The organism is Staphylococcus sp. ACRSN (genome assembly GCF_022346615.1).
GTDB lineage: Bacteria > Bacillota > Bacilli > Staphylococcales > Staphylococcaceae > Staphylococcus.
The window spans coordinates 1-115,343 of the sequence record NZ_JAKRNS010000001.1 but is presented as its reverse complement, the minus strand read 5'-3'; the positions used below and the strand labels follow the sequence as shown (position 1 = coordinate 115,343).

The 115,343-nt window shown below is 31.7% G+C and carries 107 protein-coding genes, 2 tRNA genes, 4 pseudogenes, 1 riboswitch and 1 other annotated feature; of the genes and pseudogenes, 83 read left to right on the top strand and 30 right to left on the bottom strand.

Features of this window, described 5'->3' with window-relative positions:
- Positions 1-401: 401 nt before the first annotated feature.
- Both MHZ36_RS00570 and MHZ36_RS00565 read right to left on the bottom strand, forming a co-directional pair.
- The gene (locus MHZ36_RS00570; RefSeq protein ID WP_239228933.1) at positions 402-1,307 is read right to left on the bottom strand and encodes an ABC transporter substrate-binding protein; all 906 of its coding nucleotides are present in this window, start codon (positions 1,305-1,307) and stop codon (positions 402-404) included.
- Positions 1,307-2,212: a helix-turn-helix domain-containing protein gene (locus tag MHZ36_RS00565; protein ID WP_239228932.1), complete on the bottom strand. Its 906-nt coding sequence runs from the start codon at positions 2,210-2,212 to the stop codon at positions 1,307-1,309. The genes MHZ36_RS00570 and MHZ36_RS00565 overlap by 1 nt, the downstream gene beginning before the upstream one ends.
- Positions 2,213-2,580: 368 nt before the next feature.
- On the opposite strand from MHZ36_RS00565, the gene MHZ36_RS00560 reads away from it, so the two are divergent.
- Together MHZ36_RS00560 and MHZ36_RS00555 are read left to right on the top strand one after the other, a co-directional pair.
- Entirely contained in the window at positions 2,581-3,009 is a 429-nt protein-coding gene (locus MHZ36_RS00560; protein ID WP_239228931.1) for a DMT family transporter, read from the top strand.
- 12 nt (positions 3,010-3,021) lie between these two features.
- The gene (locus MHZ36_RS00555; protein WP_239228930.1) at positions 3,022-3,480 is read left to right on the top strand and encodes a DMT family transporter; all 459 of its coding nucleotides are present in this window, start codon (positions 3,022-3,024) and stop codon (positions 3,478-3,480) included.
- A gap of 100 nt (positions 3,481-3,580) precedes the next feature.
- On the opposite strand, the gene MHZ36_RS00550 is transcribed toward MHZ36_RS00555, so the two are convergent.
- Complete coding sequence (locus MHZ36_RS00550) at positions 3,581-4,828, bottom strand: dicarboxylate/amino acid:cation symporter (protein WP_239229212.1); 1,248 nt, start codon at positions 4,826-4,828, stop codon at positions 3,581-3,583.
- Positions 4,829-5,338: 510 nt separating this feature from the next.
- Positions 5,339-6,151, bottom strand: coding sequence for an oxidoreductase (locus tag MHZ36_RS00545; protein WP_239228929.1), 813 nt, complete (start codon positions 6,149-6,151; stop codon positions 5,339-5,341).
- Between the two features lie 206 nt (positions 6,152-6,357).
- Here MHZ36_RS00545 and MHZ36_RS00540 point away from each other — a divergent pair, with 206 nt between their 5' ends.
- The 6 genes from MHZ36_RS00540 to MHZ36_RS00515 all read left to right on the top strand — a co-directional run bounded on the left by MHZ36_RS00540 (position 6,358) and on the right by MHZ36_RS00515 (position 10,761).
- Positions 6,358-7,119 carry an SDR family oxidoreductase gene (locus MHZ36_RS00540; protein ID WP_239228928.1) on the top strand — a complete coding sequence of 254 codons (762 nt, stop codon included), beginning with the start codon at positions 6,358-6,360 and terminating at the stop codon, positions 7,117-7,119.
- 77 nt (positions 7,120-7,196) lie between these two features.
- Complete coding sequence (locus MHZ36_RS00535; protein WP_239228927.1) at positions 7,197-7,514, top strand: ArsR/SmtB family transcription factor; 318 nt, start codon at positions 7,197-7,199, stop codon at positions 7,512-7,514.
- 63 nt (positions 7,515-7,577) lie between these two features.
- Entirely contained in the window at positions 7,578-8,009 is a 432-nt protein-coding gene (locus tag MHZ36_RS00530) for a DMT family transporter (protein WP_239228926.1), read from the top strand.
- 10 nt (positions 8,010-8,019) lie between these two features.
- The gene (locus MHZ36_RS00525) at positions 8,020-8,481 is read left to right on the top strand and encodes a DMT family transporter (RefSeq protein WP_239228925.1); all 462 of its coding nucleotides are present in this window, start codon (positions 8,020-8,022) and stop codon (positions 8,479-8,481) included.
- Positions 8,482-8,654: 173 nt separating this feature from the next.
- Positions 8,655-9,290: an esterase/lipase family protein gene (locus MHZ36_RS00520; protein ID WP_239228924.1), complete on the top strand. Its 636-nt coding sequence runs from the start codon at positions 8,655-8,657 to the stop codon at positions 9,288-9,290.
- 163 nt (positions 9,291-9,453) lie between these two features.
- The gene (locus MHZ36_RS00515) at positions 9,454-10,761 is read left to right on the top strand and encodes a TrkH family potassium uptake protein (protein ID WP_239228923.1); all 1,308 of its coding nucleotides are present in this window, start codon (positions 9,454-9,456) and stop codon (positions 10,759-10,761) included.
- Positions 10,762-11,130: 369 nt separating this feature from the next.
- Here MHZ36_RS00515 and MHZ36_RS00510 read toward each other — a convergent pair whose 3' ends face one another.
- The 5 genes from MHZ36_RS00510 to MHZ36_RS00490 form a co-directional block, all read right to left on the bottom strand.
- Positions 11,131-11,331 carry a hypothetical protein gene (locus MHZ36_RS00510; protein ID WP_239228921.1) on the bottom strand — a complete coding sequence of 67 codons (201 nt, stop codon included), beginning with the start codon at positions 11,329-11,331 and terminating at the stop codon, positions 11,131-11,133.
- Between the two features lie 150 nt (positions 11,332-11,481).
- A complete protein-coding gene (locus MHZ36_RS00505; protein WP_239228919.1) occupies positions 11,482-13,311 on the bottom strand; it encodes a subtype A tannase in 1,830 nt (609 codons plus the stop codon).
- A 134-nt stretch (positions 13,312-13,445) separates the two neighbouring features.
- Entirely contained in the window at positions 13,446-14,330 is an 885-nt protein-coding gene (locus MHZ36_RS00500; RefSeq protein WP_239228917.1) for a LysR family transcriptional regulator, read from the bottom strand.
- A 291-nt stretch (positions 14,331-14,621) separates the two neighbouring features.
- Positions 14,622-14,978 carry a hypothetical protein gene (locus MHZ36_RS00495; RefSeq protein ID WP_239228916.1) on the bottom strand — a complete coding sequence of 119 codons (357 nt, stop codon included), beginning with the start codon at positions 14,976-14,978 and terminating at the stop codon, positions 14,622-14,624.
- A 622-nt stretch (positions 14,979-15,600) separates the two neighbouring features.
- Complete coding sequence (locus tag MHZ36_RS00490) at positions 15,601-17,058, bottom strand: carbon starvation CstA family protein (protein WP_239228914.1); 1,458 nt, start codon at positions 17,056-17,058, stop codon at positions 15,601-15,603.
- A gap of 491 nt (positions 17,059-17,549) precedes the next feature.
- On the opposite strand from MHZ36_RS00490, the pseudogene MHZ36_RS00485 reads away from it, so the two are divergent.
- A pseudogene (locus MHZ36_RS00485) lies at positions 17,550-17,756 on the top strand (transposase); the annotation flags it as partial.
- A 104-nt stretch (positions 17,757-17,860) separates the two neighbouring features.
- Here the strand turns inward: MHZ36_RS00485 and noc are convergent.
- The 6 genes from noc to rpmH all read right to left on the bottom strand — a co-directional run bounded on the left by noc (position 17,861) and on the right by rpmH (position 23,574).
- On the bottom strand, positions 17,861-18,700 hold the full coding sequence (gene noc / locus MHZ36_RS00480) for a nucleoid occlusion protein (RefSeq protein ID WP_239228913.1): 840 nt from the start codon (positions 18,698-18,700) through the stop codon (positions 17,861-17,863).
- 41 nt (positions 18,701-18,741) lie between these two features.
- Complete coding sequence (rsmG, locus tag MHZ36_RS00475; RefSeq protein WP_239228912.1) at positions 18,742-19,461, bottom strand: 16S rRNA (guanine(527)-N(7))-methyltransferase RsmG; 720 nt, start codon at positions 19,459-19,461, stop codon at positions 18,742-18,744.
- A 1-nt stretch (position 19,462) separates the two neighbouring features.
- Positions 19,463-21,340 (bottom strand): tRNA uridine-5-carboxymethylaminomethyl(34) synthesis enzyme MnmG, encoded by a 1,878-nt coding sequence (gene mnmG / locus MHZ36_RS00470; RefSeq protein ID WP_239228911.1) that lies wholly within the window; start codon positions 21,338-21,340, stop codon positions 19,463-19,465.
- Between the two features lie 16 nt (positions 21,341-21,356).
- On the bottom strand, positions 21,357-22,736 hold the full coding sequence (gene mnmE, locus MHZ36_RS00465) for a tRNA uridine-5-carboxymethylaminomethyl(34) synthesis GTPase MnmE (RefSeq protein WP_239229210.1): 1,380 nt from the start codon (positions 22,734-22,736) through the stop codon (positions 21,357-21,359).
- Between the two features lie 195 nt (positions 22,737-22,931).
- Positions 22,932-23,279, bottom strand: coding sequence for a ribonuclease P protein component (rnpA, locus tag MHZ36_RS00460; RefSeq protein ID WP_239228910.1), 348 nt, complete (start codon positions 23,277-23,279; stop codon positions 22,932-22,934).
- 157 nt (positions 23,280-23,436) lie between these two features.
- Positions 23,437-23,574: a 50S ribosomal protein L34 gene (rpmH, locus tag MHZ36_RS00455; RefSeq protein WP_000240855.1), complete on the bottom strand. Its 138-nt coding sequence runs from the start codon at positions 23,572-23,574 to the stop codon at positions 23,437-23,439.
- A gap of 732 nt (positions 23,575-24,306) precedes the next feature.
- On the opposite strand from rpmH, the gene dnaA reads away from it, so the two are divergent.
- The 6 genes from dnaA (at position 24,307) to gyrA (ending at position 33,576) form a co-directional block, all read left to right on the top strand.
- Positions 24,307-25,674 (top strand): chromosomal replication initiator protein DnaA, encoded by a 1,368-nt coding sequence (gene dnaA, locus MHZ36_RS00450; protein ID WP_239228909.1) that lies wholly within the window; start codon positions 24,307-24,309, stop codon positions 25,672-25,674.
- Between the two features lie 241 nt (positions 25,675-25,915).
- The gene (gene dnaN / locus MHZ36_RS00445) at positions 25,916-27,049 is read left to right on the top strand and encodes a DNA polymerase III subunit beta (protein ID WP_239228908.1); all 1,134 of its coding nucleotides are present in this window, start codon (positions 25,916-25,918) and stop codon (positions 27,047-27,049) included.
- A gap of 517 nt (positions 27,050-27,566) precedes the next feature.
- Positions 27,567-27,800: a S4 domain-containing protein YaaA gene (yaaA, locus tag MHZ36_RS00440; protein ID WP_239228907.1), complete on the top strand. Its 234-nt coding sequence runs from the start codon at positions 27,567-27,569 to the stop codon at positions 27,798-27,800.
- Positions 27,797-28,912 (top strand): DNA replication/repair protein RecF, encoded by a 1,116-nt coding sequence (recF, locus tag MHZ36_RS00435; RefSeq protein WP_239228905.1) that lies wholly within the window; start codon positions 27,797-27,799, stop codon positions 28,910-28,912. The genes yaaA and recF overlap by 4 nt, the downstream gene beginning before the upstream one ends.
- A gap of 12 nt (positions 28,913-28,924) precedes the next feature.
- Positions 28,925-30,856, top strand: coding sequence for a DNA topoisomerase (ATP-hydrolyzing) subunit B (gene gyrB, locus MHZ36_RS00430; protein ID WP_239228904.1), 1,932 nt, complete (start codon positions 28,925-28,927; stop codon positions 30,854-30,856).
- 35 nt (positions 30,857-30,891) lie between these two features.
- The gene (gene gyrA / locus MHZ36_RS00425) at positions 30,892-33,576 is read left to right on the top strand and encodes a DNA gyrase subunit A (RefSeq protein WP_239228903.1); all 2,685 of its coding nucleotides are present in this window, start codon (positions 30,892-30,894) and stop codon (positions 33,574-33,576) included.
- A gap of 377 nt (positions 33,577-33,953) precedes the next feature.
- On the opposite strand, the gene MHZ36_RS00420 is transcribed toward gyrA, so the two are convergent.
- Complete coding sequence (locus tag MHZ36_RS00420) at positions 33,954-34,766, bottom strand: NAD(P)H-hydrate dehydratase (protein WP_239228902.1); 813 nt, start codon at positions 34,764-34,766, stop codon at positions 33,954-33,956.
- Between the two features lie 392 nt (positions 34,767-35,158).
- On the opposite strand from MHZ36_RS00420, the gene hutH reads away from it, so the two are divergent.
- From hutH to MHZ36_RS00370, 10 genes are all read left to right on the top strand, one after another.
- Positions 35,159-36,661: a histidine ammonia-lyase gene (gene hutH, locus MHZ36_RS00415; RefSeq protein WP_239228901.1), complete on the top strand. Its 1,503-nt coding sequence runs from the start codon at positions 35,159-35,161 to the stop codon at positions 36,659-36,661.
- 71 nt (positions 36,662-36,732) lie between these two features.
- Positions 36,733-36,927 (top strand) — a binding site (T-box leader).
- Between the two features lie 65 nt (positions 36,928-36,992).
- The gene (gene serS / locus MHZ36_RS00410; protein ID WP_239228900.1) at positions 36,993-38,276 is read left to right on the top strand and encodes a serine--tRNA ligase; all 1,284 of its coding nucleotides are present in this window, start codon (positions 36,993-36,995) and stop codon (positions 38,274-38,276) included.
- 319 nt (positions 38,277-38,595) lie between these two features.
- Positions 38,596-39,291 (top strand): AzlC family ABC transporter permease, encoded by a 696-nt coding sequence (locus MHZ36_RS00405; protein ID WP_239228899.1) that lies wholly within the window; start codon positions 38,596-38,598, stop codon positions 39,289-39,291.
- Positions 39,288-39,617 (top strand): AzlD domain-containing protein, encoded by a 330-nt coding sequence (locus MHZ36_RS00400; RefSeq protein ID WP_239228898.1) that lies wholly within the window; start codon positions 39,288-39,290, stop codon positions 39,615-39,617. Before MHZ36_RS00405 ends, MHZ36_RS00400 begins: the two co-directional genes overlap by 4 nt.
- Before the next feature lie 94 nt (positions 39,618-39,711).
- A riboswitch (SAM riboswitch) is annotated at positions 39,712-39,817 on the top strand.
- A 62-nt stretch (positions 39,818-39,879) separates the two neighbouring features.
- Positions 39,880-40,848, top strand: a complete 969-nt coding sequence (metX, locus tag MHZ36_RS00395; protein ID WP_239228897.1) for a homoserine O-acetyltransferase MetX — start codon at positions 39,880-39,882, stop codon at positions 40,846-40,848.
- 255 nt (positions 40,849-41,103) lie between these two features.
- Positions 41,104-42,030, top strand: coding sequence for a DUF2232 domain-containing protein (locus MHZ36_RS00390; RefSeq protein ID WP_239229209.1), 927 nt, complete (start codon positions 41,104-41,106; stop codon positions 42,028-42,030).
- Between the two features lie 14 nt (positions 42,031-42,044).
- Positions 42,045-44,012, top strand: coding sequence for a DHH family phosphoesterase (locus MHZ36_RS00385; RefSeq protein ID WP_239228896.1), 1,968 nt, complete (start codon positions 42,045-42,047; stop codon positions 44,010-44,012).
- Complete coding sequence (rplI, locus tag MHZ36_RS00380; protein ID WP_042737804.1) at positions 44,009-44,455, top strand: 50S ribosomal protein L9; 447 nt, start codon at positions 44,009-44,011, stop codon at positions 44,453-44,455. Before MHZ36_RS00385 ends, rplI begins: the two co-directional genes overlap by 4 nt.
- A 30-nt stretch (positions 44,456-44,485) precedes the next feature.
- Entirely contained in the window at positions 44,486-45,886 is a 1,401-nt protein-coding gene (dnaB, locus tag MHZ36_RS00375; RefSeq protein ID WP_239228895.1) for a replicative DNA helicase, read from the top strand.
- 290 nt (positions 45,887-46,176) lie between these two features.
- A complete protein-coding gene (locus MHZ36_RS00370; RefSeq protein ID WP_239228893.1) occupies positions 46,177-47,466 on the top strand; it encodes an adenylosuccinate synthase in 1,290 nt (429 codons plus the stop codon).
- Between the two features lie 93 nt (positions 47,467-47,559).
- On the opposite strand, the gene MHZ36_RS00365 is transcribed toward MHZ36_RS00370, so the two are convergent.
- Positions 47,560-48,774 carry a macrolide family glycosyltransferase gene (locus MHZ36_RS00365; protein WP_239228892.1) on the bottom strand — a complete coding sequence of 405 codons (1,215 nt, stop codon included), beginning with the start codon at positions 48,772-48,774 and terminating at the stop codon, positions 47,560-47,562.
- Between the two features lie 404 nt (positions 48,775-49,178).
- Between MHZ36_RS00365 and MHZ36_RS00360 the strand changes: the two genes are divergently transcribed.
- From MHZ36_RS00360 to MHZ36_RS00315, 10 genes are all read left to right on the top strand, one after another.
- Positions 49,179-49,253: transfer RNA gene (locus tag MHZ36_RS00360), tRNA-Glu, on the top strand.
- 7 nt (positions 49,254-49,260) lie between these two features.
- A tRNA-Asp gene (locus tag MHZ36_RS00355) sits at positions 49,261-49,333 on the top strand.
- Between the two features lie 500 nt (positions 49,334-49,833).
- Positions 49,834-50,535: a response regulator YycF gene (gene yycF / locus MHZ36_RS00350; protein WP_042737808.1), complete on the top strand. Its 702-nt coding sequence runs from the start codon at positions 49,834-49,836 to the stop codon at positions 50,533-50,535.
- A 12-nt stretch (positions 50,536-50,547) separates the two neighbouring features.
- On the top strand, positions 50,548-52,386 hold the full coding sequence (gene walK / locus MHZ36_RS00345) for a cell wall metabolism sensor histidine kinase WalK (RefSeq protein WP_239228890.1): 1,839 nt from the start codon (positions 50,548-50,550) through the stop codon (positions 52,384-52,386).
- Positions 52,376-53,713 (top strand): YycH family regulatory protein, encoded by a 1,338-nt coding sequence (locus tag MHZ36_RS00340; protein WP_239228888.1) that lies wholly within the window; start codon positions 52,376-52,378, stop codon positions 53,711-53,713. Before walK ends, MHZ36_RS00340 begins: the two co-directional genes overlap by 11 nt.
- On the top strand, positions 53,714-54,496 hold the full coding sequence (locus tag MHZ36_RS00335) for a two-component system regulatory protein YycI (RefSeq protein ID WP_239228886.1): 783 nt from the start codon (positions 53,714-53,716) through the stop codon (positions 54,494-54,496).
- 430 nt (positions 54,497-54,926) lie between these two features.
- Positions 54,927-55,133 carry a hypothetical protein gene (locus tag MHZ36_RS00330; RefSeq protein ID WP_239228885.1) on the top strand — a complete coding sequence of 69 codons (207 nt, stop codon included), beginning with the start codon at positions 54,927-54,929 and terminating at the stop codon, positions 55,131-55,133.
- Between the two features lie 371 nt (positions 55,134-55,504).
- Positions 55,505-56,305, top strand: coding sequence for an MBL fold metallo-hydrolase (locus MHZ36_RS00325; RefSeq protein ID WP_239228884.1), 801 nt, complete (start codon positions 55,505-55,507; stop codon positions 56,303-56,305).
- Positions 56,306-56,979: 674 nt separating this feature from the next.
- Positions 56,980-57,459 carry a 23S rRNA (pseudouridine(1915)-N(3))-methyltransferase RlmH gene (gene rlmH / locus MHZ36_RS00320; protein ID WP_107526800.1) on the top strand — a complete coding sequence of 160 codons (480 nt, stop codon included), beginning with the start codon at positions 56,980-56,982 and terminating at the stop codon, positions 57,457-57,459.
- An 87-nt stretch (positions 57,460-57,546) separates the two neighbouring features.
- A complete protein-coding gene (locus MHZ36_RS00315) occupies positions 57,547-58,962 on the top strand; it encodes a hypothetical protein (protein ID WP_103322421.1) in 1,416 nt (471 codons plus the stop codon).
- Positions 58,963-58,984: 22 nt separating this feature from the next.
- Here MHZ36_RS00315 and MHZ36_RS00310 read toward each other — a convergent pair whose 3' ends face one another.
- The 11 genes from MHZ36_RS00310 to ssb all read right to left on the bottom strand — a co-directional run bounded on the left by MHZ36_RS00310 (position 58,985) and on the right by ssb (position 69,110).
- Positions 58,985-59,707 carry a DNA-methyltransferase gene (locus MHZ36_RS00310; protein WP_103322422.1) on the bottom strand — a complete coding sequence of 241 codons (723 nt, stop codon included), beginning with the start codon at positions 59,705-59,707 and terminating at the stop codon, positions 58,985-58,987.
- 16 nt (positions 59,708-59,723) lie between these two features.
- Positions 59,724-60,599, bottom strand: coding sequence for a Dam family site-specific DNA-(adenine-N6)-methyltransferase (locus tag MHZ36_RS00305; RefSeq protein ID WP_239102456.1), 876 nt, complete (start codon positions 60,597-60,599; stop codon positions 59,724-59,726).
- A gap of 16 nt (positions 60,600-60,615) precedes the next feature.
- The gene (locus tag MHZ36_RS00300) at positions 60,616-61,641 is read right to left on the bottom strand and encodes a DNA adenine methylase (RefSeq protein ID WP_239102458.1); all 1,026 of its coding nucleotides are present in this window, start codon (positions 61,639-61,641) and stop codon (positions 60,616-60,618) included.
- Between the two features lie 102 nt (positions 61,642-61,743).
- Complete coding sequence (locus MHZ36_RS00295) at positions 61,744-62,256, bottom strand: DUF1643 domain-containing protein (protein ID WP_103323364.1); 513 nt, start codon at positions 62,254-62,256, stop codon at positions 61,744-61,746.
- A gap of 15 nt (positions 62,257-62,271) precedes the next feature.
- Positions 62,272-62,583 carry a DUF960 family protein gene (locus tag MHZ36_RS00290; protein WP_103323363.1) on the bottom strand — a complete coding sequence of 104 codons (312 nt, stop codon included), beginning with the start codon at positions 62,581-62,583 and terminating at the stop codon, positions 62,272-62,274.
- 95 nt (positions 62,584-62,678) lie between these two features.
- The gene (locus MHZ36_RS00285) at positions 62,679-63,017 is read right to left on the bottom strand and encodes an SAUGI family uracil-DNA glycosylase inhibitor (protein ID WP_103323362.1); all 339 of its coding nucleotides are present in this window, start codon (positions 63,015-63,017) and stop codon (positions 62,679-62,681) included.
- A gap of 473 nt (positions 63,018-63,490) precedes the next feature.
- Positions 63,491-65,119: a cassette chromosome recombinase CcrB gene (gene ccrB, locus MHZ36_RS00280; protein WP_103323361.1), complete on the bottom strand. Its 1,629-nt coding sequence runs from the start codon at positions 65,117-65,119 to the stop codon at positions 63,491-63,493.
- Between the two features lie 20 nt (positions 65,120-65,139).
- The gene (gene ccrA / locus MHZ36_RS00275) at positions 65,140-66,489 is read right to left on the bottom strand and encodes a cassette chromosome recombinase CcrA (RefSeq protein WP_103323360.1); all 1,350 of its coding nucleotides are present in this window, start codon (positions 66,487-66,489) and stop codon (positions 65,140-65,142) included.
- Positions 66,490-66,680: 191 nt separating this feature from the next.
- Entirely contained in the window at positions 66,681-66,959 is a 279-nt protein-coding gene (locus MHZ36_RS00270; RefSeq protein ID WP_239228883.1) for a recombinase family protein, read from the bottom strand.
- 70 nt (positions 66,960-67,029) lie between these two features.
- Positions 67,030-68,820: a cassette chromosome replicative helicase gene (gene cch1 / locus MHZ36_RS00265; RefSeq protein ID WP_239228882.1), complete on the bottom strand. Its 1,791-nt coding sequence runs from the start codon at positions 68,818-68,820 to the stop codon at positions 67,030-67,032.
- Positions 68,820-69,110, bottom strand: coding sequence for a cassette chromosome ssDNA-binding protein (ssb, locus tag MHZ36_RS00260; protein ID WP_107377044.1), 291 nt, complete (start codon positions 69,108-69,110; stop codon positions 68,820-68,822). The genes cch1 and ssb overlap by 1 nt, the downstream gene beginning before the upstream one ends.
- 141 nt (positions 69,111-69,251) lie before the next feature.
- Between ssb and MHZ36_RS00255 the strand changes: the two genes are divergently transcribed.
- Genes MHZ36_RS00255 through lrgB form a run of 3 tightly spaced genes read left to right on the top strand, consistent with a single transcriptional unit; the run spans position 69,252 to position 71,319 of the window.
- Complete coding sequence (locus MHZ36_RS00255) at positions 69,252-70,322, top strand: hypothetical protein (RefSeq protein ID WP_107377045.1); 1,071 nt, start codon at positions 69,252-69,254, stop codon at positions 70,320-70,322.
- A 17-nt stretch (positions 70,323-70,339) separates the two neighbouring features.
- Complete coding sequence (locus MHZ36_RS00250; protein ID WP_239228881.1) at positions 70,340-70,621, top strand: hypothetical protein; 282 nt, start codon at positions 70,340-70,342, stop codon at positions 70,619-70,621.
- Positions 70,618-71,319: an antiholin-like protein LrgB gene (gene lrgB / locus MHZ36_RS00245; RefSeq protein WP_103388335.1), complete on the top strand. Its 702-nt coding sequence runs from the start codon at positions 70,618-70,620 to the stop codon at positions 71,317-71,319. Before MHZ36_RS00250 ends, lrgB begins: the two co-directional genes overlap by 4 nt.
- A gap of 309 nt (positions 71,320-71,628) precedes the next feature.
- On the opposite strand, the pseudogene MHZ36_RS00240 reads toward lrgB, so the two are convergent.
- Positions 71,629-71,756 (bottom strand): annotated as a pseudogene (locus tag MHZ36_RS00240) (alanine dehydrogenase); the annotation flags it as partial.
- 270 nt (positions 71,757-72,026) lie between these two features.
- Here MHZ36_RS00240 and MHZ36_RS00235 point away from each other — a divergent pair.
- Genes MHZ36_RS00235 through MHZ36_RS00220 form a run of 4 tightly spaced genes read left to right on the top strand, consistent with a single transcriptional unit; the run spans position 72,027 to position 74,780 of the window.
- Complete coding sequence (locus MHZ36_RS00235; RefSeq protein ID WP_107377046.1) at positions 72,027-72,800, top strand: tandem-type lipoprotein; 774 nt, start codon at positions 72,027-72,029, stop codon at positions 72,798-72,800.
- A 2-nt stretch (positions 72,801-72,802) separates the two neighbouring features.
- The gene (locus MHZ36_RS00230) at positions 72,803-74,164 is read left to right on the top strand and encodes a hypothetical protein (RefSeq protein WP_239228880.1); all 1,362 of its coding nucleotides are present in this window, start codon (positions 72,803-72,805) and stop codon (positions 74,162-74,164) included.
- On the top strand, positions 74,164-74,490 hold the full coding sequence (locus MHZ36_RS00225; RefSeq protein WP_239229208.1) for a hypothetical protein: 327 nt from the start codon (positions 74,164-74,166) through the stop codon (positions 74,488-74,490). Before MHZ36_RS00230 ends, MHZ36_RS00225 begins: the two co-directional genes overlap by 1 nt.
- 2 nt (positions 74,491-74,492) lie before the next feature.
- A complete protein-coding gene (locus MHZ36_RS00220) occupies positions 74,493-74,780 on the top strand; it encodes a hypothetical protein (RefSeq protein WP_415837252.1) in 288 nt (95 codons plus the stop codon).
- 325 nt (positions 74,781-75,105) lie between these two features.
- Here the strand turns inward: MHZ36_RS00220 and MHZ36_RS00215 are convergent, their stop codons facing one another.
- Positions 75,106-76,080: a CHAP domain-containing protein gene (locus MHZ36_RS00215; RefSeq protein ID WP_107373631.1), complete on the bottom strand. Its 975-nt coding sequence runs from the start codon at positions 76,078-76,080 to the stop codon at positions 75,106-75,108.
- Positions 76,081-76,327: 247 nt separating this feature from the next.
- On the opposite strand from MHZ36_RS00215, the gene esxA reads away from it, so the two are divergent.
- The 41 genes and pseudogenes from esxA (at position 76,328) to MHZ36_RS00005 (ending at position 115,290) form a co-directional block, all read left to right on the top strand.
- A complete protein-coding gene (gene esxA / locus MHZ36_RS00210) occupies positions 76,328-76,621 on the top strand; it encodes a WXG100 family type VII secretion effector EsxA (RefSeq protein WP_099091422.1) in 294 nt (97 codons plus the stop codon).
- A gap of 77 nt (positions 76,622-76,698) precedes the next feature.
- Positions 76,699-79,770 (top strand): type VII secretion protein EsaA, encoded by a 3,072-nt coding sequence (gene esaA, locus MHZ36_RS00205; protein WP_239228879.1) that lies wholly within the window; start codon positions 76,699-76,701, stop codon positions 79,768-79,770.
- On the top strand, positions 79,770-80,207 hold the full coding sequence (gene essA, locus MHZ36_RS00200) for a type VII secretion protein EssA (RefSeq protein WP_239228878.1): 438 nt from the start codon (positions 79,770-79,772) through the stop codon (positions 80,205-80,207). Before esaA ends, essA begins: the two co-directional genes overlap by 1 nt.
- Entirely contained in the window at positions 80,204-80,446 is a 243-nt protein-coding gene (locus MHZ36_RS00195; RefSeq protein ID WP_239228876.1) for an EsaB/YukD family protein, read from the top strand. Before essA ends, MHZ36_RS00195 begins: the two co-directional genes overlap by 4 nt.
- 12 nt (positions 80,447-80,458) lie before the next feature.
- On the top strand, positions 80,459-81,790 hold the full coding sequence (gene essB / locus MHZ36_RS00190; protein WP_239228875.1) for a type VII secretion protein EssB: 1,332 nt from the start codon (positions 80,459-80,461) through the stop codon (positions 81,788-81,790).
- Between the two features lie 17 nt (positions 81,791-81,807).
- Positions 81,808-86,253 (top strand): type VII secretion protein EssC, encoded by a 4,446-nt coding sequence (gene essC / locus MHZ36_RS00185; RefSeq protein ID WP_239228874.1) that lies wholly within the window; start codon positions 81,808-81,810, stop codon positions 86,251-86,253.
- A gap of 11 nt (positions 86,254-86,264) precedes the next feature.
- Positions 86,265-86,564, top strand: coding sequence for a TIGR04197 family type VII secretion effector (locus tag MHZ36_RS00180; protein WP_239228873.1), 300 nt, complete (start codon positions 86,265-86,267; stop codon positions 86,562-86,564).
- Between the two features lie 18 nt (positions 86,565-86,582).
- Entirely contained in the window at positions 86,583-86,987 is a 405-nt protein-coding gene (locus MHZ36_RS00175; protein WP_239228872.1) for a YwqH-like family protein, read from the top strand.
- A gap of 19 nt (positions 86,988-87,006) precedes the next feature.
- The gene (locus MHZ36_RS00170) at positions 87,007-88,569 is read left to right on the top strand and encodes a T7SS effector LXG polymorphic toxin (protein WP_239228871.1); all 1,563 of its coding nucleotides are present in this window, start codon (positions 87,007-87,009) and stop codon (positions 88,567-88,569) included.
- 13 nt (positions 88,570-88,582) lie between these two features.
- The gene (locus MHZ36_RS00165) at positions 88,583-89,260 is read left to right on the top strand and encodes a DUF5079 family protein (protein ID WP_107377047.1); all 678 of its coding nucleotides are present in this window, start codon (positions 88,583-88,585) and stop codon (positions 89,258-89,260) included.
- Positions 89,261-89,266: 6 nt separating this feature from the next.
- A complete protein-coding gene (locus MHZ36_RS00160) occupies positions 89,267-89,716 on the top strand; it encodes a DUF5085 family protein (RefSeq protein WP_107366014.1) in 450 nt (149 codons plus the stop codon).
- Positions 89,713-90,162 (top strand): DUF5085 family protein, encoded by a 450-nt coding sequence (locus MHZ36_RS00155; RefSeq protein ID WP_107373618.1) that lies wholly within the window; start codon positions 89,713-89,715, stop codon positions 90,160-90,162. Before MHZ36_RS00160 ends, MHZ36_RS00155 begins: the two co-directional genes overlap by 4 nt.
- Before the next feature lie 10 nt (positions 90,163-90,172).
- Positions 90,173-90,784 (top strand): DUF5080 family protein, encoded by a 612-nt coding sequence (locus MHZ36_RS00150; protein WP_107377048.1) that lies wholly within the window; start codon positions 90,173-90,175, stop codon positions 90,782-90,784.
- A 147-nt stretch (positions 90,785-90,931) separates the two neighbouring features.
- Complete coding sequence (locus tag MHZ36_RS00145) at positions 90,932-91,138, top strand: hypothetical protein (RefSeq protein WP_107643790.1); 207 nt, start codon at positions 90,932-90,934, stop codon at positions 91,136-91,138.
- 418 nt (positions 91,139-91,556) lie between these two features.
- Positions 91,557-92,195 (top strand): DUF5079 family protein, encoded by a 639-nt coding sequence (locus MHZ36_RS00140; RefSeq protein WP_343237191.1) that lies wholly within the window; start codon positions 91,557-91,559, stop codon positions 92,193-92,195.
- An 85-nt stretch (positions 92,196-92,280) separates the two neighbouring features.
- A complete protein-coding gene (locus tag MHZ36_RS00135; protein ID WP_107591364.1) occupies positions 92,281-92,922 on the top strand; it encodes a DUF5079 family protein in 642 nt (213 codons plus the stop codon).
- A gap of 11 nt (positions 92,923-92,933) precedes the next feature.
- Positions 92,934-93,376: pseudogene (locus MHZ36_RS00125) on the top strand (DUF5085 family protein).
- Positions 93,369-93,827, top strand: a complete 459-nt coding sequence (locus MHZ36_RS00120; RefSeq protein WP_107377171.1) for a DUF5085 family protein — start codon at positions 93,369-93,371, stop codon at positions 93,825-93,827. Before MHZ36_RS00125 ends, MHZ36_RS00120 begins: the two are co-directional and overlap by 8 nt.
- A gap of 29 nt (positions 93,828-93,856) precedes the next feature.
- Entirely contained in the window at positions 93,857-94,444 is a 588-nt protein-coding gene (locus MHZ36_RS00115) for a DUF5080 family protein (RefSeq protein ID WP_069818563.1), read from the top strand.
- A gap of 37 nt (positions 94,445-94,481) precedes the next feature.
- Positions 94,482-94,687 (top strand): annotated as a pseudogene (locus tag MHZ36_RS00110) (hypothetical protein).
- Positions 94,688-94,823: 136 nt separating this feature from the next.
- Positions 94,824-95,153 carry a DUF5079 family protein gene (locus tag MHZ36_RS14275; RefSeq protein ID WP_069818565.1) on the top strand — a complete coding sequence of 110 codons (330 nt, stop codon included), beginning with the start codon at positions 94,824-94,826 and terminating at the stop codon, positions 95,151-95,153.
- Between the two features lie 215 nt (positions 95,154-95,368).
- Positions 95,369-95,803, top strand: a complete 435-nt coding sequence (locus tag MHZ36_RS00100) for a hypothetical protein (RefSeq protein ID WP_103388680.1) — start codon at positions 95,369-95,371, stop codon at positions 95,801-95,803.
- A 29-nt stretch (positions 95,804-95,832) separates the two neighbouring features.
- On the top strand, positions 95,833-96,570 hold the full coding sequence (locus tag MHZ36_RS00095; protein ID WP_107391432.1) for a Cthe_2314 family HEPN domain-containing protein: 738 nt from the start codon (positions 95,833-95,835) through the stop codon (positions 96,568-96,570).
- A gap of 186 nt (positions 96,571-96,756) precedes the next feature.
- Positions 96,757-98,082: a DUF6038 family protein gene (locus MHZ36_RS00090; protein WP_239228868.1), complete on the top strand. Its 1,326-nt coding sequence runs from the start codon at positions 96,757-96,759 to the stop codon at positions 98,080-98,082.
- Between the two features lie 210 nt (positions 98,083-98,292).
- Positions 98,293-99,393 carry a DNA polymerase gene (locus tag MHZ36_RS00085; protein ID WP_239228867.1) on the top strand — a complete coding sequence of 367 codons (1,101 nt, stop codon included), beginning with the start codon at positions 98,293-98,295 and terminating at the stop codon, positions 99,391-99,393.
- Entirely contained in the window at positions 99,386-99,754 is a 369-nt protein-coding gene (locus MHZ36_RS00080; RefSeq protein WP_239228865.1) for a hypothetical protein, read from the top strand. Before MHZ36_RS00085 ends, MHZ36_RS00080 begins: the two co-directional genes overlap by 8 nt.
- The gene (locus MHZ36_RS00075) at positions 99,754-101,373 is read left to right on the top strand and encodes a DUF5906 domain-containing protein (RefSeq protein WP_239228864.1); all 1,620 of its coding nucleotides are present in this window, start codon (positions 99,754-99,756) and stop codon (positions 101,371-101,373) included. Before MHZ36_RS00080 ends, MHZ36_RS00075 begins: the two co-directional genes overlap by 1 nt.
- A 225-nt stretch (positions 101,374-101,598) precedes the next feature.
- Entirely contained in the window at positions 101,599-103,275 is a 1,677-nt protein-coding gene (gene ccrC / locus MHZ36_RS00070; protein WP_239228863.1) for a cassette chromosome recombinase CcrC, read from the top strand.
- A gap of 105 nt (positions 103,276-103,380) precedes the next feature.
- The gene (locus tag MHZ36_RS00065) at positions 103,381-103,719 is read left to right on the top strand and encodes an SAUGI family uracil-DNA glycosylase inhibitor (protein ID WP_210133416.1); all 339 of its coding nucleotides are present in this window, start codon (positions 103,381-103,383) and stop codon (positions 103,717-103,719) included.
- A gap of 95 nt (positions 103,720-103,814) precedes the next feature.
- A complete protein-coding gene (locus MHZ36_RS00060) occupies positions 103,815-104,126 on the top strand; it encodes a DUF960 family protein (RefSeq protein ID WP_210133418.1) in 312 nt (103 codons plus the stop codon).
- A 15-nt stretch (positions 104,127-104,141) separates the two neighbouring features.
- Positions 104,142-104,648, top strand: coding sequence for a DUF1643 domain-containing protein (locus MHZ36_RS00055; RefSeq protein WP_210133420.1), 507 nt, complete (start codon positions 104,142-104,144; stop codon positions 104,646-104,648).
- Positions 104,649-104,675: 27 nt separating this feature from the next.
- Positions 104,676-105,122 (top strand): JAB domain-containing protein, encoded by a 447-nt coding sequence (locus MHZ36_RS00050; protein WP_239228862.1) that lies wholly within the window; start codon positions 104,676-104,678, stop codon positions 105,120-105,122.
- A gap of 169 nt (positions 105,123-105,291) precedes the next feature.
- A complete protein-coding gene (locus tag MHZ36_RS00045; RefSeq protein WP_210133384.1) occupies positions 105,292-106,164 on the top strand; it encodes a WYL domain-containing transcriptional regulator in 873 nt (290 codons plus the stop codon).
- A gap of 51 nt (positions 106,165-106,215) precedes the next feature.
- Positions 106,216-106,506, top strand: a complete 291-nt coding sequence (locus MHZ36_RS00040; RefSeq protein WP_000065262.1) for a hypothetical protein — start codon at positions 106,216-106,218, stop codon at positions 106,504-106,506.
- 15 nt (positions 106,507-106,521) lie between these two features.
- Positions 106,522-107,010 carry a hypothetical protein gene (locus MHZ36_RS00035; RefSeq protein WP_210133382.1) on the top strand — a complete coding sequence of 163 codons (489 nt, stop codon included), beginning with the start codon at positions 106,522-106,524 and terminating at the stop codon, positions 107,008-107,010.
- 136 nt (positions 107,011-107,146) lie between these two features.
- Complete coding sequence (locus MHZ36_RS00030; RefSeq protein WP_210133380.1) at positions 107,147-107,746, top strand: hypothetical protein; 600 nt, start codon at positions 107,147-107,149, stop codon at positions 107,744-107,746.
- A 19-nt stretch (positions 107,747-107,765) separates the two neighbouring features.
- Complete coding sequence (locus MHZ36_RS00025) at positions 107,766-108,317, top strand: hypothetical protein (protein ID WP_239228861.1); 552 nt, start codon at positions 107,766-107,768, stop codon at positions 108,315-108,317.
- Between the two features lie 294 nt (positions 108,318-108,611).
- The gene (galU, locus tag MHZ36_RS00020) at positions 108,612-109,475 is read left to right on the top strand and encodes a UTP--glucose-1-phosphate uridylyltransferase GalU (RefSeq protein ID WP_239228860.1); all 864 of its coding nucleotides are present in this window, start codon (positions 108,612-108,614) and stop codon (positions 109,473-109,475) included.
- Between the two features lie 30 nt (positions 109,476-109,505).
- Positions 109,506-112,379, top strand: a complete 2,874-nt coding sequence (locus MHZ36_RS00015; RefSeq protein ID WP_239228859.1) for a CDP-glycerol:glycerophosphate glycerophosphotransferase — start codon at positions 109,506-109,508, stop codon at positions 112,377-112,379.
- 260 nt (positions 112,380-112,639) lie between these two features.
- Complete coding sequence (locus tag MHZ36_RS00010) at positions 112,640-113,881, top strand: ApeA N-terminal domain 1-containing protein (protein ID WP_239228858.1); 1,242 nt, start codon at positions 112,640-112,642, stop codon at positions 113,879-113,881.
- Between the two features lie 320 nt (positions 113,882-114,201).
- Entirely contained in the window at positions 114,202-115,290 is a 1,089-nt protein-coding gene (locus MHZ36_RS00005; protein ID WP_239228856.1) for a hypothetical protein, read from the top strand.
- Positions 115,291-115,343: the final 53 nt, after the last annotated feature.

Genomic DNA, 115,343 nt, shown 5'->3' with positions numbered 1-115,343 from the left:
ACCTTTCTACCATTCTTATGACAAATGCTTTTTAACAAATATAATACCCACTCAACAAAATAATATTTTTTGTAATATAAATTTGTTAAAAAATATATTATAGTAGCGAAAAACTATTTACAAATAATAGGTCGTTTTGTAACTATTTAAATTAAAATAAGTAAAATTCGTTTGCTATAATTCTTTTCTCTAATTCATTCTTTCATCATTCTTAAATGTTATGAGAAAAAATCCATAAGTGAACTTTAAAGTTCATTTATGGATTGTTTTTTGATAGCAATATTTCATGTGATGAGCTATCTCTGTTTTGGGGTATTTTCATCTAATATGATCCAATTCGTCTTGAAGTGCCTTATTCTCTAATGACTATAATTTGGAATTATATTTTACATTACATACTACTACTTAGATAATATTTCTTTTTTTAATTTTCCCCTTAAATTTTCTAATGTGATAGGATCAGTAAACCAATAGTCTTCCGCTCTATATTCAAATACCTTATTATTTTTTACTGCGTCAATATTTTTCCAAGCATTTGTATTTTTAAAATCAAAATTTGCTTCCTTCGATTCAGATAAAAATAAATAATCACCTGATAATTTATCTATTTCTTCTTTAGATATCGTGTGGTATCCTTCTTTATTCAATTTTTGTTTATAAGGTTCATTCATCGGCATTCCAAAAGCACCATGTATTATTTCTAAACCTCTACCACCCCAACTTTGTCCGTAAATATATATTTCTTTAGTCTTAGGTTCAAAAATTGAAGCTGTAGCACCATGTGTCTTGGCTTGAATCTCTTCTTTATCTTTCTTAGTTTTCTTCTCCCATTCTGTTACCCAGTCTTGCGCTTGTTTTTTATTATTAGTTATTTTTCCAACTTCGACAATAATTTCTTTATAATTATAATCGGTAGGTCCAAAAGCAATAGTAGGCGCTATTTTATTATATTTTTTAATATTTTTATCTCTTGAATCAGTTATAATTAAGTCAGGCTTTTGCTTTGCCACTTCCTCAACATCATTTTCACCTACAGATGCACTTTTTTTCAAATATGGTTTTAAAATATTAGAGTCTTTTGTCCAATCCAAAACCGCTACCGGCTTGATGCCTAATTTAATAAAATCTCCAACATAAAATGGCGTTAAAACTGCTATACGCTGTGGATTTTTAGGTATATTTACTTTCTTACCATCTGCTTGTTTGTATACTTTCTCTTCCTTATTATTTAAATTGTCTTTCTCATGAGCGCAACCAGTTGTGATAAATAATAAACTGATACACAAAATAGTAACTATTTTTTTCATCATTTATTCTCCATTGATTTATTTTCATAACCCTTTTTCTTAAACACTTTAGGCGACATTCCCGTCTTCTTTTTAAATACTTTATTAAAATTACTAATATCTAAAAATCCTACTTCATTTGAAATATCTATGATTTTCTTATTACTCGTTAATAGCAGATGTTTTGCCTGTTTAATTCTTATATCATTTCTATAATTTAATAGATTGGTACCTGTTTGATTTTTAAATTTATGTGTGAATGCAGATTTACTCATACCGGCCAACCTACAAATAGCATCTAAATTCATGTGCTTATTATAATGATGTTCAATAAATTCAATAATCCAACTTATCATCAAGTCATCTTCTTCATGTTTGTTTATACTATTTTTATGCTTTTCGTACACTCTACTCAAGAAAATAAACATCTCTATTAATCTAGATTTAATAAGCAACTCATATCCTAATTCTTTATTTTCTAATTCTTCCATTATAGTTTTTATTAGTATGTCGATTCTTATTCTTTCTCTAGGGTTCAATGTTAGTTTGTCGGTAAGCTCATAATCTCGTTTTAGAAATATTTGTAAATAGAAGAACTCCATAATCTCTTCTACATTAGAAAGATTAAATAATTCTTCTCGTAATACTTCAGGTTGAAATAAAACTAAGTATGTTTCCATAGTGGAATCATTATCTGTATAATAACCATGATATTCTCCTGGTTTAATCACACAAATATCACCTTCTGACAAATTATGCGTTGCGCCTTTGTATGTGTGGTAGCCTTTTCCAGAGTAAACATAGATTAATTCAATAAATTCATGTGAATGAATTTGATACTCATCTCCCGGTTTATGAAAGTGAGTAATAATATTTATTGGAAACTGCTTTCCTACTGAAAATGCTTTGTTTGTATGTAATTTCAACGGTACATCACCTCCATTTTTAAACTATTACAACTATTTTTATTTCAAATGATTTTAAAATCTAAAATAGCCTCGTTATTTATCTTGTATTATTAATCCACCTTTTAGTAATGATTTAAACATTTAATACTAATATAAGATTTTTACAATCTATTCCCCACCAACTGAAAACTATTATCAATTACTTATGTTATGAAATTTAAACTACTTTTTCTAGGCATTTTTACTTTAATACTTAGTCTATATGCCACAAATGTTAAATCTGATTGACTACAATTTTAGGCTAATATGCCTAGTTTTGTATACTAAATATCAATTAACCTGTTATTTATCAAATATTTTATTAACTTAATTCGGAGGATAAAGTGATGACTATTTTATTTTATATTTTAGCCTTATTTTCAGGCATATGTTTGAGTATTGAAGCCGCCTTAGGAGGGATTTTATCAGATAAAACTGGGGCTATTTTAAGTACTTTTTATATTTTCCTCATGGGCACAGTACTTTTACTTTTAATCGTTTTATTCTTTGGAAAAGGAAACTTTAAACTTTTACCTAGGAATAGCACATGGCAGTTAATGGGAGGGCTATTAGGTGCTTCGGGTGTAATCATGCTTTTTATAAGTGTCGCTTCAAATGGTGTGAGTATCACTTTAACTTGCATCATCATTGGCCAATTAATAACGAGTATGCTAGTTGAACATTGGGGACTATTTAACACAACAAAAACCCGAATTTCGTGGAATAGAATCATTGCAATATTATTACTATTTATCGCACTTTACTTTATTTTATAGGAGGCATCTCACATGGTTTTAATCATTATTTCAATATCATTATTAGCTGGTATTATTATTAGCTTACAGCAAACAATAAATGGGAAATTAGGACAAGTAGTCGGTATACTAGAAAGTGCTTTAATCTCATTTGCAGTAGGTACACTATTTTTATTTATACTTTTTATTTACAGTAATGATAACCCATTATTACTATTAAACATGCCAAAACTATATTTATCTTCTGCTTTTTTTGGTATTGTTTTTCTAACAATTATGCCGCTTGTTATACCTAAAATTGGTGTTACAAATGCATTGGTTATGGTAATTATTGGACAACTATTATGTGGTCTAATCATCGATCACTTTGGTTTATTTGGTTCACAAATAATTCAATTTGATATTAAAAAATTAATTGGTATCATATTTCTTTGTCTTTCCTTAGTCTTTATGTTTATAAATAAAAGTAAACCTTCATTACAACGCCATTAAATGTCATAGTACGCAAAAAAAGGTAGCTCCTAAATAAATAGGAAGCTACCTTTGATTATTAGTAATAGATTTTTTATAGTAGTTACGCTAAATTATCAATCTATACTTGGCTTTTTAAATACTCTTCTCCACGTTGTTTATCGTAGACACCCTCTGATTTTGCAATAACAACACTTGCTACAGAGTTACCTAATACATTTACACATGTTCTAAGCATTTCTAAAATTCTGTCCACACCAATGATTAATGCCAGTCCTTGTGGATTTAATCCAACTGAACCTAATGTCGTTAATAATACAACAATTGATGCACCTGGCACACCAGCCATACCTTTTGAAGTTAACATTAATGTGATCATTAATATGATTTGCTCACCGATACTTAAATGTACACCGTAGAGTTGCGCAACGAACAGAGCCGCAATTGATTGGTACATTGCTGCCCCATCAAGGTTAAATGAATATCCTGTTGGCAACACAAACGATGCAATATCTCTCGGTACACCAAAACGTTCCATTTTTCTCATAACTGTCGGTAATACCGCTTCTGAACTTGCCGTTGAAAATGCAAGCATCAATTCGTTTTTCAATAATTTCATTATACTAATAATCTTAACACCACATAAACGTGATACGATTCCCAATACAATGAAGATAAAGAAGAACATTGCAATAACAACCGTTAAGCATAATTTGAATAATGGAATTAATGCTGAAATACCAAATGTAATAATCGTTGTACTAATAAAAGCAAATACTGCGATTGGCGCTAATAATAACACTTTACCAATCATCCAGAATACCGCTTCAAGCGCGCCTCCTAAGACGTCTTTAACTGGTTTTGCTTTTTCACCAATTGCAGCTAAAGCAAGACCAAAGAACACAGAGAAAAAGATAATAGGCAATAACTCACCTGAAGATAATGCCTCAAATATATTAGTTGGTACAATATTTACAATTGTATCTATTAAGTGGTTCCCGTATGTACTACCTTCTGCACCTTTTGCAGTACTTTCATATTTTGAAATATCACCTTTAGGTAGTAAATCTGCATTTAAACCACTACCCGGTTTAAATAAATTCCCAAATATTAAACCTAAAGCGATTGCAAAAGTTGTCATAAAAATAAAGTACAATAGTGTTTTACCACCATAACGTCCAATCGTTTTTGTGTCACCAACATTTGAAATAGAAATTGCTAATGAACAAAATACAATTGGTACGACAATCATTTTAATCAAATTTAAAAATATATCTCCGAATGGTTGAATATAATTTATAACGTCCTTGTTACCATGTAAAATACTTCCTACAATTACCCCTAAAATTAAAGCGATGACTATTTGCATAGGCAAACTAACTTTTTTAAAAAATTTCACACTCTTCCTCCTCACAAAAATTAAAAAGCCACTCCCTTTTTCAAATACACTTCATTAATCATGTTCTAATTAAACTTGTCCTATAGTTTAATGAACATATACCAACCGTATAAAGATAAAACATAAACATGCGATATGTATTTTTTAAAACTAAAAAAGGCGTAACTTTTTAATAATGAAAACGTTTTTAATAAAAAGGATATACTCCCATCAAAGATTATCCTAAGTTGTTAATCTTTGAAAAAAGTATATCTACAGTTTATAACTATTCAATATATTAAATTTTTCTCTACGCTTTAACTATTATATCTTGAATTATCAATAATTCAAAGTACTTTTATTATTATACATTTAACTAAATTTAAATTTGACTAGTATAACTTATCTCACAATATAATTGAATATCTTCATCATTTATTCATATTTACTGTAAAAAACTGTTATAAAAGCATTTTAAAGCTTCAAAAACCTATATTGGTTTTAAATACCTCTTTGAATAATCCAGTTATATAGTTTTCCTGGCAATATTTTGTTCACAAAAACTAAACATTTTGCAAATTTTCCAACGATAAATCGTTGACGTATGTGATTATGTTCTATCGTCTTTACAATACGCTTTGCTACTACAGATGGTTGTGGTAATTGATTCGATTTGAATTGTGTACGCAACATATCTGATATTAAAGCTGATTTTTCGTGATAAGCACCACCTCGTGATACTTTTGCTAAGTTATCAGCAGCAATCAATCCCCAATTCGTATTAATACTCCCCGGTTGGATCACAACAACTTTTATACCAAAGTCTGATACTTCTAATCGTAAGCTTGAGCTATAACCTTCTAATGCGTGTTTAGACGCGTTATACCAAGCACCAAAATAACTAGGTAAACGACCACTAACCGATGATACATTCACAATCGTTCCATTTTGATTAGCACGCATGGATGGTAATACTGCTTTAATTACTTCTGATAAACCAAATAAATTTACATCAAATTGTTTTTTAGCTTCGCTTAATTTAATATCTTCTACTGCACCTAGCGATCCATAACCTGCACTATTCACTAAAACATCTATTTTTCCTTCTTTATTAATAATTTCATTAATAACTTGTTGTATTTGTTGTTGATTTGTAACATCCAATTGTACAATATTTGCATGATACGCTTTCAATGACTGCATATTTTCTACTGTTCTAGACCCTGCATAAACTATATAGTCTTTTTTAGCTAAATTTTTAGCAGTTTCATAACCGATACCACTACTCGCGCCTGTTACTAAAGCTACTTTCATTTTCCCATTCTCCTGTTCATAATGACTTTATATCGTTGTGTTAACATATCATATATTTATATATTTTAAAAAAATTATATATACACTTTAAGGAATATGTCTACATAAGTGGTTTAGTAAATTTAAAAGGTACTATGATAATTCAATTATTCGTATTCACCTTCTAAACATACTATACTTTTCACACTAAAATAGGAGTGTATATATTGAATATAAAAGGTAATACAATTTTAATTACAGGTGGCGCTTCAGGTATCGGTTATCAATTTTCAAAAGCATTTTACAATAAGGGTAATCAAATTATTGTTTGCGGTCGCAATAATGATAAATTACTAGCACTTAAGGAAAGCTTCCCTGAAATCGTAACGAAACAGTGCGATGTCGCAAATGCTGACGAAAGAGTCGCATTATTTGAATGGGTAACTGCTAACTATCCCAATATTAATGTTATCGTCAATAATGCAGGTATTCAAAATCGTTTCAATGTATTAACCGCAGATGCCAAAAACGATTGGGATACTTTAAATTCAGAAATTAAAATTAATTTAGATGCTACAGTCCAGCTTTCTATTTTATTCGGACAATATTTTGCCAAATCAAATAAAACAGCTAGCATCATTAATGTTTCTTCTGGTTTAGCATTCTCACCTATGGCAATTGCACCTATTTATTCTGCTACTAAGGCAGCAGTTAGTTCATTTTCTACGAGTTTGAGACATCAACTCTCTGAAACAAATACAAATGTTTATGAGGTGATCCCTCCTGCTGTTAATACTGACCTAGGTGGAAAGGGCATCCATACATTCGGTGCCAATCCAATAGATTTTATCAATGAGATTTTCACAGGATTAGAACAAGATAAAGTATACATTGGCTATGGGTCGTCTAAAGACCGTCTAACTATGACCAAGAATGAGTTAGATCAGGTTACTGAAAATATGTATAAAGAATTGAAAGATACTATCTAGCTACTATAGCAGATACAATATTAATTTAGTGATTTTCCTATTTGACATTTCGATAATTATCGAATAATATAGCTCATATGGAAAATATAGTAGATGTTTTTAAAGTATTGAGTAATCGCACACGCGTAGATATTTTAGTTTGGCTAAAGAACCCGCTAGATCATTTTGATAAACCGACTGCTCATCTCAACAAAAATTTGAGCGATAAAGGTGGCGTTTGTGTTGGAGATATTCAAGAAAAAGCTAACATGTCTCCTTCAACAGTTTCACACTATTTAAAAATGATGCAACAAGTAGGATTATTGGAGTCAGAACGTCATGGCCAATGGACATACTATAGAAGAAACGAATCCAATATTAATGAATTAGTCAACATTATGAAAAAAGATCTTTAACCAGAGATCTTTTTTTATAATGCTTAATTCGTTAATTCGCGAAATAAGGAAGAGAGGTAAGTCATGAATAAATTTGTTTTTTACATTATTGCCATTGTGGCAGGTATATTTTTAAGTATTGAAGGTGCGATTTATGCTGTTTTAGGAGACCAAATTGGAAAATTAGAAAGTAGTTTATATAATTTTGCCATTGGCTCCATTATTTTAGCCATCGCTTTATTATTTTTAGGTAAAGGGTCTTTATCTTATGCTATAAAGGCTCCTAAATGGGAACTCACTGGCGGTTTACTTGGAGTTATCTACCTTACTGTCTTGGTTATTACAATCCCAATTATTGGTGTTGGACTAGCAATGGGAAGTGTCGTAGTTGGTCAAATGATTATGAGTGCAGTAATTGAACATTTCGGCCTTTTAGGTAGCGAAAAAAAGCCATTGCGTATCGAAAAAATTATTGCGATTATTTTAATGATTATCGCCTTAACATTAATTTATTAGGAGGTCTATGATGCAAATTTTTATAGTGATTAGCGCACTCATAGCAGGCGTTACCTTAAGTACACAATCAGCAGTTAACGGGGCATTTAGTAAAAAAGCTGGCACATTAGAAAGTGCTTTTTTAACTTTTATAACAGGTGGTTTAATATTATTTATAATTACTTTGTTCTTTGGTCAAGGTAGCTTTTTAGAATTTTTCCACGCACCAAAATGGCAACTTGCTGCAGTTTGGTTTGGTGTTGGTTACTTATTCCTAACTATCGTTGCAATACCAAAAATCGGTGTGATTTCAGCTAATATTTCTGCTGTAATTGGACAATTAACTATGGGAATGATTATTGATCATTTTGGTTGGTTTGAAGGTTTAACAATTCACTTTGATATCAAAAGAATTATCGCACTTATTATAATGATAATTGCTTTAAGATTAATATATAAAGCAGAAATTAAAAATAGCGTATACACATCCTAATATGTTAAATCTATTTAGCTTATTTGAAAGCAACTACTTGAACCACTCGTAGTTGCTTTTTCATTTTTATATTCTAGACAACAACTTTTAAAATAAATAATTAAATTTTACATTGCTATTTATCAAAATTAAAATTATTATTAATTTAAATATAGATATAGGAGATATAGAATATGAAAAAAATAATAGTTTCAATAGTTTTAAGTGTCTTATTAATGGTTACTGGTTTAACTGGATTTTCTTCAAAATCAGAAGCGGCTACACCTACACATAACCCAGTAGTCTTTGTACACGGTATTGGCGGTAGTGCATCAAATTTCTATGGCATTAAAAATTATTTAGCTTCTCAAGGATGGGATCGTAACCAATTTTATTCGGTTGAATTCTACAATAAACAAGGCTCTAATTCTACAAATGGACCACAACTAAAAAGATATATCGATCGTGTGTTACAACAAACTGGTGCTAAAAAAGTGGATATCGTCGCACATAGTATGGGGGGCGCAAATACAATGTATTTCATCAAAAATTTAGGTGGAGAAACTAAAGTATCTAATGTCGTGACTTTAGCAGGTGCAAATGGATTAACAACAAATCAAGCCATTAATGGTCCTGGCGAAGACAATAAAATTAAATACACTTCCATTTATAGCCTTTCAGATGGTGTGGTTGCAACAACGCTTTCATACTTAAATGGTGGGAAAAATATTCGTCTTCCAGGTATTACACACCTTCAATTTTTATACAATAATCAAGTCAATCAATATATTAAAGATGGATTAAACGGTGGCGGCACAAGCTTAAATTAATCTATTTCATTATAAAAACACGATCGTTGAATGGTTACGCTATAGTAACAATATTCGAAAGTGTTTTTTATATACAATCAAATCACCAACTTTAACTAACACTTGCTATAAATAAAATATAGGCGTACTATCCTATATATCTATTAAAACAAGGTGATTAAAGTTGAAAAATATTACTCAATTAACTTATTTATATTTATCACTCTTTTTAACGACTACAGTAATTGGTTCACTACTGTTATATTTACCTGTAACCGGTAAGAAGCCGATATCATTAATCGATGCTTTTTTCGTTGCTAGTAGCGCATTCACTGTAACTGGACTCTCTACTGTAGATGTACCGAAACAATTTAACGCTTTGGGTGAAACAATTATTATGCTCCTCATACAAATCGGTGGAATAGGAATTGTAACGCTATCAATATTTGTACTTATCTTAAGTCGTAAAAAAATCACTTACAATGAACGTAGTTTATTAATGCTTACTTGGAACAGTGATAAAAATTCAAGTCTACTCAAATTAACGATTCAAATGATTGCTTTTGCATTTGGCATAGAGTTTCTAGGTTTCTTATTTCTAAATTTGGTTTTTATACCAGATTATGGATTTGCTAGAGGCAGTTTCATCAGTTTATTCACATCTGTTTCAGCTTTTAATAATGCGGGATTTTCACTTTTTTCAGATAACCTCATGTCATATAATTCTAATCCAATGATAAATATTATTATACCAGCACTAATCATCCTTGGTGGGATAGGCTATATCGTTATATTAGATATTGTAAAAACGCGTAAAATTGCTAATTTAAAATTGCACACAAAAATAGTACTCACCTCTACTTTCATCCTTATCGTAGGGGGAATGATTGCTTTTTGGTTGTTAGAATATCATCATGTATTAAAAGGATCTGATGTGCATACACAATTGTTTAAATCATTTTTCCAATCTGTTTCAACACGAACAGCTGGCTTTAATTCAGTCGATATGAGTAAGATTACGAATCCGACAATTCTAGTGTTTATCGTACTGATGTTTATTGGTGCCGCACCAATGAGTTCAGCTGGTGGAATTAAAGTTACTACATTCACAGTGTTGCTCGTATACATTTACTCAAGAATGATGGGTATTGAACATCCGCAAATCTTTAAACGTTCTTTAGTAAAACAACAAGTAAGCAATGCAATATTAATATTTGTACTTGGTATATTTTCAATTGCTATCGCAACATTCATAATCACTATTGCTGAACCACATATTGAATTTTTAAAATTATTATTTGAAGTCGTTTCCGCATTTGGTACCGTTGGTTTATCAACAGGTATTACTGCTGATTTATCTGTATTATCTAAAATAGTAATTATCTGTGTAATGATTTTAGGAAAAGTAGGTCTTTTTATTTTATTATCTATTTTCCAAGCGCCAAAATCTGAATCCTCATACTACTATGCGAAACAAGAAATACAAATGTAGTAAATCAGTTAAATTAAACATAAAAATATACGAAAAGGGTCTGAGACATTAAGTTCTTGGACAAAGTAAAAAGGCAATTTCTATATTATTTCAATAGAAATTGCCTTTTTCATTATTACTTTGATTTATAAATACCATGTATTTTAGCGAGACTCTTGAGGGAACAGGACAAGCTGAAGACTACAGGCTGAAGCCGTCCCCTAAGAAAGCGAGATAACAATACGAAAGATTGAATAAAAAGAAGCACTCAGATAAATTAATTCAATTCATCTGAGTGCTATTTTTCTGGAATTTATATCCCAGAGTTTTTATTTAATTATTGATGCCACTTTAGGTTTGAAAAATTACACTATACTAAAGTGGTGAATTTTATGATTTATGCTTTAAATAGCTATATACTGCAATAACGATGGCAGCTGTTGATAAAGCGAACAATGGAATAACATAGAAAATCTTGCCTTTCGCCTGATTTTGTTCAAGCTCTTGAATACGTAAAGCATGAATTTCTAACTCTTCTCTAGAGTCCATATAATCCTCTTTAATATTATATTGTTGGTTTTTCTTTTTCATATCTTTCATCCCCTTTAATCCTCGTTCTTAAATTATATAGATTAAATGAAAATTTGCAAGTTTATATTAAATAAGAACTTATTCTGAAAAAAGGTTAAATTCCACCTACCTTTTGGATGGTATTCCAATCGAAATGCTTATATTAGTGTCTTATTTTTTATTCACTTTTTTGACCCAATTAATAAAGTTTGTTTCAGGATCTCCTGATGTTTCAGCCATTGTGTGTTGTTTATCCCACACTGTTTTGAAATCAACATTACCTTTTCCTACAATTTGCTTTAATGCCAATGCTAAATTGGTTTCTACATTTAACGATGTGTCTCCTTGTTGAATACCTGTTCTAATTCTCCAATTATTAGCGACATTTGATTTACCATAGCCACTATATGCATCCGATAAGTAATACATTGGATTATACATATTTTGTCTTATGCTGATAGATGATCCCAATGCATCTTTTTTCGTCAAATCATCTTCATAAGCTTTACCATATTTTGATTTCCAACCACTTAATTTACTATATTCAGACTTTTTATCTTTAAGTAATTGCGTAACTGCTTTATCAAAATGTAATTTACTATTACTTCCAGATGTACCAAACACTTCGTTCTCAGCTTGACTCTTATTTAAATCATCAAATGCTGGTACATCTTTTGTTGGTTTTTTATAATACTTAGCAAAATCTTCTAAACTAGTAATATGTGCTTTCTTCGTTTTCTTGTTATAGGTAATCCACTTACCTTTTGTATTTAATGCTTTCAAGTAATCATTCATAGTTTTATATGTTTTAGTATTGTTATTTTGACCCATCATTTGTGGTGGTTGCTGATTATGATCACTATTACCACTAGGCATTGTCATGCCAGCTTGTTGACTATCTTGTTTTTTATAAGAGAATTTTGTATTATTTAAAAACTCTGTTGCTGATTTTTCAATTTCTTCTTTTAAATATTTAGTATACGATCCACTAGTATATTCGCCATTCTTGGATTGCTTCAATGCTAATTTCTTATTTCCATCTTTTAAATTCAATTTGTTTAGATATTTACCATAACTTGCCGCTAAATCATTGGATAATTGACCAGTAAATGTATTGTTTTTTCTTTTACCCGAGTTTGAAAATTGCCCCATATTCCATTCGTATGCTGCGTCAGATTGGTCTAGACTTGTTATTGGACACCAGGCCATTGCACCATCAATTTTATCACTGATATATTTTCCATCTTTATCTGTCATAGCAGCGCCAATTTTCTTCAGATATTTGTAATACAATTTACTATCACCCGAAGCACCCATAATTGAACTTTGTGCGCCTCCACCACTGTGTCCAAAAGTATAAACTTTTGTACTATTACCAGGTAAATTCCCACTATTAAATCTGTAATAACGTACGGCTGCTTTCAAGTCCGTTACACCCCATGGTGCACCAATTTCATATGAGGATTTTTTCTGCTCTGATTGTTGATTACCCATACTCATACTTCTCCCTCTAAGCCCTGCTTGTACATAAATAAATCCTGATTTCATATATTTTGAAATAGAGCTATAATTATATGATTTAGGTGCACTTTGTGAAGCGTATCCTGGTGTATTTACTGGATAGACTATAGGTGCAGTTTTAGCTGTATAATGCTTATACTTTTTAGTTTTATTAATAGAAACTGTATAATTACCATTGCTATTTTTCTTGCCATTAAAGTAAGCAGCAGGCACGTAAATACCCATTTTTTCTACATTTTTTGCTTGTGGCTTGGATACATAACTTACATTTAATTGATAATAGACTTTATTTTTACTATCATATTTCCATTTTGTATTATCTATTTTTAATTTCGATGAAGCTTGATTGTAATTTTTTATTTTTACTTTTGAAGTATCTACACCCTTGTTGTCCTGCTTTTTAGATGATTCTTCATCGTGAGCACTACAACCAGCTAACAATAGCGTTGTACTTAAAATTGAAATGATTATTTTTTTCAAAAATTTTCCTCCTTAAAATATTTTTAAATTAAAATTAATCTTAAATTAATTCAGGAGGTATTATCAATTCAACTTTGTATCTATCTACATTCTACATTGGAAACGTTGTATTCACTCAAAGTATATGTGATTACTTATTCAATTTTGTCATTTAATTTAATCAAATCAATAAAATGAGCAATCGCATCATTTATCTTCACATGCTCGTGGATAGTCATATTAATATAAGTCGTAATTTGTGGTTCAAAGGGGATAATAGCAATAGCTTCATCTGCAAAATAGCGTGCCTGTTGCTCCATAATTAAAGCTACACCTTCCCCAATATGCACCATTTCTAATAAATTTTCGATACGCGGCGCAGTAAAAGAAATGATTGGAAAAAATTGTTCCTTTTTACATACGGATAGAAACAATTCATGTTCTAATGTGAAATCCGGTGTCATATATAATTCTGTATCTTCTAACATATCTAATGTAATTGTTGATTCATTTGCGTATTGGTGTGATTGATCTACTACTGCACATAACCTTTCACTCATGTACGTATATCTTTCAGATCCTATTGCCGCTTCCTTTTCTCTTAAAAAACTAACATCAATCTTACCTTCGTCTATCATGCGGTGTAAATCTGGTTCAAATCCTTCATGTACTTTAAATCTTAAATTTGGGTGTGTCTTGATACTTTTTGACACTATCTCTGTAATACCATATTCAATCATGACACGTGATGTTCCTAATTGAATTGTCGTTATTTCGGATGCAGTCTGTTTTTGCAATTGTTCCTGCATCTCCTTATGATTTTGCAAAATTAATTCCGCATAATGTAAAAATAATTCACCCGCTTCAGTTAATCTAATTTGTTTATTACTACGATCAATCAACTGGTAACCACATTCATTTTCTAATGCTACTATATGTTTGGATAGCGTAGATTGAGCTATATAAAGCACTTGTGATGCCTTAAAATAATTTTTAAAATGCGCTAATGTTACAAATTCATTTATATGTGAAATTTCCATAAATATCATCACCTATCAATCATTAAATAGTTTCTTACTATCTTATATGTAATTTGGTTAAATTATCAAAGTTAAACACTGACTTTTAAATAAATTCGCATAAACTATATAAAAAAAACAGGCTAGGACATTATTAATGTCTTAACCTGTGTCATAGTTTGGTCAGTTTCTGACTAAGTTTAAATAGCCTATACTATCATGACGTATTAAACCTTAGTTAACTTTACCCGTGTGAGCCGCCACGCAAAATTTTAAATATGATTAGACTGCCGTCTCACTACTATCTATATATTATTCATTTGTTAAAATGTGATTTTTCGCTTCCGTAGACGCTAACAGGTTCAAATTTTCAGTTGCTACTTTTAGTGCATCAAGCGTAGATTCAAAGTAGATAAACGTAGCTTGATACTTACCATTTCCTATATCTGTCAATGTGGCTCTTGCATTTGTTTCACCTAATTGAGCCATAACTTCTTTTGCTGATTTTACGTAAGTTGATAGTGCTTCTAATGATAATTTTTCGCTTTGTGCTATACAAAAATAACGTTCCATTTTATTTTTCTTTTCAATTCGTTTCAGATAATGAGAATCTACTGACTGCACTTCATATTTATCATTTTCTACAATACTTGTTGTTGCTTTTAACATATTTAAACCTCTGCTTTCATAATTAAGGTATTAAGTCTGATATAGTATGAGCAGTACATTGAATGATATATTCATGAATATTAAAGGAATTCCTGATATACTAATGTGAGCATTTTACCTACATTAGATACTATTTGAATAAATTTTCTTACTGATTTTTTATATAAATAACGTTATTTGAATATTTCAGTTTAAGTCATACTTATTTAATTTGTTATCTTCGTTTAATTATTCCTTTAAATATTTACTATTTCTACTTAATCACTTACGATTCAACATCATAACAAGTTTTATAATAAAAATCACGAATTTTCACTCATAAAAATAACATACAATGAAATTGTAATTTTTTAGAAATTCCAACGTAATACATCTGTAAAAAACTTTAATAATATACATTAAATTACGTTTTACACAATTATAATTTTTAAAATTCTGCTCTTCATTTTTATAAAATATTCAATACCGCATTATAAATTCTCATTAATATGCCATTTTTGCTAGGATGATACAATTTGATATTAATGTCGCATGCTTAAAACTATAATTTTTATGTTTTTCGTGAAACATACTACTCACATCGTGATATAAAAAAACTAACATACACAAAGGCATATGTTAGTTAAACTGTTTGTTGTTGATTATGGATAGGATGATCTAATTCAAAATTATCCACTGAAGCTGTCATACTTCTATATTGATAGATGAAATAAACAATCCAAATACCAGTTAATATAAAACCAATACCATAACTCAAATTAAGGTTTAAACCTAATCCTATTTTTTGGCTCAAAATATATACAAAAATATTCCAAGTCATAAACACCGCTGGAATCGCTGCCACCCAAAAATTTTTCTTTGCGATAAGTAAATACATCGCACCAACCCATAATGCAATGACTGCAGTTGTTTGATTTGCCCAAGAAAAATATCTCCATAAAATAGTAAAATCAATTTGGGTCAATGCAAAGCTAATTATAAATAATGGCGCCGATACAATCATACGTTTTAATAAACTACTTTGACTATAATTTAAATAATCTGCTATTATCATACGCGCACTTCTGAATGATGTATCACCACTTGTAATGGGTAAGATGATGACACCTAATACTGCAATCGTTCCTAAGACAGATCCTAATAATAAATGAGAAGCTCTACTCACTACTAAAGCTGCCTCTCCTTTTGCTAGTACTTCATTTAAACCATCATAACCATTAAATAAACTCATACCTGCTGCTGCCCATATCATCGCAATAATACCTTCTGCAATCATCATCCCATAAAAAATGAAACGCGCATTCTTTTCTTTGTTTGTAGTTCTTGAAATAATGGGTGTTTGTGTTGCATGAAATCCCGATAATGCACCACATGTAATCGTAAAGAATAATAACGGAAATATTGGTGCTCCATCAGGATGCATATTCTGTATATTGATTTCAGGTATTGGTGCTCCAGTTTGAATTAAACGAAATCCTACACCAACTGCACTTATTAATAGCAGTGCACCGAATATCGGATAAATACGACCAATAATTTTATCAATCGGCAAGATAGTTGAAAGAATATAATAAAGGAATATAACAAATATAATAATACCTAAAGCAATACGACCATCCATTAAGTTATGTAGCAATAGGGCTGGACTTGTAACAAATACTGTACCCGTAAGTAATAATAATAAAATAGAAAAAACATTTACAAAATGCTTCATAACTTGACCTAAAAATTTACCTGCAAGTTCAGGAAGATGTGCGCCTTTGTTTCTGATTGAAATCATACCTGTTAAGTAATCATGTACTGCCCCTGCAAATATGCATCCAACTACAATCCAAATAAATGCCACTGGTCCATATAATGCCCCCATAATTGGACCAAATATAGGCCCGACACCTGCAATATTTAATAATTGAATAAGTGAATTTGAAGATGTCTTCATCGGTACATAATCTACATCATCTCTTTGATTATAAGCTGGTGTTGGCCTACTTTCTTTAGTTCCAAACATTCTGTCGATATATTTACCATAAGTAAAATAACCTACAACTAGTAAAATAATAGATACGATAAACGTAATCATTTAACTCCCCCTTTAGAATGTAAGCGTTTTATCAATTTAATCATAATTTGTATTATTACACAATACACTTATTTATTTCTCGGGAAATTACTATTCATTTACGAACACAAAGTTATTTAAATAATAACAACAGCTATATGTTTCCAACCTTCTAGTAATATACTTTCACGTATTATTCTGACTGTTAACAAATACTTACTTTATTCAAAATCACATTGCCATTAAACAAAAAATAGAGTCTGGATCATAAATACCAAGCATTAAGCCCATCAAAGATTTTGATCTTTGATGGGCTTGTTATTTATATCAATACTCCATATTGTTATTGCTCACTTACCTAGGGGGATGGGTCGAGCCTTGGTCTCGACACTCACCCTACTCCCTTAGGTGTCTCGCAAACAATACGAAGTTCATATATGTTATTACTACAAAAAATAAGAAACTTTCGTATAATTTAATAAACATTACTAAACTAAATTAACGAGGTGTCTTATGATGAAATAAATGATGAATTTATATTTCTTAATTATAAGAGACTTGGCTTTAAAAAATATGCTTATCGTAATAATAGATATGGTTTTAAAAGAGATTTCAAATTATATAAATGTGATGATTGTTCAGGGTGCTTACTACGTAACCAATGTATGAAACATAATTCGAAAACTAATAAAACAATTTTGAGGAATTATAATATAGAAAAATCGATGATTTTTACATTTTCACAGTAAAAATCATCGATTTTATTTTAGTCTGAAAGACTAATGTCCTAGACCCTTTATATCATAATACTAACCTAATATCTTTAACGTTTATATAATTTTATCTTAATTTCATAATAATCATCGTGATCTTTAGTTTGATGCTCAACCTGAATACCACTTTGCTCTATAGACTCTATACTTTTACCAACTGTTTCTCTCGCATCAGTTAAATCTTTAGCGAACTCAAAGCGTTGCGCCTTCACTTTTTCTGGACCAAGTTTTTGTTTTACACGTGCTTCAGTCTGTTTAACATTTAACTTCTGACTAATAATCGTTTCTACTAAAATTGCTTGTTCTTCTTCTGATAAACTCAATAGTGCACGTGCATGGCGCTCAGTAATTTTGCCTTCTCTTAAACGTTCGATTACCTTTGGTGTTAACTTTAGCAATCGTAATTTGTTAGCGATAAAGCTCTGACTTTTTCCAACACTTTTAGCTAATTCACTTTGTGTTGTATCACCAATCTCTAGCAGCTTTTTATATGCTTCTGCTTCTTCGATGACTGATAAGTTTTCACGTTGAATATTCTCAATCAGTGCAACAACTGCTGTTTCTTCATCATCTAAAAATCTAATGATTACGTCTGCATGCGTTTTGCCAATACTCTGTAATGCTCTAAATCGTCGCTCACCTGCAATAATTTCAAACATTTCTTCTTCAATTGGACGTACGACAATTGGTTGTAACAAACCATGTTCTTCTATAGATTCTGCGAGTTCTTTAATCTTATTTGGCTCAAATACTTGTCTTGGTTGATAACGGTTTGGCACAATGCGCTCAATATGAATAGATTCAACGTTATTATTATAATCTTCTTCAATATAACCAACTATGTCATCTTTATTTTTTAAACCAAATAATTTAGAAAAAGGTTTTTTCATATTTGATGCGCTCCCTCTAAATTAATTGTTATTGAATGATATTACTTTTCTAGTAATGGTGACTTATTTGGCGTTCCAGGTTTTCTTGGATATTTTTTAGGCGTTTGACTTCTTTTTTCAATGATCATCATCTGTCTCTCGCCGGCATCTTCTGGTAGCTCATATGAAATTGTATCAATTACCTTACCACCGAACACGCCGATACCAAAGGCAGCTTCTTCTAATTCTTCGTCACCTTTTGCTGATTTCAAAGCAATAAACTGACCGCCTTTTTTCACTAACGGAATACACAATTCACTTAACACTGAAAGTCTTGCAACCGCTCTTGCTGTAACGATATCATAAGACTCCCTGTATACTCCCTTTCCAAACGTTTCTGCTCTATCATGTACAAAACTAACATCCTGTAACTTTAAAGCATCTGCCAATTGATTGAGGAATTGAATTCGTTTATTTAGTGAGTCCACAATTGTAACTTTTAAATTTGGAAAAATAATTTTCAGCGGAATACTTGGAAAACCAGCTCCAGCTCCTACATCACATAACGTAAACGGTTGTGTAAAATCTGTATAAAGACTCGGTGCGATTGAATCATAGAAGTGTTTTAAATATACTTCATGCTCTTCAGTTATGCTTGTCAAATTCATCTTCTCGTTCCATTCAACAAGTAATTGATAATACGTCTGAAACTGTTGTTGTTGTTCTTCCGAAAGCTCTATTCCATGTGTACTCAATTGTTGAGTTAACCATTCTACGCTCATGTTAGTTATTCACCCTTTGAATTTTACCTTGTTCTAAAAATACGAGTAAAATTGAAATATCAGCTGGATTTACACCAGAGATACGAGATGCTTGCGCTATATTTAATGGTTTAACTTCTGATAATTTTTCTCTTGCTTCAGTAGCTAAACTATCTACTTTACTGTAATCTAAGTCTTCTGGAATTTTCTTTTCTTCCATACGTTTAACTTTTTCAACTTGTTGTAATGACTTATTGATATAGCCCTCGTATTTCGTTTGAATTTCAACTTGTTCTTCTACATCCGCAGGTAATTGATGTGATTCTTCAAGGATATCAAGAATTAAATCATATGTCATTTCTGGACGTCTTAATAGTTCTAACGCTAAAATGCCATCTTTCAAACGTGATCCGCCTTGAGCTTCAATTATAGATTGCACATGCTCATTTGGTTTAACACGAATACCTTGCAGGCGTTCTTGTTCGTCGCGAATCATTGCTCTTTTTTTATTAAAGCGTGCATAGCGTTCCTCTGAAATCATGCCAATTTCATAGCCCAAATCAGTCAATCTTAAGTCTGCATTATCATGTCTTAATAATAAACGGTATTCAGCTCTAGATGTTAATAAACGGTATGGTTCATTTGTTCCTTTTGTTACAAGATCATCGATAAGTACACCGATGTATGCATCTGAACGACTTAGGATAACTTCATCTTTTTGTTGCACACGTGCAGCAGCATTAATACCAGCCATCAAACCTTGACCAGCCGCTTCTTCATAACCTGAAGTACCATTTATTTGCCCTGCTGTGTATAAATTTTTAATCTTTTTAGTTTCTAGTGTTGGCCATAATTGCGTAGGTACGATTGCATCATATTCAATAGCATAACCTGCACGCATCATGTCTGCTTTTTCTAAACCTGGAATTGTTTCTAACATTTGACGTTGAACGTGTTCTGGTAAGCTTGTTGATAAGCCTTGTACATAAACTTCGTTCGTATTACGCCCTTCAGGCTCTAGGAATAATTGATGACGTGGTTTATCATTGAAACGCACAAATTTATCTTCGATTGATGGGCAGTATCTTGGCCCTGTACCTTTAATCATACCTGAATACATAGCTGATAAATGTAAGTTATCATCGATGACTTGGTGTGTGTCACCATTTGTATAAGTTAACCAACAAGGTAATTGATCTAAGATGTACTCAGTAGTTTCAAAGCTAAATGCTCTACCTACGTCATCTCCTGGTTGGATTTCAGTTTTAGAATAATCAATTGTTTTAGCATTTACTCTAGGTGGTGTACCTGTTTTAAAACGAACAACTTCAAACCCTAAACCTCTTAAATTATCTGCAAGTGAAATTGAAGGTAATTGATGGTTTGGACCACTTGAATATTTCATATTTCCTAGAATGATTTCACCACGTAAGAATGTACCAGTAGTAATAATAACTGCTTCTGCCCAATATTCTGTGCCAATGTTCGTGCGCACACCTTTAATTACTTCATCTTCAATAATTAAATCATCGACCATGCCTTGCATAATATCCAAGTTTTCTTCATCTTCAATTACTTTCTTCATTTCTTGTTGATATAGTACTTTATCGGCTTGTGCACGTAATGCTCTTACTGCAGGACCTTTACCTGTATTTAACATACGCATTTGAATGTGTGTTTTATCGATTGTTTTAGCCATTTGACCGCCTAACGCATCTATTTCACGTACGACAATACCTTTTGCCGGTCCACCTACTGACGGATTACATGGCATAAAAGCAATATTATCTAAGTTAATTGTTAACATTAACGTCTTTGCACCGCGACGTGCTGAAGCAAGTCCCGCTTCTATTCCCGCATGACCAGCTCCAATTACTATTACATCATATTTTTGAGCCATAATTTTTCCTCCTTGATTATTTTCCTAAACAGAATTGGCTAAACAGTTGATCGATTAATTCGTCACTCGCTGACTCACCAATAATTTCACCTAATATTTCCCATGTTCTTGTCAAATCGATTTGTACCATATCCATCGGCACACCTGATTCTGCAGCGTCTATAGCATCTTGTATTGAATTTCTAGCTTGTTTTAGTAATGAAATGTGACGTGAGTTTGAAACATATGTCATATCTTGATTTTGTACATCGCCACCAAAGAATAAATCTCTAATTTGTAATTCTAACTGATCAATACCCTCTTGTTTTAGCATTGAGGTTTGAATTAATGGCGTATCACCAATCATTTCCTTAACTTCATTCATATCTAATTGTTGCTCTAAATCCATCTTATTAACAATGACAATTGCATCTTCGTTTTTAATTACTTCAAATAATTGGCGATCTTCAGCCGACAATGTTTCATTGTAGTTTAATACGAACAAGATTAAATCAGCTTCACTCAATGCTTTTCTAGAGCGTTCAACGCCAATACGTTCAACAATATCTTCCGTATCACGGATACCAGCAGTATCGACTAATCTTAAAGGCACCCCTCTAACATTTACATATTCTTCTAATGTATCTCTAGTTGTGCCTGCAACTTCAGTTACAATTGCTTTATTGTCTTGTATTAAATTATTGAGCATTGAAGACTTACCAACGTTTGGTTTTCCGACGATAACGGTAGACAGACCTTCTCTCATAATCTTGCCTTGTGCACCGGTTTCCAACAATTTATTAATTTCTTGTTTAATATTTGTCGATTGCTCTAATAAAAATTCTGTCGTGGCATCTTCTACATCATCATATTCGGGATAATCTATATTCACTTCGACTTGAGCAAGGATTTCGAGAATGGATTGTCGCTGTCGCTTAATCATATCACTTAAACGGCCTTCAATTTGATTCATCGCAACTTTAGATGCTCGATCGGTTTTAGAACGAATAAAGTCCATCACCGCTTCTGCTTGTGATAAATCAATACGTCCATTTAAAAATGCACGTTTCGTATATTCACCAGGTTCTGCAATACGTGCACCATAAGTCATCGTTAATTCTAATACTCTATTAATTGTTAAGATACCACCATGACAATTAATCTCTACGATATCTTCTCGAGTAAAGGTCTTTGGACCTCTTAACACTGATACCATTACTTCCTCTACTACTTCCTTTGATTCTGGATCTACAATGTGACCATAATTAATCGTATGCGTAGTAACATCTTCAAGACGCTTTTGTCCTTTATATAACTTATCTGCAATTGAAATCGCATCGACACCAGACAAACGTACAATACCTATTGCACCTTCACCCATCGGTGTAGAAATACTCGTAATCGTGTCTAAATCCATCATCCATCTCGCCTCCCTTACTAGTCTAGTTAAATAAATTTTTTCATTATAATAGTGTAATGAGTTTTTTGCAAAAATGCGAATATATTGCTTGATATCGCCAAGTAAGTTAGCCTTACGTTTGTGTGAGCGAAGTCTTACTTCCGTCTAATTTTTACACTTACTTTCTTCAAGTTCCCCTACCCTACTAATCATCTATATACGTTTATTAAATACTTTTGCAATCTTCAATACATGTTCTAAACTTGATTGTATTTGCAGTGTGTCCATATCTTTAGCTGGTTGCCTAGCTATCACTATAATATCTATTGGAATAATATCTTCTTTATGAACTTTGAAATTTTCACGAATCGCTCGCTTAATTCTATTTCTCACAACCGCATTACCAATTTTTTTCGAAACACTTATACCTAGTCTGAAATGTGCTAATTCTTTGTTTGTTTTTGTATATACTACAAATTGTCTATTGGCTACTGATTTCCCTTTTTTATAGATGAATTGAAAATCACTATTTTTTTTAATCCTATATGCTTTCTCCACCAATGCATCACTCGCTTATCTTCTTCTGTAACATTTTATTTAACCTATATGTCTGAATCAAACTTCTATATTAATACGTTAACTAGCAACAGTTATTATTACGTAGCGTATTTTAATTTATTTAAAACCTAAAAAAAAGACCACTGATGAGTCAGTGATCTTATGCTGATAAAACTTTACGGCCTTTACGACGACGACGCGCTAAAACTTTACGGCCATTTTTTGTGCTCATGCGCTTTCTGAAACCATGAACTTTACTATGTTTACGTTTATTTGGTTGATAAGTACGTTTTACCATGTAAAAACACCTCCATATTTATTCGGTTATCTAACAGTTATATAGATAAGATTGATATACGCTTCTGCTTTAAGTCTTGATTTAACTTTATAAATTCCTAGTCATAATTCAAGCAACTACTACAATATAACAAAATATATTTTATAAAGCAAGTACGAATTTAATTACTAAAAAAGCGTTAATTGTTCCTTTCCTCCTATTATATAGGTTACTTCTATTACTTATTCTTTATGAAACTTACATCTAAATACCGATATTATAGTATTTTTTAACGTGCTGCTAATGATGATTTTACATCCATTTTAACTTTATACATTTTCCATACATTTTTTATAAATTATTTCCCAAACCCACAAGTGCTACTTTTTCTGATATACTATTCCTTTCGCAAAGTTATCCACTTATTCACAGTATATTTCTAAGTTACTGTGGATAATTTATAGCCCATTCACAAGTTTTTAGATAGTTTAATAACAAATTCACAGCTATTTGACAGAGGTTGATGTTAAAAAGTATAATTGTGTGGATAAGTCATATAGTTATTGATACATCAAGGGTTTGATTTATTAAATTATATACAAAATGCTGTGGATAGTTTCAAAGGTTGGTTGAGTTATCCACTGATTGTTATTAACTTGTGGATAATTATCAACAGCTTGTGATTTAGTTTATCCACTGCACTTGATTTTGTGTATAACTTTTAAAATTTACTATATATGGAGTTTGTTAATTATGTCAGAACATGAAATTTGGGAAAAAGTCCTTACCTTGGCTCAAGAAAAAGTAAGTTATCCTAGCTATCAAACTTTTCTTAAAGATACCAAATTACATTCATTAGAAAATGATGAAGCAGTGATTGTTATCGATGATCCATTTGTGGCCAATTGGTTAAAATCGCACTATGTTGAAATTATTCAAACCGCATTATATGAGGCAATTGGACATGAAATTATGCCTGTGTTCTATTCTGAAGATGAATTAGAGAATATGAAATCTGATGCAGATCAGAATAAGAATCAACCTCAACAACCAAAGGATACATACAACTCTGGTGTTGATGAAGCAAGAATTGGCGACGAACAATTTAATATGCATAATACTTTTGAAACTTTTGTTATCGGTCCCGGCAACAGGTTTCCACATGCAGCAAGTTTAGCTGTTGCAGAAGCACCAGCACAAGCTTATAACCCGCTTTTCATTTATGGTGGTGTTGGATTAGGTAAAACGCATCTAATGCATGCAATTGGACATTATGTATTAGCCAACAACCCTAATGCGAAAGTGATTTATACTTCTAGTGAAAAATTTACGAACGAATTTATTAAATCAATTCGTGATAATAAAACGGAACAATTTAGAGAAAAATATCGTAATATTGATGTCTTGCTAATCGATGATATTCAATTCATTCAAAATAAAGAACAAACACAAGAAGAATTTTTCCATACTTTTAATGAATTGCATCAAGCGAATAAGCAAATAGTAATATCAAGTGATAGACCGCCAAAAGAAATTGCAAAGTTAGAGGATCGTTTGCGTTCACGCTTTGAATGGGGACTAATCGTTGATATTACGCCACCTGATTACGAAACGCGAATGGCGATTTTACACAAAAAAATCGAAGAAGAGAATTTAAATATTCCATCTGAAGCACTTACTTATATAGCGAATCAAATTCAATCGAATATTCGTGAATTGGAAGGTGCATTAACACGCGTTTTAGCCTTTTCTAAATTACAAGGACAACCGATAACAACCGAGTTAACGGCAGCTGCCTTAAAAGATATTATTCAAGCACCTAAATCTAAGAAAATCACCATTCAAGATATTCAGAAAATTGTTGGTCAATATTATAGTGTGAAAATTGAAGATTTTAGTGCAAAAAAACGTACCAAATCTATCGCATATCCACGCCAAATTGCGATGTATCTATCACGCGAGTTAACGGATTTTTCATTGCCAAAAATTGGAGAAGAATTCGGAGGTCGTGATCATACAACAGTGATTCATGCACATGAAAAGATATTAAAGGATATTAAAAATGATCCAACATTTAAGCAAGAAGTAGAGAATCTTGAAAAAGAAATAAGAAACCAATAAAAAAAGCTGTATTATAACAGATTAAACTTTTGAATTTGAGGAATAACGTACTGACATAAATTTTAGTAATTGTGGACAATGTGCAAAAGTAATACACACTACACACAAGTTATCCACAGTCGATAAACGATGTCACCATTGAAAAAATTTCAGTTATCCACTAATTCACAGGCCCTACTACTATTACTACGGTTTTAAAACCTATATAATTTATATATAAACGACTGGAAGGAGTTTAAAAATGATGGAATTCACAATTAGAAGAGATTATTTTATTAATCAATTAAATGACACACTTAAAGCCATCTCACCAAGAACTACATTACCTATCTTAACTGGTATAAAAATTGACGCTAAAGATAACGAAGTAATACTTACTGGATCTGATTCAGAAATTTCAATAGAGATTACAATTCCTAAACAAGTTGATGGGGAAGATATTGTTGAAATTGCAGAAACTGGATCTGTTGTACTTCCAGGTCGTTTCTTTGTAGACATAATTAAAAAATTACCAGGTAAAGAAGTTAAACTTTCTACAAATGAACAATTCCAAACATTAATTACATCTGGTCATTCAGAATTTAACTTAAGTGGATTAGATCCTGATCAATATCCATTATTACCACAAGTTTCTAGAGACGATGCAATTCAATTATCAGTTAAAGTATTAAAAAACGTGATAGCACAAACAAATTTCGCAGTGTCCACGTCAGAAACACGCCCAGTACTTACTGGTGTGAATTGGCTTATACAAGAAAATGAATTAATATGCACAGCTACAGATTCACATCGTTTAGCGGTTAGAAAAGTAGCATTAGAAGATAATTTAGAAAATAAAAATGTCATCATTCCTGGTAAAGCATTATCAGAATTAAATAAAATTATGACTGATAGTGAAGAAGACATTGATATTTTCTTTGCATCAAACCAAGTGCTATTCAAAGTTGGGAATGTAAACTTTATTTCACGTTTATTAGAAGGTCACTATCCAGATACTTCTCGTCTATTCCCAGAGAACTATGAATTTAAATTAGGAATTGATAATGGTGATTTCTATCATGCAATTGATCGTGCATCTTTATTAGCACGTGAAGGTGGAAATAACGTTATTAAACTAAGTACTGGTAATGAATTAGTAGAATTATCTTCAACATCTCCAGAAATTGGTACTGTAAAAGAAGAAGTGAGCGCAAATAATGTTGAAGGTGGCAACCTTAAAATTTCATTCAACTCTAAATATATGATGGATGCATTAAAAGCAATCGATAATGATGAAGTTGAAATTGAATTCTTTGGTACGATGAAACCATTCATTTTGAAACCTAAAGAAGACGATTCTGTTACACAATTAATTTTACCTATCAGAACTTATTAATTTTAATTTTTTTATGACATATGGGTTAAATCAAGATCTAGACATGTGATGTCTAGGTCTTTTTTGTATCTGCATATGATTAAAAGTCATTACAATTAAAATTTTTCTGCAGTTTTTTAGAGAGTATCGTTTTAAAAGCCATATAAGCCATAAATAGCTCATTTATAGATGGAAATGGATAAATCGTCCCTAAATTTTAAAATAAGGCTATAAATAGTCTTAAAATGCCTCTAGTGAAATTTCAAATAAATGAGCTCTAAATTATTTTTGAAAAAATATAAAACAGTGGATTTGAAAATTTAACACGTTGAAGCAAAAACATGCTAAAAGAAATTAATAAGTAAGAGTTAAAATTTGGTATAATAATATAAGTAAAACAATAAAGATAAGCACATTTGGATAACATATTTAGAAATAAGGCAAAATATATTGAAAGAAAGCGATTTCTAACTGTATTTTACATGAAATTTAGCGCTAAAAAATGTATAATATATTAATGAGCTTATAAAGAAATGGAGTGATTGATTTGGTTGAAGAAGTAATTGTAGATGGCGACATCACATTAGGACAATTTCTAAAGACAGAAGGTATTATCGAATCTGGTGGCCAGGCGAAATGGTTCTTACAAGATTTTGAGGTCATGATAAATGGCGAACGTGAAACACGTCGAGGTAAAAAACTAAATCATCAAGATAGTCTGGAAATACCTGAAGTTGGGTCATTTTTAATCATTCAACAAGGTGAAGAATGAAATTAAAAGCGCTTCAGCTAGAGCACTATCGTAACTATGAATCCATTTCTATAGAATGTCATCCTGAAGTCAATATATTAATTGGCGAAAATGCACAAGGAAAGACAAATCTACTGGAATCCATTTATACACTAGCACTAGCAAAAAGTCATCGTACGTCAAATGATAAGGAGCTTATACGTTTTGACAGTGACTATGCTAAAATAGAGGGTGAACTAAGCTATCGATATGGCGAGATGCCACTTACGATGTATATCACCAAAAAAGGTAAGCAAGTAAAAATCAATCACTTAGAGCAAAGTAGACTGACACAGTATATCGGCCATTTGAATGTCGTACTATTTGCGCCGGAAGATTTAAATATCGTTAAAGGTTCGCCACAAGTACGACGAAGATTTATAGATATGGAATTAGGACAAATTTCAGCAGTATATCTCAATGATTTGTCGCAATATCAAAGAATATTAAAGCAAAAGAACAATTATCTAAAGCAATTACAGTACGGTCAAAAGACGGACAGTACAATGCTAGAAGTCTTAAATCAACAATTTGCTGAATACGCGCTTAAAGTGACGGAAAGACGTAAACATTTTATTCAAGAATTAGAATCATTAGCAAAACCGATTCATTCTGGTATTACAGATGAACGAGAAACTTTATCTTTAAAGTATTTGCCAAGTATCAAGCTTGACGAAGAGGATAAAAGTGAAACGGAACGTCTAGAGGAAGTCTTAACATTGCTTAATGACAACATGGAACGTGAGAAAGATCGTGGCGTCTGTTTATACGGCCCACACAGAGATGACTTAGGTTTTAACGTCAACGGGATGGATGCGCAGACATATGGATCCCAAGGACAACAAAGGACGACTGCCTTATCGATTAAATTAGCAGAGATTGAGTTGATGAATATCGAAGTAGGGGAGTATCCAATTCTTTTGTTGGATGATGTCTTAAGTGAATTAGATGATTCTCGTCAAACGCATTTATTAAGCACGATACAACATAAAGTTCAAACTTTTGTAACGACGACATCAGTTGATGGTATAGATCATGAAATTATGAAGAACGCTAAACTTTATCGCATTAATCAAGGCGAAATTATAAAGTAACAGAAAGTGAAGGTGGAAGCATTGTCAGATGTGAATAACACGGAAGATTATGGTGCTGGACAGATTCAAGTATTAGAAGGACTCGAAGCGGTCCGCAAACGACCAGGTATGTATATTGGTTCTACTTCTGAAAAGGGGCTACACCACTTAGTGTGGGAAATTGTTGATAACAGTATCGATGAAGCACTTGCAGGTTATGCAGACAAGATTGAGGTCATCATTGAAAAGGACAATTGGATTAGAGTAACTGATAATGGTCGTGGTATCCCTGTTGGTATGCACGAAAAAATGGGTCGTCCAGCGGTTGAGGTTATCTTAACTGTGCTTCATGCTGGAGGTAAATTTGGCGGCGGCGGTTATAAAGTATCTGGTGGATTACACGGTGTAGGTTCATCTGTAGTAAACGCATTATCTGAAGATCTTGAAGTTTATGTACATAAACATGAAAAGATTTATCACCAAGCTTATAAAAAAGGTGCGCCACAATTTGACTTGAAAGTTATTGGTGAAACTGATGAAAACACAGGAACTGAGATACGTTTTAAAGCAGATTCTGAAATATTCACTGAAACAACGACTTATAATTATGAAACATTACAGCAACGTATTAGAGAACTTGCCTTCTTAAATAAAGGCATCACAATTATTTTAAGAGATGAACGTGATGAAGAAGTAAGAGAAGATAGTTATCACTATGAAGGTGGTATTAAATCATACGTTGAAATGTTAAACGAAAACAAAGAACCACTACACGAAGAGCCTATCTATGTACATCAATCAAAAGATGATGTTGAAGTAGAAATTGCTTTACAATATAACAGTGGATTTGCTACTAACTTATTGACATATGCGAATAATATTCACACATATGAAGGCGGTACACATGAAGAAGGATTTAAACGTGCGCTATCTCGAGTGTTAAATAGTTATGGGTTAAACAGTAAAATTATAAAAGAAGACAAAGAGCGTTTATCAGGTGAAGATACACGTGAAGGTTTGACAGCAATTGTGTCAATCAAACACGGTGACCCACAGTTTGAAGGACAAACTAAGACAAAACTTGGTAACTCTGAAGTACGTCAAATTGTTGATAAATTATTCTCAGAGTTGTTCGAAAGATTCCTTTATGAACACCCACAAATTGGGCGTATTGTTGTTGAAAAAGGAATTATGGCTTCTCGAGCACGCCTAGCTGCAAAAAAAGCGCGTGAAGTAACACGTCGTAAATCAGCATTAGAAATTTCAAGTTTACCTGGTAAACTTGCTGACTGTTCTAGTAAAGATCCTGAGCGTAGTGAAATCTTTATTGTAGAGGGTGACTCTGCCGGGGGGTCTACAAAATCCGGTCGTGACTCAGAAACACAAGCAATTTTACCATTACGAGGTAAGATATTGAATGTTGAGAAAGCACGTTTAGACCGTATTTTAAATAACAATGAAATACGTTCAATGATTACGGCATTCGGTACAGGCATTGGTGGAGAATTTGACTTAAGCAAAGCCCGTTACCATAAGATTATTATTATGACAGATGCAGATGTCGATGGTGCACATATTAGAACGTTATTGTTAACATTCTTCTATCGCTTTATGAGACCGTTATTAGAAGCGGGATATGTTTATATCGCCCAACCACCATTGTTTAAATTAACGCAAGGTAAACAAAAATATTATGTGTTTAATGACCGCGAATTAGACAAACTTAAAGCAGAGTTGGATCCTAGTCCAAAATGGTCTATTGCACGTTATAAAGGTCTTGGTGAAATGAACGCGGATCAATTGTGGGAAACTACGATGAATCCTGAAAACCGAGCAATGTTACAAGTATCATTAGAAGACGCGATTGACGCAGACCAAACATTTGAAATGTTAATGGGAGACGTCGTTGAGAATCGTAGACAGTTTATTGAAGATAACGCAGTTTATGCAAACTTAGATTTCTAAATCGATGAACTGAATTTTTGAAGGAGGATATCTTGATGGCTGAATTACCTGAATCAAGAATTAATGAACGAAATATTACGAATGAGATGCGTGAATCGTTTTTAGATTATGCGATGAGCGTTATCGTTTCACGTGCTTTACCAGATGTTAGAGATGGTTTGAAACCAGTACATCGTCGTATACTATATGGATTGAATGAACAAGGTATGACACCTGATAAATCATATAAAAAATCAGCACGTATTGTCGGGGATGTAATGGGTAAATATCACCCTCACGGTGACTCATCTATTTACGAAGCAATGGTAAGAATGGCACAAGAATTCAGCTATCGATATCCTTTAGTTGATGGACAAGGTAACTTTGGTTCCATGGATGGTGATGGCGCTGCTGCCATGCGTTATACAGAAGCACGTATGACTAAAATCACTTTAGAATTACTGAAAGATTTAAATAAAGATACGATTGATTTCATTGATAACTATGATGGAAATGAAAGAGAGCCGTCAGTCTTACCTGCAAGATTCCCTAACCTATTGGTTAATGGAGCATCAGGTATCGCTGTTGGTATGGCAACAAACATTCCACCACATAACCTTACAGAAGTCATTGATGGGATTTTAAGTTTAAGTTATAACTCAGATATTACGATTGCAGAATTAATGGAAAATATTCAAGGACCAGACTTCCCTACTGCTGGTTTAATTATGGGTAAAAGTGGTATTCGACGCGCTTATGAAACAGGTCGTGGATCAATTCAAATGCGTGCTCGTGCTGAAATTGAAGAACGTGGTGGCGGTCGTCAACGTATCGTTGTTACCGAAATTCCATACCAAGTCAATAAAGCACGTATGATTGAAAAAATCGCAGAATTAGCGCGTGATAAGAAAATTGAAGGTATTACAGATTTACGTGACGAAACAAGTTTACGTACAGGTGTTAGAGTCGTTATTGATATTCGTAAAGATGCCAATGCGAGTGTTATATTGAATAATTTATACAAACAAACACCGCTACAAACATCATTTGGTGTAAACATGATTGCACTTGTTAAAGGTAGACCAAAGCTAATCAATTTGAAAGAAGCTTTAGTAGAATATCTAGAACATCAAAAAATAGTAGTTAGAAGACGTACTGAGTATAACTTGAAGAAAGCACAAGATCGTGCGCATATCCTAGAAGGTTTAAGAATAGCGTTAGATCATATTGATGAAATTATTTCAACAATCCGTGAATCTGATACAGATAAAGTTGCAATGGTGAGCTTACAAGAACGTTTTAAATTATCTGAACGACAAGCACAGGCTATTTTAGATATGCGTTTAAGACGTTTGACTGGATTAGAGAGAGATAAGATTGAGGAAGAATATAACAATTTAATTGCTTATATTAAAGAATTACAAGAAATACTAGCAGACGAAGAGAAATTATTACAAATTGTCCGTGATGAACTTATAGAAGTACGTGAGAGATTTGGTGATGAACGTCTTACAGAAATTCAATTAGGCGGTTTAGACAATATAGAAGATGAAGATTTAATTCCTGAAGAACAAATTGTTATCACATTAAGTCACAACAACTATATTAAACGTTTACCAGTTTCAACTTATAGAGCACAACATCGTGGTGGCCGTGGCGTACAAGGTATGAATACATTAGAAGAAGATTTTGTGAGTCAACTGGTGACATTGAGTACGCATGATAATGTATTGTTCTTTACTAATAAAGGACGTGTATACAAACTTAAAGGTTATGAAGTACCTGAGTTATCACGCCAATCTAAAGGTATTCCTGTCGTCAATGCGATAGAGTTAGATCATGATGAAGTAATCAGTACGATGATTGCCGTTAAAGATTTAGAAAGTGAAGATGATTATTTAGTCTTTGCTACACTCAAAGGTATCGTAAAACGCTCAGCGTTGAGTAACTTCTCACATATCAATAAAAACGGTAAGATTGCGATTGGTTTCAAAGATGATGATGAACTTATTGCAGTGCGTTTAACTGATGGTCAAGATGATATCCTTATCGGAACATCACATGCTTCACTTATTCGTTTTCCAGAAACTGCATTACGCCCATTAGGTCGTACGGCAGCAGGTGTTAAAGGTATAACACTTAGAGAAGGCGATAAAGTAATTGGCTTAGATGTTGCAAAATCAGATAGTGATGATGAAATTTTAGTTGTTACTGAAAATGGTTATGGAAAACGTACACCAGTGAATGATTATCGACTTTCAAACCGTGGCGGTAAAGGTATTAAGACAGCTACAGTTACAGAACGTAATGGTAACATCGTATGTATTACGACTGTAAACGGTGAAGAAGACTTGATGGTTGTAACGAATTCAGGTGTTATTATAAGAATCGATGTACAAGATATATCTCAAAATGGTCGTGCAGCTCAAGGTGTAAGATTGATTAAATTGAGCGATGAACAATATGTTTCTACGGTAGCTAAAGTAAATGAAGATGATGAAGAAATAGCTGATGAAGAAACTACAGCTATAGACGCTGAAACAACAGATGTAGCTAATGAAACAGTTGTTGAAGGTGATGCACCAGGTAATGCCATTCATACAGAGGTAGTTGATGACACTACAAGTGATGCTACAGCACCTACTGAAAATGGAGAGCGTCAAGAATTGAGACAAGACTTTATGGACCGAGTTAATGAAGATATTGAAAATGCAGATAATGAAGACGATACAGAAGAATAAATCTTAAACAAAAAAGCAGCTTCCATGATGGAAGCTGCTTTTTTTGTAATTATAAACGGGTTTAATGAAACGACGTAGTAAATCAAAATAAATAGTTATTGAGTGTGTGTAAGAGAATAAAATTTGGGGATGTTATTATAAATTTGCTGTTATTCGATTTCTCAAAAGTAAAGGTATTAGAATATGGTGTTTACATATGACAACTTAATATAAAGGGGTTTGCCACTATTAGATTGCTTAGTAATCAATGTTTATAGAGGTATATACATTTGTGTTTACACCTGTAAATGTCTAATTATTATATATATAATAAAAACAGGACCTATCATCAATACTTGATGCTAGGTCCTGTTTGGTGATTTCTATTGAGTTATCAATTAGTTTTCTAGTGATTTCATTGCACAAGGTATTTCACTGATTAGTCTTGAAGGAGGTACGACATACATCGTTTCAGATAATTGTTCACCGATTAAACTATGGACATAGGCTGCACTTGTTACCGCTTCTTCAATATCATTGAATTGACCAACGAAACTTGTAATCATACCTGCTAATGTATCGCCCATACCGCCTGTAGCCATAGCTGGTGTACCGATAGGTAATTTATATTCATTGTTTTTAAAATAAACTTCAGTTCCATGCTTTTTCAAGACAATTGTTGCCCCGATGCAATCAACTGCTTCTCTATTACGTTCATTACTTTGTTCTTCAATCGGAATACCGCTTAGACGTTCCCATTCCTTTTGATGTGGTGTGAAAATGACTCTACAAGTTGGAATTTCTGGTTTCAATTTACTGAAGATTGTTATAGCATCTCCATCTACGATAAGCGTTTGATGTGGCTGGATATTTTGTAATAGGAAAGTAATTGCATTGTTTCCTTTGAAATCACATCCTAAACCAGGACCAATTAAGATACAGTCAGTGTTTTCAATCATTTTAGTTAACATCTTGGTATCATTGATATCGATAACCATCGCTTCTGGACAACGAGAATGCAATGCTGCATGGTTTGTTGGATGAGTAGCTACCGTAATTAATCCACTTCCACTATAAACACAAGCACGTGCAGCTAGCATAATTGCACCACCTAAATTCACATTTCCACCTATTAAAAGAATCTTACCATAATCACCTTTATGTGTTTCATCTTTTCTTTTAGGGATGTTGACTGATGATAAAGTTTCCAAATTGAAACCTCCTTTTTCGAGTTATATAGTCATTCAGATTATTTAATATAGCTAACCCAATTAATTCACAAATTGGAAGGTTATCATGTAGTTAATTTTTTATATGTTTGTTACCCCACTTGTTCTTATAAAAAATATCGTCTAAGACCTAATTTTTAGTTCGATTTTATAAATACAATAGAGTATATTAAACCTGGTTTGCACTTTAGTCAATAGTTAAAGTGATAAGAAAATATTTGTTTATAGTCAATTAAACTTAAGTAAAACTTTATCCTGATAAAACAGTAATTTAATACCATGTTACGGATGTTTCAATATCTATTGTTGAAACAATTTTGTAAGCGTATACTCGTGTTAATTGTTATAGCATTAAGGATAAAGGAGATGGGATGATGACGTTACAATTAACAGGATCAACACTTACAATAATAGACATTAAACATTTCTTAAGAGATGAAGGCAAGGTAGAAGTAACACAAGATGCATACGAACGTGTGAATCAAAGTCGTGCAATTGTAGAAAAAATCATCAATAATAAAGAAACTATTTACGGCATTACAACAGGTTTCGGATTATTTAGTGATGTTCGAATTGATGAGGGTGAATACAATCAACTTCAAGTCAATTTAATACGTTCTCATGCTTGTGGTATTGGGAAGCCATTTTCAGAAGAAGTTGCATTAATTATGATGGTCTTGAGACTGAATACGTTATTAAAAGGTCACTCAGGGGCTACTGTAGATTTAGTAGAACAACTTGTGTTCTACATCAATCATCGAATTATACCTGTGATACCACAACAGGGCTCATTAGGTGCCTCAGGAGATCTTGCACCACTTTCACATTTGGCACTAGCACTTATTGGTGAAGGCAGTGTTTACTTTAATGGAGAAGAAGTAGACAGTCGGTATGTCTTAAATAAGTTAAATCGTCAACCATTACAATTACAAGCAAAGGAAGGGTTAGCTTTAATCAATGGAACGCAAGCAATGACAGCTCAAGGTGTAATCAGCTATATTGAAGCGGAGAGTCTAGCTTATCAGTCAGAATGGATTGCTTCCTTTACGCATCAAGCATTAAACGGCATAGTTGATGCTTATAATGAAAATGTACATAAGGCGAGAAACTTTCAAGAACAAATGGACGTAGCTGAACGTATGTTAGATTGGTTAGAAGGTTCTGAATTAACGACACGACAAGGTGAAATTCGTGTACAAGATGCTTATACTTTACGTTGTATTCCTCAGATACATGGTGCGAGTTTCCAAGTGCTTAACTACGTGAAAGAAAAACTAGAATTTGAGATGAATGCAGCCAATGATAATCCACTTATCTTTGATGAAGGTGATGAAACACTTATCATTTCTGGAGGAAATTTCCATGGACAACCGATAGCCTTTGCATTAGATTTTTTAAAAATAGGTGTAAGTGAGTTGGCAAATGTTTCAGAACGTCGACTAGAACGACTTGTTAATCCACAGTTAAATAATGGATTACCAGCTTTCTTGAGTCCTAAACCAGGTTTGCAAAGTGGTGCAATGATTATGCAATATGCGGCAGCAAGTTTAGTATCTGAAAATAAAACACTTGCACACCCTGCTAGTGTCGATTCAATTCCTTCATCTGCCAATCAAGAAGATCATGTTTCTATGGGTACAATTGGTTCACGTCATGGTTATCAAATTATAGAAAATGCAAGACGTGTATTGGCAATCGAAGCAATTATTGGATTACAAGCGGTGGAATACAAAGATATAGATAAATTATCACTTAAAACATATGATAAGTATCAGGAATTGAGACATATTTGCCCTTCAATTACGGAAGATAGACAATTTCATAAAGACATCGAAGCAGTTGCACAATACCTACGAGATAGTGCTTATAATGAATAAATTTAATTGTTATAAATATGCTGTCTCTTGAAAATAATAGTGTTATTTGCTATATTTAAATCAACTTAATAAGATATTGTTCGTGGGATAAGTAATATTGATAATGTGATTTCAGAGAGCTTGTGGTTAGTGAGAACAAGTAATCATGATTGATATGAATCTACCTGCTATATGAGAGCAATCGGTTATATCCGTTATTTTAGTGAGAGCGCAGTCTATAAAGACTGTTAAATAGGGTGGCAACGCGTAAAGACCACGTCCCTTGTAATAAGGGGACGTGGTCTTTTTTTGTTACTATCCAAACATAAATATGAGGAGAGGATGAATTAATATGTTAGATATAAAATTATTCCGTAATGAACCAGAATTCGTTAAAGAAAAAGTTGTTAAACGTGGAATGGAAGAGAGTGTCGTTGATGACGTTTTAAACTTAGACGATAAACGTCGTCAGTTAATTGCTCAAGCAGAAGAAATGAAAGCAGAGCGTAATAAAGTAAGTGGTGAGATTGCTCAGAAGAAACGTAACAAAGAAGATGCGGATGATGCTATTGCTGCAATGCGTAATTTGGGTGATGAAATTAAAGTTTTAGATGATACATTAAATCAAGTCGATCAAGAATTAAATGATAAATTGTCACGTATTCCAAACGTGATTCAAGATGACGTACCAGAAGGTGCTTCTGATGAAGATAATGTTGAATTAAAGCGTTGGGGAACACCACGTGAATTTGAATTTGAAGCTAAAGCACATTGGGACTTAGTTGAAGATTTGAAAATGGTTAACTTTGAACGTGCTGCAAAAGTTTCAGGTGCACGTTTTGTATTCTTAACTGGTGAAGGTGCTCAATTAGAAAGAGCATTAATGAACTATATGGTTACGAAACATACAACGCAACATGGCTATACTGAAATGATGGTACCTCAATTAGTAAATGCAGATTCAATGTATGGTACAGGCCAATTACCGAAATTCGAAGAAGATTTATTTAAAGTTGAAAAAGAAGGACTATATACGATTCCAACTGCGGAAGTTCCATTAACAAACTATTATCGCAATGAAATCATTCAACCAGAAGAATTACCTGCAAAATTCACTGCTCAATCAGCATGTTATCGTAGTGAAGCAGGATCAGCTGGTAGAGATACACGTGGATTAATTCGATTACACCAATTTGATAAAGTAGAAATGGTTCGTTTCGAAAAACCAGAAGATTCATTTGAAGCATTAGAAGAAATGACTACGCATGCAGAAGCAATTCTTGAAGAACTTGGTTTACCATACCGTCGTGTGATTCTTTGTACAGGAGATATTGGCTTTGGTTCAAGTAAAACATTCGATTTAGAAGTTTGGTTACCAAGCTACAACGAATATAAAGAAATTAGCTCTTGTTCAAATATTACAGATTTCCAAGCAAGACGCGCAAATATTAGATTCAAACGAGATAAAAATGCAAAACCAGAATTAGTACACACTTTAAATGGTAGCGGGTTAGCAGTAGGTAGAACATTTGCTGCAATTGTAGAAAACTATCAAAATGAAGATGGTTCAGTTACTGTTCCTGAAGCACTTGTTCCATATATGGGTGGAAAGACAGTTATCACACCTGTTAAATAATTTATAAATATTTAGTATAAGCATAGGCACAATCATTTTGTTGTCTATGCTTTTTTATTATGTGGAAGGCAGGGTAGGGGAGGTGTAATTTGAAATAAAGTGAAATAAAACGGGATAAGATTAAGTGGTTTTAGGTATTTGTAATAGAGGATAGTCTAAATAAAATGGGGTAGAAGTAAAGAATAGAAAAGCTATGTTATCAACATTCCAACACTACCGTTTGTCTTACGTAACACAAACCGAAGTCTAAAAAGTCTGGTTGTTTCAATCAGGTTGTAATAGAATGTGAATATCAAAATATAAAAGAAGGGGTGAAATCGTGAAAACACATGTTACATTTAAACAAGGTGTCAAAGAATGTATTCCAACCTTGTTGGGGTATGCAGGTGTGGGTTTATCATTTGGTATTGTTGCGGTAGCATCTGGTTTTAGCCTACTTGAAATTATATTGCTATGCTTAGTAATTTATGCTGGAGCGGCCCAATTCATTATTTGTACTTTAGTCATCTCAGGTACTCCGATAACAGCTATCGTCTTAACTGCATTTATAGTGAATTCACGCATGTTTTTATTGAGTATGACACTAGCCCCGAATTATAAAAATTATGGTTTGCTTAATCGCTTAGGCATGTCTTCACTCATAACAGATGAAACATTTGGTGTTGCAATTACACCACATTTAAAAGGTGAAAATATAAATGATCGCTGGTTACATGGATTAAACATTACAGCATATTTATTTTGGACAGTCTCAGCAGTAGTTGGTGCCATATTTGGCAAATACATACAACATCCAGACGCATTAGGTTTGGATTTTGCTATCACAGCAATGTTTATCTTTTTAGCAGTTTCTCAATTTGAGTCAATTAAGCGTTCACGTATTAGAATTTACTTTGTATTAATTATCTGTGTGATAGTTATGATGCTATTATTTAGCTTGTTTATGCCATCTTATGTGGCGATTATCTTAGCTTCTGTAGTTGCAGCTATGCTTGGGGTGGTGATGGATAAATGACGATTTCTTTACATATGCTTATCATTATATTGTTATGTGGGTTAGTAACTTGGTTAACACGCGTAATTCCATTTGTATTAATTACTAAAATCCAACTGTCTGAAAAGGTCGTTAAATGGCTTTCATTTATTCCAATTACATTATTTACAGCCTTAATTATTGATGGTGTTATTGAACAACAAGATAGCGGGCTTGGTTACACATTAAATATACCTTTTATCATAACGATGGTTCCGACAATACTCATTGCTATTGTTACACGCAGTTTAACTTTTACTATCGTTGGAGGTATTTTAATTACAGCTATATTAAGGTGGCTATTTTAAATAAGTCATTGATGTAAATCGTAATATCCGTTAGAATGACAATAATTAGAAAATTATGACATCTTTAATATAAGATGCATATAAATAAAATAAAATCTTATTTCGAGAAGCAGAGGGACTTGGCCCGTTGAAGCTTCAGCAACCGGCTATATAAGATGTAGTACGGTGCTAATACCAACGAGATACTCGAATGATAAGTATAGTTAAACTTCTTGCTTATTCTAGAGTGGGGAGTTTTTTTATTTTAAGTAGGAGGTAAAAAATGACAAATTATACGGTTGATACTTTAGAATTAGGACCATTTACAACTGAATTTGGAGAAACGATAGCGAATTTGAAATTACGCTATGAGCATGTTGGTTTGCAAGGACAACCACTTGTAATCGTTTGCCATGCCTTAACAGGCAATCATCTCACATATGGTACGAATGAAAATCCTGGATGGTGGCGTGAAATTATCGATGGTGGTTATATGCCAATTCATGATTATCAGTTCTTAACATTCAATGTTATAGGTAGCCCGTATGGTTCAAGTTCGGCACTTAATGATGTGGATTTTCCGCAACATCTGACACTTAGAGATATAGTCAAAGCCATTGAAATTGGTATTGAGACACTTGGATATCAAAAAATTAATATATTGATTGGTGGCTCTTTAGGTGGTATGCAGGCAATGGAACTTTTGTATAACCGTAAATTTGAAGTAGAAAAAGCAGTAATTTTGGCAGCTACAGATAGAACCTCTTCATATAGTAGAGCATTTAATGAAATCGCAAGACAGGCGATATTACTCGATAATAAAGAAGGATTAAGTATCGCAAGGCAGCTTGGATTTTTAACGTACCGATCGTCTAAAAGTTATGATAAACGTTTTTCACCGGATCAAGTTGTAGCTTATCAGAAACACCAAGGTGATAAGTTTAAACAGCACTTTGCATCTGAGTGTTACCTTACACTGCTAGATGTCTTGGATAGTCATGATTTAGATAGAGGCCGTGATGATGTAGATAGTGTATTAAGCACATTAGATACAAAAGTAATGACAATGGGATTCACTGATGATTTACTATACCCTGATGATTTAGTCAGAGCAGCGGGTGAACGATTTAAATATCATAAACACTTCTTTGTTCCCGATAATGTAGGACATGATGGTTTCTTGCTCAATTTCAATGATTGGGCGCCTAACTTATATCATTTCTTAAAAGTTTCTAAATTTAAACGTAAATAAATTGAACAAAAACTTTCTTTAAATATAAAAGACAATGTAGAAGACAGTGAAACGTCGTTATACATTGTCTTTTATTTGGATAAAATAAGTGAAGTGAAGCGATATTAAAATAAGCTAGATTTATCTATTATTTTTTGCAATGAAATTGCGCGACAGAAAATCTTTAAGTTATTTAATTCTTCTATATAAAATGGGTCGGCAAAATTGTGTAAAAGTTTTAAATTGGTTAAAATGGTAGTTATAGTCAAAAATAGTATAGGAGTGGCGAACTTGTTTTCAAAAATATATCCTAAAGCAACTATACTTAGCATCATTGCTTTCGTAGTAGTGGCTTTAGCTTTACATATATTACCACCGCTAGGACTGGTACTTGCTTTGTTTGCAACAATACCAGGTATCATCTTATGGCACAAATCAAAAGAGTCATTCGGCTTTACTGCGGTCATTTCAGTTGTCTTAACAACTTTATTAGGTAATATATTTGTGCTAAGTATCTTGGTCCTCATACTCTTCTTGAGTTTTGTAGTAGGCCAATTATTAAAAGAACGAACATCAAAAGAACGTATTTTATATGTTACAACAACATTTATGAGCATCATTTCACTGATTGCGATTATGTTATTACAAACTTTTGATAAAATACCAAAAGCAACAGCAATTATTAATCCAGTGAAACAACAAATGCATCAACTTATAACAGAAGCGGCAGTTTCCGGAGATTCTAAACTCATTCTTGAAGAAGGTTTCCGCCAGTTTGCAATACAACTACCGAGTTATATCATTATTACAGTATTTCTACTTATATTGATAAATCTTATAATCACATTTCCAATCTTACGTAAATTCAAAATTGCTACACCAATATTCAAACCATTATATGCATGGCAGATGAAACGCTCGATATTAGTCATCTATATTATTGTGTTGTTTTGTGTTATGTTTGCTACCCAATCGGGTACTTTTCAAAGTGTCGTATTAAACTTTGAAATTGTGTTATCATTATGTATGTATATTCAAGGGTTGAGTGTTATTCACTTTTTTGGAAAAGCAAAATCTATGCCAACTGCACTTACGATTATATTAATGGTGATAGGGACAATATTAACACCGTTTACACATATCGTCGGGCTTATCGGATTGGTTGATTTATGCTTTAACCTGAAAAGCATCATTAAAAAATGATTTGGGGTGGAAAAATGAACCGTCAATCCACTAAGAAAGCATTGATTTTACCATTTATTATTTTGGCACTAACCGCTATTGCGCTCGTTGTTGTATGGTTTATATTCAACCAATTAGTTGCAGGTATCGCGACAGTTGTTTTAGTGTTTGTAATTATAGGGACAGCATGGATGGTAAGGCAAGCTTTCCGGAAATTAGACTATTACGTCAATAATCTCAGTGGGCATATTTCTGAGGGTAACAATATTGCGATAAAGACGTTACCTATCGGAATGATTATCTTAGATGAGAACGAAAACATAGAGTGGATGAACCAATTTATGTCAGAACGTTTGAGTCGTAATGTAATTTCGGATCCAGTTAATGAAGTATATCCAAATATTTTAAAGCAATTAGAAAAAACACAAGAAATAGAAATCGAAGAAAATGAATACCACTATCGTGTGCGTTATTCAGAAAATGAACATGTACTGTATTTCTTCGACATTACTGAAGAAATTCAAACCAATGATTTATATGAAGAATCAAAGCCAATTATTGCGACGTTGTTCTTAGATAACTATGATGAAATCACGCAAAATATGAATGATACACAACGTTCAGAAATCAACTCAATGGTAACGCGTGTGATTAGTAGATGGGCAGAAGAACATGACGTTTACTTTAAACGTTATAGTTCTGACCAATTCGTTGCATACTTAAACCAACGTATTTTAAAAGAAATCGAAGATGCCAACTTTAGTATTTTAGGACAATTACGTGAGAAGAGTGTCGGTTATCGTGCTCAACTTACACTGAGTATTGGTGTCGGCGAAGGTTCTGAGAATTTAATCGACTTAGGTGAATTATCGCAATCAGGATTAGATTTAGCACTCGGTCGTGGTGGAGACCAAGTAGCGATTAAAAACATGAATGGTAATGTACGTTTCTATGGTGGTAAGACTGACCCAATGGAAAAACGTACACGTGTAAGAGCGCGTGTTATTTCCCATGCATTGAAAGATATCCTAATGGAAGGTGACAAAGTTATCATCATGGGTCATACACGACCTGACTTAGATGCAATTGGTGGGGCTATTGGAGTTTCACGCTTTGCAATGATGAATAACTTAGATGCCTACATAGTATTAAATGAGTCAGATATTGATCCAACATTACGACGCGTTATGGAAGCGGTCAATGAAAAACCTGAACTTAAAGAACGGTTTATCACTTCAGATGAAGCATGGGACATAATGACTTCTAAGACGACACTCGTTGTAGTCGATACACATAAACCAGAAATGGTACTGGATGAGAACATTTTAAATAAAGCAAATCGTAAAGTCGTTATCGATCACCATAGACGTGGTGAAAGCTTTATCTCTAGTCCGTTACTTGTCTATATGGAACCATATGCAAGTTCGACGGCAGAATTAGTGACAGAGTTGCTTGAATATCAACCGACTGAACAACGTTTAACACGACTTGAGTCGACGATTATGTTTGCTGGTATTATTGTAGATACACGTAACTTTACGTTGCGTACAGGTTCTAGAACATTTGATGCCGCTAGTTATTTAAGAGCACATGGTGCAGATACTATTCTGACGCAACATTTCTTGAAAGATGATATAGATACTTATATTAATAGAACAGAATTGATTCAAACGGTTAAATTGCAAGATAACGGTGTAGCTATCGCACACGGTTCAGAGGATAAAATTTACCATCCCGTTACGGTTGCACAAGCTGCAGATGAGCTGTTAAGTTTAGATGGCGTTGATGCATCTTATGTTGTAGCCAAACGTGAAGATAATGTTGTAGGTATGTCTGCCCGTTCTCTAGGCGCAGTTAACGTTCAATTGACTATGGAAGCCTTAGGTGGCGGTGGTCACTTAACTAATGCAGCGACACAAATTAAAGGTGTCACTGTAGAACAAGCAATTGAACAACTTCAAGAAGCAATAACAGAACAAATGAGTAGGAGTGAGAATACATGAAAGTAATATTCACACAAGACGTTAAAGGTAAAGGTAAAAAAGGCGAAGTTAAGGAAGTACCAGTAGGTTACGCAAATAACTTCTTATTAAAGAAAAATTATGCAATTGAAGCAACTCCAGGAAACTTAAAACAATTAGAACAAAAAAATAAAGCAGCAGAAGCTGAGCGCCAACAAGAAATTGAAGACGCTAAAAAATTAAAAGAACAATTAACTGAGCTCGAAGTTAAAGTATCAGCTAAAACAGGTGAAGGTGGTAAGTTGTTCGGTTCTGTAAGTACAAAGCAAATTGCTCAAGCTTTACTAGATCAACACAACATCAAGATTGATAAACGTAAGATGGATTTACCAAGTGGTATCCATGCATTAGGTTATACTAACGTACCTGTTAAGCTAGACAAAGAAGTTGAAGGTACAATTCGTGTGCACACAGTTGAACAATAATAACGAATTGAAATATGAGGTGTAATCGTAATGGATGGAATGTATGAACAAAATCAAATGCCGCACAGCAATGAGGCAGAACAGTCTGTTTTAGGTGCCATTATCATAGATCCAGAATTGATTAACACAACTCAGGAAGTTTTACTTCCTGAGTCCTTTTATAGAGGCGCACATCAACACATCTTTAGAGCGATGATGAACCTCAACGAAGATAATAAAGATATAGATGTCGTAACAATCATGGATCAATTGTCACAAGAAGGACGATTGAATGAAGCGGGTGGTCCGCAGTATCTAGCGGAATTGACAAATAATGTACCAACCACACGAAATATACAATACTATACAGAAATTGTGTTTAAGCATGCTACAAAGCGAAAGTTAATACAAACTGCAGATAGTATTGCGAATGATGGTTATAATGACGAACTTGAATTAGACGCCATTTTAAATGATGCAGAACGCAGAATCTTAGAGCTGTCATCATCAAGAGAAAGTGATGGTTTTAAAGACATCCGTGACGTACTTGGTGAAGTATACGAGAACGCAGAGGTATTAGATCAAAACAGTGGTCAAACACCAGGTGTTCCTACAGGATATCGTGACTTAGACCAGATGACTGCAGGATTTAATCGCAGTGATTTGATTATTTTAGCAGCCCGACCTTCTGTAGGTAAGACTGCCTTCGCTCTGAATATTGCACAGAAAGTTGCAACACACGAAGATCATTATTCAGTTGGTATCTTTTCACTTGAGATGGGTGCCGATCAATTGGCAACACGTATGATTTGTAGTTCAGGCAATGTAGACTCTAACCGTTTACGAACAGGTTCAATGACTGAAGAAGACTGGAATCGATTTACAATTGCCGTTGGTAAACTATCACGTACAAAAATATTTATAGATGATACACCAGGGATTCGTATTACAGATATTCGTTCGAAATGTCGTAGACTTAAGCAAGAGCATGGTTTAGATATGATTGTCATCGACTATCTACAATTAATTTCTGGTAGTGGTTCACGCTTTTCAGATAACCGTCAACAAGAAGTATCTGAGATATCGCGTACATTAAAAGCGATTGCCAGAGAACTTGAATGTCCTGTTATTGCACTGAGTCAGTTATCACGTGGTGTAGAACAACGACAAGATAAACGTCCGATGATGAGTGATATTCGTGAATCTGGTTCGATAGAGCAAGATGCTGATATCGTGGCCTTCTTATATCGTGATGATTACTACAACCGTGGTGAGGACGAAGATGACGATGATGATGCCAACTTCGAACCACAGACAAATGATGAAAATGGTGAAATTGAAATTATTATCGCCAAGCAACGTAACGGCCCAACAGGCACTGTGAAATTACATTTTATGAAACAGTATAATAAATTTACCGATATCGATTATGCACATGCAGAGATGGGTTAAGAAAATTTTATAAAAAATATTTTCCGTACGATATACAATAGCGAATGTATATCGTACGGTTTTTGTATGTATTTACTTATGTGGAAGTTATGGAAGTATGTGTCCAAAAATGTGCATAATAGTAGTTGGAAGCTTGGTGTTACTATGATTATAGTCTATATAACTAAAATGACTCACAACGAAAATTTTTGAAAATTACAAAAAATCAATGTTCGATTTTTGTTTGCATTATAACTGTGCTATTGGTAGAATACTTAATGGTTAATTGAGAAAAACTTGGAGGTGCTCATATGTCATCAATCGTAGTCGTTGGGACACAATGGGGAGACGAAGGTAAAGGTAAAATTACAGATTTCTTAGCAGAACAAGCAGATGTTATTGCGCGTTTTTCAGGCGGAAATAACGCTGGCCACACAATTAAATTTGGTGGGGAAACATACAAATTGCACTTAGTACCATCTGGTATTTTCTATAAAGAAAAACTTTCAGTCATCGGTAACGGTGTTGTAGTAGATCCAGTTGCTTTATTGAAAGAGTTAGATGCTTTAAATGAAAGAGGTATTTCTACAGATAATTTACGTATTTCTAATCGTGCTCAAGTTATTTTACCTTATCACTTAAAACAAGATGAATATGAAGAAGAACGCCGCGGAGATAATAAAATCGGCACAACTAAAAAAGGTATCGGTCCTGCTTACGTAGATAAAGCGCAACGTATCGGTATCCGTGTTGCAGATTTATTAGATAAAGAAACATTTGAAAAATTATTAAAAGAAAACATTGAATACAAAGATGCTTATTTCAAAGGTATGTTTGGTAAATCATGTCCTTCATTTGATGAAATTTTCGAAGCATACTATGCTGCGGGTCAACGTTTAGCACCATTTGTAACAGATACAGCAAAAGTATTAGATGATGCTTTTGTTGCAGACGAAAAAGTATTATTTGAAGGCGCACAAGGCGTTATGTTAGATATCGATCACGGTACATATCCATTTGTTACTTCTAGTAACCCAGTTGCTGGTAACGTAACTGTAGGTGGCGGTGTGGGTCCAACATTCGTATCAAAAGTTATCGGTGTATGTAAAGCTTATACATCACGTGTTGGTGACGGTCCATTCCCAACTGAATTGTTTGATGAAGACGGACATCATATCCGTGAAGTTGGTCGCGAATATGGTACAACAACTGGACGTCCACGTCGTGTAGGCTGGTTTGACTCAGTTGTATTACGTCATTCTCGTCGTGCAAGTGGTATCACAGATTTATCTATCAACTCTATCGATGTATTAACAGGTCTTGAAAACGTTAAGATTTGTACTGCATATGAATTAGATGGTAAAGAAATCACTGAATACCCAGCAAACTTAAAAGACTTGCAACGTTGTAAACCAATCTTTGAAACATTACCAGGTTGGACAGAAGATGTGACAAGCTGCCGTTCATTAGATGAATTACCAGACAATGCACGCAGATATTTAGAACGTATCTCTGAACTATGTGATGTGAAGATTTCAATCTTCTCAGTAGGTCCAGACCGTAATCAAACAAACTTATTAGAAGATTTATGGGAAGCGTAAATCTTAGATAAATAAAAAACACCTTGCAGTATCCTCTCACTTTCTTCAGAACAGTGAATTGGGCACTACGAGGTGCTTTTTTATTTTATGAAATTAAATTTGAGGACAGAACTCCTTACGAAATTCAAAAATTCGGTCAGCGGCTAATTCATAACCGGCTTTATCACTATTTTGCTCTGCTTTGATTTTACCGATATTTGATTTGTAGTAATCGAGATTTTCTAACATCTCTACTATAGTTTCCTGTAAATGTTCTGGAGTCATTGTTTCAGCATTTAAACGTTGCCCTAATCCAAGGTCTTCAATTTGTTTTGAAACAACAGGTTGATCAGCACTTTGTGGAAATGCCAACATCGGTACATTCATTTTCATTGATTCATTGGTACTGTTCATACCAGCATGTGTTAAGAACAACGAAGTATGTTGTAACAGTTCAACTTGAGGCACAGTAGCCTTAATCACAAAGTTTGATGGTACATCTTCAAAATCATCTAAACTATTCACATTGCCTATTGAAACGACAACAGTAGCATCGACATCTTTTAAAGCTGTGAAACATTTATTGAAAAATGGAATGTTTTGGTTAAACACTGTACCCAAAGAAATATAAATAATAGGACGTGTACGATCAAGTTCATCCATAAAACCAGAATCTGTTGGTTCTTGTACAGAAGGACCGGCAAAGAAAAACTGAGGATTATCGAAAGACTTATAATCGAGTTGGAATTTTTTCATAATATATGAAATGTGCAAATCACCAGGATTATACATCACTTCAAAACGGTTTGGCACATCTACATTATATTTTGATTGAATTTGCTTTCTTAAATTTTCAAAATGCGCATCTGACTCCGCTTTATCTTCTGGATCTACAGTCGTTGCCATAGCATTTAAAAATTGATCAAATGATGTTTTTGTATGTGCGAAAGAAGTTACAGATGAAACTGTTGGGATATTTAATTTTTGAGCTAACAATTTACCACAGCCAAACATTGAATCATAAATCATATAATCATAATGCTCATCTTTCGTTTCTTCTATAAGACGTGGTAACATCATATCTACAGTATTTAAGAGCCCATTAATGACTTGAAATAGATTATCCTTACCATATTCTCTAAATGCGTCAATCATCTCATCCGTGTTAAATGAACGTATTTCAACGCCAGTGTCTTTCAACTTATCTTGAAATTGATCACTCGCATAATATACGATTTCTTCACCGCGTGCTACTAATTCTTTGCATAACGCAACGGTTGGATTAATGTGGCCTGACGGACCAGGATTGATGAATAATACTCTTGCCATTTAATTTCCTCCTAATAGAACTTTAATTTGCTTACCATAATAATTCTAGATGAAATAAATTTTAATTTCTAATAATTTATATTTTTTTATGTTTTTTGAGCTTTAAAAAATAATTTTTGAATATAGGTGCAAGTGTCTGCAAAATGAGTTGGTAAGTTTGTTAAATTATTTTATCGGTATGAGTATGTTTTAGAATTGAGGGATTTTCATTTGAAATGAAAGTTAATATGGAAAATGAGCTATATGATAGAGAATAAATAGTATGGATGATTAGCTAAATAGCAGTAAAAAATACGTTTTTCACACTTAATACAATTAAGATAGAAAATTTTACTTAAAAAACTTTGAAAAAGAGCTTGTCATTACTGATTAGAGTTGCTATAATTTATTTTGTGCTTAAGACAGGCTCCTTGGTCAAGCGGTTAAGACACCGCCCTTTCACGGCGGTAACACGGGTTCGAGTCCCGTAGGAGTCACCATTTTTTAGGTCTCGTAGTGTAGCGGTTAACACGCCTGCCTGTCACGCAGGAGATCGCGGGTTCGATTCCCGTCGAGACCGTATTGCCCATCCAATAGGATGGGCATTTTTTATATCTAAATTTACGTTGAACAGTTTATGTATCGTGCTATCGGACATTTACTATTCAACGTTTTTTAATGACTTTATAAAAAATTGATAATAAATCATGTATAAAACTGTATATAAAGGATTAGTTTGAATTTACAGAGGTTTTAAATCTCATAAATTTTAAATTAATAAATACAGCTATGATGAATTGTTGTTATAAGGCGAAAAACAGACCATTTTACAAAGAATGTAGTATGCTAGTAATAAGAATTGTAGACAAATTTATCTATAATAGAAAATTGTTTATAAAATGAAAAATAGCACTTTAGTTACTAAGTGAATTCATACATGCTATTATTATACAATCTACAAATATAACTTTTTATTTACAACAATAGAATTAGATCTTTATAAATGGTAAATTATATAATAAGGAACTGTGTAGATTCTGAAATAAAAAGTACTACAATTTAGAAATGAGGTTTATAAATATGGCTAGAAAAGTTGTTGTAGTCGATGATGAAAAACCAATTGCAGATATTCTTGAATTTAATTTAAAAAAAGAAGGCTACGAAGTATTCTGTGCATATGATGGAAATGACGCGGTAGACTTAATATATGATGAAGAACCAGATATCGTATTACTCGATATTATGCTACCAGGTCGTGATGGTATGGAAGTATGTCGTGAAGTACGTAAAAAATACGAAATGCCAATCATTATGTTAACAGCAAAAGATTCTGAAATAGATAAAGTGCTAGGACTAGAACTTGGTGCAGATGATTACGTGACAAAACCATTCAGTACACGTGAATTAATCGCCCGTGTTAAAGCTAACTTACGCAGACACTACTCACAACCAGCACAAGAAGTAAACGATACATCTAACGAAATCGTCATCAAAGATATCGTAATTTATCCAGACGCATATTCTATTAAAAAACGTGGCGATGATATTGAATTAACACATCGTGAATTTGAATTATTCCATTATTTATCTAAACACATGGGACAAGTCATGACACGTGAACACCTTTTACAAACCGTATGGGGCTATGACTATTTTGGTGATGTACGTACAGTGGATGTAACGATCAGACGTTTACGTGAGAAGATTGAAGACGATCCATCTCATCCTGAATATATCGTGACACGTCGTGGTGTCGGATATTTCCTTCAACAACATGATTAGAGGACGTAATCAATGAATTGGCTTAAACATTTTCAATCCTTACACACGAAGCTTGTTATCGTCTATGTATTGCTGATAATTATCGGAATGCAAATTATCGGTCTATACTTTACCAATAGTCTAGAAAAAGAATTAACACAAACATTTAAAAACAATATCTCGCAATATGCGAAACAAATTGAGATTAATATAGAAAAAGTATATGACACAGACAGTGGTAACGGCGTCAACGCGCAAAAAGAAGTTCAAAACTTATTAAACGAGTACGCCAATAGACAAGAAATAGAAGAAATACGCTTTATTGATAAAGATCAAATCATTATGGCTACTTCAAAGCAGTCTACCCACAGTCTAATTAATCAAAAAGCAAATGATAGCTCAATCCAAAAAGCATTATCTTTAGGAGAAATTAATAGCCATCAAGTGTTAAAAGATTACGGCAACGGTAAACAACGTGTTTGGATCTATAACTTACCAGTTAAAACGTCCAATCACGGTACAATAGGCGATGTCTATATTGAAGCCGATATAAATGACGTATTTAATCAATTGAGTAACATTACGCAAATCTTTATCGTCGGCACAGGTATCTCTCTTTTAATCACGGTTATCCTAGGATTCTTTATTGCGAGAACCATCACTAAACCAATTACAGATATGAGAAACCAAACGGTTGAAATGTCTAAAGGGAATTATACACAACGTGTGAAGATTTACGGAAATGACGAAATCGGTGAACTGGCACTCGCATTTAACAACTTATCAAAACGAGTACAAGAAGCTCAAGCAAACACCGAAAGTGAAAAACGACGATTAGATTCCGTGATTACGCACATGAGTGATGGCATTATCGCAACTGACCGTCGTGGCCGGGTACGTATCGTCAACGATATGGCGTTAACGATGATGGGTACAGTTAAAGAAGACATTATCGGACATTATATGCTAAACGTCTTAAAATTAGAAGAAGACTTTTCATTAGATGAAATTCATGAAAATAACGATAGTTTCTTATTAGATATTAATGAATCAGAAGGCATTATCGCCCGTGTTAATTTCAGTACAATCGTACAAGAGACAGGCTTCGTAACTGGTTATATTGCCGTGCTTCACGATGTTACAGAACAACAACAAGTAGAACGTGAACGCCGTGAATTCGTTGCAAACGTATCGCATGAATTACGAACACCACTAACATCTATGAATAGTTACATCGAAGCATTAGAAGAAGGTGCTTGGAAAGATGACAACTTAGCACCACAATTCCTCTCTGTTACTAGAGAAGAAACAGAACGAATGATTCGATTAGTAAATGACTTACTACAATTATCTAAAATGGATAATGAATCAGATCAAATTACCAAAGAAATCGTCGACTTTAATATGTTTATTAATAAGATTATTAACCGACATGAAATGGCAGCAAAAGATACGATATTTATTAGAGAAATTCCAAATCAAACAATCTTCACAGAAATCGATCCAGATAAGATGACCCAAGTGTTCGATAACGTGATCACCAATGCTATGAAATACTCACGTGGCGAGAAACGTGTAGAGTTTCACGTGAAACAGAATGCCTTGTATAACCGCATGACAATTCGTGTTAAAGACAATGGTATCGGTATTCCAATTAATAAAGTAGATAAGATCTTTGATCGCTTCTACCGCGTTGATAAAGCACGTACACGTAAGATGGGTGGTACAGGTTTAGGACTGGCTATTTCCAAGGAAATAGTTGAAGCACATCACGGACGCATTTGGGCAAACAGTGTAGAAGGACAAGGTACATCAATCTTTATTACGCTGCCATGTGAAGTATTAGAAGATGGTGATTGGGATGCGGAGTAAAGAGTTTATTAAATCAATCATACTATGTATCCTCGTCTTGATGAGTGCCGTGCTAACCTATATGACATGGAATTTCTCACCAGACCTGACGAATGTCGATAAGGAAGAAGATAGTAGTGAAGAAAGACCACATACAATTGGAAAGCCAATGAAAGACGGTATGGAACAAGTTGTCACACCTTATCAAGTAATTCATTCACAAGGTGAAAAGACAAAAGGCATGGAAGCAACGAGACAGAATATCAAAGAAATTATCAAACCATTAAAAAATCAACGTGTGACACAATCAGAACAAATGCATAGCAATCATAATCTGATTATTCCAGACTTAAGTGATGACTTCTTAGTACTTGATTTTACTTACGATATGCCATTAGCAACCTATTTAGGTCAAGTACTGAACGTCAATGCGAAAGTGCCGAACAATTTCAAATTCAACCGTTTATTAATCGATAAGCGTATGGATGGCAAAGTGAAGCTTTATGCGATAAGTAAAGATAGACATAACGTTGTTCGTATGGCAACGACTGCCAAACAAAGTAAGTTTAATAAACAACTCAAAGCAATGCAGTCTAATTTACAACCTTATACAGAAATCATTACCAACAAAGATACAATCGATAAAGCGACGCATATCTTTGCACCAAGTTCACCAAAAAAAATGAAATCATATCATACAATCTACAACCGTATAAGTGTAGATACTATGAATTCGATCTTATTTAATGATTCGGTTGTCGTCCGTAGTTCAAAAAGTGGTACTACAACATATAACAACAATACTGGCGTTGCCAATTATAATGATGATAGTGAAAAATATCGCTATACCAACTTGTCAGAAGATGAAAATCGTTCGACAAATATGAAAGACAGCATTCCAAGTACATTCGATTATATCAACAACCATGGCGGTTTCACCGATGACTTTAGATTGTTCAATACAGATAATAAAAAAGGTGATCTAACTTATCAAATGTTCCTCAATGGACGTCCAACATTCAATGATGATGACTTGAACAATATCAAAATTGCTTGGGGAGACAAAGGCGTCTTTAGTTACGCCCGTGCATTGCTTAAGACCAATGTGACCATTGATAGTGGTGAGACTGAGAAGAAGCTACCTGGCGCTGAAACCGTGCGTTCAGAACTTGCAAACAATCCGGATATTGATTTTGAAAAGGTAACCGATATGACGATTGGTTATAAAATGGAAAATCAACCAGATAAAAGCAATATTGAAATTCAACGCAATAGCGAATTCAAACCACAATGGTACATTGAATACGAAGGAAAATGGCGACCATATACAGATGGGAGGCTAGAATAAATGAACTGGAAACGCGCAAAAACACTATTTATTTTCGTCTTTATTCTAGTTAACATTAGCCTCGTGATTATCTATATAGATAAAGTCAACAAGTCACATATTAACGACAGTGACGACGAAAATGCAGTCAACTTCAAACAAGAAGAAATTCAAATTCCAGAACATCTGCCTAGCGTCGATAATTTGAAAATGCAGTTACTCACAGCACGTTCATACGATTTTACATCCTATGTTAAATCACATTCAGATGTTTCTAGTGCTAAATCTGGCGCACTATTAAAAGGCGATATCAGTGATGCAATCGATGTTAGCAATGATCAGTATACTGATTTGAAGACATATGCTAAAGCACATGTCTACAAAGGTGAAGACTACGAGATGAGTAAGATTGATAATGATCATGTGACCTTTGAACAAACCTATGATAACTATCCTATTATGAACAATAATCGAGCACGATTACAGTTTAATGTAAATGATAGTAGCAAAGCTTCTAGTTATACACAAACTGCGATGAAATCGATTGAGCCCTCTAAAGGTGCAAATAATGATAAGAAACAAGTTATCACAGCGAGAAGCGCAATAGAAGCATTATATTATAACCGTTATTTAAAACGTAATGACGAAGTAACAAATGCAAGATTAGGTTATTACACAGTCGTAAAAGAGCCTAATGTACAAGTGCTAGAAGCTAACTGGGAAATCAAAGTGAAACATAAAGACGAGATTAAGACTTACTATGTCGAGGCAGTCTCAGATAGTCCAAAGATTATTGAAGAATAAGCATTATGATATGGTCATGAGAGAGCGATTATAAAGTTTAATATTTTGATAGTAGCCATATAATGAATGAGAGTCTGGGACAAAAATCCTAGTAAAATTACCAGTAAATGAATGTTTATATTCATTTACTGGCTTTTTTTGTATACAATACTTAGTCTTCGTATTGTTGGCTCGCTTTCTCAGTATGCCGTTCTATTTTACTTTTTGTGCCTGGTTGAGACAGGTGGATTTTCTAAAAATAGTTAAAAGCATTCTATGAAATATGATAAAATATTTATATAAAATAGATTGAATGAGCGGTTAAAAATGTAAAAACAGTAGTAGTCAACGCGGATTAAAATAACAGCTTATAAAGTAGCGTTTACTTTGTTATTCCAGAGCAACTGGAAGCGGCAAAATGATATAGATACAGAAAAGGAGTATAAAAACTATGCGCATTAACCAATTCAAACCGAGAACATGGATTATGATCAGTAGATGGGCATTATTTTTAATATTTACGATAATCTTATTTTCCGCAGATTGGTTTAAACCACAATACAGTATTGGATTTTTACTTATTATCTTTGGTTTGGATATGATTATGTGGATATGGTTTCCTAAAACAAAACGCCATAAAGAATCTGAGAATGCGTAACTGTATTTATGTTTAACGTTAGAAATTATGAAAATTGTACAAACGCGCAACTGGTTCTATAAATTTCTAAGTAATATGACCATCTATTACTTAGAAAATATGTTAAAATTATATACTGTTAAACAAAATGATTGAAGCATACAACAAATCTTCGATAACGTATAACTATATATAATCAATGACGGATTTATTATAGTTGGTTTTGATGAATGAGATAAAATAATAATTGTGAAGTCATTTTAAAAGAATGAATTAATGGCAAAATTTATACCACAATAAAGCAAAAATAAGAGGTCAGGCATATTGAGGTCACATAACCCGAAGTCTGTCCCCATAACAGATATTTAAAAAGTGTTTATAGATTAGAAAGGGTGAATCGCTTGATACGAATGAGTGTATTAGCGAGTGGTAGTACGGGAAACGCCACTTATGTAGAAAGTGATAAAGGCAGCATACTTGTCGACGCAGGTCTGACAGGTAAGAAAATGGAAGAACTATTTGGACAAATTGATAAAGAAATAAAAAACGTCAACGGCATCCTAGTGACACACGAACATTCAGATCACATCAAAGGACTAGGCGTACTGGCACGTAAATACAACTTACCAGTTTATGCGAACGAAAAGACTTGGACAGCAATCGAAAAGAAAGATAACAAAATTCCAATGGATCAGAAATTCATTTTTAATCCATACGAAACAAAATCCATCGCAGGATTCGACATCGAATCATTTAACGTGTCACACGATGCGATAGATCCACAGTTCTATATATTTCATAATAACTACAAGAAATTTACGATCATTACAGATACAGGCTACGTTTCAGATCGCATGAAAGGTATGATTCAAGGTAGCGATGCATTTATCTTCGAGAGCAACCACGACGTAGATATGTTACGCATGTGCCGCTATCCTTGGAAGACAAAGCAACGTATCCTTAGCGATGTTGGTCACGTATCCAACGAAGATGCAGGTCACGCTATGACAGATGTTATCACAGGTAACACCAAACGCATTTATCTATCACATCTATCTCAAGATAATAACATGAAAGACCTTGCACGTATGAGTGTAGGACAAGTACTTAACGAACACGATATCGACACACAACGTGATGTCCTACTTTGCGACACAGATAAAGCTCAAGCAACACCAATATATACATTATAAGTTATAGAAAGAGCCCCGATGCATCCATTGATGTTAGGGGCTCTTATTTTTATTTGTAGAAGCTAGTATTAGCATTATTTAGTACGGTTTAGATGTGGAGAAGGTTTGGGAGAAGTATATATTAGTGTGGATAGGAATTTTTGAGAAACCAAGATACTGTATGGTTAGGAATTAAAAGTGTGGTATAGCAGATTTAGTTATTTAAAAAATTTTTGCAATGATATAAAAAAGTGGCGTTTTTTTACTGTGCAGAAAATTAGAAATAGATACTTATACCCATAAGTTATCAACAGAAATTGATAATTGAATATTATAATATTCAGTTAACTAATAAATATAAGTTAGAATGTGCAACAGAAATACTTTTAAATAAGGATTTGTGTAAAGAAATTGTAAATGATGTGAATAACTATGTAAGACAACCACCTACTTATCCACTATTTTATCCAAAGTTATCCATAGCTGTGCACAATTCACATGTGGATACCCACATTATACACAGGGTTATCCACAAATATACAGGTTATCCACCTATTTTATGTGCATAAATTGTAAAATTCATTAATTTTTCATATACATTCTTGTTATAATAAGAGGGAACAGTGTGAATAAGTTAATAACTTGTGGATAACTCTAATAACTTTTAATTCTATACACATATTTGGAGGATAAAAATGAAAATAACAATACTTACAGTAGGTAAATTAAAAGAAAAATACTGGAAACAAGCAATAGCAGAATATGAAAAGAGATTAGGAGCGTACTCCAAAATAGAAATAATTGAAGTTCCAGATGAAAAAGCCCCTGAGAACATGAGCGATAAAGAAGTAGAACAAGTAAAAGAGAAAGAAGGGCAACGCCTTTTAGCTAAAGTAAAACCACAATCCACAGTCATTACATTAGAAATCAAAGGCAACATGCTCACCTCAGAAGGATTAGCCAAAGAACTAGAAGGACGCATGACCCGCGGCCAAAGCGACTTCACATTTATTATAGGCGGATCAAACGGTCTACACCAAGACGTGTTAAACCGCAGCGACTATGCACTATCATTCAGCAAAATGACCTTCCCACACCAAATGATGCGCGTAGTCTTAATAGAACAAATATACCGCGCATTTAAGATTATGCGAGGAGAAGCGTATCATAAGTGATGCGGTTTTTTAATTACTTATACACATTATTTGTTATATTCCAAATTTTAATATATTGAGGTATAATGCAATTATGGAGTTGAGATGATGCAAAATGTATATATTCTTTCAGAAGAACGACCTAAAAAAAGTGTGGTTTATCAGTTGTTATTATTAGTTCAATCACATTTGAATAACAAAAATATTAAAGAGAATGAAATACTTCGCTTAAATGAGGAAAAAACTAATTTTAAAATAATACCTGAAATAATCGACGGTAGATTTACGTTTAATTATTTAGTAAAAGGAATAGAGATTGAAGGTATTAATAGTATAATAATAAAATTGTCAAAAGGATATTCAAGTTTCGTAGATTTTTTAGTTTTTATACAAAATGAAATACCAAATCCGGAAAAAGAAAATAACTTAATATTTGGTGTTGAAGAAACTAAAACTAGAGATAGTGAAAGTAGAAATACAGGTGTTTATCAAAGAGGGTCGAAATTTGTCTTTTTTGAACATTTTTATCCTGATTCAAAGTTATACATGCTATATAATGATAGTAATAAAGATAGTAAAGTGAAACCTTCTGAAACTAGTGTGTTTGGTACTAGTCTTTATAAAAATCTCGATGTATCTTTAATAGGTAAAGATGACAAATGGTTTGAATCTTTTAGAAGCATAGAAGATTTGATTGAATTTAAATCTTCTATGAGAAAACCACCAAAAGGAAATGTACCGGTAGATATAAATCTTGATTTAAATAAAAATCTAATAACTATATCTGGAAGATTAGCAAAGCCAGCGAATGCAGGTAACATTGGTCATGATCCTAATATTGGAGCCTTAACATTAATTAGTTCTGTTTTGAGAAAGTTAGGTTGGAATGGAAAGATAGTCATCACTAGGCATGGAGTGTCACAAACTTACATAAATCGTAATAAAAAAAATAAATTTTTATTACTTTGTTCAATATTAAATATAGAGTTAGAAAATATAGAAATGGATTTAACAGAAATTAAAGCATATATACCTTCTCAATATTGGAAATATGAAAACACTAGTGAAAAAGTTACGGATATTTTCTTACATTTATTATGTGATTATTTTGATATTCCAGCAATTTATGAAAATCATGCAGGAAGTGAGAGAGGATACTTTATAACTGAAAATCAGAACATAGTAATACCTAAAAAAAATAAAATGAATCAATTATATTATATACCTGATGTAGTGATAGCTAATCACAAAGAAAAAGAGCTTTTATTAGTAGAGGGCAAAACATATGAAAATTGGAAAAAAGGTATAGAAGAGTTAGAAAATTATCCAACTTTTGAAGAGGATTTCTTGAAGAAATATTACCCTGATTATCAATTTTCAAAATGGGTTACTTTATATTCATCTAATAACCAGGACGAATTACCTCATAAAGATGTGTTATTAAATGTGAATAATCTCGGTCAAATAAATCTTAGCGATAATAGTCCAAAATGGTTAGAAAAAATAATGAAAAAAATGACTTAGATTTCATTCTAAGTCATTTTTTTTAAAACAATTTTTGTTGCTTAAACTTCGTTCTTTTATTGGCTATAGAAACATACTTCTCATCTATATCAAAACCTATAAAATTACGATCGGTATTCATCGAAGCCACTCCTGTAGTTCCGCTTCCCATAAAAGGATCTAATATAATATCTTCTTTATTGGAGTGTATATTTATTAAGTGTTCAATAAGTTTAACGGGTTTTTGAGTAGGATGGTATCTTTCAAAGCCGCCACCACTTTCGGAAGGAAATTTTAATACTGACCGTTCCATCGCACTATCTTGTCTATTAAAAGTCCAACTCTTACCAGGTTTTACATACCATTGAAGCATTTCTATATCAGGTGCATAACGTCTATCTCTATTACGTGGCATGGGGTTAGTTTTTTGCCATATGATTGTATCTTTATATATAAATCCAAGATTATGACATATTTCAGTTAGAATGCTGGATTTTTTAAAGTCATTAAAAATAATTAGACTGCCCCCAGGTTTGATTACTTCATAAGCAGCTTCTATCCATAACTGATTATCAAAGTTTTTGTCCCAATTGCCAAAATCAGTACCAACGCGACTATTTTTTCGGTCTTTCATTGTTGCAAAATTAGATTTTCTTGAAATCACATATGGTGGGTCTGCAATAACTAAATCGATTAAAGCATTTGAAGCAATTAATTTTTTAATTCCATATACACAATCAAATAAATAAGTACGGTTGAAATCCATATTAATCACCTTAATTTTAGTATTTTAAAATATTGCCATTAGAAACGTCGTAATTTGTAATAAGTACTTCTTTACTGCCGACACCTTTTGAATTGTATGACGAGTTATTATAATTATAATTTAATACATGTACAGCTACACTTTTATTTTTTATGAAATTCTCTAATAAAGTATGCTGCTTTTCTTTATTTTCTAAGACATTAGACATAGCCCATCTAACTTTATTACTAGTAAGTTGATTAAGTAAATTATACATTTTTAATTCTTGATTTTCATTCCAATTTGTAAAACCTCTATTTCCATCATTGTAACTGGCTCTAGTTATAAGATAAGGAGGATCTAAGTATACAAAGTCGTTAGGTTTTAAATCTGACAAATTTAGGTGTTCAAAAAGATAGTCTGTAAATAGAGGCTTTATTTCATTCAATCTCTTGACAAATTTATATAGATTACTTCTCATATTATTTGTGAATTGAGAACGATTTTTACCAAATGGATTATTAAATTTCATAGAATTATTAAATCTTATTTGATAATTATAACTATACGCTACTAATACATATAGATTAATAGGTGAGGGATTAGAGTTATAGTAATTTCTAAATGCGAGAAAGGCTTCTTGATTTGTTTTAGATAGATTCCAATTAGTAATTATTTCATCTATATTATAAATTAATTCATCAGGATCTTGAGTTGAAAAAAATCTGAACATTTCATTAATTTTGTAATTCATATCATTAAACCAATATTTTTTAGCCTCAACATTAATACCTACGTTGGCCCCCCCACTAAATAAATCAACAAAAAGATCTATTTCGTTTGGAAATAATGGTATAATTTGTGGTAGCAATTTATATTTACCACCAACATAATTCAATGGGCTTTTTAACATTATAAACTCCTTTTTATTAAAATTTTCTAATATAAATTAAAATTTCATACAGCCCTTCATTTATTGAAGGAATCTTCGATTTATATTTTCGATAAGGTATTCTTTTTATATCAACTTTTTTATTGAAGGAATGATTTTGCATTATATTTATTAGATCTTCTTCACTAATTATTCCCTCATTATTATAACTCAATATAATATGTTTTGAATTGATATTACTAATCAGCTCTTCAAGAGATTCTTTAGCTTTCTTCTGCATGGAGTATGTACTTTTTAAATTACTGTAATCCATTAATCCTGTTACACCAGATAACTCAGGCTTTTTATTTGAAGCTATATTTTCTAACACATGATAATTTGGGGCATATTGTCTTTTATTATATGGGGGATCCAAATATGCAATGTCTGATTTAATAGTTTTAACCAAATTATTGGCATTCTCATTAAAAGATAAATTAGATTTGTTGTTATTTACTATTTTTACTGCTTTTAAAGTTAGCGGTTTTAAAGCACGTGTATCCCATTTTTTTAAATAGGCTCCGTATGTCCCTGTTATATTACTTATAAATGGAATAGCTTGTATCAATGATGTAAGTAAATAGTAATACTCCAAATTATCAATCAAACTTTCCAACTTCCATTTGTCAATTAAAGTACGGATTCCATCAATCTTTTTAGCATTTTCAACAGTAAAATACATTCTTTTAGATTTCCCACTAGGGCTATAATTCTCCTCGTAGTAGCCAACTTCATTTAAACTAAAATCAATTTGATTTAAAAAATCTATAGGATTTTCAATACCAATATTTTTGAGGTTTTTGAAGGAAGGAGTTTCATTATTTTCAATACTGATTTTAGCCATTATATAACTAAAGTAAAGAATGTCATTACTGAAAATTTGATAATCTTTTTTAAAGTATTCACTTACAACATTACTACCAGCGAACACATCAAAAAAAGTTTTTTCATCACCATCAGAATGTTCATTTAATATCTCTTCGATGTTTGTTAATAAATTTGTTTTTGATCCAATAAATCTCATTTCTACAACTCCTCATAATATACTTTACCATACTATCAGATAATGCCTTAGGCAACAATAAAATTAAGGTCTAGAATGAAGACCGTCACTTTAATGATAAATTTATTCACAAAATCCCAATATCCATTTTTTTCTTGCTTTTGGATTAAGTGGATGCATGATTTCATTTGTTTCTGGATTAATAAGTTGCTTTACTTTCTTCTTATGAGGTTTCAACATTTCTAATACTTCATTGACCCTAGACTCAACAACTGTTTTTTTAGCGTATGCACCCCAAGCTAATATAACTTCATCTGCTTCTTTTACAGCTTTCATGATTTGAATGTCTGTATGTTTATCATGGCTATTTTCTATATGCTTTATATTTGTGGTTGTTATCATGTTTGAATATAGATTCACAAAATCAATTGATCCGAAGTCTTCCATTTCAGATACTTTATTTAGAATTAATTGAGTCGTTAAATCAATATTGAGAATACCATCATAATGCGGATACATTGTGATGATTGTGATCGTTTGTTTTTCACTATCCCATGTTTTCTTAAGTAGATAGCGATGTTGTTGGTCATCACTGAATATGGCTTCAGTTTCTAATGTATTTTTTATTGTTTCCATGTAATATTCACTCCTCTAGTATTCTTCTGGTAGTAACATGACGTAATAGGAAAGGCCTACATCATCTTCTCTGATAATGTAGACTTTATTGATATTGATAGGCTGTTTGACGTTTGCCTTATGAATTTTGATATACTCTGGACGCTCTTGTATATGCTTGATATATAATTGACTATTATGCATATTGAGTTGGAATATATGAAAATAATCCAATGATTCATTTGCCTTGGACTGTTCGTTTTCGCGTTGTGCTACAAGTTGCCATAATTGATGTTGTAAGGTGATAGGTAAGCTATTGGCAATACCACGAGTGATATATCTATTCATAAGTGTTTTCCTTTCGTTCTGATTCTTTCATCCAAATGATAATTTCACTAAGAATTGTAATGACGATTTGTGTAATTTTGATGTATTTATGCATATTATTGTCCTCCTGTTAGTAAGTATCGTTGATCCAAAAGGGGCATGATAGTGTTGTGTAGGTATAAGAAATCCATATCGTGATTTTCATCGATATAACCAATGGCTATGAGTTGTTTCTGATGGTAGAGAATGAAAGGATAGATATTACTTTCGTGAAGTGTGTCAGAGTAGTAGGTATTAGTCTGAAGTATTTTATTACTGAGTGGGCCAAGTCTTACATATTGATTGGGTAAGATATCATCAGCGATTTCCTCGATAGATTCGCAGTGCCACACTTCGTCCTTTGGCAGATTGAATAAGTTGGTTATATAGTGCTTGAGTTGTTGTTCTAGTGTCATTATTATGACCTCCTAATGTATTTGATTGATGTATGTACGTGATACATCATTTTGATAATATAAGTTTGAAATAACGTTTGTTTCGCTTAAAAATCCCACTGAAATACAGAAAAGATCCCAATCGAAAGTCGTCACAATTGTTGGTATGACAAGGAAATCCCGTTATCCCGATCATTTTTTGGGAAATATAGCTATATATTTATATATAGTTTGGATTTGTAGGTGTGGTTATGATTTACTTTTTCTTTTTATATTATTTATTTATAAATAATAATGGGATTTTGGGATTACGCTTGCGTAATCCTTCTCTTACATGAAGTTAGCCAATCCCGTTACTATCCCACTTATATTTTGTTTTGGGATGTTCTTTCGTCATATCAATATAAGCTTCACATTGAGCCATGATTTGTTAGCGTGTTGAATATATTTGTTAGATGAGTGTTATTGAATGACGAAAGGACAGTACATTTGTATTAGATTTGAAGAAAGAGCGTTTGAGGCAAAAATAAAGACGAAGTGCTGAGGAGCACTTCGTCGAGTGGGGTATCATTGAAAAGTTGTTTAATAATTTCATTATTGAGTTTGAGTGTAACGTAGAATTGTTTTTTATGATTACCGTCTTTACGAATATCGATACGATCAATGACCGTAAGGTATAATGCTTTGAGTTGTGCTTTATCCATTGATTCTACGTTTTGAAATATTTGTTGTAATAGGGCAGCGATTTGCTTCGTATCGTAAGATGGTTTTTCTTGGTTTTGTTGCTGCTTGAGTTGATTCATTTGGTTTGTGATATCATTCAGTTGTGTTTCATATTGATGAATGGTTGGTTTGAGCGTAGATGCTAAGTCTGGATTGTCTTCGATGGTTTGAATTAGATTTTTAAGTTTAGTGTTAATTTCATCAAATTGTTGTTGTTTATAAGCAATATCATGGTTAAGTGCAGCTACATCGACTTGATTCTCTTGATTGACACGTTCGACAACTTGTTTGAGAACTTTATCACTTTTGACAATTTCAAGTATTTGGTCCATAACATATTTTTCAATGACATCGGCTCTAACACTATTCGCAGAACATACCTTTGAGCCTTTATTTCGAAAATTACTACACGAATAGTAACGAATACGTTTTTTAGTACCGTCTTTGAGTGTATTGGTTGTATTTGAAGCTGCATATGCTGCACCACATTTTTCGCAGAAAATTATTCCAGTTAACAGATTTGTCCCTTTACCATGTACCTGTGGCTTTTTGCTTACTTGCTTCTTACGTGCTTGGACTTTATCCCATAAATCTTGACTAATAATAGGCGTGTGTTTACCTTCAGCGATTACTGGCTTATCGTTTAATCCTTTACGTCGTTTATCATTCCAATCTTTGTATTTTGCGAATTGAATTTTACCAATATAGAATGGATTTGAGAGAATATAAGTAACAGCTGAAATACTAAATGGATTGCCTTTTTTAGTCACATAGCCTTTGTGATTGAGTGCATTGGCTATTTTACGATAACCATGACCTTTGGCATAAGATTCAAAAATATATTTCACAATATTGGCTTCATGTTGGTTAATCATGAGTTCATGTTTACTGTCAGGTATTTTATCATAAGCTAACGGTAAATTGCCCTGATAATACCCTTCTTGAGACCTTCTCAACTGCCCCATAAATGCTCCCTCGGCGATGTTATTCCTTTCAAATTCAGAGAAGGAAGCTAAAATTTGTAAGAGTAATTTTCCACTATTTGAGTCAAATTTCATGTTTTCGGACAAGCTAAAGAATTCAACATTTTGCTTGTGTAATCCTTCAACAATTGTTAACAGGTCAGATGTGTTACGCGCTAAACGACTTGTTTTATATATCATAACACAATCCAATTTACCTTCTTTAGCATCTTTTAACATGCGTTGTAACTCTGGGCGATTCATTGTTTTTCCTGAAACACCACGGTCAGCGTAAATATCAAAAACTTCATATCCGTGGAATTGGCAATATTCCTTTATTTGTGTAATTTGACCATTAATACTAAATTTATCAATGTCTTGAGAAATTGTTGAAACTCTAACATAACATCCTACAGATTTTCTTTTCATTTCTTTCATATTTTTCATCCTTTCATTAATTAAGCAATCGATGATTGCGTAGCTTGGTTTACAATGTTTAGCGGTTCATTTTTGAAATAGATTCCCACAAGGCTTTTGTTTTTAGAAATATGAATTTCATCAATATATCGGTATAACATGCTTAACGTGAAGTGTTGTTGAATTACATTTTCAAAAGACCTTTGAATTTGTTGCTCATTTATTGATAGTGTTGGTTTTGATTGTTGAAGTAACGATTGAGATTGTTTTCTGAACGTTTCTGCATCGATGGCTCCTTTAGCTAATTTATCTATCAATTGTTCTTGTGTAAGTGTGCTCCTAGTTTCTAGGGCCCTTTGTTTTTTGATCCGTTTTTGAATTACATCGTTGATTTTTAAGTAAAGTTGTTGATTTTGAAAGAAGTCCTGACATGTAGTTAAGACTTGAGTTTCTAGTTTTGGCGCATTAATCCCTTTGAATTCACAGACAAAATGAGATGCATTCATATTTCGAGAACAGACATAGTAACGTAATGCATGGTTCTTTTTTCTAATTGTCATATTGGTAAGGGTTGACCCGCAATAAGGGCATTTGATTTTTTGTTTGAGTTGATTGTCTGAAGGTGTTCGTTTGATTTGTTTTTGCGATCGTAGAGCTTGCGCTTGTTCGTACATATTTGTAGAAACAATAGACGGAAACATGTTGTCATATTGTCCATATTTATTGATAACACGACCACAGTAATTGGGATTCATAATAATATTACGTACTTGATAAGGTTTCCGGTTGAGTAGTTTGTTATCTTCTTCTAAGAACTGTGTAATTTTTTTATAGCCATTACCTTGAAGATAGTAATTGAATACGGCAATTACCGTTGGTGATTCATTCTTATTTATCGTGAATGTACCACGTTTGTAGTGGTAACCAAAGGGGGCGTGTGTAGTTATCAATTTACCCTGACGCGCTTTTTCTTTTATCCCGTTGCTTACTTGTTCGCCAATATTATCAGATTCTAATTCGGCCAAGCTGATGAAAATATTAAGTTTAAGCCGATCGAATGCTTTATCCATATCAAAATAGCCATCATGAACACTTAAGATATGAACATGATATTTTTGGCACAATTTCATGAGTTTTAATGCATTTTTTAGATTACGATGAAGTCGATTCAGACGATAGCAACATAGTACGTCACATCGTCCTTGTTGAATCAGTTCAGTAATTTGCTGGTAACCGTTTCGCTTATCAGTGCGTCCTGATTGCTTATCGCTATAAAATGTGATGTGTTGAATATTGTGTTTTTCAGCTAATGTCTTGATGGCTTGTTTCTGTGCCGGAAGTGATTGTTGTTTTGTTGTACTTTGACGTAAGTAACCCATTGCTTGTTTCATCCTGTTTCCTCCTTCCACAGTGATAATATATATTTATGAATGAATTTACACATAAGCCCAACACCAGTGAGGTGTTGGGCGTTATTATTAGTCATCAGTGTGATTGATTTCTTCAATCACTAAATCAGCAAGTAATGTGATTAATTCGTCCATATTATTCCTCCCAATTGACTTTGATAGTAGTAAAAGTGTTATACCAACATCGGAAATATTGTAATGAATTCGATATTTAGCTTTGAGCAGAGTCTGTCCAATTCAGAGTAATCTTCATAGGTGCCCCAAAAGACAATACATTTAGGTTTGATGTTTTTAAGTTTAATGTCATTTATTAATTGGTTATCGTTGTCATAAGCTTTTGTAATTTTATAACCATTTGACTTACAGAAAGTTTTAATGTCATCAATAGGCGTGTTTTCTAAAAATTCAGATCTTTCATCTGTAATATTATGTGTTAATGCAATTACGTTCATAATTTTTTCCTCCGATTGATTTAATGAGCTACAACGCGTTTATAGCGTTGTAGCGGTATAACATTCAAATTTATAGTTCTAAATCGTCACTTGCTTCTTTTTCTCTGGCTTGATTAACAAAGTCATTAAGCAAATTTTTATTTGTATTATCAACGAATGGTGGTGGTATACTAGGTTCTGTTTTAGAACTCAAACCAAACATTGAAGCATAAGTCATATCTAGCTTAAGATGGTAAAAGACAATAGTCTTCTTTTTACCATTAGAATCTGGAACGCTACGTTTTGTTGTTTTACGGTTCCGATCAGAATGGATATAACCTTTGTCTCGTAAAGCATCAATTACAATATTTACATCTTGGAATTGATTTTCATTCAACATATTTTTAAATACATTTTTCAGGATTTTAACTTGTATGTGGTCTTCTTTGAGTTCAATAAGTCCATAATTCTCAATCATTCTTGATAGCTTGGCATCCTCAGAGAATTTCCCCCGGTTTTGCGCTACAAACTGAACAATGACCTCGATAGATTTCTCTGCTAGTGAGCGTTCTGAAACTGACTCCAAGTGATAACTAACCAAGTATTCTCTTACTGCATCTATATCAATAGGCACTGCAATAACACGTTCGAATATCCGAGCAGATGTCGCAATCACTGCATAGCGTTTGAACATACGAATACCAGTATTACTCGTTTCATTTTTTAGTTGTTTTTTGAACCAATCATGTTCCGTATGAAACCATTTAATTACTTCGTCTTCACGTTTTAAAAGATATTCAGCTACTAATGGCATGATATGGCCATAATTGACCGATGTAGCCCTTTTAATTGCATCTGCATTGTCAGCACTCGTCGTAAAAGCTTCTGATATTTCAATGGTACGAACATTTAATCCATCATTACGTGCACTATTATTTAAAACACTGTGTTCTGCCGTACTTATCACTGAGGTCCCCCAATTTTTGAGTGCTTTGACATTACCATCTATATTAGATCGTTGTCGGCCTTGTCCTTCTGCCAGACTGTACAACAACCCAGTAGTGTCTTTGAAGGTTGCAGCCGATAATTCGTCCAATACGATAGGCAAACCATAATTGCTACTTAAATATCCTTCAAGCGCGTTTCTAGTACCATTCCAAGACCTAAAAAGTGTATTGCTACCTTTAGTAGGATTGCCGGCTATTGAAACAGCTAAAGCGGCTGCAGTCGATTTACCTGTGCTTGAATTTCCCATAAATGAGAAGATGGTTCCCGCAAACTCGACCTCATGTCTTGTTTTTAGGAAAGCTGTAACTAATGAAGAAGCAGCAAATACTACTGCAAGTTCTAGTAGTAAGTTCCCTTTAACTTGTTTTAAGTACATCTCCCACCAGCCTTTGAAAGTACCTTTTGGTTGTAAATCATAGTGTGTTTCACAAATGATTTCATTAGCTTGAGATTGCTCTATTTCTTTTGAAAAGTATGGTTTATCCAATGAAATGACCATACCTTCATCATCAGACTGTAATACACCTACGCCGGTATATAATTTAGATAATGGAAGTGACTGGCGCATCGATTGTAACGCATAGCTTAATGATTTAATGTACCGTTCATTGATGTTGAAGCCGTACTTAATCAATCCAGGTAGCTTGAAAGATGTTAAGATATCTGATGCTTCAATACGTTCAATATTTTTTCCATCTGTAATAATCAACTTCTCAACCCCTGTAGACGGGTCGAGAAATTTATTTTCAATAATGATGGGACTAGACAATTGAATAATTTTTTCTACATCATTGTTACTTTTAGGTGGAATCACTTCATAAAAGCCATTTGAATTTAAAAAATATGGATATTGCTTGAATATGTTGTTAGTCATTAGTTGTTACCACCTTTCCAGTTACTTTTGTGACGCATTGGATTAGGACCAGTTTTTTTATACAACAAACTACCATTCTTTTTACCTACAATCTTAAATGGAAGTCCTGGCGTATGCTTAATCCAGTAAGCAAAACGACGTCCAACTTCACGTTGGTCGTTAGTGCTACAGACCATACCAGATTTCTCTCTTAGCTCACTATAAGTGAACGTACTTCCCACCGATTGCTTGAATGCCATAGCATACATACAATTATTAATTTTATTTTGTTGCTCAGTTTTCTTATTCATCTAAAACTACCTCCAATTTTTATTTGAAAACCAAAGGTGCGCACAATTAATTTTCTAAATATAGTATCGCATGAGTTATAATGATTAAGGATTAGAATAAAAAGGTTACTTTTTATTACTTTAAAGTGTTAGGGTGATTTTATGAAGGAATGGGTGGAGAATTTATTTAATGATTTAAAGGATGTCATTGAACTTGAAGTTGCATTACACCTAATGATTAGGAAGAGAGAAATTGATTCATTAGATATTTATCCAAGTATTACTGAATTTTTTGATTATTTAATATTTGATGCAGAAATAGCAATTCAAGATAAAGAAACGCTACATAGACATTACAAAACAGCGAATATCCATAATATATTACGTGTGAAATTGAAGCCTAAAGATAATTGGGAAGAAGAAAAAATACTAAACCCAAGTGCATTACAAACTATTTTTGCTATAAAATTAAATGATAAAAACTTAACAAATGGATTTTTAATTGAAAAACTAGACATTGAAAAATTGAATACAACTTATAAAAGAATTAATGCCAAAAATGAACAATTAATTGAAAAAATAAATAAAAATTCCAAGCAAATGAAATTAGAGAATAAATTAATTCCTTACAATGATTTATTGGATTTATATAAATATTTTATGGATGAAATAGATTGCTACGATTCTGATTTTGATTGTTTACGTTCGTTACTTTATCTAGAACTTGATTTTTCATTTGTACTTTATAATGAATTATTGCGACTTACTCACGAATTGAAAAAATTAGCGAAAGATATTAGTAATCAGAAGTTGGAAACAATATTAGGAGAAGTAGGTATGGAATTATCGAATGTTGAATTTCCATGGATTAGATTAAAAATATTGAGAGCAAGTATTGATAATATAAGTAAGTATAAAGACATTAAGTTATTTGTATTAGATGTTAATTATGTAATAAATGCGACTATGAATGAAATAGAAAAGTGGGTAAATGAAGCTATTTTAGAAGAAGAGATTTCTCAATGTGTATTAGAGGACGAAAATCGAATACCGTATTTAGACTCTATAAATGAAAATAGATATAGGAAAGACTCGCTTTTTTCATATTATAATTTATTAAGAAGTGAGCTAAGGTTAAGGTGGTTAAAAGGTCGTGACTTTAATGATCAAGATAGAAATAGGTTTAATAGAGCTATCAAATATAAACCTTTGAATATTATAGGATATAATTAATTAGAGGTGATATAACTATGATAACTGAAGAGATGCTTAAAACAATTGCAAATGTATTTAACGGGGACGATGAAAATAGCATTTATGAGTATAAAACAGGTTCAGATTTAGTGCGTTTTTTTAATCAGTACTTTAATAGAAAGGACACATACAAAAACCCTTTTCCATCAAGGTGGAGGTATGTTGTTGATATATTACTCTTGTTGTTATGTACAGGATTTTTATCTCAGATGATTATTACAAAATCCTTTATTCCGAAAAAATCAAAACATAAAAAATTGGTGGAGGATAAATTATGATTGAACATTTAGCGATCAACACACCTTATTTTGGTATGCTTCTATCTCTAATACCATTTATCATTGCAACTTATTTATTTAAAAAAACAAAAGGCTTTTTCTTATTCACACCATTATTTTTCACTATGGTGGTCGGCATCGTATTTTTAAAATTAACAGGTATTGACTATGCAAATTATAAAATTGGTGGAGATATCATCAATTTCTTCTTAGAACCAGCAACAATATGTTTTGCTATACCTTTATATAAACGTCGTGAGGTCTTAAAAAAATATTGGAAACAAATCATAGGTGGTATCACTTTCGGTACAACTGCTGCACTTGTTTGTATTTCTCTTATCGCAGAAGCATTCCAATTTTCTAATGGTGTTGTAGCGTCTATGTTACCTCAAGGTGCAACAACTGCCATTGCATTACCCGTATCAGCAGATATCGGTGGTATCAAAGAATTAACATCACTAGCAGTTATTTTAAATGGTGTTATTATATATGCTTTAGGCTCTAAATTAATTAAACTATTTAATATAACCAACCCGATTGCACGTGGTTTGGCACTTGGCACGAGTGGTCATTCATTAGGTGTTTCATCTGCACAGGAATTTGGTGAAACTGAAGCATCCATGGCATCTATTTCACTAGTCATTGTAGGTGTTATTGTTGTAGTTGTTGCTCCTATATTAGCTAGCATTTTATTATAAAATGATAACAATAAGTTATTTATTTCATAGAACAAACACTGCGTTGAACTCATATAAAATGAATTCAACGCAGTGTTTTTATCTTATTCTCGCAACTTGAGTTCAGTTCAAGCAAAAAGTGTTTTTTTAAATTTCGTCCATTTCGTAACTTCAAGTGTGCTTGCATTTTCGTTCTAATTTTCTAATTCTTCAAATGGTATATGTACTGGCTCTTTGGTAAAACAACGTGTAGTAATTATTAAATATATTATGCCAATACCAAACCAAATGACACCAACGACAATTGCAAATGTGTCTAAATTGAACTAAATATGACCCTGAAAAGATCTCAGTCTCAACAAAGACACTGTGTCCTTGTTTTGCTAATGTACACCACTTGGCGATAAACGCACTCTGTTCTCGTTGTTCTTAATTTCTTTAATGATTCCGATTTTCATAAGTGTACCTCCTAATATTTGCCCATACACTTAGCAACATGCAAGAAGTGTGCCAAATATTATAAAAGATAACCATCATTTAAATTTTCTGCTTATCAGTTAATAATCAGGTTTTTATAATTATAATTCATAAATATTAAAATTATTTAAATTTTAAATAGATTAAATATATTTATTTTGATAGTATGAAAAAGTGATAAGTAAAATGAATCGAAATTTATATATAATAGGCACATATAAAATTTATGATAAGCAGAGAGATGTGAAAATATGAAAAAATCAAAAAAAATAGGATTGTGTGTAAGTTTTATAATTTTAACAATTTTTATAGGGGGTTGTGGCATGATGAATAAAGAAGGTAGCAAAGAAGCCCAAATTAAGAAAAGCTTCGAGAAAACATTAAGTATGTATCCTATCAAAAATCTTGAAGATCTCTATGATAAAGAAGGATATCGAGATGAAGAGTTTGATGAAAATGATAAAGGGACATGGATAGTCAGATCTGAAATGGTTATACAACAAAAAGGAAATAGCTTGAAATCAAGAGGTATGGTTATATATATGGATAGAAACACTAGGACGAGCACTGGTTACTTTGTTATAAGTGAAATAACTAATAAGGGTAGTGCTCATGATACTGAAAAAAAATATCCAATAAAGCTGGAGAATAATAAATTTATACCAACGAAACAAATTAAAAGTGAAAGTTTAAAAAAAGAAATAGAGAATTTTAAATTTTTTGCACAATATGCAAATTTTAAAGACTTAGATAATTATAAAAATGGAGATATATCATATAATCCGAATGTACCAAGCTATTCAGCGGAATATAATTTAAGTAACAGTGATTATAATGTTAAACAGCTACGTGATAGATATGATATTCCAACTAAGAAAGCACCAAAATTACGTTTAAAAGGAACAGGAGATTTAAAAGGATCTTCGATAGGTTATAAAGATCTTGAATTTATATTTGTCGAAAACCAAGATGAAAATGTTTACTTTTCTAATAGTATGAATTTTAAACCTAGTGAGGGTGCTTAAATATGAATCAAAAAGAATACCAAATAAAAGCAGATGATTTATCTAATAGTACTGAAGAAACAAGTGCAGTGTCGTCGATTAGTTATCAAATAGAGAATGCAAATCTTAATTCATTAAATATAAATAGAATAAAAAAACAAGTTAATCAATTAAAGTTTGATAGAAGTTTTCCCAAAAATCTTGAATATGTTGATAGTTATACCGATTCTATTACAGGTACGACATCTACGGCTTTTTTAAATAAAGATACAGGAAAAGTTATAGTTGGTATGACAGGGACCAATGTACATATGGAGCAATTAAAAAGTACGCTTAACCCATTCAATTTTGATATGGATAAACAAGATGCGAGAGATGCACTAGCAACAATACAAGATTTAGGTGCGGATGCAAATATTGGTTTACATACAGTTACGGACAAAGATGCGCATTTTAACAATACACAGCAATTTATAAAAGATATAAAAAAAGACTATGATATTGATACAATTACAGGTCACTCTCTAGGTGGTCGAGATGCGATGATCATAGGTGCTAGTAATGATATCGATAATGTAGTTGTTTATAATCCAGCGCCATTAACAGTAAAGGATTTTCGAGTTATCAAAGGTTTATTATCTATTAGTTATGATGAGAAACAAGATGAGTATATAGAGTTGTTTATAAAAAACTATGATGGCAACATATTAAGAATTGTTTCTGACAAAGATGAATTAAATGGCAACATAAAACATACCCAGTATGTATCGGCAGGAAATGAAATAGTCATCAAAAATGGTAAAGGACATGCGATGCTCGGATTTTTAGGAAAACGTGAGCAAAAAGAAATAAAGGAAGCATTAGAAAAGCTAAAGGGATATCAAGATGCAAACAATAAATCCTTTGCTACTGCGAAAAAGCAAGCGTCAAATAAATTACAACAAATTAATACAGTGAAAGCAAATATGGTACAAGCAAATGGTGGTGCGCTATCGTCTTCGCAACAAAAGTTATTAGAACATTTAACGGCGCTCTCAATAGCGGAAAGTTTAAGTCAAATGGTAGAAGAAGAGACGCAACAATTACGAAAAATGTATGATAATATGGAAAAATTGTTTGAAAAAAATTGGGAAGACGCCCAGGAGTCTGGAAGCGCTATGGGAAAACATCTTTCTAATGGAGAAGTCCTAGACGCCCTGGATGCAGGAAGTGTTAATGAAAATAAATTAGTAACGATGCCACTTAGTAAAATCTCTCATAAGTTAACACAACTCACAAATGTATCATTACAATTTAATACTTATGTTTTGAAAATTAAGACGAGTATCAATGAAATTGTTGCTAAAGATCAATCATTAGCAAGTCAAATAGGTGATTTAGCATGATGTTTGCCAATTATCAAAATCTTAACGAACTTGAAGATATATATATTACTGAAAAAAAGCAAGTAGCTAAAGAATTTCAAAAATTAACTGAATTAAGGCATCAAATACGAAGAGAAAATGAACAGAGTTATGCACTGTTCCTACATTTAAAAGAAAAAATGGGCTACAGTAATGAAGCAAGTGGTAGAATGCTAAGAAATTTAGAAGAATATGAGCATGAAGGAAATCAGCAAATTAGACAAAATGAGCTGAAATTAGAAAATTATAAAGATGAATTAAAAAGAGCATATGTAAAACAAATCGAAAAAATAGGAGATGAAGATTAGGTATGCTAATGACAAACTTAGGTTCACACGATTTATTAGTTACAAGTGGACTGAAAAAAATAACGGAAAAACGAAGAATTACCAATGTTATAGCACCAGAACATAGCAAGAGACATCATGATCATGAAAACAAAATGAAAAACGAAGAAGAAATGCTTATCGAACAAATTATCAGTCACTGTGATGCATTTAGAAGTGGGTTTAAAAAATCAGCAAAAGGTGATTGGGTCGACAGTGCAATATCTGAATTAGAAAAGATAAGCAAAGAGTTGAAAAATATTATAGATTAGAAACGACATATTATAACATTGTGTAGGAACTAGGTGAAATGTTTTCTTGTTCTGTTTTAAGTATGATTTTGTTAACTACTTTATTTGTAGCATTTCTACCCACGATATCATTATTTCGAAAAACTTCTAATGTAACGATTTGTCGAAAATCAATTAATTTGAGGCATATCATTATACTATTTAATGAAACCCTGAAATTGTATTGAGCCTCCTCTTTGAGATTGCTGTACCTACTAATAACAGGGCATAATACACTACTCAATCATCCTAAATGAGAGCATCAGCTATTCTTTTTTATGAAGCTGATTGGCACGTGCTTTTCAATTTAGTGAATAAAATTATATGAACTTACTTCAGAAGATGAGATGGTACGTGTTGATGTGATGTAAGGTGCAATCCAGTTCATTTCAGAGATAAAAATGCTGCCGTCTAAATTAACGCGTTCTACATAAGCTACGTGACCATATGGACCATTAACTGTTTGTAATATTGAACCTACCTCTGGTTTGTGATCAACTTTGAACCCCGAAGCCGAAGCTTGTCCAGCCCAATTTCGTGCATCTCCCCAAAATGTACTAATTGTTTCCCCATCTTTTGCGCGTTTATCAAATACATACCAAGTACATTGTCCAGAAGTATACAAATTATTCTTACTTGTATATGCTGGTTTATCAATAATTTTACCATTTCCCAGTGCAAGAGGCTTACCGTCAACCGTTTGCGCCTTATCATTGAAAGTTTCCAATTGTAATTCATCATATAATGCATCAGTGTCAATATATGTAACCATACCATGTTCGTCTTTCTTATATGCTTTACTTAAGTCTCTTGAATGCTTTTTATTATCTTCAGAAGAAGGTGTATTTAGTGCTGGAGACTCCGGTTGTATACCATTTTCATTAGAAGGACTTTCCTGCGTATTGTGTGAGTTATTTGATTCTTGTGATAAATGGGTGTCATTATTTTCAACACTATTTGGTATTTTTGAGTTGGATGTAGCGTTTTCCTTATATGCACTATTATTACTATTATTTGATTGTTGTCCATTCCTATTTATTGATGAGTTTTGCTCAGCTTGATTAGGTTTTGGGGATGAAGTGTTATTTGAATTATTAGTTTCATCATAAGAATATGTGAACGTTCCATCTGATCGCTTAGTATTAAATTGAGCTTCTGGATGGTCTTTTTTTGCCTCCTCAATTGTCGAATAAGTTTGTGCTTTTATATTAGGAGTAGCTAAGACATTGAGGTTGCCTAAGATAACGAGCAGTGCCAACCCTTTGGTAATTGATTTTCTCATAATGAATCCCGTTAAACCCTTTCTTATTATAATTATGTTTGATTATACACAAAGATATTCAATAAATAAATATGTAATTTAAATTTGTTATATTTAAAATCTTAGTGAATAAATTAAACAACATATATACATATAGTATATATTTAGTTATTATTATGAAGGAAGTACAAATTTTTAAAAAAATTATTTTTTGAAAATATGCACTTTTAAAAGAAGTTTGAGTATTAAATTTCAGGAGGTTTATATTATGGCAATGATTAAAATGAGTCCGGAAGAAATAAGAGCAAAGTCTCAATCATATGGCAATGGTGCAGAACAGATTCACCAAATCCTATCAGATTTAACACGTGCACAAGGTGAAATTGCTGCTAACTGGGAAGGACAAGCGTTCAGCCGTTTTGAGGAGCAGTTCCAACAATTAAGTCCTAAAGTAGATAAATTTGCTCAATTATTAGAAGAAATCAAACAACAGTTAAACAGTACTGCAGATGCCGTACAAGAACAAGACCAACAATTATCAAATAATTTTGGTTTGCAGTAAGCATTGGAATAACTAAGCCACATGTCACAATGTGGCTTTAATTGAATTATTGTAAAAAGATTTGAAAGGGACAACGTATGAAAAAGAAAAACTGGATTTATACATTAACCATAATATTAATTGTCGTAATAACAACTGTTGGAATCCTGATGATTAGCCAACAAAGCAAAAGAGATCAAATTGAAAGTGACGCTAAAAATGAAACTAATACTAATAAAAATATACATATAGCAATTGTGAACGAAGATCAACAAACAACCTATAATGGAAAGAAAATAAATTTAGGTGAGCCCTTTATCGAAAGGTTGTCTAATCAAGATAAATATAAATTTGAAACAGTCTCAAGAAGCATTGCTGAAAATGGATTGAAGCAAGGAACATATCAAGTGATGTTGGTAATACCTAAAGATTTTTCAAAATTAGCTATGCAATTGGATGAAAAAACACCATCTAAAATGTCCATACAATATAAAACAGCAGTAGGTCAAAAAGAAAGTGTCGCAAAAGAAACTGAAGAAGTAGTAGGTAATGTCTTAAATGATTTTAATAAGAACTTAATTCAAATCTATTTAACAAGTATTATTGATAATTTACATAATGCACAAGAAAATGTCGGGGATATTATGAAACGTGAAAAAAATGTAAATAATAGATTTTCCAATTATTTATTAGATCCATTGAATGATTTTCCATCGTTATTTACTGATACCCTTGTTAATTCATTAGGAGCAAATACTGATATTACAAAAATGACTCAGAATTATAATAACTCATTATTGAGCTCGAACTCTGATTTGTTTAGTGTTGACAGTAATAACTCTGCATCTAACATTGTTCAAAACCAAAATACATTTTTCGAACAAAATATGTCTGCTATGGAACAGACATTAGAAGATTATAAAAACCAAAAAGAGAATATAGAAATTAATGACTACATAACTCAATTGAAACAAGTAGATAAGCAATTGAATCAACAGTCGGCAGCTGAAAAGCGTTCTAAAGAAGCATATAAAAAGGCGTTTAATGAAAATATGGATTCTATTAAAGCAAATATAAAAGAGGAAAAGTCGCCATTTACTGATAAGATGGTGAATGATTATAGACAAAAGCTAACAGAATCTATGAAAACACAATTAGACAATAATAAAGAGTTGAAAGAAGCATTAGAAGCATCTAATACTGAAAAGCAAAAAGTAAAAGATACAATGGTCAATAATTTGCGAAATACGATTATAAATGATGGGACAGAAGAAGATGAATTTTATATTTTGAATATGTCTAATCAAGATTTGGCGAACGCGGGTTTACCGTCTGACTCTGTTGAAAAATACCAAAATATATTGAATGACGTACAGACGTTCAGAAATGATTTTAAAAAAGCGCATCCAAATGAGTATATACGCCAAGATAATTATAATGGTGAATTGAAAGCTGATGATACTAGTAAATTGATTAAACAAGGCGTTAACTTTGATCGAAAAGAAACACTTAAAAGTAAAGATATTAATCAATTGACTATTGCGACAGATCCTAACTTTGATTTTGAAGGCACTGTAACGGTTAATGACAAAAAATATGATATAGAAAATAACGATATTGAATTAGATACAACGAACCGTTCGTATAATGTGGAAATCAAGGGTGTAGCTAAATTAAAAGAAAACCCTAAAAAACAAGAGGATTTTCTTTCAGATAAAACAATGAAACTGCAACTATTGTTCGGACAAGCAGATAAAAGAGAGACGGGTTCAAATAATGAACAACCAACAGATCTATCTGATGACCAAAGTGCTAATGTCGTTGATTTATCTATCAATCATAATTTGGAAGGTCAATTAATCAGAGCTGAGATCCAACAACAATTACGGTCTTTAGATAGGTTTAAATCGCAATACAGTATTTATAAAGATATGGACGTAAAAATGGAGAGTCCAAAAATTAATAATGAAGATATTGCAGATATGATGGTAAATCAAGTTGTTAAAGATATGGAAAATTTCAAATCTGATAAATCATCATTGATAAAAGAAATTGATGATTTAAATGATTCATCAGATAAAATGATTGATGATTTGCTCGATAATAAGGATCAAATAAGTAAGAATAAAAAAGATATTAATACGTTAATTGGGCAGTTGAGTCAAACTGAAAAGGCGCTTAATGAAAACCCAGCAGAACCTGAAATCGATAAACATAAGGGTGAAGAATTCACCACATTATCTACGCACTTAGACAGTGACGTGAGTAAACTCTCAGAGAGAAGTACGCAACTATTGTCAGATAGTCAACAATCTAAATCAATAGCGGATTCCATAAGTGGACAATTGAATCAATTAGATGACAATGTAGGTAAGTTACATGCAAGTGGAAGAGCGTTAGGCACAAGAGCTAATGATTTAAATAAAGAAATGGCAAAAAATGAAGAAGATAATCAATTGTTTGCTAAAGATTTTGAAAATGTATTGAAAAACTCTAAAGATGGAGATCGTCAAAATGAGGTATTAAAAGCATTTATGAGTAACCCAATACAGAAAAAGAATTTGGAAAATGTCATGGCGAATAATAGTGAAAAAGATACGATGTCTTCAACAATTCTAGTATTGCTGATGTATTTAATTGCTATGATGACAGGTTATGTATTTTATAGTTATGAACGAGCAAAAGGTTCATTAAACATAGTGAAACAAGAATTCAACAAGTACAATAATTTGTGGAATAACATGATTACTTCAACATTTATCACAACAGTAGGCCTATTAGAAGGTGTAGTTATAGGTATCATTGCAATGAACAGATATGCGATACTGTCAGGTTATAAAATGAGATTTATGTTTATGATTATTATTACTATGATGGTGTTTGTATTGATTAATACTTATTTGTTAAGACAATTAAAATCAATAGGTATGTTTATCATGATTACTGTGTTAGCCATATATTTCGTAGCTATGAACTATTTAAATCCCTCTGGCAATAGTAGTGGTTTGAATAAGTTTTCACCGTTATCTTATATAGATACGATGATATTTAATTATCTAAATGCAGAGCATCCAGTTGGCATTGCCTTAGTCATATTAATACTGTTGACTATCGTTAGTTTTATCATGAACATGTGCATCAAGCACTTTAAAAGAGAGAGGCTAATCTAATGTTAATGGAAGGATTATTAACATTGACATTATTAACTGCGGATAATCAGCAAGGTAGCCTTGATATTGATGTTCAAAAAGAAGAAAAAGAAACTATCAATAAAGATTTGGATCAATATGATACAACTTTATTTGATAATGATAGCAAGGCAGTAAATGACAGCATTAAAGATAAGCAACAAGCAAAAGATAAAAAGATTAAAAAAGAACTGTTTCATGATCAAACGGGTCAATCGACTCGTTTGGATCAAACAAAAAACAGACTTTTTTCATCGACAAAAGAACCTCAAAATGGTTCTGAAAGTGATAAAAGGCCTTATATACAAAATAAGCAGCAACAAAATATCATCCCATATATTTTGTTAGGTATAGGAGCTTTTTTAACCATTGGATTTGTGATTTTTTCAATTAGCAGAGGGAGACGAAGACATAAATGAATCAGCATAAAAAAGTAACGTTTGATTTTTCCAATTACAATTTCGGGACATACGATTTAGCTGTGCCAATATACATGCCTTTGAAGACATTATTACCTTTAGTAATGGATAGCTTAGATATTGATATTTACGATTTGAAAATTCAAATAAAAGTCATAACCAAGCAGCAATTATTAGTAGAAAATGATAGATTAATTGATTTCCAAATTGCTGATGGTGATATTTTGAAATTATTATAAGGAGAAATGAAAATGGCTGATAATAAGTCTAAAGCACAAAATGAACTTGAACCGTTAGAAGAGGTTGTAGATACAGCTAATATACAAAAACAAAGAGTAGATATGAGGGAAATATCTAAAGCATCTATTAAGGCAGAACATCATCACTTAATGTACCTACTGGAACAGAACAGTCAATATTTTATGGATGCTGATGTGACAGAATTAAAGGATAGTTATCAAATTCACTATCAAATTTCGGAACATACAATCCCCTTCGATAACATAAAAAATTTTGCTAAAAATGAAAAATTAAGATATCTCTTAAATATTTCAAAATTACAAGATATTAGTAATACGCGTTATACATTTAATTTAAGTGCTGATGAGCTTTATTTTACAAAAGATGGACTTCCTTTAGTCAAAACACGAGGGCTGAAAAATGTAGTTGCTCCATTAGCTCTATCAGAAGAAGAGTTTTTGACACGGTATAAAGCATTAGTGATTACTGCATTTAATCAAAAAACATCTTTTGAAGCTTTAGTAGAAGGTAATTTAGCGTTACATAAAGGTACGCCATTCGAAAAGAAAATTATAGAAGCAAATACATTACAACAGTTAACGGTATTGTTGAATGAACAATACGATAAACAACAAAAAGATTATACACAAAATTTTGCCTACGTAAGAAAGACTAGATATACCGTTTTTAAATGGATAGCTATCTCCGTGGGAGTGGTAGCTATTGGTTTATTAGCGCTATTGGCATATATGTATTTCTCTGTAATGAAAATGAACGACCAAGTTGAAAAGGGTTATCAAGCATACGTAAAAGCAGACTATACACAGGTGTTAAATAAGTATAAAGATTTAAATGGTAAGCATTTAGATAAAGAAGCTTTATACATATATGCAACGAGTTACATACAAACAAATAAGCAAGGTTTGGAAAAAGAGAAAAAAGAAAATTTATTAAATAATATTACGCCGAATTCAAATAAAGATTACTTGTTGTATTGGGTTGAATTAGGGCAAGGTCATCTAGATGAAGCGTTAAATATTGCTACTTATTTAGATGACAACGATATTATGAAATTAGCGTTGATTAACAAGTTAAGTGATATTAAAAATAATCCAGATCTATCAAATGATAAAAGATCAGAAGCAACCAAAAAATATAACGATAAACTGCAAGATATTTTAGATAGAGAAAATGAGGTTAAAGATGAAAAGGCTAAGAAGCAAGAACAAGAAGATCAGAAAAAAGATAAAAAGTTAAAACAGCAAGAAGAAAATGAGAAGAAACAAAAAGAGCAAGAACAAAAAGATAAAGAAAAAAGACAAAAGGCAGAACGCAATAATTAGTATGGGACTGAGAAACAATGCATAAATTGATTATAAAGTACCAGGAACAAGTAAAAATGCTAAATCTGAGAAACAACAAGACATATACAATAAGCAATCATGCTAGTGCAGATATGTATATTAAAAATTTGGAAGAAGCTATTCATTTAGAACAAAATGAAGCGGGAATGTGGCAAGCAAACCATTCAACGATATTTCAATCTATGGTACGAAAGACAGCACAAGGTGACGTCACACTCATGATATATTCCGAAGACGAAACGTCATCTTATGCATATCCATCTAATCAAAGTGTTATGACGATTGGACCGCATGCATTTGAAGATATAGAAGTAACAGAGTTATCAAGTGTATTAATGTTTAAACATATTAATGACATAAAACATAATCAATTTATTCAATTAGTGCATGATAGCAGTATAGATGTATATGTGAATTATGAGTTACAAAAAGAGAAGGTAAACAAAGTATATATTGGTGATCACCTAGTTGTTGGAGGCATTTGGACGGAAGTTCAAGCTGAAGGCATTGTTATTTGTTCACATAAAGAGATGAGTTCACAATTAATTCGCTTAATTAGAAATGACCCGAATGCACAATTAGAGGATTATAATGATTACCATCGTTCACCTAGAATTATCCACCGAGAGCCAACTGATAAAATTAAAATAGAAAAACCACCACAGCCTATTCAAAAAAATAACACTATGATTTGGCGTGCAATCATTCCACCGCTCGTAATGATTGCTTTAACAGTAGTCATCTTTTTAGTAAGACCTATTGGTGTATACATTTTGATGATGATAGGTATGAGTATAGTTACAATTATTTTTGGTATCACTACTTACTTTACAGAGAAAAAGAAATATAAAGAAGAAGTGGACAAGCGTGAAAAAGACTATCAACTATATTTAAGAGATAAGACAACAGAAATTAATAATGCTATTAAGGCACAACGATTTAGTCTGAATTTTCATTATCCCTTGTTACCTGAAATCAAAGATATTGTAGAAACGAGAGCGCCACGGATTTATGAAAAAACATCACATCATCATGACTTCTTGCATTATAAGTTAGGCATAACAAATATTAAAAAATCTTTCGAAATAGATTATAACGAAGATGAGTTTATTCCACGAAGAGATGAACTGTTTGATGATGCTAAGGAACTTTATGAATTCTACCAAGATGTAGAACAAGCTCCTTTAGTTAATGATTTAACACATGGTCCTATTGCATATATTGGTGTGCGCCACTTGATAATTGAAGAGTTAGAAAAAATGATTTTGCAATTATCAACTTTTCATAGTTATCACGATATTGAATTTTTACTTGTTATGCGTGAAGATGAGCGAGATACATTTAATTGGGCCAGATGGTTACCACATATGACATTGCAAGCACAAAATATCAGAGGGTTTGTCTACAATCAACGTACACGAGATCAGATACTTACATCTGTATATAGCATGATTAAAGAACGTATTCAAACAGTGCGGGAGCGTAGTAAAAGTAATGAAAAAATTATGTTTACACCACATCTCATTTTCGTAATTACTGATATGTCACTTATTATCGATCACGTTATCTTAGAATATGTTAATCAAGATTTATCAGAATATGGGATTTCGCTTATCTTTGTTGAAGATGTCATCGAGAGCTTGCCTGAACATGTGGAAACAATTATTGATATTAAATCACGTACAGAAGGCGAACTCGTGATGAAAGAAGCAGAATTAATGCAATTGCAATTCACACCTGAAGCTCCAGGGGACATAGATAAAGCATACATAGCTAGACGCTTGGCCAATTTAAATCATATTGAACATATGAAAAATGCAATTCCTAATAGCGTTACTTTTTTACAAATGTATAACGTTAACGAAGTAAAAGAGCTTAACATTGCGCACCGTTGGCAACAAAATGAAACATTTAAAACGATGGCAGTGCCACTAGGTGTACGTGGTAAAGATGATATTTTATCGCTAAATTTACATGAAAAAGCGCATGGACCACATGGTTTGATTGCGGGTACGACAGGTTCTGGTAAATCAGAAATTATTCAATCTTATATTTTATCATTAGCTGTTAATTTCCATCCACATGAAGTGGCATTCTTATTGATTGACTATAAAGGTGGCGGTATGGCGAATCTTTTTAAAGATTTAAAGCACCTCGTAGGTACGATTACTAATTTAGACGGCGATGAAGCGATGCGTGCGCTTACTTCCATTAAAGCAGAATTACGTAAACGTCAACGGTTGTTTGGTCAACATGATGTGAATCACATTAACCAGTATCATAAATTATTTAAAGAAGGTTTAGCTACAGAACCCATGCCTCACTTATTTATTATCTCGGATGAGTTTGCCGAATTAAAATCTGAGCAACCTGATTTTATGAAAGAACTTGTATCAACAGCGCGTATCGGTCGTTCATTAGGCATTCATTTAATCTTAGCAACACAAAAACCATCGGGTGTTGTAGATGATCAAATATGGTCCAATTCTAAATTTAAATTGGCATTAAAAGTACAGGATAAACAAGATAGTAACGAAATTTTAAAAACACCAGATGCTGCTGATATTACATTACCTGGTCGTGCTTATTTACAAGTAGGTAACAATGAAATCTATGAATTATTTCAATCTGCTTGGAGTGGGGCAGCGTATGATGTCATGGGTGATGCTTTAGAAGTCGAAGACAAAACAATATACATGATTAATGACTTTGGTCAATTACAAGCAATTAATAAAGATTTAAGTGGGCTAGTCAATGATGAACAAGAGGCGTCACAAACAGAGCTAGAGGCAGTGATTGATCATATTGAGCAGGTTACTGAACGTCTAGCCGTTGAAAATGTAAAGCGTCCTTGGTTACCCCCATTACCTGAAGCGGTTTACCAGACGGATTTGATTGAAACAGATTTCAAAAAATTGTGGTCAACACAGCCACCAGAAGTTGAACTCACACTAGGTCTGAAAGATGTTCCTGAAGAACAATACCAAGGACCACTGAAACTTAAATTAAAACAAGCAGGTCACATCGCATTAATAGGAAGTCCAGGTTATGGTCGTACCAATTTCTTACACAATATAATATTTGATATTGCACGTCATTATAGACCCAATCAAGCACATATGTACTTATTTGACTTTGGTACTAATGGCTTGATGCCTGTATCGGATATACCACATGTAGCCGATTATTTCACAGTGGATCAAGAAGAAAAAATTGAAAAAGCAATTAAACGAGTAACTCAATTGATTGCAGAGCGTAAGAAAATGTTGAGTCAAGAACGTGTAATTAATATTGAACAATATAATAAAGCAACACAAACAAACGTGCCAAACGTCTTTATCATTATTGATAATTACGACACGGTTAAAGAATCACCATTTGTTGAAAATTATGAAGAAATGATGGCAAAAGTAACGCGAGAAGGCTTGGCGTTAGGCGTATATATTATTTTGACAGGTTCACGTTCTAATGCAATTAAATCTGCGATATTTACAAACATAAAGACACGTATCGCACTTTACCTATTTGAAAATAGTGAACTCACGAATATTATAGGTTCATATAAAAAAGGCGTCAAAGATATAAAAGGTCGTGCTGCAATAAATGATGACAACTTTACTCAGGTACAAATTGCTCAACCATTTGAAGTAAGTGAGGATCAAACATACAACAGCAGAATCAAAGATGAAATAGCACAAATGAATGAGTATTACGTAGGCGATTATCCACCGCGTATTCCAATGATGCCAGAGAAAGTGCTTTTGGAAGATTTAAGTGCACGTTACGATTTAGAGAAAGTAATCCTTGAAAATCATCAAATACCATTAGGCTTAGACTTTGAAGAAGTAGAACTAGTGAGTTTGGATTTGAAGGTTCCTAGTATTATCACTGCGAGAGTTCCTAAAGACTTAGAAATAGTAAATAATAGAATTTTTAAAACATTTGAATCATTAAAAAATAAATCGACAATCATTTTAATTGATCCTGAAGGAAACATGAAGAAAAAAGCCAACGATGTCTCATCGTATTATAGTACTCAAGAAGAACTTAAATTTATAAAGCAAGGCTTTGATGTAGAAATTCAAAAAAGACTAGATGGAGAAAAATCAGTACAAGACATTAAAATTGTGTTCATTAATAATTTGAAAGCATTTGTTGGTATGACGGGAATTACAGAAAAAAATATTAAAAACATACTATCTGAGGGTCCAAAAGTTAACGTTTATACAATTATAGGAAGTATGTATAACGATATTATTGGTACATATGATAGAGAAACAAAGCTAACTAGAGAGATTGTTAATCAAGCAGTTATTGTATCGAGACTCTATGATCAAGACTTTACACCATCGAAATCAACAAATAAAGAGCCTATGCTAAAACCTTACGAAATGCACTACTTTAATAATAATGAAAGTCAGAAAATCAAACTAATTGAATAGGAGTGATAATGATGGGGGAAGTTAAAGTTGAAACAGGTAGTACCTCAGGTAAAATCAGTGAAATTTCAAATTCTGGTGCTAACGTCAAATTAAGTTCAGTTAGCAATGCATTATCAGGTACAGATATCAGTCCCTTTACTGATTTTGCTGGAGCAATAGAAACGTTAAATTCTGCAGTAGCTAACTATAGTTCAATTATTACGCAAGATGCTAAAGCCATGCAAACAGCAGTAGATGATTTTGAAAATAATGATAACGATATGGCAAACCAAATTAGTGAAAATACTAACACTAGTGTTAATGCAAACTAAATTGGAGGTGAATTGGTAATGTCTAACAAAGTTCAACTTAAGAGAAGACGCGCTGAATATATTGGACAGAAAAGAGCAAAAGAAACTGAGTTAACAGGATTAGAAACAGATAAAAAGAGACTAAAAGCAGCTATAAAAAGTGCAAATGAAATAAAAGAAGACTTTGATTCAGAAAATAAAACATACAGTGGTATAGAAATTGAAAATAATGAATGGTCTGGAGATACAAGAAATAAAGCAGATGATAAAAGAGATACTTTAGACGAAGCAGTTAAATGTTATGGTAACAAATATGATGATGCGATTGAACAAATGGATAGTGACTTGCAAAAGTTAGAAACCAAAATTGAAGGTGTAGAATCAGATATAACAGAGCTATCAAGCAGTATTGAAAGTATTAATAGGCAATTAGCTAGTAATTAAAGTTGGGAGGACATAGACAGTGGGCAATAAAGTGAAAATGGCTGAAGTTCATGATTTATACGATTCAGTATCCAAGGCATTGAATAAATTATCAACGCAGACTACTACTTTGAAAACTAATATTGAAAATCTGAAAAGTGATGACAATTTCACAGGAAAAACTGCAACTAGTATAAATAATTATAATCAAAGTTTTCATATTGAAACCATTAATCGTTTGGATGAAATAAAAGAAGAATTTGACACAAAATTTAAAAGTGCTGTAAAGGCTTTTCATGATAATGTAGATAATGATCATAGTGCTATTTTGAATAAAGATGCTTTGGAAACTTATAAAGAAGATATAGACCAATCAGTAGAAAAAATAGAGCAAACAAAAACAAGAATGAATAGCACAATTGGTGGCGTCCATGATTTAACATCGGCAAAAACGGTCTCAGATAGTGCTGTCAAAGACAAAGGAAAAGAATTAACAAAGCACATTAAAAATACTGTATCAGATTTTGAGGACTTTCAAAACAGTCATGCCTCAGATGATTTGGAATTATTAACGATGATTTCACCTGTGGCTACAATGACATCGAAAGTTAAAAATATGCCAAGCAATCGTTCCACAATATCTAAAAACGCAGCAAATATCAAAAGACAATACACTTTTCATTCGAAAAATAATCAATTTGTACAAATGAAGTCAGAGTTAGAAAAATACGAAAATGCAGCATATGGTGGCAAAAAATATGCAAAGTATGTAAAAAATTTAATGGAAATGAAGAGCTATCTGGTAGTTGCAGCAATAGCAGGTGACGGTAACCTTACTAAAGGAAATAGATTATTGAAACAAAACGCAGTAAAAGCTGTAGGTGCTAAAAAAATGAAGTTCATGAATAGTATATTAAATACCAACATTGAAAATATAAAAGGGAAAAAAATGATGAAAGCTGCAGAATTTCTAATGAAAAATCCCAAAGGTATGAAAGTTACGGACAAGTTCTCAAATGCATTGAAAATGACACAAAACTTTGATGATAAAGAGTTAAAGAGTATTAGACAAGTGATGGGAAAAGCTACTCCAAAGTCAGTACTAAAAAGTTCTAGTAAAGCAGCTTTCAATGAAGTTATAAGTGAAAACATGCGTGATTTAGTAAAGAACCCCAAAAAAATTAAAGACTTTACATTGAAAGAATTAGAAGATTTTAAAGGGAAAAACTTGCTAGGTAAGGGCTTGAAATCATTGAAAATTCTAGGTAAAGGATTAGGGCCATTATCAGCCATAGCTGCGGTTGGATTAAATTTCGGAAGTAAAAAATCTACACAAAAGAAAGTGGTTGATTCCGCAGTTGATTTGAGCGCAATAGCAGCAAGCACAGGAACAGGTACGGCCATAGGTGCTTCCATTGGAGGTCCTTTGGGGGCAGGTGCTGGTTTATTAATTGGTGCTGGGATTGGTTTAGCTACAGAAGCAAAAGTTTTCAAAGGTGGAAAATCTGTAACAGATATTGCTAAGGACAAAGCCAATCAAACTGTAAATGCTACTAAAGGTTCATTTATAGATTTTGGGAAAACTTTAGGAAACATATTTTAAGGAGTGATTAAAGATGAATATAAATAATGAAATTGATGAATTAAGAAAACCTGCAACACAAATAATAAGTTTGTTTGCCTTATTTATGATTCTGTTTACTGGAATAACGTTATTTAATGGATTGGAATATAGAAATATACCATTTTATTTAAAATCAATCACTGTCATTGAACTATTAATTATAATTATTAGTTTATTACAATTTATTCGATTTTTTAATTTTGAAAAGCGTAAATATAAAAACAACAGATTATTAAAAAATTATGCAAAGTTTTTGACTGTGATCAATGTGGTTAGCACATATAATGCGGCATTTGCATTTTGTAATTTATTTTACTTTATGGCTATACAAAACAATATTGATTTATATCATTATTGGTTATTATCTACTACTTCAATGTTTATTTGTTTTACATTGTGGACAGTTGGCACAATATTATTGTTCATTGAAATGCCTAAACTAGAACAATATGTCAATGGCAAAGTGAAAACGCTTTTAGGTCTTGGATTAACATTGATAGGATCATTATTATATGTTGAAAGAATTGTAGAGTATATTTTAGTACCTAATATTGCGGATTCAAAATTTTTAGTTTCGGGCTCTATATTAGTGTTGCTAGGGATTCAGTTAGTAGCATTCGAATATGTAAGAAAGTACGCAGACTTCAAAATTTTGGTATTAAAGGAGTAAATGACCATGGAATTAGATGTTTTAATTATGCCCACCCTTGCCAAAATGGAGTTTTCTGTACATCCAGACTATTGGAAAGATGAATTAATTCGCGTAAAGAAATTCTTCATTTCTAATGAAATATATACGACAGGACCTATTATTTTCACAAGAGAAGTGACCGGAATGGATGAAATGAGTTTTGTCACTTATATGGCATTAAATGATGAAATAGATGACATTCCTGAATTAAATATTAAATATGAACCACTTTTAGAGTTATTGCCAACCATCTCGCATAAATGTTTTGATGATGATGACTTTGATCAAGTGTATGAAGATATTAAACAACACGCTCTAGATAAAGAACTAACGTTAAGTGATAAGCCATTTTATCATGTCATGGTGGATTATTTTGGTGGTCAGGTCTATGAAATTCATGCTGAAATTGATATGGATGGAGTAGATATGGAATGAATGAAATGAGTTACTCAAATATGATGTTTAGAAATGTAGTATATAAAGAATATTTGGATTTCAATATATATGAATTAGATAGTTGTGTTAAAAATTTCTATAAGTTAATTAGTAAAGAAAAATTAGTGAAATCTGGCCCTTTAATTATGGTTTATACTCAAGTTATGAAAGAGAATAGGGTGAATATTGAATTAATGTTACCTGTTGATAAACCACTAATACATAGGAAGAATCTTAGTTTTAGAAGTTATCTATACATAGAGGAAATGCTACATGGTCGTATATCAGGTGAGGATTATGAAAGTGAAGAGAAAAATGTTTTAACTGAAATAGAAACTTTTTCAAAAATAAGTAAATTGAAAAGAATTTCTCCATACTATCATATTATCAATGAGGTAGATGGTTTGAATTGGATTGATATCAAAGTGAAAGTATTAGAACAATAAAGGAGTTATGATGGATTATTTATTATTAGTTATAGTGTTCGGAATGTACTATGTCGTGCACTTTACTTCTGTGATGTACGCAGAAAAAATGAAAGTATTACCAATATATTTGTATAGTGCTGCGTTTATTTTGTATTTAATACCGTTATTTTTCATAGATAAGGATTATAATAGTATGCAAAATTCTATGTTAGTTTTAAACATGGGTGTGGTTCTATATGCTTGGATAGCAATAAAAGGGGTTTGGTCGAAACCACTTAAATTAAAAATTGAGAAACTGACAAAAAAGCCAAAAGAGACTATTTCAGAAGAGCAGTATGAAAAAGTTGAAGGATTGACAATTTCATTAGAAGCTTCTAAATATAAGGGCATTATTTCCCTGGTTATATCACTTATATTTATGATAACGATGGCAATTAAAGCGACGCCAGAATTGCGCTCAGAATTTATGGAAGGTAACCCAGTCGTGTGGGTGTTGTTTTTACTAATATTTATTATTTACATATTTATAGATATTGTTTTATGGATTAAGCGTAAGAAGTTTGCTTTTATAGCGATTCGTCCACTATTCGTTATATTTTGGCTAATCATTTTACAAATCCTCTTAGCGATTAATAAGTAAAAGGAAAATTTGATGACGAAATTCTTAATTGAATTTGTATGATTATCATTAGTTACCTTAGTAAGTTGTAGACATAATCAACTTGATTTAGAAAAGTAAAGGCACAATGGCTATGAAAAATAAATACATTATAAAGGAGAGTTTACTGTGAAAAACAATAGTAAAACTTTGAAAGTATGGGCATGGATTTTTATCGTATTAACAATTATTACACCGCTTTTTGGCATAGGAAGTATTATTTGTAGTCTGAAATACAAGAAATATGATGAGAAAAAAGGAGCGAAACTGTTTAATATTGCCATTATGGTTACAGCTATAGTGTTCGTATTAAATATAATTTCTATAATCAGTTAACAAAGCATGTTCAAGCCTCTTTGAAATGAAGTCATTCTATTCAAAGGGCTTTCTTTTTATATAAACATAGTACATAGATTGAGTAAGATAAAAAAATTCAAGACGTGGTAGTAAGTGCAACTAGTCAAGGCGAATGTATAAAATATCAGGCAAGAAAGATAGGGAGACCATGATTTAAATGGTTAATTACAATCTACAGAAAACACTAAAGCCATCAAAAACATAAATGAATGATTGGAAATAACTTAATATCTTGTTAACAGTTTTAGGGTGATAGGTGGCAGTACTATAGGATACTTGATATCCATAAACCACCAAATGTTTAGCTAATGAAATATTTATTCACTCTTGAAAACTGCAACAACAAAGTTTAAATCAGTATTTAATTAAGAGGTAAAAAGATGAATAAAGAAAATATATTGAAAATATTAGAAACTCATATTTAATTGGTTTTTCGTTAGTTAATTTTATAATATTTGATTTCTATTTATTTATATACTTTAGAGTAGGTATAAAGGGTCAAGTACCTAGCTACATGAAAACTTATATAGTGATTTCATTAATATTGTGGTTATTACTCTATTTACAAGAAAAAGGGAAACTATTGCGTAACTATAACAATAAGAGTTACAAACCAAAGCTAATTAGTTACTTTTTAGTCAATTTATTTTCTGGTTACAATATTCCGTTTTTGATTAGTAGTACTTATGTATTTTATTTTTCTGGTTCTAGAGATGATGCATTTGTCTATTGGTTAGTATTGGCAGGATTAATTATTATGTCAGCAAGTGGACTATTTCTATTTTGTTGTGGTGAATTTAGTATATTTAGTGAGAAAAACAATGCAATAGAAAAACTTTGCGGAATTATTTTAATAGTTCTTTCATTTATTATGTTATTTTATTTATCAATGACTGTGTCAAGAGAATCAGAGGAGAATAAAATTATTTGGATGGCTATGATAATGCTATTTTGCGTTCATTTATTAATAGGAAGATCATATTTCTATTTAGCACTTTTTAACATGTATGCAAAAGATAATGGAGTGGATTTATAGTGGGATTAAGTTTGTTTATAATACCAAATCACTTTTGAAAATGATGATTGATGGAAATGGGTACGACAAAGGAGAAATTATCAAAATGAATAATGAATTTGTAAAAAATATCAAAAAAGCATACATAACTCCATTTGGAATATTTATCAATGCTTTAACTTTATTATTTTGTTCCATACTATTTTTTTATAACGATTTATCAAATAAATTGCCACAATATATCTACATATTTTTTATCTTTTGGGTAGCAATCAATATAATTTATTACATTCAAGATAAAAGAGAATCTTTTAAAACAAATAAATTAGTAGTAATTAGGTACATAGTTGTAAATGTGTTATGTGGATATAGTATTCCTATGGCGTTCGCCTCTGTGTATGTATTTGGAGCTACATCTTATGGTTTTCAAGTATTTGATTATTGGTTAATGATAATGGGCTCAATGTTGTTATCGTGGTTAGGATTACATATTTTTGTAATAAGTGAATTTGACATTTCCTCTAAATTTTCGGGAACTATATTCAATTTACTTGGAATTCTATTAAAGCTAATATCATTTGCTAGTTTAATTTATTTGAGCTTGAAGGTCCCTGCGATTCAAGATGAAAATAATTTTATTTGGGGCAGTATGATAATTATTATATGTTCAGATTTATTAATTGGTAGGTCTTATTTTAATTATGCATTTTATATTACGGCTAAGGAAGAAAAAAAGGGTGAAAGCTAGTGGAACTAGGAATGCTTATAATGCCATTTTGTGTAAAAATCACTTTTGAAATTGATAAAAACGACGATTGGTTGGATGGGTTAGATACTGTAAATGAATTTTTTATGGATAAAGATATATATCCCACTGGTCCAATTATTTTTCAAAAAAATCAATTGGAATTGGTGAGTATGAATACACAGCGTATATCTCATTAAATACTGAATTATATGACATACCTGAATTAAATATAGAATATTTAGATATGTTAGAAGTTGGACCAACCTTGTCTGAAAAATGTTTTGAAGAAAGTGAGTTTGAGCAAGTTTATAATCAAATAGAATTAACCGCAAAAGAAAATGAGATTCAAATATTAGATCAACCTTATTACCATGTTATGGTTGATTACTTTGGAGGAAGTGTTTTTGAAATATACGCACAATTAGAATTGAGTGACGGTGATGATAGTGAATAAACATAGTTATTCATCAATTAGATTGAAAAATGTAGCGTATAAGCTTTTTTTAGATGTAACTACTGAAGATTATAAGGTGATTTTCGACCAATTTTTAGAATTATGTAAAGATGTCGGTGTTAGTTCTGCTGGTCCAATTAATTTTGCAGTAACACAAGTAGACTTGCAAAAAAGGTTTAACATTGAAGTTTTTATGCCAGTAGATAGGGCGTTTAGACCAACAAAGGATTTGAATTTCAGAACTTATTTTTGTATTGATATGTTGTTACACGGAAGAATAACATCGAATAATTTTATTGATGACGAAATAGTATTATTAGAGGAAATGAATAGATTTGCAAAGGAAAATAAATTGACCTTTGCCTCACCGTATTATCATACTTTTAAAACAGATAGAAAAAGTGAAAAAGGTTGGATTGATGTGAAAGCAAAGGTTTATGAAAATGAATAATTATTGAAAAGAAGAATGGAGTAAATAGTTTGGTATATTTTGTATTGGTTAGTTTATTTATCATATTTTATGCGGTTATATTTGTAAGCCTATTAAAATCTGAAGGTTTTTCTATACTATCATTTGCTGTTGATGTATTGATTTTGATTGGTCTAATTAGTTTTTATTTTATAGGTGGAAGGTTAGAAGGTCATGACCTAAGTAACTTTTTAATGTTTACGCACTTAGGTTCATACATTTATATGTATTTTGCTATTAAACATTTTTGGGTAAAACCTCGCTTGTTAAAATATATTATACATAAAGATCAAAACCCAGAAAGTGAAGAATTAGATTTTCAAGAGTTAGATTTACAAACAGCTAGAATCAGAGCTATTTACTATTTCATTTTATCAATAGTTTTGCTAACAATTACCAAATTAAAAATGGTAGATGCTTTAAGAGAAGATGCATTATCAATGAATCCAGTATTTATATTTATTGGAATAATAATTATATTAATTTGGTTAGCTTTAGATATTTATCGTAAGAAGAAATATGACATATTTTTATTTAAAACAATAGTTCCATTATTTGTGACAAGTTGGATAATTTTTGGAACGATTATCTTACAATAAAACACTGAAATACATACATTATAAAGGAGAATTTACTATGGAGAACAATGGTAAAGCTTTAAAAAATGGGCATGGGTTTTTATCGTATTAACAATTATTACACCGCTCTTTGGTATAGGAAGTATAATTTGTAGTCTGAAATATAAGAAATATGATGAGAAAAAAGGAACGAATCTTCTTAAAATAGCTATTATTGTTACAGTAGTAGTTTTCGTGTTAAACATAATTTCTATAATCAGTTGACAAAGCATGTTCAAGCATCTTTGAAGTGAAGTAATTCTATTCAAAGATGCTTTTTTTTTTTATAAAATGCATAGAATAAGAGTGACTAATGAAAATATCAAAGGTTTTAAGAAACGTATTTTAAGGAGTATTTAAGATGAATTTAAATAATGAAATTGATGAATTAAGGAAACCAGCAACACAAATAATAAGTTTGTTTGCTTTATTTATGATTCTGTTAACTGCAGCAACATTATTTAATGGATTGGAATATAGAAATTTACCATTTTATTTAAAATCAATCACTGTTATTGAACTATTAATTATAATTATTAGTTTACTGCAATTTATTCGATTTTTTAACTTTGAAAACAGTAAACAATTAAACTATAGATATGGTGATAGAAAATTTTATAAAGTAATTAATAAGTCCAAAAGTCTTGATGAAATTATATATAATTTTGATTATTTAACCAACAATCTTTAGTTTTGATTCCAAGATGGAACTAAACTGATTAAAAAAATAGTAATTGTAAGAATTTTTTGGACGTATTATATAATTATACGAGAGTCTGAGTATTTTTAGAAACCGCATCATTATCTGATAAGCAGAAGCGTATCACAAATAAAACTAAAAAAACGATGTTGAACAATAATATTCATTATGAATTTTTTGAGTAAATCTTAGGAGGAGAAATTAAATTGATTAAACCTAAAGATATAGTTCAATTTTTAAAGCCATGGTTTTTGGCTCTTATATTTGTTGTTTTTATACTTATTCAAGTAGCAGGTTTCACTGGTTATAGTGAAGATTTTTTCGGGCTATTTCATATTGGAATTGGACAATTAGGTTTACTTTTACGATACAGCTTGGCATTTTTATTGTCTGGTCTTGTTACCTTTATTTACTTGTACTATTATAAAAAATTCATAGGAAAAAATAAGAATGATTATATAAAGAAAGTGAAGTCTGTTGTTGTTTTTGTGACATTTTTTATAGGTGGATTTATTATATATAAAGATATATACCTATCAGACATATTGCAAAACGCTTTATTATGGCAAAAGTTTGAATATATGAGTTTATTAGGTTCTACATTTTTAATATTTTGGTGTGAAAAATTAGCTGATAAATAATAGTATTATACAAAAGGAGTTTTGCTATAATGACAATAATAATCCACCCGCTGCAACATATTGAATCTGCAAACATGAATGATTTGCATGATCAGATTCCGTTTAATTACTCTATATTAGAAAACTTATACTTTGATTTTGAGAAAACTGACTCATTTTTTGATTTAACAAAAAGTTACGAAATCGATTATTGGAAAAACATGCTATTTAATCGCATGAATCTACTAATTCGAAATTATACATACACGATGTTCTATTATAATCAGGGTATACCTGATGAAGTTTGGTATAAGTCACCTGGTTCAAAAGGACAATCAGTTGAGCTTTTTCCTGATTTTAAAGAAGAAGACTATACTAAACAATTTAATTTTAATTACTTTTCTGAATATTTCTTCTTACAGGGTTTTAGCATATTTGAGTTGTTAGGACATATTATAGTAAATATTTACGACATACAATTAAAAAAGAATGAAATAAGTTTTCATAAAGCAATAAACAAACTTAAAGAAAAAGATTTAGTGAAATTTTATGCACTTGATAAAATTCGTAATTCCAATGAATTTGATGATGCAGCTAAACACAGACACAACATTACACATAATCAGCATCCACAATTTATATCTTCAGGAATAACTAAATGTGAAAATGGGATAGTTACAGCTGGTGTTGGAAATTACACTACATCTCAAAAAGTTAAAGAAATAATGGATGGGATGTTAATGTGTTTAGAAAAGACAATAGAAATTATAAATAAAAATAAAGATTAAATTATCTTTTAAAGATATAATTTAAATGGTATTGAATAGAATTAGTAGTATTGTATATAAATATAGCATCAGGGAGTAAACAAGAAGCAAAAATAAGATATGAAACCCTCAATATTGCAGATTTGGAAATATTTAATACTCACCCGATTTTTAATTTATATAAAAAATTAATGGAAAGTTGATATTATGACGAAAAATACTTTTAAAGAAAGAATTCAAAAAACATATACAAAAAAAGATCTTGAGAAAGCTTTAGGTCTTAAAAACAAAGCTCAATTGCAGAAACGAATTGATAAATTAGTTGATATTTATAAGGTTGATATGAAGAAATTTCAAAAAAACTCTGGTGAAAGTGAAAGAGCTGCTTATAGTTTCAATGGTATTGCTTTTGATATATTATGTGTCTTATTAAATAATATGACAGATGATAACATACCAAAAGCAATTACGGATGAAGACGTAAGGCTGAGAAAAGATGCGATAGAAAATATTGATATTACCCAATATGCGAATTTTATTAAAAATGTTAAGAATGACATAGATAAAATTGAATTTAAACCATTAAAGTTACATATACATGCACAAAAAGCATACCAAGATGTAAAAAAGGTGTTTGATTCAGGCAGTAAAATAAACGATAAGTTACAATTAGCTTCTGAAGTAATGAGTCAATTACCTATAGATAAACAAGTGGAATTAAGTGACAAAATTGCACTTGCTATACATGAAGTTGTTTATTCTACATTTGCAGAGAACAAATATAATGAACAAATTGATGAACATAATCAAACGAGTGAAAAGTCAAGTCAGCATGATTTTCGAAATAATTATTTTGTAAATCAGTTAACAGATAATGTAATAACAGAAGATATAGATGAAGAGAAAGCATTCATATATGATAGAGATGAACAATTAGATTGGTTATTAGTTAACATACTAAATAAAGTTCAACGAGCTGCGGATGGATGGGGAATGAGAAATGCTAAACCGCATCATAGAACAAAAACATTTAGAGATATGGAGCATTATTTCCTTAGAGATGTATCGAAAATGATAGATAAAGAGCTTAACAAAAAGGAAAACTTAAATAAGCAATCTAAAAAATATGACTTCGATAATAAGATAAAGGTCATTAATGACAATATTGAGCTTTTTAATGAAGATGAACAAATTAGAAAGCATTTACTAGAGTTACGTAAACGATTAGACTTTCATTCTGCAGCAGTATTAAATCAGAAAAATCATTCACACATAGGCAATGAAATGTTCCAATATTTTATGGATGATATGCAACAAGTTGTAACATTGATAGACCGATACATTAATAAGGATGAACATTATAATGATATGAAAAATGGCTATATTAATGAATATAAATCATTTTACAATGCATATAATAATGAAATTGAAGTGATTAAGACGCACGAAAATAACATCCCAATGGCAATGTTAATGAAACAATTTAAGAATCAACTGTTAAAAAGAAGGAATAATCGGAAAAGCTCTAATTGAAGTTAAGTAGAAAATTAATAAATAATTGGTAAGCTCAATCCCTCATATAAAGGGATTGAGCTTATTTATTTGGTGGGAATTTTTTTGAAATTTTTTGCCACTTCATCAATGACCTCTATTTAGTATTAAGATTGTCTTGTCAAAACGTTTTGAACAAATTTTAAGTTGAAAGTGAGCGCGCCACTTTCAACCATAAAGGAGAAGATTTACATGGAGACAAGAGACAAACTGATGTCATTGACTCAAAGTGACAAAACACAGCAATGGTTAATGGACAAATCATCTAACCAAACTGATGTTCAACAATTGCAGCAACAATTCAGCCAACTGCTAGATCAAAAATATAATGCACTTTTAGCTGATGAACAAGTTAAGTTAGACCAATATGTGGAAGTACATCATAATTTAGAAGTATTAAAGAAAGAGATTGAATCGGAACCCATTATGCTTAATACCGATAAATTACCTGATATCAAAGCGACAATGCTTGAAAAGGCTAAGAACGATGAACATTCTGATAAAATCGAACAGCTATTTGATAGATTAGATCAGTCATTAAATGGTACGAATCAATTATATACGCAATTATCTTTGATAGGTACACGAACACATCGGATTACAACTAAAAGATTTAATGTTCAAGGCTTACCTAAATTAGTCCAACAAACGATTTTACCTTCGCAATTTAAAAAGGTTTATACAATAGATTTTAAATCATTTGAGCCATCAGTTGCTGCGTATATGACACAAGATGAACAGCTGATTGACTACTTGAATCATGAAGAAGGGTTATACGATGCATTATTGAGCGACTTATCTTTGTCAAAAGAGAAGCGTGTGAGTGTGAAACGTGCATTTATAGGGTCGTTTCTTTTTGGCGGTCGTTATAGTAGCCCTAAATTCAAACTCAATCAAGAGGTTAGTGAAATCAACTGGCTACAAGTAATGAGCAAATTCAAGAAGGTCATTGAATTTAAGGAGCAAGTCGAAAAATATAAAACAATGCCTACGCCTTACGGCATTGAACATGATATGAGCGCATTTCAAGGTAGTAGTATTATGGCAATTTACGTACAAACGGTAGCGAGCTATATTTTCAAGCACATTTTGTTGGAAGTGTACAAAGCACAGTGCGAACAAAAAACGTTCAAGATTATAGTGCCGATACACGATGCGATTATGATTGAATGTGAAGACGAAGAAATTGCACAAAATGTGTGTCAGTTAATGAAAGATACGGCTAACCAGTTGTTCAATGGTGAATTTGCACATGTGACAGTGGAAGAAATAGGAGGCGTAGACCATGAATAATGATAGAGGACAAAGCCTACACATTCCAAGTATTACACCACTTAAAGAAAATAATATATATGTAGCTACGTTACATTCTGTGAGCCAAACAGATTTCTCAGGTGAAGTAAAACACCAATTCACGTATGAAATTGAAGTGAACAACCAGATTGTATACGCGAATCGTAATATTTCAACACATGCGACAGCTAAGCAGGTGTCAATCAATGATTGGCTAAAGAATCATAGCAACTATAGCGTGTGTCATAAAACGTATGAACATTATATTGACCGAAAGCATTTAATCCATATTGGTCAATATAATGGTAATTATTATGTACATGATGTAGCACCATTAAATGAAACTGGAGGCATATTATAATGAACCATATATTACAAATGTTATCTAAGCTATTAAGTGTGGCTAAGGAGGCAATCGACCGTGAAGGTCTGATTGCTATCCTAACCATTAGTGTTGGCAATGATGATGAAATAGAAGAATCTGTACTAGGTGAAACAGTGTATAACGAACTTATCGATCAGTTACAACTCAATATACCTAAAGATACGGATTATCGACCTAACATCTATAGTTATTTCGGTATTAAGAAGAAACCAAGCGACACAATATTAATAGACATGATGATAAAAGTTTTTCATATCAAACGCTTTAATTCGGAACTGTATATATTCAAAGTTAATGGTTGGCAAAAGCTAAGTGAAAACGAATTACAAGGATTTGTATCAAAAATAATACAAGTACTGTTAATCGGTTATACACCTACGCAAAGTGCACTGAAAAATGTGGTTGAAGGTCTACAAAAATCAACAGATGTAGAAGAACTTGTCGAGAATGAGCACTATATTGGTTGTGGTGAAAATATGTTCAATCTTAATACATTTACTGTGGTTAAAAATTCAATCGATATCTTTCCAAAAACACGATTGAATTTATCATTAAGTACAAATGATGTAATTACGGATAAGATACCGCCTTATTTTAACCAATATATGTTACAACTTGCGAATTATGACGATGATTTACAATACTTTCTTTTCCAACATACAGCAGTACTGCTTACAGCTGATACCAAATACCGTAGGGGTCTCATATTATATGGTGGAGCTAAGAATGGTAAATCTGTATATATTGAACTAGTTAAATCATTTTTCTATAGTAAAGATATTGTGTCTAAGCCACTTAATGAGCTTGAAGGTCGCTTTGACAAAGAAAGTTTAATTGACAAAAGTCTAATGGCAAGTCATGAAATAGGGCAATCTAGGATTCAAGAACAGATTGTAAATGACTTCAAAAAGTTATTATCTGTAGAATCAATGCATGTTGATCGTAAAGGAAAAACTCAAGTGGAAGTCACTTTGGATTTGAAACTTGTTTTTAGTACAAATGCGGTACTTAATTTTCCTCCTGAACATGCGAAAGCTTTGGAGCGTCGAATTAATGTTATTCCGTGTGAATACTATGTTGAAAAAGCAGACACTTCTTTAAACGACAAGCTTCAGAGTGAGAAAAAAGAAATCTTTCTTTACTTGATGTATGTGTATCAACAGATTGTAAAAGCAGATATCGAGTATCTAGAAAATAGTCGTGTCACTGAAATTACTCACGATTGGTTAAATTTTGGATATGAGTTTGTTTTTAGTAAATATGTAAGTATTGCAAATCAGAAAGCATGTATTAAATTACTCCGAAAACTTATAGCAATTAAACCAGGGTCACGTATCAAAGTGTCTAGGCTAAATGAGGTTATTAGAGATGAAATTAAAGTAAGCTCTCAAGTTATTAATGATTTGGTTCAAGCTAACTTTAATGTACAAAGTAGACTAAATAATGGTTATAAGTATTGGGTCGATTTAGGATGGAAAGAAACTGATAAAAAAGATGGCATGATTTCATTCGATAAAAATGAGAATGTAACAGATGATGAGTTCTTATACGAAGATGATTTGAACATAGGTTGGGAGGACTTTGACGATGAATAATGAACAAATTGAAGCATTTGTAGAAGTGCTTGTACCTATCATAGAAGAACGTATCAATAAAGGTAAGTAAGGCTAATTACGTACTACAGGCACTTGCCTGTAGTACTCATATTATTAAGTGACAAAAGTGATAAAAATGAAACAAAGTTATAAATATATATTATCCATATAATGTTACAAGACCGATAGTCTGTAGCAATATTCTAATAAAAGGAGTGGTGTGTTATGAGTGGTAAAATTGCACTTTATTCACGCGTTAGTACGTCTGAGCAGTCAGAACATGGTTATTCTGTAAAGGAGCAGGAACAAGTACTCATCAAAGAAGTTGTGAAAAATTTCCCGGGTTATGACTATGAGACATATACTGACTCAGGCATTTCAGGTAAAAATATTGAAGGTCGTCCGGCAATGAAACGTCTATTACAAGATGTTAAGGATAATAAAATCGAAATGGTATTAAGTTGGAAATTGAATCGTATTTCTCGCTCAATGAGAGACGTGTTTAATATTATTCATGAATTCAAAGAGCATGGCGTAGGTTATAAATCGATTTCTGAGAATATTGATACATCCAATGCTTCTGGAGAAGTACTCGTTACAATGTTTGGGTTGATAGGATCAATTGAGCGTTCAACATTGATCAGTAATGTCAAGATGTCGATGAATGCTAAAGCGCGCAGTGGAGAGGCAATCACCGGCAGATTGCTTGGATTCAAGTTGAAGCTCAATCCACTTACACAGAAAAATGATTTGGTTATCGATGAAAATGAAGCTAATATTGTACGTGAAATTTTCGATTTATATTTGAATCATAATAAAGGCCTCAAAGCCATTACAACCGTACTTAATCAAAAGGGGTATCGTACTATTAATCAAAAGCCATTTTCAGTGTATGGTGTTAAATACATTTTGAATAATCCAGTCTATAAAGGCTATGTCAGATTCAATAACCATCAAAACTGGGCTGTACAGCGAAGAAGTGGCAAAAGTGATAAAAATGATGTGATATTGGTCAAAGGTAAACATGAAGCCATTATAAGTGAAGAGGTATTTGACCAAGTTCATGAAAAATTAGCTTCTAAAAGTTTTAAACCAGGTAGACCTATTGGTGGAGATTTCTACCTTCGTGGGCTCATTAAATGTCCAGAGTGTGGCAATAATATGGTATGCCGACGGACTTATTATAAAACGAAAAAGGCGAAAGAACGGACAATCAAACGCTATTACATTTGTTCTTTATTCAATCGTTCAGGGAGTTCTGCCTGTCATAGTAATGCGATCAATGCAGAAGTAGTCGAACGTGTAATCAATGTTCATCTAAATCGTATTTTGTCTCAACCGGATGTGATTAAAAAGATTGCGTCAAATGTGATAGTAGAACTGAAACAAAAGCATAGTAAACAAACAGAAATAAAATATGATATTGATAGCCTAGAAAAACAAAAAGCAAAAGTTAAATCACAACAAGAACGATTGTTAGAATTGTTCTTAGATGATGAAATGGATAGCGAAATGTTAAAAGCTAAACAAAGTGAAATGAATCAACAGTTAGAAGTATTAGACCAGCAAATTAAAGAAGCGCAACGAGCAAATAAATCACAAGCTGAAATACCCAATTTTGATAAGTTAAAAGGGCGACTCATTTTGATGATAACACGATTTAGTGTGTACTTAAGAAAGGCTACACCAGAAGCTAAAAATCAACTTATGAAAATGTTAATTGATTCAATTGAAATTACGACAGATAAACAAGTGAAACTCGTAAGGTATAAAATTGACGAAAGTCTTATCCCTCAATCTTTGAAAAAAGATTGGGGGTCTTTTTTTATGCCCAAATTCCAATTCGAAATAGACGGTCGAAACAATTATTTCATCGACCAAATTACCACTTTTACCACTTAGTTCTTAGTGACAAAAGTGCGAGAAATGAAATAAAAATCAAATATATATTATCAAAATGATGTAACACATGCATACATCAATCAAACACATTAGGAGGTCATAATGATGACATTAGAACAACAACTCAAGCACTATATAACCAACTTATTCAATCTGCCAGAGAATGAAAAATGGGAATGTGAATCTATCGAGGAAATCGCTGATAATATCCTACCTGACCAATATGTAAGGCTTGGTCCACTTAGTAATAAAATACTTCAAACCTATACCTACTACTCTGACACAATTCACGAAAGAAATCTCTATCCTTTCATTCTCTACTATCATAAACAACTCATAGCCATCGGCTATATCGACGAAAATCATGATATGGATTTCTTATATCTACACAACACCATCATGCCCCTTTTGGATCAACGATACTTACTAACAGGAGGACAATAAAATGCATAAATATATCAAACTAACACAATTAGCAATCACTATCCTAAGTGAAATCATTACTTGGATGAAAGAATCAGAACGAAAGGAAAATGCTTATGAATAGATATATTACTCGTGGTATTGCCCAAAATTTACCTATCTCCTTACAAAAACAACTATTACAACTTGTAGCGCAACGTGAAAACGAACAGTCCAACGAACTAGAAGAAATAGATTACTTTCATGTCTTCCAGTTCAACATGCACAATAATCAATTATATGTAAAACACAAACAAGAACGTCCTGAGTATGTAAAAATTCATAAAGCGAATTATTCGAAAGATCTCAATATTAATAAGGTCTACATTATCCGAGAAGATGATGTAGACCTTTCTTACTATGTCATGATACTACCCGAAGAATATTAATAGGAGGCATTAATCATGCAGAATATACAATGTATATTAGAAACTGAAGCAATATTTAGTGATGATAATCAACATCGTTATTTACTCAAAAAAACGTGGGACAAAGATAAAAAGATAATTTCAGTTATAACTTGTTATCCAAATTTAGAAGGAACCCAAAAATTAGATTTAACGACTCAATTAATTCTAAATAAAGTATCTGAAATGAAAGACTTCGGATCAATTAATTTTGTGAACCTATATTCAAACATGATAACAACCACAAATATAAAGCATATAGAAAATAGTCATGATAAGCACACTGACATTCAAATCATGAAAGCTGTTAAAGAAGCAGATGAAGTTATATTAGCTTGGGGTGCATACGCTAAAAAATCAGTTGTTGAGTCTAGAGTCAATGAAATATTGGAAATGTTAAAACCACATAAAAAGAAAGTGAAACGACTCATTAATCCAGCCACCAATGAAATCATGCATCCCCTTAATCCGAAAGCAAGACAGAAATGGACTTTGAAAGCGTAACCTATATATGGAGGATGGAGGTAAATTATGAAAGAAATCAATATCGTTTCACTACAAATGATAAAAACAAATACATTAAGTTATCTAAAAGCTCGTATTTCAAACCCTGAGAATGCGGCAGAAATCATGCGTTCATTCATTGGAAACAGTGACCGAGAGCATCTCATTCTTATATGTATGAACAGTAAAAATGAACCTACACATATTCAAACACTATCGATTGGATCTATTAACCAAACAGTGATTCACCCTAGAGAAATATTCAAAACAGCACTGCACAGTAACGCCAACAGTATTATTTTAGGCCATAATCATCCAAGTGGAGATCTGACACCCTCTCCTGAAGATATCAATGTAACCGAACGGTTAATGCTCATCAGTGAAATGATGGGCATTTTACTTTATGACCATATTATTTTCTCAGATAGTCATACCTATTCCATTAGACAACATGATTTCAAGGTAGAGGTATAGCCGTATTTTGTCACTACCGTTACTTTGTCACTTTCCAACATTTATAAAATCCCTTTATATCAATGTTTTTATCTGAAAAATATTTTTCACAACTTTTAATAAATATACGGAGTATTGACTTATTGTGACAAACCTATTTTGTAATATATAACTTAAAGGAGGTGACATATTGGATCGTGCATTTCGAATATTAACAATATACAATCGGTTACTACAAAATAATTCCGTCAACAAGCAATCACTTACATTAGAACTTGAGACAAGTCCTCGAACGATACAAAGAGATATCGATGATATCAGAAACTTCTTATATGAAAGTAAATCATGGATAAGTGCACCTAAAGAAATTACGTACGATTATAAATCAGAAAGTTATAAGTTCGAACAAAATAAAAGTGAAAATATGTATTTTATGTATGATATTTTGACTGCTTTATACCTGACTACACCAAAATTAAGCCATTACTTTTATCAATATCTTAAATTATTAATCATTAAACACCACTCAGATCATCGAACTACATTATTAAAATATCTTGACCGCTTTGAAATTGATAAAAATCAAACAGTTATTTTGACGTCATCATTAGCTGTTCAAGCAATGAACGAAAATAAATATCTTCAATACAATCAAAAACTATTATTACCTTTATCGATGTACTATCAAATGTATACTTTTTACTTAGTATATCGAATGGATGATGAAATTTATATCGATGATATTAATCAAATGAATCTGAGTTTGTCTGAAAAATCTATGGACCTACAAGAAAAATCAAAGGTACTAACCTATATTACTTTTGAAATTGCTAAAGATGTGTGGTTAAAAATGCATCGATATTATCAAATTCATGTGATAGAGAAATATGATGCACATTATCTTATCGTCACTTTTAAGATGACAAGGCCCGAAGCTATTCAACTCTGTTTTATGTATCGATCCAATATACGTATCATTTCACCCCCTGATTTGAGAGAACAAGTGATTGATGAGTTACTTTTATTGCAGTCAACATATTTAAAACAACAGGTTCAAGAATAAACACAATTTACAATATTTTATAAATTATTAAATACGAAAGGAATGGGAATCATGAGCAACATAATAAAAACGATAGGTAAAGGTATTGGGAAAGGTGTCGGTGCAGCAGCATATTATTCAGTTGCGACTGTTGGCGCTGCCATCGGTGCGATTTGGGAAACAACAGGCGATAGAGGTTTGATGAGAGACGCTTTAAGTGATAGCTCTAACCAAGACTTAATGGAAATATATGAGATACAGAAGAAAGATGATGGGGATTATGATACTTATATTGCGGCTAAATCCTTATTACAAGAGAGAGGATTTACTTATAATCACGAAACGAACAAATGGGAAAAATAACAGGGAGTGAAATAAATGGAATTTGCATATTATGAAGCGAAATCTTTAAATGATTTTGAAAATGAACTAAAAACACTTGCTTTAAATAAAAAATATACATTTAGTAAAGAAACCGAAGTCCTTAAAGAAGAAGAAATTCTTGAAAAATCGAATAGCCATGAGCGCGAACTATTAAAAGTATTTAAAGATAATGCACAGATAACAACTCATCATTTTAAGAGTCATAAAAGTAATTACTTAATTATTATAGGAGAAACAAACACGCCTAATATTATTGGATTAACAGTTATATTTAACAAAAAACCTTTTAAACAATTGGGGAAAATTGCATTAGGATCGCTAATTGCTTTGACTTCTGGTGGAAGTATACTAGCCATCGGAGCCGTATTTGGAATACTTACCTCAGTTGTAAGACGTACACTTGTAATCAAAGGTCCATTAGGAAAAGAAATTTCACAAATTATAGAAAATGAATTGGGAGAACCAATAGAAATTAAAAAATAATAGAAAAGTAACTATTTTCAAAGACACATTGATTTCAAAATACGTTCTTTTTTCAATTATTTTAGAATAAATATAGAAAAGCGTAGCAAAATAGATTAATATAAAAATAGAATAGATACAGAATGGGGATAGCAATGTGAAGAAAATTTTTGCAAGTTTAGGTGTTATTTTATTAGTTGCAGTTTTAGGAGTTGCAGTTGTATTTGCATATGGAAGTTACAAAGATTTAGAACTTAAAAAAGAACAAACTAAAGTAACTGAAAACAAACAAAAAGATAGTAAAAACAAAACTTCCAAAAAAGAACAACAAAATCAAACTACAAACCAAACAGAAATTCAAGAATCAACAAACACAAATAATAATTCTAATGAAGAACTCAATACTAATGAAGTGCGAACAACAGAAGATGGTGAAGAAATTAAAAAAACTAAGAATGGCGTAGACTATACTGGTGAATTTGATTCTCCTGAAGAAGAGGAAGAGTTTGAAAAAGGTGTTATGGCCCAATCTGGTGGTGGAGCTACAAATGGAGAAAATACAGAAGAAAGCTCACCTAAATACACAGCTGAAGATGCTAAAAACATGTCTGATGATGAATTTTTAGAGGCATATAAAGAAGGCATGTCAAGCGAAGATGCTGATGCAGTAGATGAATTATCTAAAGATCCAGCTTATAAAGAATATTTAAGAGGTCAAGTTGAAGCACGCGCCAATGGTCAAGGTGGCAATTATTAAATTTAAGGATGAATAGATTATGAAAAAATTATTAAGCACAATAACAATAATTGCTATTGTTGGCATATTAGCAGCTGTTGGATTTTTTGGATACAACAAGTATCAGGAAGTAGAATTAGAAAAAAATAAATTACAAGCTCAGAAAAAAGAAAAAGACGACAGTAATTCGCAAAGTAATAGTGAAACATCTGAAAATGAGAATAAATCAAATGAAAGTCAAAGTAATAATCAAGAACCAAACAATGATGGTAGCCAAACAGTAAAAGTCCATGAAGGAAGTAGTGAAAGAACTGCGACTAAAGATGAATTTTCAGATTTGAAAGTGAATAGAAATAATGTGTTTGATTATGTTATAGAAGCTGTTAATCAAACTGATGGAGGAGATGCTTCTTTAATCAAATTCCAACAACCTGAATTTTCAGCACAAGATGATGGCATATGGAGAATAGCAGCAAATAATAAAAGCGGGCACGGTTCATATACTTTTATTGTGACTCAAGATGGAACTGTTCAAATGTGGGACGGTTTGATGAATGAAAAAATTGAAGAACAAAAAGTTACATTAAACTAAAGCAGCTGTAAAAAATATAAAGAAAAACATTATAACTAAAAATGAGATTTATTGGATAATATAAAGGAGTAACGCATATAGCATACTCCTTTATATTATTTTGCTATTAAAAAGTATTTAAAATATATTAAATGTCTCTATATTTTTACTATTAAATTTTGTTATACTAAAGCAAGTGTGATTTTATACTAGTACATTCTAAATTGTGCTTTATTCAGTACTGTTCTAAAATTTATTGATAAAAAATGGGAGCTTTATCAATAGATTTGAAATATTAGTGGGAGGATGTAATTTATGAAAATTAAGAAGGCTATAATACCAGCAGCAGGTTTAGGGACCAGGTTTTTACCAGCAACTAAGGCGATGCCTAAAGAAATGTTACCTATTTTAGATAAGCCTACTATCCAATATATAGTAGAAGAAGCAGTAGAAGCGGGAATTGAAGATATTATTATAGTTACAGGTAAGCATAAAAGAGCAATCGAAGATCACTTTGACAATCAAAAAGAATTGGAAATGACTCTAGAAGAAAAAGGTAAGTCTGATTTACTTCAATCAGTAAAATACTCAAGCAACCTAGCAAATATGTTTTATGTAAGACAAAAAGAACAAAAAGGTTTAGGTCATGCTATATGGACCGCTAGACAATTTATAGGGAATGAACCATTTGCTGTTTTATTAGGAGATGACATTGTACAAGCAGATACTCCAGCGATAAAACAATTGATGAATCAGTATGAAACGACAGGTAAATCAATTATAGGAGTACAACAAGTAAATGAAAATGAAACACATAGATACGGTATTGTTGATCCACTAGATTCTAGTGAAAGACTGTTTAGTGTCAATAACTTTGTTGAGAAACCACAACCTGGAACAGCACCTTCAAATTTAGCAATAATGGGGCGATATATTTTAACACCACAGATTTTTGATTATTTAAATCGACAAGAAATTGGTACAGGTGGAGAAATACAATTAACAGATGCAATTGAACATTTAAATTCTAATGATTCTGTCTATGCATATGATTTCGAGGGTGAACGTTATGATGTTGGCGAAAAAATTGGGTTTGTAAAAACTACAATAAAATTTGCTTTAAAAGATGATTATATGAAAAAAGAAATTACAGAATTTATTAAATCCATAAATAAATAAGTAAATACAAAAAGTATAGGGAGATATAAAATGGATACAGTTTTAATATATGGGACTTTTTCTTCTGCTAAGGAGCTAGAACAAATATCGAGTATTTTAGAAAAAAGTGATAGAAAGATTATCATCGCTAATAATATAAATTCGAAATATAAAATTAATGGTAGTGAGTTCAATGAAAAGTTTGATCTAATAATTAATTTTGACAGCTTAAATGATTTGAATGTATTTGAAAAAATGGATATTAAAATCATTAGATTAAACGAGCTATTATATGAATCATACGACTTTAAAATGAGTGTGATTATACCTGTATATAATACTCAAGACTATATACATGAAACCTTAAATAGCATCATAAACCAATCTATGGAATTAAAGGATATCCAAATTATTATAGTTAATGATGGTTCAACAGATGATTCTGATTTTATTTTATCTAAGTTCCAAAAATTATATCCAGATAATATTAAGTATATTTATAAAGAAAATGAAGGTGTTTCAATTGCAAGAAATACTGGGTTAAAATACGCGAAAGGAAAATATATTAATTTTATTGACTCTGATGATAAATGGGGACTAACAACATTCAAAAATGTATATAACTTTTTCGAAGATAATCCTACTATCGATGTAATATCAACGCGTTTAAGCTTTTTTGATGGAATGGTAGGCGAACATCCATTAAATTACAAATATAGTAAAAAAGAAAATAAAATTATAGATTTGTCTTATAACTATGATTACATACAAATGCATGCTTCTTCTTCCTTCTTTAGAGCTTCATCTTTACAAGGTGTGAAATTTGATACCACTTTAAAATATGCTGAAGATGCAAAGTTTGTGTATAACGTTTTGAAAAAAACATTTAAAATTGGTTTAATGAGTTATATTCAAGGTTGTTATTGGTATAGAAAAAGGAAAGATGAATCATCTGCTATCGATACAGCATTAACTAAAGAAAATTATTATAGTCATACATTAGAAAATTTTCATAATTACTTAGTAAATGATTACCAAAATAATAAAATACCTAAATATGTACAAATGATGATTTTGTATGACTTGCAATATCGTCTAAAATATCAAACAACTACTTTTTCTACATTAAATAAGAATCAAATTGATAATTATACTCAACACATTATTAATTTATTAAAAGTAATGGACGATGACGTGATATCTAATCCAAACTTAAAACATATTAATGCTGTATACCAAGTAGCTATTTTATCAGTGAAATATGAAGGCTATAATTTCAATATAAGTAAAGAAGAGGGTATCCATAAAATCTTTTCAAATAATATTTTTATTAAAAATATTACAGATATGTACCTTAAAACGGAATATATCTATGAAAAAAATAAAGTATTAAAATGCGGATATAGTTTGCCAAATATTAATATGAATATAGATGTCACACCAGTATTAGTTATTAATAAAAAAGAGATAATACAACCCAACAACGAAACAATTATTACTGAACAAACATTTTTAAATATGAATATTAGTTATAATAAATTTTACCGTTTTGATATTCACTTACACGATGGTATTAAGACGATAGAAGTGAAATATTTAGTTAACAATCAAGCATTGGAAGATATTAAACAAGTAAGTAAAACGCAGCATACAAATTTCAGCAATACCAAGATTCCGTTTAGGCAATACAAAAATAGAACTTTGAAATTGAAAGATAATAAAAAAATAATAAATTCTAGAAAACATAGAATGCCAGTTATTAAAAATATCTTAGGCTTAATAAAAAAACAGCACACTAGAAAGTCTGGGATATATAAATCGATAGGTATTATTAACAAAAAAATCAATAATCAAAAAGTGTGGTTATTTGTAGATAGATTGGAAAAGGCAGGAGATAATGCAGAGGCATTATTTGATTATGTCTATAAGAATAAAAAAGATGTAACACCTTTCTTTTTAATTAATTCATCTAGTCCAGATTATATAAAATTACGAAACAAATATGGATCAAAAGTTGTTGGCTTTAATAGTAAAAAACATCATCTGTTAATGTTTAAGGCAGAAAAAGTATTTTCTTCACATTCTGAGGCTTATTTAAACAATCCTTTTGGCACAATTAACGGTAAATTCATAAGAGAATTATTAGATTTTGAATTCGTTTTTTTACAACATGGTATTCTTCAAAATGACCTTTCTACCTTATTACACAAACGTAATAAACCTATGGACTACTTCATTACAAGCGCTAAAAAAGAAAAAGAAGAGGTTATTCAAAAATATGGTTTTAGTGAAAAAGAAGTTTTACTTTCTGGTTTACCTAGATTTGATTTATTAAAAAGTAATAGTAAGAAGAAAGAAAAATGTATTACAATTATGCCAACTTGGAGACCGAATTTATTGGGTGTAAGTGACAATGAATTTTTAAATAGTTTATTCTTTAAAAGTTTAATCGAATTTTTATCTACCTTTGAAATTCAAAAGATAGCAAAGCAAAATAATATGAAAGTTAAATTATGTTTGCACCCGAAAATGCAAGCGAGGTTTTCAAAGTTCTTTGGTACAATACCCAATATTGAAGTTATGGATCGTGTTAACTATAAAGACGTAATAAGCAATACGGATATTTTAATTACTGATGTATCATCTATAGCGTTTGATGTTGCATATTTAAAAAAACCTATTCTATATTATCATTTTGATATTGATGATATCTATTCATATTCTGCTTATGAACCTGGTTATTTTAACTACTTAGAGGATGGATTTGGTCCTGTTGTTAATGACTCTCAAGCATTGGCTTCGGAACTAATAAAAATTAAAAAAAATAATTATAAAATAAGTAAATTTTATCTTAGAAGAGTTGAATCATTTTTTGAATTCGATGATGAATTTAATAGAGAAAGAATAATTGACTTAATATCATAAAACACTCAGTTGAGAAGTTATTTTAAAAATATTAACTAAATTTAAATGAATAATCACCCGGTTTTAGTTGATAATGCTAAAACTGGGTGAATTTATATATTTTTATTACAAATCTGTAGATTAATCTTTAAGTAATAAACACCTTATTGATTTTTTTGAATTACTAACATTCTTTTTTAGCAATATCACTAATAAGGGGAAGCGTATCATAAATAAAACTAAAATGTTGTGAATAAACTGATTAAACTATGGAGGTTAAAATGAAATTTAAAGATATGAAAATGACAGACTATAAATCAATTAATGTTCTAATTTATTTTAAAGATTTAGTTAAACCGATTGGTGGAAGTTTAGTTTATGATAACAATAGTATCACTTTATCTTTTGTGTCTGAAGAATTTTCTTTTAAAAATATAGGAACAAAAAAAAGTATCGAGAATTTGAAAATACTAACTCATGAAGGAGAAAATATAACATTAATAAATGGAACAATTTTAACTCACAAAACTCATACTGCTAATATAAGTGCATATAAATACCATTTTCAATATCTGATTATTAATAAAAATAATTACGAAGTATGCTCTAGTGAAAAAATATTTAGTGGATTTAAATTAAATTGTACATATTTTAAAGAAATTTTAAAACGGAGTCCTTTTTCAATAGGATTTAGTGATGAAGATGGCTTTCCTAAATTTATAGAAACTAATTTAGCAAGTGCATTTGGGTTTTCAATAATTCAAAATCCGCAAATACAAGTTACTGATTCATTCACGGCTAAATCAACTTTTTTTAACGAAGAAGGTGATCTTGTATTAAAGTCAACTCCTTTCATTGATGTTAAGTATTTCTCAAATCTGAAATTTGAAGATATGATAAAAGAAGTTAATAATTTAAAAAATTTATTCTCATTTTTGATGGATATGCGTATCTTAGTAGAAGAATTATTTCTAAAAAATAATGAAGAACAATTTAAAGTATTATGGTCAAATGAAAGTAGTATTAGAGTAAGCAAGAAGAGAGTAAGTTTAATAGCAGAAACAAAGGAATTAATTCAAAATAGTTTACCTACTATCTTAACTAATTATTATAAAACGGATATTTTTCAAGACATATTTGAAACTTATGTGAATAATATGTATAAAGCTATATATGTAGAAGATTTTTTATTATCACAGATAATACTTATCGAGGGATTAGATACAAGGTTTAGAGATAGGGACGGTAGAGACTTAAAAAAAAGATTAGAAAAGTTCGTTGATTATTTTTCTGAAGATGAAATTGAAAAAGTTAATAATAAAATTGGAAGTGAAATTCAATTAAATCAAGGTTTAATTGACTATTTACATAAATTTCGAAATTATCATTCACATTTATATGAACAGAAAAGAAAACCGGAAATTCAACTGGATATTTACACTATTTCAATATTTTTAAAAGAGCTAATTAAAGTATATATGCTTAGTAAACTTACTGATCAAAGCCTATTAAAAACAATTTAGTAAATCTAATCTTAGTAACCATCAAGTAGGAAGTAATTAAATAGGGAGAAATGAAAATTAAAAGGACGAAACACATTTTCTCTATAAAACTATTATTATGAATTAATGAATCTAGGTGTGGTTATTGCAAGTCGTCAAAGCAGTTATTTATACTAATATTCAATTTAAATATACATTTTATTTCTTGAATTTAGTCACATTCTAAGTCATTGATGAAACAAAAGCATGTTTATATTAATAAATTTCTATAGTACCAAGTACAAAGAGATTTTTAAGTTAATTTTCACTATTTGTATTTTATTTACTGGAGATGAAATTATTTGAAGACTAAACCGTTGTTATATTTTTTTTTAATTTTTATATGGACGTTAATTTTACAAAAGTTGGCTTATGGACCATCTATCATAACTGTACTTTACTTATTGTCAACTACTTTGATATTGCTAATTATAAATATTAAAAATAAGAACTTACAGAACTATTTATTAAATGTATATCAATATAGAAAAAATATTACCCATCTTAAAAATTGGGTGATATTAGATGATGAAAAAAACATGCATAAAAAAATAGTTAGAAAATATTATGAGAAAGTGAATAAGATAATGTACATTTTTAGTTTCTTTTTTATTATTATAATTGCTTATCTTTTAAATGTCCTAACTATAATTCAGCCATTAGTACTTATTGCTCTAATAGTCGTTTTGATTGGCTTTTTAGTTTGTTTGATACAGGTCGTACTTTATAGATTTCCAATTGCTATCACGTTAATAATCCCTTTTATCTCTTTTTTCATTGTCTCTTTTTTGCACGATAGTAACACAATTAGAAATTTAATATTATTGAAAGTTTTATTTGTTTTATTTTCTGCTATATCATATAGTTTCATATGTCTCGGGGCACAACCTTATGTTATTAGAAATTTACATAAAAATCAGTTATTTATTAATGGTGTACCAAATATAGTTTTATTAATTTTTACCCTTGCAATGAATAATATAAAAAAACCATCACTTAACTTTACTAAAGACCCTAATTTTTCAAAATATCCTAATGAAGTTCAAAATATTCTTTTAGATCAGGAGTTTTCTAACACAATAAGAGATATTATTTACCAATCTCAAATGACTGAGGTTACTTCTGATATAACAACGTATATTCTTATAATCAGTATAACGATTTTTACATTTAGCGCTTCATTAAATATAAAAATGAGGTGTGATAACAAAAAAGCATCTAAGCTACTTTCTAATGTTAGAAGAAAAAGTATAAAATATCAAAAACTTTGTTATAGAGATTTCCAAAAAATTAGTTATTACGGAGGTCAATACTACGAAGATCAACTTTTTTCAATACCTGGTATTTATAAATTTATTTATGATATTGAATCAAATAAAGAAAAAATCTAAATATATTTAATGTTACTATTTAAATACGCATTATTATTATTATATCGTGTCTC

Bases quoted from the DNA above. Each gene is read 5' to 3' on its own strand.
- rplI (WP_042737804.1), top strand. From the start codon at position 44,009: ATGAAAGTAATATTCACACAAGACGTTAAAGGTAAAGGTAAAAAAGGC.
- dnaN (WP_239228908.1), top strand. From the start codon at position 25,916: ATGATGGAATTCACAATTAGAAGAGATTATTTTATTAATCAATTAAAT.
- cch1 (WP_239228882.1), bottom strand. From the start codon at position 68,820: ATGACTAACAACATATTCAAGCAATATCCATATTTTTTAAATTCAAAT.
- MHZ36_RS00195 (WP_239228876.1), top strand. From the start codon at position 80,204: ATGAATCAGCATAAAAAAGTAACGTTTGATTTTTCCAATTACAATTTC.
- MHZ36_RS00180 (WP_239228873.1), top strand. From the start codon at position 86,265: ATGGGGGAAGTTAAAGTTGAAACAGGTAGTACCTCAGGTAAAATCAGT.
- MHZ36_RS00530 (WP_239228926.1), top strand. From the start codon at position 7,578: ATGAATAAATTTGTTTTTTACATTATTGCCATTGTGGCAGGTATATTT.
- MHZ36_RS00135 (WP_107591364.1), top strand. From the start codon at position 92,281: ATGAATAATGAATTTGTAAAAAATATCAAAAAAGCATACATAACTCCA.
- MHZ36_RS00165 (WP_107377047.1), top strand. From the start codon at position 88,583: ATGAATATAAATAATGAAATTGATGAATTAAGAAAACCTGCAACACAA.
- metX (WP_239228897.1), top strand. From the start codon at position 39,880: ATGACAAATTATACGGTTGATACTTTAGAATTAGGACCATTTACAACT.
- MHZ36_RS00285 (WP_103323362.1), bottom strand. From the start codon at position 63,017: ATGACACTAGAACAACAACTCAAGCACTATATAACCAACTTATTCAAT.
- MHZ36_RS00535 (WP_239228927.1), top strand. From the start codon at position 7,197: ATGGAAAATATAGTAGATGTTTTTAAAGTATTGAGTAATCGCACACGC.
- esaA (WP_239228879.1), top strand. From the start codon at position 76,699: ATGAAAAAGAAAAACTGGATTTATACATTAACCATAATATTAATTGTC.
- dnaB (WP_239228895.1), top strand. From the start codon at position 44,486: ATGGATGGAATGTATGAACAAAATCAAATGCCGCACAGCAATGAGGCA.
- MHZ36_RS00295 (WP_103323364.1), bottom strand. From the start codon at position 62,256: ATGGAAACAATAAAAAATACATTAGAAACTGAAGCCATATTCAGTGAT.
- MHZ36_RS00310 (WP_103322422.1), bottom strand. From the start codon at position 59,707: ATGGATTTCAACCGTACTTATTTATTTGATTGTGTATATGGAATTAAA.
- MHZ36_RS00510 (WP_239228921.1), bottom strand. From the start codon at position 11,331: ATGAAAAAGAAAAACCAACAATATAATATTAAAGAGGATTATATGGAC.
- MHZ36_RS00570 (WP_239228933.1), bottom strand. From the start codon at position 1,307: ATGAAAAAAATAGTTACTATTTTGTGTATCAGTTTATTATTTATCACA.
- MHZ36_RS00095 (WP_107391432.1), top strand. From the start codon at position 95,833: ATGACAATAATAATCCACCCGCTGCAACATATTGAATCTGCAAACATG.
- MHZ36_RS14275 (WP_069818565.1), top strand. From the start codon at position 94,824: ATGAATTTAAATAATGAAATTGATGAATTAAGGAAACCAGCAACACAA.
- MHZ36_RS00500 (WP_239228917.1), bottom strand. From the start codon at position 14,330: ATGGAAATTTCACATATAAATGAATTTGTAACATTAGCGCATTTTAAA.
- ccrC (WP_239228863.1), top strand. From the start codon at position 101,599: ATGAGTGGTAAAATTGCACTTTATTCACGCGTTAGTACGTCTGAGCAG.
- esxA (WP_099091422.1), top strand. From the start codon at position 76,328: ATGGCAATGATTAAAATGAGTCCGGAAGAAATAAGAGCAAAGTCTCAA.
- MHZ36_RS00225 (WP_239229208.1), top strand. From the start codon at position 74,164: ATGTTTGCCAATTATCAAAATCTTAACGAACTTGAAGATATATATATT.
- dnaA (WP_239228909.1), top strand. From the start codon at position 24,307: ATGTCAGAACATGAAATTTGGGAAAAAGTCCTTACCTTGGCTCAAGAA.
- ccrA (WP_103323360.1), bottom strand. From the start codon at position 66,489: ATGAAACAAGCAATGGGTTACTTACGTCAAAGTACAACAAAACAACAA.
- MHZ36_RS00220 (WP_415837252.1), top strand. From the start codon at position 74,493: ATGCTAATGACAAACTTAGGTTCACACGATTTATTAGTTACAAGTGGA.
- ssb (WP_107377044.1), bottom strand. From the start codon at position 69,110: ATGAATAAGAAAACTGAGCAACAAAATAAAATTAATAATTGTATGTAT.
- MHZ36_RS00055 (WP_210133420.1), top strand. From the start codon at position 104,142: ATGCAGAATATACAATGTATATTAGAAACTGAAGCAATATTTAGTGAT.
- MHZ36_RS00550 (WP_239229212.1), bottom strand. From the start codon at position 4,828: ATGCAAATAGTCATCGCTTTAATTTTAGGGGTAATTGTAGGAAGTATT.
- MHZ36_RS00065 (WP_210133416.1), top strand. From the start codon at position 103,381: ATGACATTAGAACAACAACTCAAGCACTATATAACCAACTTATTCAAT.
- noc (WP_239228913.1), bottom strand. From the start codon at position 18,700: ATGAAAAAACCTTTTTCTAAATTATTTGGTTTAAAAAATAAAGATGAC.
- MHZ36_RS00025 (WP_239228861.1), top strand. From the start codon at position 107,766: ATGAAAAAATTATTAAGCACAATAACAATAATTGCTATTGTTGGCATA.
- serS (WP_239228900.1), top strand. From the start codon at position 36,993: ATGTTAGATATAAAATTATTCCGTAATGAACCAGAATTCGTTAAAGAA.
- MHZ36_RS00250 (WP_239228881.1), top strand. From the start codon at position 70,340: ATGATAACTGAAGAGATGCTTAAAACAATTGCAAATGTATTTAACGGG.
- MHZ36_RS00230 (WP_239228880.1), top strand. From the start codon at position 72,803: ATGAATCAAAAAGAATACCAAATAAAAGCAGATGATTTATCTAATAGT.
- MHZ36_RS00090 (WP_239228868.1), top strand. From the start codon at position 96,757: ATGACGAAAAATACTTTTAAAGAAAGAATTCAAAAAACATATACAAAA.
- MHZ36_RS00300 (WP_239102458.1), bottom strand. From the start codon at position 61,641: ATGAGATTTATTGGATCAAAAACAAATTTATTAACAAACATCGAAGAG.
- MHZ36_RS00080 (WP_239228865.1), top strand. From the start codon at position 99,386: ATGAATAATGATAGAGGACAAAGCCTACACATTCCAAGTATTACACCA.
- MHZ36_RS00315 (WP_103322421.1), top strand. From the start codon at position 57,547: ATGCAAAATGTATATATTCTTTCAGAAGAACGACCTAAAAAAAGTGTG.
- MHZ36_RS00155 (WP_107373618.1), top strand. From the start codon at position 89,713: ATGAATGAAATGAGTTACTCAAATATGATGTTTAGAAATGTAGTATAT.
- MHZ36_RS00215 (WP_107373631.1), bottom strand. From the start codon at position 76,080: ATGAGAAAATCAATTACCAAAGGGTTGGCACTGCTCGTTATCTTAGGC.
- lrgB (WP_103388335.1), top strand. From the start codon at position 70,618: ATGATTGAACATTTAGCGATCAACACACCTTATTTTGGTATGCTTCTA.
- MHZ36_RS00085 (WP_239228867.1), top strand. From the start codon at position 98,293: ATGGAGACAAGAGACAAACTGATGTCATTGACTCAAAGTGACAAAACA.
- MHZ36_RS00035 (WP_210133382.1), top strand. From the start codon at position 106,522: ATGGAATTTGCATATTATGAAGCGAAATCTTTAAATGATTTTGAAAAT.
- MHZ36_RS00490 (WP_239228914.1), bottom strand. From the start codon at position 17,058: ATGATTACGTTTATCGTATCTATTATTTTACTAGTTGTAGGTTATTTT.
- MHZ36_RS00150 (WP_107377048.1), top strand. From the start codon at position 90,173: ATGGATTATTTATTATTAGTTATAGTGTTCGGAATGTACTATGTCGTG.
- MHZ36_RS00330 (WP_239228885.1), top strand. From the start codon at position 54,927: ATGCGCATTAACCAATTCAAACCGAGAACATGGATTATGATCAGTAGA.
- MHZ36_RS00370 (WP_239228893.1), top strand. From the start codon at position 46,177: ATGTCATCAATCGTAGTCGTTGGGACACAATGGGGAGACGAAGGTAAA.
- ccrB (WP_103323361.1), bottom strand. From the start codon at position 65,119: ATGAAAGAAATGAAAAGAAAATCTGTAGGATGTTATGTTAGAGTTTCA.
- essA (WP_239228878.1), top strand. From the start codon at position 79,770: ATGTTAATGGAAGGATTATTAACATTGACATTATTAACTGCGGATAAT.
- rlmH (WP_107526800.1), top strand. From the start codon at position 56,980: ATGAAAATAACAATACTTACAGTAGGTAAATTAAAAGAAAAATACTGG.
- MHZ36_RS00555 (WP_239228930.1), top strand. From the start codon at position 3,022: ATGGTTTTAATCATTATTTCAATATCATTATTAGCTGGTATTATTATT.
- MHZ36_RS00255 (WP_107377045.1), top strand. From the start codon at position 69,252: ATGAAGGAATGGGTGGAGAATTTATTTAATGATTTAAAGGATGTCATT.
- MHZ36_RS00385 (WP_239228896.1), top strand. From the start codon at position 42,045: ATGAACCGTCAATCCACTAAGAAAGCATTGATTTTACCATTTATTATT.
- rsmG (WP_239228912.1), bottom strand. From the start codon at position 19,461: ATGAGCGTAGAATGGTTAACTCAACAATTGAGTACACATGGAATAGAG.
- MHZ36_RS00050 (WP_239228862.1), top strand. From the start codon at position 104,676: ATGAAAGAAATCAATATCGTTTCACTACAAATGATAAAAACAAATACA.
- recF (WP_239228905.1), top strand. From the start codon at position 27,797: ATGAAATTAAAAGCGCTTCAGCTAGAGCACTATCGTAACTATGAATCC.
- MHZ36_RS00160 (WP_107366014.1), top strand. From the start codon at position 89,267: ATGGAATTAGATGTTTTAATTATGCCCACCCTTGCCAAAATGGAGTTT.
- MHZ36_RS00525 (WP_239228925.1), top strand. From the start codon at position 8,020: ATGCAAATTTTTATAGTGATTAGCGCACTCATAGCAGGCGTTACCTTA.
- MHZ36_RS00010 (WP_239228858.1), top strand. From the start codon at position 112,640: ATGAAATTTAAAGATATGAAAATGACAGACTATAAATCAATTAATGTT.
- MHZ36_RS00400 (WP_239228898.1), top strand. From the start codon at position 39,288: ATGACGATTTCTTTACATATGCTTATCATTATATTGTTATGTGGGTTA.
- MHZ36_RS00290 (WP_103323363.1), bottom strand. From the start codon at position 62,583: ATGAATAGATATATCACTCGTGGTATTGCCAATAGCTTACCTATCACC.
- MHZ36_RS00040 (WP_000065262.1), top strand. From the start codon at position 106,216: ATGAGCAACATAATAAAAACGATAGGTAAAGGTATTGGGAAAGGTGTC.
- MHZ36_RS00335 (WP_239228886.1), top strand. From the start codon at position 53,714: ATGAACTGGAAACGCGCAAAAACACTATTTATTTTCGTCTTTATTCTA.
- MHZ36_RS00305 (WP_239102456.1), bottom strand. From the start codon at position 60,599: ATGTTAAAAAGCCCATTGAATTATGTTGGTGGTAAATATAAATTGCTA.
- MHZ36_RS00175 (WP_239228872.1), top strand. From the start codon at position 86,583: ATGTCTAACAAAGTTCAACTTAAGAGAAGACGCGCTGAATATATTGGA.
- MHZ36_RS00015 (WP_239228859.1), top strand. From the start codon at position 109,506: ATGGATACAGTTTTAATATATGGGACTTTTTCTTCTGCTAAGGAGCTA.
- MHZ36_RS00270 (WP_239228883.1), bottom strand. From the start codon at position 66,959: ATGAACGTAATTGCATTAACACATAATATTACAGATGAAAGATCTGAA.
- MHZ36_RS00520 (WP_239228924.1), top strand. From the start codon at position 8,655: ATGAAAAAAATAATAGTTTCAATAGTTTTAAGTGTCTTATTAATGGTT.
- MHZ36_RS00075 (WP_239228864.1), top strand. From the start codon at position 99,754: ATGAACCATATATTACAAATGTTATCTAAGCTATTAAGTGTGGCTAAG.
- rpmH (WP_000240855.1), bottom strand. From the start codon at position 23,574: ATGGTAAAACGTACTTATCAACCAAATAAACGTAAACATAGTAAAGTT.
- MHZ36_RS00560 (WP_239228931.1), top strand. From the start codon at position 2,581: ATGACTATTTTATTTTATATTTTAGCCTTATTTTCAGGCATATGTTTG.
- MHZ36_RS00365 (WP_239228892.1), bottom strand. From the start codon at position 48,774: ATGGCAAGAGTATTATTCATCAATCCTGGTCCGTCAGGCCACATTAAT.
- galU (WP_239228860.1), top strand. From the start codon at position 108,612: ATGAAAATTAAGAAGGCTATAATACCAGCAGCAGGTTTAGGGACCAGG.
- gyrA (WP_239228903.1), top strand. From the start codon at position 30,892: ATGGCTGAATTACCTGAATCAAGAATTAATGAACGAAATATTACGAAT.
- mnmE (WP_239229210.1), bottom strand. From the start codon at position 22,736: ATGGATTTAGACACGATTACGAGTATTTCTACACCGATGGGTGAAGGT.
- essB (WP_239228875.1), top strand. From the start codon at position 80,459: ATGGCTGATAATAAGTCTAAAGCACAAAATGAACTTGAACCGTTAGAA.
- MHZ36_RS00060 (WP_210133418.1), top strand. From the start codon at position 103,815: ATGAATAGATATATTACTCGTGGTATTGCCCAAAATTTACCTATCTCC.
- MHZ36_RS00545 (WP_239228929.1), bottom strand. From the start codon at position 6,151: ATGAAAGTAGCTTTAGTAACAGGCGCGAGTAGTGGTATCGGTTATGAA.
- MHZ36_RS00495 (WP_239228916.1), bottom strand. From the start codon at position 14,978: ATGTTAAAAGCAACAACAAGTATTGTAGAAAATGATAAATATGAAGTG.
- essC (WP_239228874.1), top strand. From the start codon at position 81,808: ATGCATAAATTGATTATAAAGTACCAGGAACAAGTAAAAATGCTAAAT.
- yycF (WP_042737808.1), top strand. From the start codon at position 49,834: ATGGCTAGAAAAGTTGTTGTAGTCGATGATGAAAAACCAATTGCAGAT.
- MHZ36_RS00340 (WP_239228888.1), top strand. From the start codon at position 52,376: ATGCGGAGTAAAGAGTTTATTAAATCAATCATACTATGTATCCTCGTC.
- MHZ36_RS00235 (WP_107377046.1), top strand. From the start codon at position 72,027: ATGAAAAAATCAAAAAAAATAGGATTGTGTGTAAGTTTTATAATTTTA.
- mnmG (WP_239228911.1), bottom strand. From the start codon at position 21,340: ATGGCTCAAAAATATGATGTAATAGTAATTGGAGCTGGTCATGCGGGA.
- hutH (WP_239228901.1), top strand. From the start codon at position 35,159: ATGACGTTACAATTAACAGGATCAACACTTACAATAATAGACATTAAA.
- walK (WP_239228890.1), top strand. From the start codon at position 50,548: ATGAATTGGCTTAAACATTTTCAATCCTTACACACGAAGCTTGTTATC.